Raw genomic sequence first — 114,973 nt, forward strand, 5'->3', positions numbered from 1 at the left:
TACTGCGCGAACGGCATCGAACCCGAGTCGTACCAGGCGTCGATGACCTCCGGCACGCGGGTGGCCGTCTTCCCGCAGCCGTCGTGCCGGCAGGCGAAGGTGACGGCGTCGATGAACGGACGGTGCGGATCGAGCCCCGACTGGTCGGTGCCGGTCAGCTCCGTCAGCTCGGCGCGCGAACCGACGCAGGTGAGGTGGTCGTCCTCGCAGCGCCAGATCGGCAGCGGGGTGCCCCAGTAGCGGTTGCGGGACAGCGCCCAGTCGATGTTGTTGTTGAGCCAGTCCCCGTACCGGCCGTGCTTGACCGTCTCCGGGAACCAGTTGGTCTTCTCGTTCTCCTCCAGCAGACGGTCCTTGACCGCCGTCGTGCGGATGTACCAGGAGGGCTGCGCGTAGTAGAGCAGCGCGGTGTGGCAGCGCCAGCAGTGCGGGTAGCTGTGCTCGTAGGGGATGTGCCGGAACAGCATGCCCCGGTCGGCGAGGTCCTCGGTGAGCCGTTCGTCGGCCTTCTTGAAGAAGACGCCGCCGACCAGCGGCACGTCCTGGTCGAAGGTGCCGTCCGGGCGCACCGGGTTCACCACGGGCAGGCCGTAGGCGCGGCAGACCTTGAGGTCGTCCTCACCGAAGGCGGGGGACTGGTGGACCAGACCGGTGCCGTCCTCGGTGGTGACGTACTCGGCGTTCACCACGTAGTGGGCGGGCTCGGTGAACTCCACCAGCTCGAAGGGCCGCCGGTACGTCCAGCGCTCCATCTCCGCGCCGGTGAAGGTCTGCCCGGTCGCCTCCCAGCCCTCGCCGAGCGCCTCGGCGAGCAGCGGCTCGGCGACGACGAGCTTCTCCGCGCCGTCCGTCGCGACGACGTAGGTCACCCCGGGGTGCGCGGCGACCGCCGTGTTGGACACCAGGGTCCAGGGGGTCGTCGTCCACACCAGGAGGGCCGCCTCGCCGGCCAGCGGGCCGGAGGTCAGCGGGAAACGGACGTAGACCGAGGGGTCCACGACCGTCTCGTAGCCCTGCGCCAGCTCGTGGTCCGACAGGCCCGTGCCGCAGCGCGGGCACCAGGGGGCGACCCGGTGGTCCTGGACCAGCAGGTCCTTCTGGAAGATCTCCTTCAGCGACCACCAGACGGACTCGATGTACTCGGGCTCCATCGTGACGTACGCGTCGTCCAGGTCGACCCAGTAGCCCATGCGCGTGGTCAGGTCGGAGAACGCGTCGGTGTGGCGCAGCACGGACTCGCGGCACCGGGCGTTGAACTCGGCGATGCCGTACGCCTCGATGTCCTGCTTGCCGCTGAAGCCGAGCTCCTTCTCCACCGCCAGCTCCACCGGCAGGCCGTGGCAGTCCCAGCCGGCCTTGCGGGCCACGTGGTAGCCGCGCATGGTGCGGAAACGCGGGAAGACGTCCTTGAAGACGCGGGCTTCGATGTGGTGGGCGCCGGGCATGCCGTTGGCGGTGGGCGGCCCCTCGTAGAACACCCACTCGGGGCGCCCCTCGGACTGCTCCAGGCTCTTGGCGAAGATCTTCTGCTCGCGCCAGAAATCGAGCACCGCGTGCTCGAGCGCGGGCAGATCGACCTGGGCGGGCACCTGGCGGTACGTCGGCGTTGTCATCAGCGGGCTTCCTCCGGCGGACTTGCTGCCTTCCGTCCGGAGGGACGAGAGCCGCGGCCCTGATACGGACCGGCCGCGCCGCTCCGGCGCGCTCCCGCGGTACCACCCTCCTTGGCCCTCCCGCGCGCGCCGTACGCGCACCGGTGAGCCCCCTCATTGGGGTCGCGAGACCGGCTCTACTCGCCGTCGCTGGAGTGCTGCGGCTTTCTTCCGGCGGCTCCGGGGTGATCTTCGCCGCGCGCTCGCCCCCGGGCTCCCACCGTCCCCGGGTCGCTCTGGGCTGCGTACGCCGCTACTCGTCCCCATCCACGCTTTTCGCTCCGCCCAGTGTACGGCGCCCCACGCGCGGCGACCGACCGGATTTCCGGAACCGGGCGCGGGCCGGGCGCGGGCCGCCGGCATGCCCCGAACGGCCAGGCAGGGGGGTTCGGATCCGGGGGACGGCCGGCAGGACGGATTACCGGGCGGGGAGCTGGGCACAACGGATGCATCCGGCCGCACGGCACGTGCGAGGCGGGCGAATCGGGCGGTGTGCCCCGTTGCCGCGGGACTCGAGTCGATTTATCGTCCCAGCACGATTTGCGTGCGTGATCACAGAGGCGAAGGGGCCGCGGCCATGGTGGCGAAGAACAGCACGCGGGGCGCGGTGGACGGGGGCGCGGAAGGCACGAGGGCCGCCGGTACGAAGAACGCGGCCGGGAGGGCTGCCGCGGGCCGGGCGGTGGGTAGGAAGACAGCGGCGAGGACGGAGGTGACGGGGACGGGGACGGCGGGGACCGGGGAGACCGCGGGGAGGACGGGACCGGCGGAGCGGGCCGCCGCCGGGACCGCGGCCGAAGCCGCCGCCGGGAAGCCGGCACCGGGCGGCGGGAAGGCCGGCGGGAAGGCCGCGGGGAAGGCGGTGCACGAACCGGCCGCCGCCGCGCGGGCCGGTGCCGGGAAGGGCACGGGCGGGAAGAGCACGGCCAAGAAAGCGGTCGCGGCGCAGGCCGCGGAGCAGACGGGAGCCACGACTGTGGTTGCGAAGAAGACTCCTGGTACGGCCACGGCGGCGGACAGCGCCGTACCCAAGGCGCGGATCGCCGCGGCCGCGGATCCGGGCGATCTGCCGGTGCGCCCCGGCGAGGACCCCTGGACCCCGGAGGAGGTGGAGGAGGCCCGCACCGAGCTGCTGTCCGAGGACGAGCGGCTGCGGACCGAGATCGCCACGTCCGAGGCGTCCGTGGCGGGCCTGATGCGGGACTCCGGCGACGGCGCGGGCGACGACCAGGCCGACACCGGCACCAAGAACATCACGCGCGAGCACGAACTGGCGCTGGCCGCCAACGCGCGCGAGATGCTCCTGCAGACCGAGCGGGCCCTGGACCGGCTGGACACCGGCACGTACGGCCTGTGCGAGAACTGCGGCAACGCCATCGGCAAGGCCCGTATGCAGGCGTTCCCGCGCGCCACCCTGTGCGTGGAGTGCAAGCAGAAGCAGGAGCGCCGCTACTAGTGCCGCTACCGGTGCCGCGCCTCCGGGAGGACGTGCGGGGCGGTGCCGGACCGCCGGGCCGGGGTCTCCGCGGGCGGCGGGGCGCACCCGGGGCCGTGGAGGCCGCCTGAGCACGGCGGTCCGGTGGCCTGTGCCGTACCCTCGTCCTCAGGCAGGCACCTAAGGTTGAGGGACTCACGTGGCAGAGGCGGAGCGCATCATCGGTACGCCGGGCATCCCGGACCACAGCGGCGAGCCGACGGCGGTCGGCCGGACACCCGGTGTCCCCGCCGCGCCCGGCGCGGACCAGCGGGAATCCTCGCCCGGACGGTCCCGGGGCAGGCGCCGGATCGCCGTCCTGTTCGTGGTCGCCTCCTTCGCGTACGCGCTCGACCTGATCAGCAAGATGCTCGTGGTCGCGAAACTGGAGCACCACGCGCCGGTCGAGGTCGCCGGTGACTGGCTGGAGTTCAACGCGATCCGCAACCCCGGCGCGGCCTTCGGCTTCGGCCAGGCGTTCACCGTGATCTTCACGGTGATCGCGGCGGCGGTGATCGTGGTGATCATCCGGCTGGCCCGCAAGCTCTACAGCACGCCCTGGGCGATCGCGCTCGGGCTGCTGCTCGGCGGCGCCCTCGGCAACCTCACGGACCGGGTCTTCCGCTCCCCGGGCGTGTTCGAGGGCCAGGTCGTCGACTTCATCGCGCCCAAGGGCTTCGCGGTGTTCAACCTGGCCGACTCCGCGATCGTGTGCGGCGGCATCCTGATCGTCCTGCTGTCCTTCCGCGGCCTGGACCCGGACGGCAGCGTCCACCACGACTGACGGCGGCCCGGCCGCGGCCGTGACGGCGGCGCCCGGCGGCGCACACCCCCGGGCGGGCGCGCGTACGGGGCTGTCCGGCCCGTCCGGCATACTCGACGGGTGAGCACGCTTCCCGAGATCCGTACCCTGCCCGTGCCCGACGGCCTGGAGGGCGAGCGCGTCGACGCCGCCATCTCCCGCATGTTCGGCTTCTCCCGCACCAAGGCGGCCGAGCTGGCCGGGGCGGGCAAGGTGCAGGTCGACGGCTCGGTCGTCGGCAAGTCCGAACGGGTCCGCGGCGGCGCCTGGCTGGAGGTCGAGATGCCGCAGGCCCCCGCGCCGGTGCAGGTGGTGGCCGAGCCGGTCGAGGGCATGGAGATCGTGCACGACGACGCCGACGTGGTCGTGATCGTCAAACCGGTCGGCGTGGCCGCGCACCCCAGCCCCGGCTGGAGCGGCCCGACCGTGATCGGCGGCCTGGCCGCCGCCGGGTACCGGATCTCCACCTCCGGCGCCGCCGAACGCCAGGGCGTCGTGCACCGCCTCGACGTCGGCACGTCCGGCCTGATGGTCGTCGCCAAGTCGGAGTACGCGTACACCTCCCTCAAGCGCCAGTTCAAGGAGCGCACGGTCGACAAGCGCTACCACGCGCTCGTCCAGGGCCACCCCGACCCCACCAGCGGCACCATCGACGCGCCCATCGGCCGCCACCCGCAGCACGACTACAAGTGGGCGGTCACCGCGGACGGCAAGCCGTCCGTCACGCACTACGACCTCGTCGAGGCGTTCCGCGCCGCCTCCCTGCTCGACATCAAGCTGGAGACCGGCCGCACCCACCAGATCCGCGTCCACATGGCCGCCCACCGCCATCCCTGCGTCGGTGACCTGACCTACGGCGCCGACCCGACCCTCGCCCGGCGCCTCGGCCTCACCCGGCAGTGGCTGCACGCCGTGCGCCTGGGCTTCGAGCACCCCGGGGACGGCGAGTGGGCCGAGTTCGTCAGCGACTACCCCGACGACCTCCAGAGCGCCCTGGACCAGGTCCGCGAGGAGACCTACGCATGAGCCGCGGGGCCGCGTACACCGTGCGGGTCGCCGAGGACCCCGCCGACCGGGAGGCGTGCTTCGCGGTCCGCAAGGAGGTCTTCGTCGGCGAGCAGGGCGTTCCCGAGGACCTGGAGTACGACGTCCACGACACGGTGGCGCTGCACGTCCTCGCGGTCCGCGAGGACGGCGAGCCGCTCGGCACCGGCCGCCTGCTGCACGGCCCCGGAGCGGCGGAGCCGACCGGCGGCGACCCGTCCCTCGGACTGCTCGGCCGGCTCGCCGTGGCCCGCCCCGCGCGCGGTCTCGGCGTCGGCGTCGCGCTGGTGCGGGCCATCGAGGACGCGGCCCGCGCGCGCGGCGTCACGACGCTGGACCTGCACGCGCAGACGCACGCGCTGGGCTTCTACGAGCGGCTCGGCTACACGGCGTACGGCCCGGAGTACGAGGAGGCGGGCATCCCGCACCAGGGCATGCGCCGCACGCTCTGACCACGGCCGCCGGACCCGGGGGCGGGTCGGCCGGAGGACGGCCGGACGGGCCGGTCGGACGGCGGTCGTGGCAGGCTGGAGATCCGCCGTACGATCTTCCGAACCGCCGGAGCGCTGACCGTGGACCAGCTGGCCCTCCTGTTCGTGCTGCTGCTGGGGGCCGTGGTGAGCGTGCCGGTCGGGGACCGGTTCGGACTTCCGGCACCGGTGCTGATGACCCTGCTCGGGATCGTCCTCGCGGTGCTCGACTTCGTACCGAACGTCGACATCCCGCCCGGACTGATCCTGCCGCTGCTGCTGCCCCCGCTGCTGTACGCGGCGGTCCGGCGCACCTCGTGGCGGCAGTTCACGGCCAACAGACGGCCGATCTTCCTGCTCGCCGTGGCGCTGGTCTTCGTCACCACGCTGACCGTGGCCGCCGTCGCCCACTCGATCGTGCCCGGACTGCCGGTCGCCGCCGCCGTGGCGCTCGGCGCACTGATCGCCCCACCCGACCCGGTCGCGGCGACCGCCGTCGCCGGGCAGCTCGGGCTGCCGCGCCGGCTGGTGTCGATCCTGGAGGGCGAGGGCCTGTTCAACGACGTCACCGCGATCGTGCTCTACCACGTGGCGATCGCCGCGGCCGTCAGCGGCAGCTTCTCCGCCTGGCGGGCCGGACTCGACCTGGTGCTGTCCGCGGTGGTCGCCCTCGCGGTCGGGCTGGTGCTCGGCTGGGGTTCCAACCGGCTGCTCGACCTGCTCGGCGACACCACCCTCCAGATCGGTCTCACCCTGCTGGTGCCGTACGCCTCGTACGTCCTCGCGGAGGAACTGCACGGCTCCGGGGTGCTCGCCGTGCTCACCACGGCGCTGTTCCTCGCCGAGTACGCCCTCGACGCGGACGACGTGCTGACCCGGCTCGCCGGACACACCTTCTGGGACATCGTCGACACCCTGGTCACCGGTGTCGCCTTCGGGCTGATCGGCCTGGAGATGCACAACGCGATCAGGACCGCGTCCGGGCGGTGGGGCGAACTGCTGGGCTGGGCCGGGGCGGTGCTGGGCGTGGTCGTCCTGGTCCGGCTGATGTGGCTGCTGCCGGCCACCTGGCTCACCAAACGGCTGCACGCGCGCCGGGACCACGACGAGGACATCCCGCTGAGCTGGCACGAGACCGTCGTCATGTGGTGGGCGGGGATGCGCGGGGTGGCCTCGGTGGCGCTGGCCCTGGCCGTCCCGCTGAGGACCGACGCCGGCGCGCCCTTCCCGGACCGGGAGGAGATCGTCTTCATCGCCTTCGGGGTCATCATGGGCACCCTGCTGCTGCAGGGGCTGACCCTGCCGTGGCTGGTACGGCGGCTGGGCGTGCGGGCCGACACCGAGCGGGAGCAGGAGTTCGAGAAGGAACTGGCCCTGCGGGCGGCGGGGGCGGCCAAGCGGCGGCTGCGGGAGATCGAGGAGAGCGAGGACCTGCCGGAGGAACTGGCCGAGCGGATGCACCGGCAGGCCTACGAGATCGGGGTGCGGATCAATCCCGGGATGGGCGGGGAGGAACGCCGGGAAGGACACGAGCAGCGTGTGCGGCGGCTCAGGCGGGTGCGGCGCATCCAGGGGGAGCTGCTGAGCGCGGCACGGCACGAGGTGCTGGCCGCACGCAGTGAGGCGGGGGCCGATCCGGAGGTGGTCGACCGGGTCCTCCGCCACCTGGACGTACGCAGCCTCCGCTGACGCCCCCGCCTCCTCCAGCCCGTCCGGCGTTTGAGGACGAGGCCCGTCCAGGGCCGAAGCGGGGGGCCGGGGGCGGCAGCCCCCGGGACGGGAACGGGAAGGGGCGGCGGGGGCGGAGAACGCCACCGGCGAACGGCCGGACGGTCAGCCGCGGCCGGTACGCGGGGGCTCGTGGAGCCGGTGGGCCACCCCGTTCCGGGAGATCGCCGGCCGCGCCGGAGGCGGCACCGCGTCCGCCGTGTTCACCCGGGGCAGCGCATGAGGATGCTCCTCGCACAGCCACCGCAGCATCCGCTCCCGCACGGTGACCCGCACCGTCCAGACGTCGTCCGCGTCCTTCGCCGTCACCAGCGCCCGCACCTGGACGGTGTTCGGCGTGGTGTCGGTGACGGCGATGCCGTAGTCCCGCCCGTCCCACGCCGGGCACTGCCGCAGGATGTCGCGCAACTTGCCCCGCATCTCCTCCACCGGCGCGGTGTGGTCGAGGTGCCAGTAGACGATCCCGGTCATCTGCGGGGTGCCCCGCGACCAGTTCTCGAACGGCTTCGAGGTGAAGTACGACACCGGCATGGTGATCCGCCGGTCGTCCCAGGTCCGTACCGTCAGATACGTCAGCGTGATCTCGTCGACGATGCCCCACTCGCCGTCCACCACCACGGTGTCGCCGAGCCGCACCATGTCGCCGAACGCGATCTGGAGTCCCGCGAACAGGTTGCCGAGCGTGGACTGGGCGGCGACGCCGGCGACGATGCCGAGGATCCCGGCGGAGGCCAGCAGCGAGGCGCCGGCGGCCCGCATCGCCGGGAACGTCAGCAGCATCGCGGCCGCCGCCATCACGCCGACGACCGCCGCGACCACCCGCATGATCAGCGACACCTGGGTGCGCACCCGGCGGACCCGCGCCGGATCGCGCCGGGCGCGGGAATGGGCGTAACGGGCGTACGACGACTCGACGATCGCGGCCGTGATCCGGATCACCAGCCAGGCGGCGGAGCCGATCAGAACCAGGGTCAGCGTCCGGCCGATGCCGACACGGTGGTCCTGGAACAGCTTCGCCTGGTCGTACGAGCCCCTCAGCAGGCCTGCGCACAGGACCAGTTGGTAGGGCACACGGGCACGGCGCAGCAGCCCCCACAGCGGGGTCTCGCGGTGCCGGTCGTCGGCCTTGCGCAGCAGGAAGTCGGTCGCCCACCCGATCAGGACGGTGAGCACGACCGAGCCGCCGACCACGATCAGTGGACGCAGTACGTTCTCCATGCCTTCGCGCCTGACCGGCCCGGGCGGTGCTCGAACATGCCGGTTTCCTCACACCCGGTCGCACACCTCGCCCGGCGATGTCGTACCCGGCTGGCACCATGGCCTCATGAACATCATGCTCTTCCACTCGATCTACGGCCTCAGGCCCGCCGTGCGCGCGGCGGCCGACCGGTTGCGTGCCGCGGGGCACGAGGTGTGGACGCCGGACCTGTTCGACGGGCGCACCTTCGAGGACATGGAGGCGGCCCAGGCCTTCCGGGAGGAGACCGGCAAGGACGAACTGCTGAGGAAGGCCGTGCTGGCCGCCGCGCCTTACTCCGAACGCGGTCTGGTGTACGCCGGGTTCTCGCTCGGCGCCGCGATCGCGCAGACCCTGGCGCTCGGCGACGAGCGGGCGCGCGGGCTGCTGCTCCTGCACGGCACCTCGGACCTCGCGCCGAACGCGTCGGTGGACGGCCTGCCGGTGCAGCTGCATGTCGCGGAACCGGACGCGTTCGAGACGGACGACTGGCTGAGCGCCTGGTATCTCCAGATGGGCCGGGCGGGCGCGGACGTGGAGGTCTACCGCTATCCGGGGGCCGGCCACCTCTACACCGACCCGGACCTGCCGGACCACGACGCGGAGGCCGCCGAGGCCACCTGGCGGGTGGCGCTCGGCTTCCTGGACTCCCTGTAGCCCGCCGGCCGCGGGACGCCGTGGTGCCCCGGCCACGGGGGCCGGGGCACCGTCCGGCTCAGGCCTTGAGCGCCGCGCCGACGACGGAGTCGAAGTCGGCCACCGTCATCGGCGGGTTGCCGTCGGAGGTGCTGACCTTCTTGCCGTCCATGACGAGGGTGGGGGTGCCCGTCACGTTGTCCTTGTTGTTGTCGAACGCCTTCCCCATGGCGACCGCCCAGGCGTCGTACGTGCCGTTCTTCACGGCGTCCTGGAACGTGGCGTTGTTCTTGAGGGCGGGGACGGTGTCGCCGATCTTGATGAGATAGGCGTCGTCCTTGAACTTGTCGTTCGTCTCCTCGGGGTGGAACTTGGCCGAGTACATCGCGTACTTGAAGTCGAGGAACGCCTGGGGACTGACGTTGAGCGCGGCGCCGAGGGCGCTCATGGCGTTCTTGGAGCCCTCGCCGTTGGTGTTGCCGTCGAGGAAGACACCGCCGACGAACTGGAACTTGAACTTCCCGTCGGTGATGTCCTGTTCCACGGTCTTGCCGATGGCCTGCTCGAACTCGGAGCAGACCGGGCAGCGCGGGTCCTCGTACACCTTGAGGGTCTTCTTGGCGGTGCTCTTGCCGATCACCACGGTGGTGCCGTCCTTGCCCGTGGTGTTCGCGGGCGCGGTGACCTTGGCGTCCTTCAGGCCCTCCCAGTAACTGGGCTTGTTGTTCTGGACGACGGCGTAGCCGATGCCGCCGGCCGCCGCCAGTACGGCGACGATCGAGGCGCCCACGATGAGCTGCCGCCGGACCTTGTCCTTCCTGGCCTGCTTCTCGCGCTCGATGCGCAGCCGCTCACGGGCCGCGACCTTGTGCTGCTGGCTGTTCCGCTGGCTCATGCTGGTGATCTCCGTCCGGGGCGCGCGCCTGGGGCACGCGGGAAGTGTGCGGGGGACTGCCGGTGCTCGGATGCCGTGCCGCCGGTCAGGCGACGGCGACCGGGCAGGGCGGTCCGCGCCGTCCGGGGGAGTGCGCGGTGAGCAGCTCACGGACGGGGGGCGTCCGCGGGGCGGGGCGGGGCGGCCGGGGCGCCTCGGGGGCGGACCGCACCGTGACGGCGGTGACGGCCAGCAGCAGCGGCCGGAAGGTCGTCGCGGCCGCCGCCCGCAGGAGCCGGGCCACCGCCCGCTCGCCGCGGTGCAGCCAGGCGGCGGCGACCAGGCCCACGCAGAGGTGCGCGCCCAGCAGCAGCCAGGGGGTCGCCGGGCCGCTGTGGGAGAGCAGCGCCGCGAACCGGTCGCCGCCGGTGCCCGCCACCCGGGTCAGCGGGTCGCCGACATGGCTGCCGTCGCCGCACAGGACGTCGAAGCCGACGGAGCGCAGCGGGCCCGCCACCGGACCGCCCGCCCTGCCGTAGCAGACCGTCTGGCCGGTGGTGAAGACGGTGTCGGCGGCCAGCTCCAGCGGGATCAGCGCGGCGGCGATCGCGGCGAAACCGCGCTCCCGGCCCGCCAGGAGATAGGCGAGCACGAACACGGCGGCCGCGACGGCGGCCACCGTGTTGAGCGGCAGGGGAACCCGGGACAGCAGGACGTGCGACGCGGTGCCGAGGGTCACGACGACAGCCGTGAACAGCGCCGCGCGCGCGGCTCTGAGTCGGTTCCCGGTGAAGTCCATCGCGCAGAGCAGTGTGTCACGTCCTGCGTTAAGGGACTCCTAAAGGCTCCCTGTGAACGGGTGTCTTTTACGCCACGCGGAAAGCCCCTGCGGGAGGCCCCCGCGGGAAGCCCCCGCAGGGACCGCGGCCGGCTACAGGCCCGGGATCCTGCCGTTGCGGAACAGGTCGACGAAGATCTGGTGGTCGGCCCGCGCGCGGGCGCCGTAGTCGTGCGCGAAGCCGGTCAGCAGGCCCGCGAAGCCGTCCTCGTCGGCCGCGATCGCCGCGTCGATGGCCCGCTCGGTGGAGAACGGCACCAGGGACTCGCCGGAGGTGTCGTCCGCCGCCGCATGCATGGTGGCCGTGGCACGCCCCAGGTCGGCGACGACCGCCGCGATCTCCTCCAGGTCGTCGATGTCGCCCCAGTCCAGGTCCACCGCGTACGGCGACACCTCGGCGACCAGCTGCCCCGCGCCGTCCAGCTCGGTCCAGCCCAGCCACGGGTCGGCGTGCGCCTGCAGGGCGCGCTGCGAGATCACCGTGCGGTGGCCCTCGTGCCGGAAGTAGTCCCGGATCGCCTGGTCGGTGACGTGCCGCGAGACGGCCGGGGTCTGGGCCTGCTTGATGTAGATGACGACGTCGTTCTCCAGGGCGTCGCTGTGGCCCTCCAGCAGGATGTTGTACGACGGCAGACCGGCCGAGCCGATGCCGATGCCGCGCCGCCCCACCACGTCCTTGACCCGGTAGGAGTCCGGGTGGGCCAGCGACGTCTCCGGCAGCGTCTCCAGATAGCCGTCGAAGGCCGCGAGCACCTTGTAGCGGGTGGCCGCGTCCAGCTCGATGGAGCCGCCGCCCGGCGCGAAGCGGCGCTCGAAGTCACGGATCTCCGTCATCGAGTCCAGCAGTTCGAAGCGGGTCAGCGAGCGGGCGACCCGCAGCGCGCCCAGCAGCGGGCCCTGCGCGGTGTCCAGCGTGAAGGGCGGCACCTCGTCGTCCTTGGCACCGGTCGCCAGCGCGTGGATCCGCTCCCGGTAGGCCGCCGCGTACACCGCGACCAGCCCGGTGATCTGCTCGTCGCTGAGCGCCTTCGCGTACCCGACGAGCGCGACCGACGCCGCGAAGCGCTTCAGGTCCCAGGTGAAGGGGCCGACGTACGCCTCGTCGAAGTCGTTGACGTTGAAGACCAGCCGTCCGTTGGAGTCCATGTACGTGCCGAAGTTCTCGGCGTGCAGGTCACCGTGGATCCACACGCGCGAGGTGCGCTCGTCCAGGTACGGGCCGCCGCGCTTCTCCGCGGCCAGGTCGTGGTAGAAGAGGCAGGCCGTGCCCCGGTAGAACGCGAACGCCGAGGCCGCCATCTTCCGGAACTTCACCCGGAACGCGGCCGGGTCGGCGGCCAGGAGCTCGCCGAAGGCGGTGTCGAAGACGGCGAGGATCTCCTCGCCGCGCTGCTCGTCGCTGAGCTGGGGAACCGACATCGAGAGGTGCCTCCTGGTGCGGGAACGGTGCGTGGACGTGCAGACGTACGGGGACGCGCGGGCAGGTGCGGAACCACGTACGGCGGCGCCTGCCGCCTTCAACGGGCGAGGGGCCGCGCGAGTGCCCGCCGCCCCGCACGAAGGTACGCGTCGCGCGCCCTCGCGCGTCAGTACCGGGGCATAGACTTCGACGCTGTCCCCCGGACCGTCCGCAGCCGGTCGGAAGACCGTCGACGCCAGTTTCCCTGGAGGCCGTACCCGTGTCGAAAGCGCCGTTCACGCACCTGCACGTCCACACCCAGTACTCGCTGCTGGACGGTGCCGCGCGGCTCAAGGACATGTTCAACGCGTGCAACGAGATGGGCATGACGCACATCGCGATGTCCGACCACGGCAACCTGCACGGGGCGTACGACTTCTTCCACTCCGCCGAGAAGGCCGGGGTCACCCCGATCATCGGGATCGAGGCGTACGTCGCCCCCGAGTCCCGGCGCAACAAGCGCAAGATCCTGTGGGGCCAGCCGCACCAGAAGCGCGACGACATCTCCGGCTCCGGCGGTTACACCCACAAGACGATGTGGGCGGTCGACGCCAAGGGGCTGCACAACCTCTTCCGGCTGTCCTCCGACGCGTACGCCGAGGGCTGGCTGCAGAAGTGGCCCCGGATGGACAAGGAGACCATCTCCCAGTGGTCCGAGGGCATCGTCGCCTCCACCGGCTGCCCCTCCGGCGAGGTCCAGACCCGGCTGCGCCTCGGCCACTTCGACGAGGCCCTCAAGGCGGCCGCCGACTACCGGGACATCTTCGGCAAGGACCGCTACTTCCTGGAACTGATGGACCACGGCATCGACATCGAGCACCGGGTCCGCGAGGGGCTCCTGGAGATCGGCAAGAAGCTCGGCATCCCCCCGCTGGTCACCAACGACTCGCACTACACGTACGCGCACGAGGCGACCGCGCACGACGCGCTGCTGTGCATCCAGACCGGCAAGAACCTCTCCGACCCGGACCGCTTCAAGTTCGACGGAACCGGCTACTACCTGAAGTCCGCCGACGAGATGTACGCGATCGACTCCTCCGACGCCTGGCAGGAGGGCTGCCGCAACACGCTCCTGATCGCCGAGATGGTCGACACCGAGGGCATGTTCGTCAAGCGCGACCTGATGCCCAAGTTCGAGATCCCCGAGGGCTACACCGAGGTCAGCTGGTTCAAGGAGGAGGTACGCCGCGGCATGGAGCGCCGCTTCCCCGGCGGCATCCCCGAGGACCGCCAGAAGCAGGCCGACTACGAGATGGACGTCATCATCTCGATGGGGTTCCCGGGCTACTTCCTCGTCGTCGCCGACTTCATCATGTGGGCCAAGAACAACGGCATCGCCGTCGGCCCCGGCCGGGGCTCCGCCGCCGGCTCGATCGTCGCGTACGCCATGGGCATCACCGACCTCGACCCCATCCCGCACGGTCTGATCTTCGAGCGGTTCCTCAACCCCGAGCGCATCTCCATGCCCGACGTCGACATCGACTTCGACGAGCGCCGGCGCGTCGAGGTGATCCGGTACGTGACGGAGAAGTACGGCGCCGACAAGGTCGCCATGATCGGCACGTACGGCAAGATCAAGGCCAAGAACGCGATCAAGGACTCCGCGCGCGTGCTGGGCTACCCGTACGCCATGGGCGACCGCCTCACCAAGGCGATGCCCGCCGACGTCCTCGGCAAGGGCATCGACCTGGACGGCATCACCAACCCCTCGCACCCCCGCTACAACGAGGCGGGCGAGATCCGCTCGATGTACGAGAACGAGCCGGACGTGAAGAAGGTCATCGACACCGCCAAGGGCGTCGAGGGCCTGGTCCGGCAGATGGGCGTGCACGCCGCCGGCGTCATCATGTCCAGCGAGCCCATCGTCGACCACGCCCCGGTCTGGGTGCGGCACACGGACGGTGTGACCATCACCCAGTGGGACTACCCGCAGTGCGAGTCGCTCGGCCTGCTGAAGATGGACTTCCTCGGCCTGCGCAACCTGACGATCATGGACGACGCCGTCAAGATGGTGAAGTCCAACAAGGGCGTCGAACTCGACCTGCTGTCGCTGCCGCTGGACGACCCCACGACCTTCGACCTGCTCCAGCGCGGCGACACGCTCGGTGTCTTCCAGTTCGACGGCGGCCCCATGCGCTCGCTGCTGCGCCTGATGAAGCCCGACAACTTCGAGGACATCTCCGCCGTCTCGGCGCTCTACCGTCCCGGCCCGATGGGCATGGACTCGCACACCAACTACGCCCTCCGCAAGAACAAGCTCCAGGAGATCACCCCGATCCACCCGGAGCTGGAGGAGCCGCTGGAAGAGGTCCTGGCGGTCACCTACGGCCTGATCGTCTACCAGGAGCAGGTGCAGAAGGCCGCCCAGATCATCGCCGGTTACTCGCTCGGCGAGGCCGACATCCTGCGCCGTGTGATGGGCAAGAAGAAGCCCGACGAGCTGGCCAAGAACTTCACCATCTTCCAGGCCGGCGCCAAGAAGAACGGCTACAGCGACGAGGCCATCCAGGCCCTCTGGGACGTGCTGGTCCCGTTCGCCGGCTACGCCTTCAACAAGGCGCACTCGGCCGCCTACGGCCTGGTCTCCTACTGGACCGCCTACCTGAAGGCCAACCACCCCGCCGAGTACATGGCCGGGCTGCTGACCTCCGTCAAGGACGACAAGGACAAGTCGGCGGTCTACCTCAACGAATGCCGCCGCATGGGCATCAAGGTCCTCCCGCCCAACGTCAACGAGTCGGTCGCCAACTTCTCCGCCCAGGGCGACGACGTGATCCTCTTCGGCCTGTCCGCGGTGCGCAACGTCGGCACCAACGTCGTCGAGTCGATCATCAGGAGCCGCAAGTCCAAGGGCAAGTACTCCTCGTTCCCCGACTACCTCGACAAGGTCGAGGCGGTGGTCTGCAACAAGCGCACCACGGAGTCCCTGATCAAGGCGGGCGCCTTCGACACCATGGGGCACACCCGCAAGGGCCTCACCGCGCAGTACGAGCCGATGATCGACAACGTGGTCGCGGTCAAGCGCAAGGAGGCCGAGGGCCAGTTCGACCTCTTCGGCGGCATGGGCGAGGCCCAGAACGACGAACCCGGCTTCGGACTCGACGTCGTCTTCACCGACGAGGAGTGGGACAAGACCTATCTCCTCGCCCAGGAACGGGAGATGCTCGGCCTCTACGTCTCCGACCACCCCCTCTTCGGTCTGGAGCACGTGCTGTCCGACAAGGCCGACGCGGGCATCGCCCAGCTCACCGGCGGCGAGCACTCGGACGGCGCGGTCGTCACCATCGGCGGCATCATCTCCGGCCTCCAGCGCAAGATGACCAAACAGGGCAACGCCTGGGCGATCGCCACCGTCGAGGACCTCGCGGGCTCCATCGAGTGCATGTTCTTCCCCGCGACCTACCAGCTGGTGTCGACCCAGCTCGTCGAGGACGCCGTGGTGTTCGTCAAGGGCCGCCTCGACAAGCGCGAGGACGTGCCCCGGCTGGTCGCGATGGAACTCTCCGTCCCCGACCTGTCCTCCGCGGGCACCAACGCGCCCGTCGTCCTCACCATCGCGGCCACCCGCGTCACCCCGCCGATGGTCAGCCGCCTCGGCGAGATCCTCGGCAACCACCGGGGCGACAGCGAGGTCCGCATCAAGCTCCAGGGGCCCACGAAGACGACGGTCCTGCGCCTGGACCGGCACCGGGTGAAGCCCGACCCCGCGCTCTTCGGCGACCTCAAGGTCCTCCTCGGCCCGTCCTGCCTGGCCGGCTGACGGGCCCTGTGCCGAGTCCGCCGGAACGGACACCGGCTACCTGATGTGACGAGGGGCGCACCCCGCACGGGATGCGCCCCTCGTCCGCGACGGACCCGCGGGCCCGCGCTCGACCGTGCCCCGGCCGGGCGTCAGTTGTGACCGAAGCGCTTCTGCTGCTTACGGGCGGCATGCGCCGGGCTGCCCGGTATTCGGGGACCGGCCGCCTGCTGCTCCTCCGCCATGTCCTGCTGTGCCTGCTCATGGGCGTGTTCGGGGCGCGCGGCACGGTTCGGAGGGCCGGCCGGCTGCTTGCGGTTCTTGTTCTTGGCCATGGTGATCTGCCTCCTGAGGGGGATCTGGGGGCCAGGACCGCGACCAGATTCACACAGGACGACAAGAGGCGCATGCCGGACAATTACCGTGTGTGACACGCTTGGTCGTGGAGCCGGCCGCCGAAACGCCACGCCGAAGATCGAGTTCGGGCCGTTAACCTCCGCGCCGTCGGGCAGACTCGAAGGAAACCCGAAGCACACTTCCCGGGAAAGAGGGTGGAACGCGTGGACCGCTGCATCGTCCTGGTGGACGCCGGGTATCTGCTGGGGGCCGCCGCGAGTCTCCTCGCCGGAGAACCCTCCCGTTCCCGTATCGCCGTGGACCACTCGGCCCTCGTCCAGCAGCTGCGCGAACAGGCCGAGTCCGACACCGAACGCCCGCTGCTGCGCATCTACTGGTTCGACGGCGCCCCCGACCGCGTCCCGCAGCCCGAGCACCGCAGGCTGCGCGTGATGCCCCGGGTCACCGTCCGGCTCGGCGCGCTCACCCGCAGCGACGGCCGCTGGGCGCAGAAGGGCGTGGACGCCGCGATGCACGCCGAGCTCACCGAGCTGGCCCGCAACGGCGCCTGCTCCGACGTCGTCCTCGTCACCGGCGACGGCGATCTGCTGCCCGGCATGATGGCCGCCAAGGAACACGGCGTCGCCGTCCACCTGTGGGCCGTCCAGGCCGCCGACGGCGACTACAACCAGTCCGAGGACCTGGTCGCCGAGGCCGACGAACGCCGCGTCCTGGACCGTACGTGGATCACCAAGGCCGTCCGCGCCAGGGAACTCGCCGGCCCCTGCGCGCCGCCGGCCGAGTCCCGGCCCGAGATCGCCGCGATCCTCTCCGCGCCGCTGCCCGACACCGCACTCGCCCCGGCGTCCCGACGGCGCCCCGAGGAGACCCGCCCCCGGCCCGCCGCGGCCGCCTCACCCGAACGGGTCCCCGCACCCAAGGGCGTCCCCACGCCCAAGGACCTCGCCGCCCTGCGCGCCGCAGGCGGTACGCACACCGCCGCCCCGCACCCCACGAACGCCACCCTGCGCTGGTCCTCCGACAAGGGCTGGGTGGACCGGCCGGGCACCGGCGCCGAGTCCCCCGAGGCCGCCGGAATGCCCACGCTCGCCCAGCTCACCACGGCCGAGCAGCGCTGGGCCGACCGCGAGGAGGACATCACCGCCGTCAGCGGCGACTCCTACGAGGTCGGCCAGGTCTTCGCCCGCCGCTGGATGGCCCGCCTCGGCGACCAGACCCACCTCCAGCGGCTCTCCGGCATGTACCCCCGCATCCCGCACCGCGTCGACGGCGAACTCCTCCGCTACGCCGCCCGCTTCGGCCTCCTCGCCCACAAGGACGACCAGATCGACGAGAACGACCGCTACGCCATCCGGGCGGGCTTCTGGCGCGAGATCGACGCCCGTACGGAGACGGAACACGCCACGGCGGCGGAGTGAACCGGACGGCCCGGCGGCGGTGAACCCGGCGGCCCGGCGGGGGTGCGCACCGGGCGGCGCCGGGGTGACCGAACTCTCACCCCCTCCGATCGGGCGAACCCGCCCCGCGCCCCGGTGCCGGGCGGCATCGCGGCGCCCCGCCGTACCCCGGCTGAACGGGCCTTTCCGGGCCCGGGGGCGCCCGCCGACGACAGGCGCCCCAAAGGCAGGTAAAGGGGGCCGACCCCGTACCCTCGTGCCTTGTGAGTACGCGCGCGCCACAGGCACCACGGCACGACCCCGAGGTCGTGTGTGCGGTGCGCGGTCTGAGCAAGACCTACCCCGCGGTGCGCGGCCGCCGCGGCACTCCCGCCACGCCCGAGGTACGGGCCACCGACGGGATCGAACTCGACATCCGGCGCGGTGAGATCTTCGGACTGCTCGGCCCCAACGGCGCCGGCAAGTCCACCCTCGTACGCCAGCTGACCGGCCTGCTGCGCCCCGACCGGGGCAGCGTCGAGATCCTCGGCCACGACATCGTGCGCCACCCCGAGCGCGCCGCCCGCATCCTCGCCTACCTCGGCCAGGAGGCCGGCGCCCTCGACGAGCTCACCGTCTCCCTCGCCGTCGAGACCACCGGACGGCTGCGCGGCCTGGATCTGCGCCGCGCCCGCGCCGAACGCGACGCCGTGCTCGACGAACTCGGCCTCACCCCGATCGCCGGCCGCGCCCTGCGGAAACTCTCCGGCGGACAGCGCAGACTGGCCTGCTTCGCCGCCGCGCTCGTCGGCGAACGCCCGCTGCTCGTCCTCGACGAGCCCACCACCGGCATGGACCCGGTCGCCCGGCGCGCGGTGTGGTCCGCCGTCGACCGGCGCCGCGCCGAGCACGGCACCACCGTCCTGCTGGTCACCCACAACGTCATCGAGGCCGAGACCGTCCTCGACCGCGTCGCCGTCATCGACCGGGGCCGCGTGATCGCCTGCGACACCCCCGCCGGGCTCAAGGAGGCCGTCGCCGGCGAGGTGCGGGTCGAACTCGTGTGGCGGGAGCAGCCGCCGCTGGAGGTGCCCGAGGTCGCCGAGCTGCGCGGGCGCGCCGTCGAGTCCGGGCGCCGCTGGACCCTGCGGCTCGCCCCCGAGCAGGCCCGCGCCGCCGTCGCCACGGTGACCGGCGGTGCCGCCTTCGCCGCCCTCGACGACTTCACGCTCGCCACGCCCAGCCTGGAGGACGTCTACCTCGCCCTGGGCGGCGACGGACGGGGACTGGTGAAGGCGTGAACGGCCGGAGGAGGAACACACCGAAGTGAGTGCCGTGTCCGCCGATGTCCTGCCCGGCCCCGCACCGGCCGGCGGCCGGGGCCCCGCCCGGCCGCCCGCCGCCGAACTCGGCCCCCGGGCGCGGCTGTGGCCGTCCCTGGCCGCCGTGTACCGGGCGCAGCTGTCCCGCGCCCGCGTGGCGCGCATCCCGCTGCTGTTCGTGGCGACCTTCCAGTCGGTCGGCATCCTGATCATGATGCGCGGGGTCGTGGACTCCGGCAGCCCCGACGCCCGCTCCGTGGTGTCCGGGTCGGCGGTGCTGGTGGTCGCGTACGTCGGACTGAACCTGCTGGCCCAGTACTTCGGCCAGCTGCGCGGCAACGGCGGCCTCGACCACTACGCCACGCTCCCGGTGCCGCCCGCGGCCGTGGTGCTGGGCACGGCCGCGGCGTACGCGTCCTTCACCGTGCCCGGGACCGTGGTGACCGCCGCCTTCGGAGGCGTGCTGTTCGGGCTGCCGCTGACGAACCTGTGGGTGCTCGCCGCCGTGATCCCGCTCGCCGGGGCCGCGCTCGCCGGGCTCGGCGCCGCGCTCGGGCTCCTCGCGCCGCGCCCCGAGATCGCCACGCTCCTCGGCCAGCTGGGCATGTCGGCCGCGCTGCTGCTGGGCGTCCTGCCGGCCGGGCGGATGCCGGGCCCGGTACGGCTGCTGAGGGACCTGCTGCCCTCGACGTACGGTGTGGAGGCGTTCGCGCGGACCTTCGGCGCGCGCCCCGACTGGGCGCTGGTCGCCGGTGACCTGGCCGTCTGCGCGGCGGTCGGGGTCGCCTCGCTGGCCGTGGCCGCCTGGGCGTACCGGCGGGCCGCCGTCCGGTGACGCGCGGCACAGCGGGGCCTGGCACGATGTCCTGGTGACCGCACCGCTGACTCCGCCTCCGCCGCCGCACGAGCACTCCCCGCACGACGACGGGGCGTGGCCGCCCCCCGGCACCGGTCCCGGCCACCCGGCCCCCGCGCCCCAGGACGCCGGTCCCGGCATGGGGACGGAGGTGCGGGAGGCCGCGCTGATCGCGGTGGCGGTGGCGGTGCTCGGCGGGGTGCTGCTCGGGCTGCTGTGGTGGCAGCTGGCGCCGCGGGTGCCGCTGGTCGGCGACGCGGTCGGCAAGAACTGGGTCGTCTACCTCAAGGACAGCGAGGGCGAGCAGGCCATCGGCGTCGACGGCACCTTCATATTGCTGTCCCTGGCCGTCGGCGCCGTCTGCGCCCTCGCGGTGTTCCTGGTGCGGCGCCGGGGCGGGGTGCCGCTGGTCATCGGCCTGGCGGTCGGCAGCCTGCTCGGCTCGCTGCTGGCGTGGCGGCTCGGCGTGTGGCTCGGGCCCGCCCAGGACGTCATCGCGCATGCCCGGGCCGTCGGCAAGGGTGTGACGTTCGCGGCGCCGCTGAAGCTGAGTGCGAAGTGGGCCGCGCCGTTGGCGCTGCCGCTGTCGGCCACGCTGGTCCACCTGGGCCTGACCGCCCTCTTCGGCCCCCGGGACCCGGAACCCGCCCACCCCTTTCCGGCGCAGTAGCCTTCGGGTTCTCGCCCCCGCCGCCCCTTCCCGTTCCCGTCCCTGGGGGCTGCGCCCCCAGACCCCCCTTTCGGCCCTTCGGGCCTCGTCCTCAAACTCCCCCAGAGGGGGTACCCCCAGACGGGCTGTATCCAGCCCCTCCGGCGTTTGAGGAGCGGGGGTACGGGGGCAGCGCCCCCGTGACGGGACGGGAAGGGGCGGCGGGGGCGAGAACCACCGCCCCGTCGCCCCCCGCGGGAGCGTCAGCCGCGTCCGATCGGCGCCAGTACCGCCCCCGTGAGAGCGGTCAACGTCCCCGGGGCGAGCTCCACCTCCAGGCCCCGCCGCCCCGCCGAGACACAGATCGTCGGATGCGCGGACGCCGAGTCGTCCAGCACCGTCGGCAGCCTCTTGCGCTGGCCCAGCGGCGAGATGCCGCCGCGGACGTACCCGGTGGTGCGTTCCGCCAGGGCCGGGTCCGCCATCGCCGCCCGTTTGCCGCCCACCGCCGTCGCCAGGGCCTTCAGGTCCAGTTGGCCCGACACCGGGACCACGGCCACCGTCAGCGCGCCGTCGACGTCCGCCACCAGCGTCTTGAAGACCCGCTCCGGCGACACGCCCATCGCCTCCGCCGCCTCCTCGCCGTAGGAGGGGTGCGAGGGGTCGTGCTCGTAGGCGTGGACCGTGTACTCCGCGCCCGCCGCCGTCAGCGCCACCGTGGCCGGTGTGCCGCCCTGCTGGTGCTGCTTCTTCGTCTTCTTCGCCATGCGCCGCTTCCCGGTGTACGTCGGTGGTACGTCAGTTGAGGCTCGTCGGCCCGCGTGTCAGCTCCGCCGCGGGCAGCGACGGCAGACTACGGATCACGGCCGTCTCCGAGCGAAGGAGTTTCAGTTCGTCGCGCAGCCGTGACGCGGTGTCCGGGGCCTGCAACAGCCGCTGCTTGGCCGGTGTGTCGAGCATCATCGCCGCCGCCACCAGGTACGACACCACCGACGGCTCGTCCGGCAGTTCCGGGGTCCCCGCCACCGACCGCTCCCGCGCCCCCGCCAGCCGCCGCTGGTACTGCCGGAACGCCCGCAGCACGCCCTCCGCCAGCGCCCCCGCCCCGTCCCCGGGCTGCTCCTCCAGTTCCTCCAGCTCACCCGTCAGGAACGCCCCCGACGTGTTCATCGACAGCAGCCGCACCCGGGTCGTCCCCGTGGCCAGCACCTCGAACGTGCCGTCGGGCCGTTCCCGGATCGTCGCGGCGTCCGCCACGCAGCCCACCGTGTGGAACGTCCTGAGGGGCTCCGCGCCGAAACCGGCCGCGGGCCCGCGCTGCGGCAGCGCCGTCGGGTCCGGCATGCCGGGTGCGCTGGGAGCCACCTCGAGGCCGTCACGGATCGCCACGACGGCGAACCGGCGCGGTTCCTCCTCGGGCGTCTTCAACAGCGTCCGCATCATCGCGCGGTAACGCTCCTCGAAGACATTCAGCGGCAGCACGAGTCCCGGGAACAGCACCGTGTTCAGCGGGAAGAGCGGGAGACGGACAGTACTCACGGCGCAAAAGCCTAATGGTGACCGGAGCCGGCACGACCGGTACGTCCCCCGCGTCCCCCGCCGGGGCCCCCGGGACGCCGCGGGAACGCCGTCCCGCGCACCTCGTCCCGCACCTGGTCGCGCACCTCCAGGAACCGGCCCAGCGGATCGTCCGACAGCCGTCCCCACGGGAACGACGTCACGTACGGGCCGGTCAGGACCAGCTGGGCGAGGGCGTCCTCGTAGCGCTCCAGCCGCACCAGCACGTACGCCAGCGTGTTGCGGATCTCGGCCGGCCACGCGTCCCCCGCCGGGAAGCGGGCCGACAACGCGATCGCCCGGTCCGCCGCCGCGTCCAGCCTCGCCCTCGGCACGCCAGCACCGCCGCCGCCGGTCAGACAGGCGAACGCCGCCCGCGCGGGCAGCGCCTGGAGCAGCGAACCGGCCGGCGCGTCCTGCGCGGCGCGGTCGGCGAAGTCGAAGCACTCCCGGTGCGAACCCCGCCACGAGGCGGCCAGATAGCGCAGGGCCGCGACATGACAGCCGTAGTGGTGCGGGGCGCGCCGCACCGCCGCCTCCCACAGCTCGCCGAAGTACGTGTGCCCGGCGCGGGCCCCCCGCGCGTGGTCCAGCGCCAGCCGCCACGGCACCGGGTCGCGCACGTCCAGCTGCGCCGTCACGGTGATCAGCGGGCTCACCGCGCGCAGCAGCTCCGCCCGGCCCGGCGACGGCCACGCCCGGTCCACCGCCAGCTGGGCCGCGACCAGCAGCCCGTCGGGATCGTACGGGTCGGCGGCACGCCAGCTCTCGAACCACTCGCCCCGCGACCGCGCGAACCCCGCCAGCCGCTGCACGCAGCGGTCGCGGACCTCCCACTCGGCGCCGGCGCGGGTGGCGGCCAGCAGCGCGGCGGCGCTCCCGTGCTCGCCCCGCCCGGCCGCCACGAGGGCGGGGCCGAGCCGGTCGTCGGGTACGTCGAGGAACACCTCGTCGTCGCCGTCGGGTGCGGCGACGGGGCGCGCACGGAGCGTTCTCGTCCGTGACGGCCGGATGAAGGGGGGCAGCAGAGCCATGGTGCCGACCATTGAAAGACCGCAGGTCGGGGGAGCGCCAGTGGGCATCCGCAGGCGCGGGAAAGTTGTACGGACAGAAGTCAAGGACGGGTAAAAAGTGTCTGTCCGGTAGCTGTCGGTGAGCTGTGGGCGCCCCCCCCGCGCCGCACCGGTGCCCCTCAGCTGCGCCGCAGCAGGCGGGTCGCGCCCGCCGCCACGGTCGTCGCCAGGATCCAGCCCATCAGGATCATCACCACCGACAACCACTCCCAGCCCCCGCGCAGCTGCCACTGATCGGTCTGGCCCAGGTCGATGACCGGCAGCAGCAGGTCCAGCGTGTAGAGGGTGGGGTCCCACGGCGGCTGCCCGGCGCCGGCCGGCAGGTGCGCGGCGTGCGCGAAGGCCACCGAGCCCGCCGCCCACAGCACCGCCATCCACACCGCGGCCCGGCCCGGACGGTACCCGTAGGCGACCGTGAGGTCCTGCGCGTACCCCCACAGCTTCGCGGCGGGCGGCAGGGTCCTGCGCCGCTGGCGCTGCTTGGCGAGGAGCACCTCACGGGCGTCCTCGTCCTCGCCCGCGCCGCGCAGCACGGCGGCGAGCCGCTCGTAGGGCTCCGGGTTGTACTCGGCGGTCGCGGCGGCCAGCCAGTCCAGCCGTTCCTCCAGCGGGAACGGACCCTGCGGCACGAGGTTCTCGTAGGAGAAGCCGCCCATGTGCAGATTGCCGGGCCCCGGCCAGGCGCTCGCCCGGTCCACCAGAGTGGTGATCCGCGCCCCCGACAGCACGACCTTTCCGCGCTGCGGACGCTCGCCGAGGAACCGTAACTCGGGCGTCTGCACGCGCCGCAGCGACAGCTCCTGGACGTCGGTGAAGTCGAACCGGGCCCCCTGGAGGTCGACCGCGTCGCCGAACCGCCCGTCGTCCAGCCGCACCCCGCCACGGGACTCGAACCGCTGCACCCGGGTGCCCTGCGCCGGTGTCGTACCGCTCTGCCACGGCGAGCCGAAGCCCGCCGGCGTCAGATACAGCGAGCGCTCCACGGTGAGCTGGGGCGCGTTCAGGGCGAGCCGCCCCTGCGTGTTGGACAGCCGCGCGCCCCGCAGGCTCAGCGACACGCCGACCTTCGCGCTGCGCAGGCTCAGCTCGCCGTGCGACTCCAGCAGCTCGGCCTGGAAGTCCTGGCCCACGCTCAGCCCGTCGGCGGCGATGGAGCGGCCGGTGCGGTCGCGGTGCACGACGGCCTGGTTGAGCATCAGGTCGGTGCCGATGTGCGCGTCGGTCAGCCGGAGGCCGTTGCGGAACCGGCAGCGCGGCAGATGGAGATCGCCCTCGGTGTGCACCCGCGCCGCCTCCAGGCGCGGCACCGCGCAGTTCACCAGCCGCAGGGTCGCGAAACGGGCCTCCGGGAGCAGGACGTCCTGCTCGAACCGGCAGCTCCGCAGTTCGACGTACGGGGCCACCGTGCCGCCCGCCACGTCCAGCGAGCCCGCGATCCGCACGCCGGTCAGCTTCAGCGCGGAGACCCGGCCCGCGAGCGCGGGCGGCCCGTCGAGCAGCAGCCAGGCCACGATCCTGCCCCGTACGGTCCGCTCCGGGCCCCAGGGGCATCCGCCGTGCGGATCGTCCACGGCGGCGTCCCCGCTGCTCAGGTCGTACACGGTGCCGTTGCGGAACGCCTGCCACATCCCGGCCTCGGCCGCGGTGAGATCGTCCGGCGGTTCCCCGGTGCGCAGCCCGGCCCCCTCGGTCACGGCTCTCCCTTCCCTCCGTCGCGCCCCGCAGGGCCCTGCCGGTCTGTGATGCCCGCCAGGCACCGTCCGGAACATGGACGTGAACCCGATCTTCCGGGTTCCGCCCGCCCACCCCCCGTTCCGGCCACGCTGTGTATCAGCCACTGATACGCGCGCACGGCCCGCGGCGCGGGTCTGAGAGAATTGAGCCCGTGATCTCCCGAATCGATCTGCGCGGCGACGCCCTTCCCGAAGGCCCCGCCCTGCGCGACCTGCTGCCCCGAGCCGACTTCGACGTCTCGGCCGCCCTCGAGAAGGTGCGTCCGATCTGCGAGGCCGTGCATCATCGGGGCGACGCGGCGCTGATCGACTTCGCCGAGAAGTTCGACGGCGTCCGCCTGGAGTCCGTACGCGTCCCCGCCGAGGCGATCGCCAGGGCCCTCGACGAGCTCGACCCCGCCGTGCGCGCGGCCCTGGAGGAGTCCATCCGCCGCGCCCGGCTCGTCCACCGCGCCCAGCGCCGTACGACGCACACCACGCAGGTCGTGCCCGGCGGCACGGTCACCGAGAAGTGGATCCCCGTCGAGCGGGTCGGGCTCTACGCGCCCGGCGGCCTGTCGGTCTACCCCTCCTCCGTCGTCATGAACGTCGTACCGGCCCAGGAGGCCGGCGTCGCGTCCGTCGCGCTCGCCTCACCCCCGCAGGCCGCCACCGGCGGACTCCCGCACCCGACGATCCTCGCCGCCTGCGCCCTGCTCGGCGTGGACGAGGTGTACGCGGCCGGCGGCGCCACCGCCGTCGCGATGTTCGCGTACGGCACCGAGTCCTGCCCGCCCGCCGACATGGTCACCGGCCCCGGCAACATCTGGGTCGCCGCCGCCAAGCGCTACTTCACCGGGAAGATCGGCATCGACACCGAGGCCGGTCCCACCGAGATCGCGGTCCTCGCGGACGACACGGCCGACCCGGTGCACGTGGCCTCCGACCTGATCAGCCAGGCCGAGCACGACCCGCTGGCGGCGGCCGTGCTGGTCACCGACTCCGTCGCCCTCGCGGACGCCGTGGAGAAGGAACTGGCGCCGCAGGTCGCGGCGACCAGGCACACCGAGGACCGGATCGTCCCCGCCCTCGCGGGCAGGCAGTCCGCGATCGTGCTCGTCGACGGCCTCGACGAGGGTCTGCGGGTGGTCGACGCGTACGGCGCGGAACACCTGGAGATCCAGACGGCCGACGCCGCCGCGGTCGCCGACCGGGTGAAGAACGCGGGCGCGATCTTCGTCGGCCCGTGGGCGCCCGTCTCGCTCGGCGACTACGCCGCCGGATCCAACCACGTGCTGCCCACCGGCGGCTGCGCCTGCCACTCCTCGGGCCTGTCCGTGCAGTCGTTCCTCCGCGGCGTCCACATCGTCGACTACACCGAGGACGCGCTGGCCGAGGTCGCGCACCACGTGGTCACGCTGGCGGAGGCGGAGGACCTGCCCGCGCACGGCGCGGCGATCAAGGCGAGGTTCGGCTGGAAGGTGCCTGAGAGCAAGTGAGCTTCACCATCGACGATCTGCCCGTACGGGACGAACTGCGCGGCAAGTCCCCCTACGGCGCGCCCCAGCTGGACGTGCCGGTACGGCTGAACACCAACGAGAACCCCTACCCGCTGCCCGAACCGCTCGTCGAGCGGATCGCCGAACGGGTGCGTGAGGCGGCCCGGCACCTCAACCGCTACCCGGACCGGGACGCCGTCGAACTGCGCACGCAGCTCGCCAAGTACCTCACGGACACGACCGGTCACCCCCTCCGCACCGAGAACGTGTGGGCGGCCAACGGCTCCAACGAGGTCATCCAGCAGCTGCTGCAGACCTTCGGCGGCCCCGGCCGTACGGCGATGGGCTTCGAGCCGTCGTACTCGATGCACAGCCTCATCGCGCGCGGCACCGGCACCCGCTGGCTGTCCTGCCCGCGCACCGAGGACTTCACCGTCGACCCCGGCGTGATGCGGGACTTCGTCCTGGAGCACCGGCCGGACGTCGTCTTCCTCACCACCCCCAACAACCCCACGGGCAACGCGGTCGAGCCGGACTTCGTCCTCCGGCTGCTGGAGGTCATGCGCCAGGCCGGGCCCTCGATGCTGGTCCTCGACGAGGCGTACGCGGAGTTCAGCCACGGCGAGTCCGCGCTGCCGCTGCTGGAGCGGTTCCCCAACTACGTCGTCTCGCGCACCATGTCGAAGGCGTTCGGCGCCGCCGGGCTGCGGCTCGGCTACCTCGCCGCGCACCCCGCCGTCGTGGACGCCGTCCAGCTGGTCCGGCTGCCCTACCACCTGTCCGCCGTCACCCAGGCCACCGCGCTGGCGGCACTGGAGTACACGGACACCCTGCTCGGCTATGTCGAGCAGCTGAAGACGGAGCGCGACCGGCTCGTCGACGAACTGCGCGGCATGGGCTTCGACGTCACGCCGTCCGACGCCAACTTCGTCCAGTTCGGCCGGTTCGCCGACCCGCACGAGGCCTGGCGGCGGCTGCTCGACCAGGGCGTCCTGGTCCGCGACAACGGCGTACCGGGACGGCTCAGGGTGTCCGCCGGGACACCCGCGGAGAACGACGCGTTCCTCGCCGCGGCACGCGAACTGAAGAGCCTCGCCGTACCGGCGGCACCCACCACCACCAAGGAGCAGAGCGCATGAGCCGCGTCGGACGCGTGGAGCGGGTCACCAAGGAGACCTCCGTCCTCGTCGAGATCGACCTCGACGGCAGCGGGAAGACCGACGTGTCGACAGGCGTCGGCTTCTACGACCACATGCTCGACCAGCTCGGCCGGCACGGCCTGTTCGACCTCACGGTGAAGACCGAGGGCGATCTGCACATCGACTCGCACCACACCATCGAGGACTCCGCCCTCGCCCTCGGCGCCGCCTTCAAGCAGGCCCTCGGCGACAAGGTCGGCATCTACCGCTTCGGCAACTGCACGGTCCCGCTGGACGAGTCCCTCGCCCAGGTCACCGTCGACCTCTCCGGCCGCCCCTACCTCGTGCACACCGAGCCCGAGAACATGGCGCCGATGATCGGCCAGTACGACACCACGATGACCCGGCACATCCTGGAGTCCTTCGTCGCCCAGGCGCAGATCGCCCTGCACGTGCACGTGCCCTACGGCCGCAACGCGCACCACATCGTGGAATGCCAGTTCAAGGCGCTGGCCCGCGCCCTGCGCTACGCCAGCGAGCGCGACCCGCGCGCGGCCGGCATCCTGCCCTCCACGAAGGGCGCGCTGTGAACACCACCTCGACCCTCCTCATCCTCGTCGGGCTGTTCTTCGCCGGCGGGATCATCTCCTTCGTGAAGCAGAAGATGCCGTCGAGCCTCATCGTCCTGATGGTCATCGCCTCCGGGCTGTGCCTGATCGCCGGCGTCATGCGGCTGGAGGTGTGGAATTGAGCAGCGTCGTCGTCTTCGACTACGGCTTCGGCAACGTCCGCTCCGCCGAGCGCGCCGTCGCCCGCACGGGCGCCGACGTCGAGATCACCCGTGACTTCGACAGGGCGATGAACGCGGACGGGCTGCTCGTCCCCGGCGTCGGAGCCTTCGCCGCCTGTATGAACGGGCTGCGCGAGGCCCGCGGCGACTGGATCGTCGACCGCCGCCTGGCCGGGGGCCGCCCCGTGCTCGGCATCTGCGTCGGCATGCAGATCCTGTTCGCCCGCGGCATCGAGCACGGCACCGAGACCGAGGGCCTCGCCGAATGGCCCGGCTCGGTGGAGCCGCTCAAGGCGGACATCGTGCCCCACATGGGCTGGAACACCGTACGCCCGCCGCACGACAGCGAGCTGTTCGCCGGACTCGACACCGACGCCCGCTTCTACTTCGTGCACTCCTACGCCGTGCACCACTGGGAGCTGGAGGTCCACAACCCCGCGATGCCCGCCGCGAAGGTCACCTGGGCCACGCACGGCGAACCGTTCGTCGCGGCCGTCGAGAACGGCGCCCTGTGGGCCACCCAGTTCCACCCCGAGAAGTCCGGCGACGCCGGAGCCCAGCTGCTGAACAACTGGATCGGAACCCTCTGATGGCTGCGAAGCTCGAACTCCTCCCCGCCGTCGACGTCCGCGACGGCCAGGCCGTCCGCCTGGTGCACGGCGAGTCCGGGACGGAGACGTCGTACGGCTCCCCCCTGGAGGCGGCCCTCTCCTGGCAGCGCTCCGGCGCCGAGTGGCTCCACCTCGTCGACCTGGACGCCGCGTTCGGCACCGGCGACAACCGGAAGCTGATCGCCGAGGTCACCGGCGCCATGGACATCAAGGTCGAGCTGTCCGGCGGCATCCGCGACGACGCCTCCCTGGCCGCCGCCCTCGCCACCGGCTGCACCCGCGTCAACCTCGGCACCGCCGCCCTGGAGTCCCCCGAGTGGGTCGCCGAGATCATCGCGGAGCACGGCGACAAGATCGCCGTAGGGCTCGACGTCCGCGGCACCACCCTCCGGGGCCGCGGCTGGACCCGCGACGGCGGCGACCTCTACGAGACGCTGGCCCGCCTCGACAAGGAGGGCTGCGCCCGCTACGTCGTCACCGACATCGCCAAGGACGGCACCCTCCAGGGCCCCAACCTGGAGCTGCTGACGAACGTCTGCGCCGCCACCGACCGCCCGGTCGTGGCGTCCGGCGGCGTTTCCTCCCTCGCCGACCTGCGCGCCCTCGCCGGTCTGGTCCCGGCCGGTGTCGAGGGGGCCATCGTCGGGAAGGCCCTGTACGCGAAGGCGTTCACGTTGGAAGAAGCCCTGGAGGAAGTGTCGTCATGACGTCCGAAGCCGTACGGCGGGTGCAGAGCGGAAGTCCCTGGGAAGAGCCTTTCGGCTTCGCACGCGCCGTCGCGGCGGGAGACCGTGTGCTGGTGGCCGGCACCACCGCCTTCCAGGGCAGTGTGCTCCACGGGGAGGGCGACCCCTACGAGCAGGCGAAGGCGGCCTTCGCCGGCGCGGTCGAGGCGATCGGCGAGTTCGGCCTGGACATCACGTCCGTGGTCCGCACCCGCATGTACCTGACCCATGCGCGGGACGTCGACGAGGTGGGCCGTGCCCACAAGGAGCTGTTCGGCTCCGTGCTCCCGGCCGCGACCATGCTGGTCGTGGCGGGCTTCGTCGACCCGCGCATCCTGGTCGAAGTGGAACTGGAAGCCTTCCGGGGCCAGTAGCAAGCTTTCGCAAGCTTTTCTGAAGGAGCCGTGGATTCATGACCCTGGCGGTCCGAGTCATCCCCTGCCTGGACGTGGACGGCGGCCGGGTCGTCAAGGGTGTCAACTTCCAGAACCTGCGCGACGCGGGCGACCCCGTCGAGATGGCCAAGGTCTACGACGCCGAGGGCGCCGACGAACTGACCTTCCTGGACATCACCGCGTCCTCCGGCAACCGGGAGACCACCTACGACGTGGTGCGCCGCACCGCCGAGCAGGTCTTCATCCCGCTCACCGTGGGCGGCGGCGTCCGCACGACCGAGGACGTCGACAGACTGCTGCGCGCCGGTGCCGACAAGGTGGGCGTCAACACGGCCGCGATCGCCCGCCCGGAGCTGATCCGCGAGATCGCCGAACGCTTCGGCCGTCAGGTACTCGTCCTCTCCGTGGACGCCCGCCGCACCCCGGCCGGCACCTTCGAGGTCACCACCCACGGCGGCCGCCGCGGCACCGGCATCGACGCCGTCGAATGGGCCCACCAGGCGGCCGAACTCGGCGCGGGGGAGATCCTCCTCAACTCCATGGACGCCGACGGCACCAAGGACGGCTACGACCTGGAGATGATCACGGCGGTCCGCAAGCACGTCACGGTCCCCCTGATCGCCTCGGGCGGCGCGGGCCGGCTCACCGACTTCCCCCCGGCGGTCGCCGCGGGCGCCGACGCGGTCCTGGCGGCCTCCGTCTTCCACTTCGGCGACCTCCGCATCGGCGAGGTCAAGCAGACCCTGCGGGAGGCCGGACACCCGGTGCGGTGACGCCCCGCCGAGCCCCGGCCGCCTCCCTTCCGGTGCGGCCGGGGCCTTCCCGCGGCCCCGGGGCGGACACGTGCGGGCACAACCCCGTCGCAGGCACCAGGGGAAGGGGCAGGCCCGGCATGGTTGCGCGTGACACCGAGAGGTGCGACCGTGTTGCGCCGCACGTGTACGGATTCCCGTTCCGCGTCTGAGAGGGCCGTCCCCGTGTCGACCGAAACCGGTACGAGCACCGCGGCCCCGACGGCCGTCGACCGCCCCGCCCACCGCGACGGCAACGTGCTGCGCTGGCTCGCGGCCTACACCGCCTCCATGGTCGGGGACACCGTCTACTACGTCGCGCTCTCCTGGGCCGCCGTGCGGGCCGGTACGGCCACCGAGGCCGGTCTGGTGATGTCGGCCAGCGCGCTGCCCCGGGCCCTGCTGATGCTGGGCGGGGGAGTGGTCGCCGACCGGTTCGGGCCCCGGCGGGTCGTCATCGGCAGTGACGCCGTGCGCTGCGCCGCCGTGGGCGCGGTGGCCCTGCTGCTGTTCCTGACCGGTCCCGGGCTGTGGCCGCTCGCCGTGCTCGCGCTGGTCTTCGGCACCGTCGACGCCGTGTTCATGCCCGCCGTCGGGGCGCTTCCGGCGCGGATCACCGGCCAGGGGCAGCTCGCCCGGGTGCAGGGCATGCGCGGGCTCGCCATCCGGTTCGCGAGCATCACCGGCGCCCCGCTCGGCGGGCTCGCCGTGGCACTCGGCGGCGCCGCGGCCGCGTTCGCACTGGCCGGGCTGCTGATCGCGGTGTCGGTGCCGCTGCTGGTCACCGTGCGGATGCGGGAGCCGGCGCCCGACGACACGGTCACGCGGGAGGACCGGGGCCGCCGCACCGCGTGGCGGGACCTGCTCGACGGACTGCGGTACGTGCGGGGGCACCGGATCCTCGGGCCGCTCATGCTGACCATCGCCCTCGGCGACCTCGGGTTCGTCGGGCCGCTCAACGTGGGCCTCACCCTGCTCGCCGACGAACGCGGCTGGGGCGCGTCCGGGATGGGCTGGGTGCTCGCCGGGTTCGGCGCGGGAGCCGGGGCGGTGTCGCTGCTGCTGGCCGTCCGGGGGCGGCTGCCGCACGCCGGGCGGACGGCGGGCTGGTCCCTCCTGGCCGGCTGTGTCGCCGTCGGCGCCCTCGCCCGGGTGCCCTCCGTCATCGGCGCCGTCGGCATCGCCGCCCTGGTCGGCCTGCTCGCCGGACTCAGCGGCGCCCTGTGCGGCGCGCTGCTCCAGACCCACGCCGACCCGGCCTTCCTGGGCCGCGTCACCGCCGTGTCCGGCCTGGTCAGCCTCGGACTCGCCCCGCTCAGCATGCCGCTGACGGCCGCCTCGATCGGGATGTGGGGGACCGGGCCGGTGTTCGCGGTGAGTGCGGCGGTGTGCGGGCTCGGCGGGGTGGCCGCCCTGGGCTTCCCCGGGCTGCGGCGGGCCCAGCTGCCCGGCTGATCCCGGGGTGCTCAGCCCGTCGGCTGCACCAGCTGGACCCAGTTGCCCACCGTGTCGTCCAGCACGGCCGCGATCACCGGGCCCTGCTCCCGCGGTTCCTGGGCGAAGCGCACCCCGAGACCGGTCAGACGCGCGTACTCCGCCGCGATGTCGTCCACCGAGAAGACGATGCACGGCAGTCCCGCCCGGCGCAGCGCCGTACGGTACGGCTCCGCGATCGGCCCCTGCCCCGGTTCGAGCAGCAGCTGGAGGTCCGGCTGGGCCCCCTCGGCCGCGCCGACCGTGACCAGCCGGGTGCCGCCGCCCAGATCCATGTCCAGCCGGGTCTCGAAGCCCAGGACGTCCGTGTAGAAGGCGTGCGCCTTCGTGACGTCGTCGACGAACACGCTGGTCATCGCGACCTTGATCATGCGGTGCTCCCGGCTCCCGGTCTCAGATACCGAGCTGTTTCCCGGTGTGCAGCTTCTCGATCGCGTCCGCGTCGCCGTCCAGGTCCACCTTGGCCACGCCCTGCCGGCCGTAGGTGAACAGCAGCAGCTCCGACGGCTCGCCGGTGACCGTGACGACCGGCGTGCCGCGGCGGCCGACCGCCGTCTGGCCGTTCGGGCGGCGCAGCACCAGACCCGTCGGGGCACTGCGGCCCATCAACCGGGCCATGCGCTCCAGACGCGACCACAGCGCGTCCTGGAACACCGGGTCCAGCTCGCGCGGCGTCCACTCCGGGCGGGCCCGGCGCACGTCCTCGGTGTGGACGTAGAACTCGACGGTGTTCGACAGCTCCTCGACCTGCTTGACGTTGAACGGCGAGAAGCGCGGCGGCCCGGTACGGATGAGCTGGATCAGCTCCTCGTACGGCTTCGCGGCGAACTCCGTCATCACCCGGTCCAGACGGGAGGCCAGCGGCTTGATCAGGATGCCGCCCGCCGCGTCCGGCCGGCGCTCGCGCACCACCACGTGCGCCGCGAGGTCGCGGGTCTTCCACCCCTCGCAGAGGGTCGGGGCGTCCGGGCCCGCGGTTTCCAGGAGGTCGGCGAGAAGGAGCCGTTCACGCTGCGCGAAGGTCGACATACCGTCACCCTACGGCCGCGTGACGGGTCCGCACAGTGGACATGCCCCCAAAGCAGCCGCCCCGGCGCGGCACAATGACCCCATGACCAGCACGCCCCCGCCCGGCGGCCTCGCCCCCGGGATCGCCGCCCGCCTCAAGCGCAGCCCCGACGGGCTCGTCCCCGCCATCGCCCAGCAGTACGACACCGGTGAGGTGCTGATGCTCGGCTGGATGGACGACGAGGCACTGCACCGCACGCTCACCACGGGACGCTGCACCTACTGGTCGCGCAGCCGCCGCGAGTACTGGGTCAAGGGCGACACCTCCGGGCACGTCCAGCGGGTCAGGTCCGTCGCCCTGGACTGCGACGGCGACACGGTGCTCGTCAAGGTCGACCAGGTCGGCGCCGCCTGCCACACCGGGGACCGCACCTGCTTCGACGCGGACGTGCTGCTGAAGGACCCGGACCCGCGGCCCGCGGACCCGGTACGGCTGCCGGCGGACGCCGGGCGGCGGGGCGGGGCGGACGATGCGGGTCCCGCCGCCGACGATCAGTAAGGTCTGCCGCCATGGACCTCGAGACGTTCCGCAAGCTGGCCACCGACCGACGGGTCGTCCCCGTCACCCGCAAACTCCTCGCCGACGGCGACACCCCGGTCGCGCTCTACCGCAAGCTCGCCGCCGAACGCCCCGGCACCTTCCTGCTGGAGTCCGCCGAGAACGGCCGCTCCTGGTCCCGCTACTCCTTCGTCGGCGTCCGCTCCGCCGCCACCCTCACCGCACGCGACGGACAGGCCCACTGGCTCGGCACCCCGCCCGTCGGCGTCCCGGCCGACGGCGACCCGCTGGCCGCGCTGCGCGCCACCCTGGAGACCCTCCACACCCCCCGCCAGGAGGGTCTGCCGCCCTTCACCGGCGGCATGGTCGGCTACCTCGGCTACGACATCGTCCGCCGCCTGGAGAAGATCGGCCCCGGCGAGCGCGACGACCTGCGGCTGCCCGAACTGACCATGCTGCTCACCAGCGACCTCGCCGTCATGGACCACTGGGAGGGCTCGGTCCTGCTGATCGCCAACGCGATCAACCACAACGACCTCGACACCGGCGTCGACGAGGCATACGCCGACGCCGTCGCCCGGCTCGACGCCATGGAGGCGGACCTGTCCCGCCCGGTCGCCCAGCCGGCCGACCGGCTGCCGCCGTCCGAACTGCCCGAGTACACCGCGCTGTGGGGCGGCCCCGACTTCCGGGCGGCCGTCGAGGACATCAAGGAGCGCATCCGCGCGGGCGAGGCCTTCCAGGTCGTCCCCTCGCAGCGCTTCGAGACCCCCTGCTCCGCCAGTGCGCTCGACGTCTACCGGGTGCTGCGCGCCACCAACCCGTCCCCGTACATGTACCTGTTCCGCTTCGACGGGTTCGACGTCGTCGGATCGTCCCCCGAGGCCCTGGTGAAGGTCGAGGACGGCCGTGCCATGGTCCACCCCATCGCCGGCACCCGGCACCGCGGCGCCACCCCGCGGCAGGACCAGGCCCTCGCCGACGAGCTCCTCGCCGATCCCAAGGAACGCGCCGAGCACCTGATGCTCGTCGACCTCGGCCGCAACGACCTGGGGCGGGTCTGCGAACCCGGCTCCGTCGAGGTCGTCGACTTCATGTCCGTCGAGCGGTACTCGCACGTCATGCACATCGTCTCGACGGTCACCGGCCGCGTCGCCCCGGGCCGTACCGCGTTCGACGTCCTGACGGCCTGCTTCCCCGCGGGCACCCTGTCGGGCGCGCCCAAGCCCCGCGCGATGCAGATCATCGACGAGCTCGAACCCTCCCGCCGCGGTCTGTACGGCGGCTGCGTCGGCTACCTCGACTTCGCGGGCGACTCGGACACCGCCATCGCCATCCGCACCGCCCTGCTGCGCGACGGCACGGCGTACGTGCAGGCCGGGGCCGGGATCGTCGCCGACTCCGACCCGGTGGCCGAGGACACCGAGTGCCGCAACAAGGCCGCGGCGGTGCTGCGCGCCGTGCACACCGCGGGACGGCTGCGGTCGGTGTGACGGGTGGTGCGACGGACGGTGTGACGGGTGGTGCGACGGGCGGTGTGACGGGCGCCGCCCCGCCCCGGGTCACGGTTCGCCGGGGGTTCAGGCGATAGTGGGGTACGTGACTGCCGTACCCCACCCCCGTTCCGAGGCCGCGGCCTCCGCCGGTCCCGCCCGATCCGGCCGCCGCAGCCTCGCCGCCGCCCTGCTGCTGGGCGCGCTCGGCGCAGCCGTCGCCCTGCTCGCCAGCAGGCAGCGCTGGTCGCACGGCACCGCGACGGTGGCCGGCGGCACCTTCCCCCTCACCGCCAGGGGCAGTGACGTCACGGGCGTCCCCGCGGCCCTCGCCATAGTGGGCCTCGCCGCGCTCGTCGCCGTCTTCGCCGTCCGCCGCTCCGGACGCCTGCTGGTCTCCGCGCTCCTCGCGCTCTCCGGCGCGGGCACGGTCGCCGCTGCGCTGGCCGGCGCGCACGACCGCTCCGCGCTCGACGAGCAGGCCGCCAAGGCCACCGGCGACACCGCGGCCGCCGTGCACGCGCTCAGCCACACCGCCTGGCCCTACGCCGCGGCCGCCGGCGGCCTCCTGATCCTCCTCGCCGGCCTTCTCGCCCTGCGCTACGGCCGGCTGTGGCCCGCGATGTCCGGCCGCTACGAACGCGAGGACACCGCGCGCCCGCGCCGCGCCGCGCCGTCCGCCGACCCGGGCCGGCCGGAGGACCTGTGGAAGGCCCTGGACCGCGGCGAGGACCCCACCGGGGCGGACCCCGCGTAGTCCGCACGTGGTCCACGTACGGTCCACGTGCGGTCCAGGGCCCTCCGGACGGTCGGAGGTCCCGGTGTGGCGAATCAGACGCGGGCCGAAGGGTACCCCCACTCACGGCGACACGCCCGCGTACGGGACAATGGGCGGTGAGTGTCCGGCTCAGACACGCCGGCTCAGACACGTACGTCCCGTACACAGCATCGAGGAGCAAGTCATGGCGGGCAGCAGCCACGGACACGGACACACCCCGGCAGCGTGGACCGGTGTGATCATCGCCTTCATCGGGTTCTGCGTCACGAGCGTGTTCACCGTCATGGCGAACCCGGCGGGCTTCTGGGTCGGCATCGCCCTCACCCTCTCCGGTGCCGTCGTCGGCGGGATCATGCGCAACATGGGCCTCGGCCAGCCCAGGGAGAACCACCTGTCGCCGCGCCCGGCCGCCGTCACCGGCGGCGCCGTCACCGAGGCGCGCGAGCCGGTCGCCTCGGAGAGCTGAGCCCCCGGGGGCGGCTCCGGGCGGCGCACCACACCGCCCGGAGCCGCCCCTGACGTGTGTCCGTGCCTGTCCGGACGGGGCGGGCGGCCCGCGCGCGCGTACACGGTGCCGCACGGCACAATACGACGGGTGAACACCGACACCGGCGAGGCCCTGACCCCCGGCACCCTGCGCGGCCCGGGGAGCACGCGGAGCGCGGTCGGACGGCTGGCGGTGCCCGCCGGGCTGTTCGCGGCCGTCGCGGGCGCCTTCGCCTACGTCGGAACCGTCGATCCCAACCGGCCCGGCCACTACCCGCCGTGCCCGCTGTACCGCTGGACCGGCATCTACTGCCCCGGCTGCGGCGGACTGCGCTGCGCGCACGCGTTCGTCCACGGCGACCTCGCGACCGCCCTCCAGGACAACGCGGTGGCCGTGCTCGGCTTCTTCGCCGCGGCCGTGCTGTGGACCGTCTGGGTGGTCCGCGCGGTGCGCGGCAGGCCCCCGGGGATGGACCTGGGCCGGGGACAGCTGTGGCTCATGGGGACGCTGGTGGCACTGTTCACCGTGGTACGCAACCTGCCGTTCGGCGGTCGGCTGCACCCGTGACGCACTCCGTCTGATGCGTCCCTGACACCTCACCGGCCCCACCCGGCGTCAACCGGATGCGAGGCATCCCCCTCGCTCCGGATACCATCGCAGTGTCGCAGTGACCACCGATTTCGCCCGCCCTGTCTCGCGGGCCACGATGGGAAGCGCGACCGTCCGAACTCCACCCGTCACCCGTCTGGAAGGGGGCCGCTCGCGTGAGTGTGCTCGACGAGATCATCGACGGAGTCCGTGCCGACCTCGCGGAACGGCAGGCGCGCGTCAGCCTCGACGAGCTCAAGGAGCGCGTGGCGAAGGCTCCCAGCGCCAAGGACGGCATCGCCGCGCTGCGCGGCGAAGCGGTCAAGGTGATCTGCGAGGTCAAACGGTCCAGCCCCTCCAAGGGCGCGCTGGCCGCGATCGCCGACCCGGCGGCCCTGGCCGCGGACTACGAGGCGGGCGGCGCGGCCGTCATCTCCGTGCTCACCGAACAGCGCCGCTTCGGCGGCTCGCTGGCCGACCTGGAGGCGGTCCGCGCACGCGTGGACATCCCGGTGCTGCGCAAGGACTTCATCGTCACGTCGTACCAGCTCTGGGAGGCGCGGGCGTACGGCGCCGACCTCGCCCTGCTGATCGTGGCGGCCCTGGAGCAGCCCGCGCTGGAGTCGCTCATCGAGCGGGCGGTGTCCATCGGACTGACGCCGCTCGTCGAGGTGCACGACGAGGACGAGGTCGAGCGGGCGGTGGACGCCGGGGCGAAGGTCATCGGGGTCAACGCGCGGAACCTGAAGACGCTGACGGTGGACCGCTCGACGTTCGACCGGGTCGTGCCCGAGATCCCGCCGGGGATCGTCAAGGTCGCGGAGTCCGGGGTGCGGGGCCCGCACGACCTGATCGCCTACGCCAACGCGGGCGCCGACGCGGTCCTGGTCGGCGAGTCCCTGGTCACCGGCCGCGACCCCCGCGCCGCGGTCTCCGACCTGGTCGCGGCAGGCGCCCACCCGGCCCTCCGCCAGGACCGAGGCTGACCCCCCACCCACAACGCTCCGCACCCGGTATCGCCCCCTGGCCGGCCCGTCGCAGCCGACGTCGGCTGCAACTCCCCAGGGGCGCGGGGAACTGCGCGACCAGCCACAACGCACCCGCACGGAACGACGCACCCCCACGGAGCGCCCCGCACGGCACACCGCACCCCGGTGGAACGCACCCGCACGGGACACCGCCCCGCCGCCGCAGGCGCCCGGTAGAATCAGGCCGATGCTCATCACCATGACGGCCAGGGATCCCTATGCCCGTCTCGCCCGCGGATGCCGCCCGAGGGGCTGCCGCGCGCCGGCGAGGCGTGTGCACGGGCGCCGGGTCCGCTACGTCATCGGTGACGAGCCCGGCCAGGTGAACGGGATGCGATGGCCCGCGGCCGCGCGCCGCGCGACAGCGGCACCGCACGCGCGGCACACACCGTGACATCCGTCCCCACCGACACCGGGCCACGGCCCATGCGAGGTATCCGCATGTCCAGCGACTTCTTCATCCCCGACCCGGAGGGTCAGGTCCCCAGCGCCGAGGGCTACTTCGGCGCGTTCGGCGGCAAGTTCATCCCGGAGGCCCTCGTCGCCGCCGTGGACGAGGTGGCCGTCGAGTACGAGAAGGCCAAGCACGACCCCGAGTTCGCCCGTGAGCTCGACGACCTCCTCGTCAACTACACCGGCCGCCCGAGCGCACTCACGGAGGTGCCCCGCTTCGCGGAGCACGCCGGCGGTGCCCGGATGTTCCTCAAGCGCGAGGACCTCAACCACACCGGCTCCCACAAGATCAACAACGTGCTCGGCCAGGCCCTCCTGACCCGGCGGATGGGCAAGACCCGCGTCATCGCGGAGACCGGCGCCGGCCAGCACGGCGTGGCCACGGCGACGGCCTGTGCGCTGTTCGGCCTCGAGTGCACCATCTACATGGGCGAGATCGACACCCGCCGCCAGGCCCTGAACGTGGCCCGGATGCGCATGCTCGGCGCCGAGGTGGTGGCCGTGAAGTCCGGCAGCCGCACCCTGAAGGACGCCATCAACGAGGCGTTCCGCGACTGGGTCGCCAACGTCGACCGCACCCACTACCTGTTCGGCACCGTCGCTGGCCCGCACCCCTTCCCGGCCATGGTCCGCGACTTCCACCGCGTGATCGGTGTCGAGGCCAGGCGGCAGATCCTGGAGCGCGCCGGACGCCTCCCCGACGCCGCCGTCGCCTGCGTGGGCGGCGGCTCCAACGCCATCGGGCTGTTCCACGCCCTCATTCCTGACACCGGCGTGCGTCTCATCGGCTGCGAGCCGGCCGGCCACGGCATCGGGACCGGAGAGCACGCGGCCACCCTCACCGCCGGTGAGCCCGGCATCCTGCACGGCTCCCGGTCGTACGTCCTGCAGGACGAGGAGGGCCAGATCACCGAGCCGTACTCGATCTCGGCCGGTCTGGACTACCCCGGCATCGGCCCCGAGCACTCCTACCTCAAGGACACCGGCCGCGCCGAGTACCGCGCGGTCACCGACGACGACGCGATGCAGGCCCTGCGCCTGCTGTCGCGCACCGAGGGCATCATCCCGGCGATCGAGAGCGCCCACGCGCTGGCCGGTGCCCTGGAGGTCGGCAGGGAACTCGGTCCGGACGGCCTGATCGTGGTCAACCTGTCCGGCCGCGGCGACAAGGACATGGACACCGCCGCCCGCTACTTCGGTCTCTACGACAACGGCGTGGACGCCGAGGTCGCCGCCGACGCGGACAGCGACACCGCCGAGATCGAGGGGGACGCCAAGTGAGCGGGAACATGCGGCTGCTGACCGACACCCTGGCCGCCGCGAAGGCGGAGGGCCGCGCGGCGCTGATCGCCTACCTCCCGGCCGGGTTCCCGACCGTCGAGGGCGGCATCGAGGCGGTGAAGGCCGTCCTGGAGTCCGGCGCCGACGTCGTCGAGGTGGGCCTGCCGCACAGTGACCCCGTCCTCGACGGCCCGGTCATCCAGACCGCCGACGACATCGCCCTGCGCGGCGGCGTCAGGATCGCGGACGTGCTGCGGACGGTCCGGGAGGCGTACGTCGCCACCGGCAAGCCGGTGCTCGTCATGACGTACTGGAACCCCGTCGACCGCTACGGCGTCGAGCGGTTCACCGCCGAACTCGCGGAGGCGGGCGGCGCGGGCTGCATCCTGCCCGACCTGCCGGTCCAGGAGTCCGCGCTGTGGCGGGAGCACGCCGACAAGCACGGTCTGGCGACCGTGTTCGTCGTGGCGCCCAGCAGCAAGGACGAGCGGCTCACCGAGATCACCGCGGTGGGCAGCGGCTTCGTCTACGCCGCCTCGCTGATGGGCGTCACCGGCACCCGTGCGTCGGTCGGCGAGCAGGCGCAGGAACTGGTCGAGCGCACCCGGGCCACCGGTACCGGTCTCGCCGTCTGCGTCGGCCTCGGCGTCTCCGACGCGGCGCAGGCCGCCGAGGTCGCCCGGTTCGCCGACGGCGTCATCGTCGGGTCCGCGTTCGTCAAGCGGATGCTGGACGCGCCGGACCCCGCGGCCGGGTTCGAGGCGGTCCGGGCCCTCGCGGGCGAACTGGCGAAGGGCGTGCGCGGACAGGTGTAGCCGTGTGCCGGGCGGGTGACCAGGGACATCGGGTCACTCGAACGGGTGGAGCTGGGACCGGGGAGGCGCGTTGCGCCTCCCCGGGTCGTTTTCGGGGTGTGAGCGAGAAGAACCGAGACGGAAAACGGAATGCCAGGGACCGGCTGGCGCTCCAGCGTGAGAAGCAGCAGGCCGCCGAGCGGCGGCGGCGGACCCTGATCGTGAGTGCGACCGTGCTCTGCGTCCTGGCCCTGGCGGCGGTGATCGGCGTCATCGCCGCGAACTCCGGCAAGGACAGCGGCAAGTCCACGGCGGGCCCGGTGGTGGCGCCGTCGGGGGCCCAGGGTAAGGACAGCCTCGCCATCCCGGTCGGCAGGGACGGCGCCAAGTCCGTGCTCACCGTGTGGGAGGACTTCCGCTGCCCGGCGTGCCAGGCGTTCGAGACGGCCTACCGGCCGACACTCCATGAGCTGATCGACGCCGGGAAGCTGCGGGTCGACTACCACCTGGTCACGCTGATCGACGGCAACCTGGGCGGCAGCGGCTCCCGGCACGCGGCCAACGCGGCCGCCTGCGCCCAGGACGCCGGAAAGTTCCGCGACTACCACGACGTGCTCTACGAGAACCAGCCCAAGGAGACCGACGACGCGTACGCCTCCGACAGCACCCTGATCGCGCTGGCGGGCAAGGTCGGCGGTCTGGACACCCCCGCCTTCCGCGCCTGCGTCAACGACGGCACGCACAACGCCTGGGTGGCGAAGTCCCACCAGGCTTTCGGGACCGGCGGGTTCACCGGAACCCCGACGGTGCTGCTCGGCGGCAAGAACATCTACCAGGACCAGACGATGACCCCGGCCAAGCTGAAGCAGATGGTGGAGGAGGCCGCGAAGAAGTAGCGGGGGAAGCGTTTCCCGCACCCCTGGGGCGCCCCTGTTATGGACCCGTAGCCGGGCTTCGAACCGAGGGCCCCGCCCGGCACGGTAGCGTCGACCCTGCCATGGAACTTTCCTACATCCCCAGCCCGTCGCGCGGGGTCCTGCACCTCGGGCCGATCCCGCTGCGCGGCTACGCGTTCTGCATCATCATCGGTGTCTTCGTGGCCGTCTGGATCGGCAACAGACGCTGGATCGCCCGCGGCGGACAGACCGGCACGGTGGCCGACATCGCGGTCTGGGCGGTGCCCTTCGGCCTGGTCGGCGGCCGGCTCTACCACGTGATCACGGACTACGAGCTGTACTTCAGCAAGGGCCGTGACTGGGTGGACTCGTTCAAGGTCTGGGAGGGCGGTCTCGGCATCTGGGGAGCGATCGCCCTCGGCGCGGTCGGCGCGTGGATCGGCTGCCGCCGCCGTGGCATCCCGCTCCCCGCGTACGCCGACACGATCGCGCCCGGCATCGCCTTCGCCCAGGCCATCGGCCGCTGGGGCAACTGGTTCAACCAGGAACTGTACGGACGCGAGACGCATGTGCCGTGGGCGCTGCACATCACGTCGTCCGCGGACGGCCGGGTGCCCGGCTACTACCACCCGACGTTCCTGTACGAGTCGCTGTGGTGCGTCGGCGTCGGCTTCCTGGTGATCTGGGCCGACCGCCGCTTCCGGCTGGGGCACGGCCGGGCCTTCGCGCTGTACGTCGCCGCGTACTGCGTGGGCCGGGGCTGGATCGAGTACATGCGCGTCGACGACGCCCACCACATCCTGGGTCTGCGCCTGAACGACTGGACCGCGATGATCGTGTTCCTGCTCGCGGTGGCGTACCTCGTCGTCTCCGCGAAGAAGCGGCCGGGCCGGGAGACCGTGGTGGAACCGGCCGCGACGCGGGCCGCGGCGGCGGAGGGCGACGACGAGGACCCCGACGGCACGGAGCGGCCCGGCACGGCGGAGCGGTCCGGTGACGCCGAGCCTTTGGCCGGGGCCGCGAAGGACGACCCGGACCCGGCGGAGGCCGGACCCGGAACCGGACCCGGACCTTCGGGGACCGGCTCCGCGGAGACGGGATCGCCGGACGCCGGGGCCGGGAAGTCCGGTTCCCCGGAGCCCGGCGCCTCGGAGCCCGACGTCTCGGAGCCCGATGCCTCGGCACCCGACGTCTCGGAACACGAGGTCGAGAAGGCCGGCGCGGCGGAGAAGAACGGGGCCGGGTCGGCTTCCGACAAGTCCTGACGGCAGCGGCAGCGGCACGGTGAGGCGGGCGCCCGGACGGTTCCGGGCGCCCTTCCGTGTGTCAGGCCCGCCGGGCCAGGGCCAGGGTCCGCCGGGCCGCCGCCACCACCGCCGCGTCGATGAAGCGGCCGTCCGGCAGGGCCTGGGCGCCGGGTTCCGTCTCGGCCGCCCTGACGATCGTCTCGGCCTCCTCGATCTCCCGGCCGGTCGGCAGATAGGCCCGCTCGATGATGGGGAGCTGGCGCGGATGGATGGCGGCCCGGCCGAGGAAGCCGAGCGCCCGGCCGTGCGCGCAGGACGCGGCGAGGCCCTCCAGGTCCCGGGTGTCGGGGTGCACCGACTGGGACGGCGGGGCGAGTCCGGCCGCCCGCGCCGCGACGACCACCCGGGAACGGCACCAGTCGAGACCCTCGTCGCTCCGTACCCCCAGATCCGCCCGCAGGTCCGACTCGCCGAGCGAGATCCCGTGCAGCGCGGGGTGGGCGGAGGCGACGGCGAAGGCCCGCTCGATGCCCAGGGCGGTCTCCAGCAGGGCGTGGAGGGCGGGCGCGCCGCCCTCGGCGGGCGGCACGGTCTCCGCGACCCGGGTGATCTGCTGCGGCGAGGTCACCTTGGGCAGCCGCAGCCCGGCCAGGGCCGGACATCCCGCCACGGTCCGCAGATCGTCGGCCGCGTAGGGGCTGTCCAGGGCGTTCACCCGGACGTGTACCGGTACCGGCCGGTGCTCGCCCAGGAGTTCGGCTGTGGCGGCGCGGGCGTACGCCTTGCGTCCGGGGGCCACGGCGTCCTCGAGGTCGACGACCACCACGTCCGCCCCGGCGGCCAGTGCCTTGGCCACCACCTGGGGCCGGTCCCCGGGGGCGTAGAGCCAGGTCAGAGGGGTCACCGCCGTCCTGGTCATACGGCGCCCTCCGCCCGCAGGGCGGCGCGTTCGGCGGCGTCGAGGCCCAGTTCGGCGAGTACCTCCTCGGTGTCGGCGCCGTGCGGCCGTCCGGCCCAGCGGATCCCGCCCGGGGTCTCGGACAGCCGGAAGAGGACGTTCTGCATGCGCAGCGGGCCGAGTTCCGGGTCGTCGACCGTGGTGACGCTGCCGAGGGCCGCGTACTGCGGGTCGGCCATCACGTCCCGGACGTCCTGCACCGGCGCCACCGCGGCCTCCGCCTTCTCGAAGGCGTCCACCACCTCGGCGCGGGAGCGGTGGGCGATCCAGGCGCCGACCGCCGCGTCGAGCTCGTCGGCGTGCCGGGCCCGTTCCGCGCCGCTCGCGAACCAGGGCTCGTCGATCAGCTCCGGCCTGCCCACCAGCCGCATCACCCGCTCGGCGACGGACTGGGCCGACGCCGACACGGCCACCCAGGTGCCGTCGGCGGTCCGGTAGGTGTTGCGCGGGGCGTTGTTCTGGGAGCGGTTGCCGGTGCGCGGCTGGACATGGCCGAGCTGGTCGTACCAGAGGGGCTGCGGCCCGAGCACGGTGAGGATCGGCTCGATGATCGCCATGTCGACGACCTGGCCCCGGCCGGTGCGGTCGCGGGCGGTCAGGGCGGTCATCACCGCGTACGCCGTGGCGAGGCCGGCGATGGAGTCGGCGAGGCCGAAGGGCGGCAGCGTCGGCGGGGTGTCCGGCTCCCCGGTGATCGCGGCGAAGCCGCTCATCGCCTCGGCGAGGGTGCCGAAGCCGGGCCGGTGCGCGTACGGGCCGAACTGGCCGAAGGCGGTGACCCGGGCCAGCACGAGGCGCGGGTTGACGGCGGACAGCTCGTCCCAGCCCAGGTGCCAGCGTTCCAGGGTGCCGGGGCGGAAGTTCTCGACGATCACGTCGGCGGTCGCGGCCAGCCGCAGCAGGGTGCGGCGGCCCCCTGCCTTGGACAGGTCCAGGGTGAGGGTGCGCTTGTTGCGGCCCAGCAGTTTCCACCACAGGCCGACGCCGTCCTTCGACGGGCCGTGGCCCCGGGACGGGTCGGGTACGGACGGGTGCTCGACCTTGACGACCTCCGCGCCGAAGTCACCGAGCAGTGTCGCGGCCAGCGGCCCCGCGAACAGGGTGGCGAGGTCGAGGACGCGCAGCCCGGCCAGGGGCGGTGCGGCGGCCGGGACCGCGGGGCCGGCCGGTGCGGGCGAACCGGTCGGTGCGGGGGAGCCGGTCGGGGGCGGTGTGGCGGTCATGGGCGGCGTGCCTCCTGGTGGGTCAGCCGGGCGAGGGTGTCGAAGCCGATGCCGTCGAAACCGGCGACGGAGGTGGCGAGCCGGTTCTTGAGGGGAGCGGTCCACTGTTCGGGCAGCGCGGCGGGGGACCCGGCGAGCAGGGCGGCGACGCTCCCGGCGGTGGCACCGTTGGAGTCGGTGTCCCAGCCCCCGGACACGGCACGGCAGACGGCGCCGGCGAAGTCGCCGCCGGAGTGGGTGAGGGCGGCCGCGACGAGCGCGGTGTTGGGCACGGCGTGCACCCAGTGGCAGGCGGCCGAGTGCCGGGCGTGGAGCGCGTCGACGACGGTGTCGAAGTCCTCGTGGGCGCGCGCGAGCCGGACGGCCTCCCCGACCGCCAGCGCGAGGCGGGAACGCGGCGGGATCACCGAGAGCCCGGCGCGCAGACAGGAATGCACGTCGTGCGTCCCGGTGGCGGCGGTCGCGACGACCGCCGCCGTGAACATGGCGGCGTAGACGCCGTTCGCGGTGTGGCTGAGGACGGCGTCACGGTGGGCCTGTTCCGCGGCGCCCGCGGGGTCGCCGGGGTGGGTCCAGCCGTGCAGGTCGGCGCGGATCACGGCGCCGATCCACTCGCGGAACGGGTTGCGGTGCCGGGCGGTGCGCGGCGGCTCGATGCCGCACAGCAGATTGCGGTAGGCGACGCGCTCGGCGGTGAAGGCGCGGCCCGCGGGGAGTTCGTCCAGCCAGAGCCGGGCCACATCGGCGGTGGTGAACCCCTTTCCGTGCCGCTGGAGCAGCAGGAGGTTGAGGAGCGGGTAGTTGAGATCGTCGTCCTCGGGCATGCCGTCGATGTTCTCGGCGAGGGAGGTGGCGGCGGACCGGCGGTTCCACGGATGACGCAGGGCGAGATCGCCGGGCAGCCCCCGGGCCGTGAACCACGTCCGCAGCGGCCAGTTCCCGGTGGCGCGGGCGAGGGCCCGGATGCCGTCGAGGGGCAGCTTCTCCACGGGCTTGCCCAGCAGACAGCCCGCCGCCCTGCCGAGCCAGGCGGCCTCCAGCGCCCGGGGCGCGGGCACCGGCGGCGGGGTGCCGGGCCGGGCGGGCCAGTCCGGGCACAGCGCCCTGATCCGTGCCAGGGCGGTCGGCTCACGGTCCGCCAGCCCGCTGGGCAGATCGGCCAGTTCGTCCAGCAGGTCCTCGGCGAGCAGCCGCAGATACGGCGACACCGGCTGCGGCGAGGCCCCCGCCCGCAGGGGTGCCTCCGGACCGCCCGCGGCGGCCCAGCGCGCCGCGACGGCCGACGGCTCGCGGCCGTCCTGCGCGGCCTGCCGCAGCTCGTGCCCGAGCAGATCCTCGGGCTGCACCCAGGTCACTCGGAGCACGGGGCGCCTCCCGCCGGGGTGCCCGCGCGGTGCACGGCCGCGGTGGCCCGGACCGGTACGGCGACCGGTGGCCCGGGGTCTACGGGGCGGGAGGGGGCCGGGTGGTGCACGGGGCGGATCCCGCCGGGGCGGCCGGGCCGCGCGGACCGTGCGCGGCGGCCGGTGACGTGGTGGGGGGCCGGTCCGGTGGGGCGGTGCGTCGTGGGGCGGGGCGCGGTGCCGCCGGGGTCTTCGGGGGCTTCGGTGCGGGAGGGGGTCAGACGGCGCACGGGGCTCCTCCCAGTCCGGCGAAGGCGGACTCGTGGGTGCGGCGGCGGTGGAGGTCCCGGGTGAAGATCTCGCGGGTCACCGCGGCGAGCGTGCGGGCCGGTTCCCACAGGTCGAGGCGGCTGGCCTCGGCGACCTGCCCGGCCCATTCGTCCGGTACCGGTGAGCCGAGGGCGCCGGCCAGCGCTCCGGCCATCGTCGCGATCGAGTCGCAGTCCCGGCCGTAGTTGACGGACCCGAGGACCGCCTGGCGGAAGTCCCCCCGGGCCACCGTCAGCATGCCCAGGGCGACGGGGAGTTCCTCGATCGCGTGCAGCCGGGACGGGCGGCGGGCACCGAGGGAGGGTGCGCGGTAGTCGGGGCCGACCGTGTCGTACGGCGCCACCGCCGCCCGCAGCGGACCCAGCGCCGGCTCGAACTCCGTGTACCGGGCGGCCGTTTCGCAGACCGCCTCGATCGCGGCCCGGGTGCCGTCCTTCGCCACCGCCAGACACTCCGCCACCACCGACTCCGGTGTCGCGCCCGGCACGCACGCCGCGGACACCGCCGCCGCGAGGACGCCGGCCGCCTCACGGCCGTACGACGACTGATGTGCTCCCGCGATGTCCAGCGCCTCCGCGTACGCGCCCGCCGGGTTGGCCGCGTTGACCAGGCCGACGGGTGCCATGTACATCGCGGCGCCGCAGTTGACGATGTTGCCCGCCCCGGCCTCACGGGGGTCGGCGTGACCGTAGTGCAGCCGGGTCACCAGCCACTTCTCGGCGAGGAAGATCCGCTGCAGCGGCAGTGCCTCCGCCTCCAGCTCCGGGATCCAGCGCGGGTTCGTCATCAGGTCCGGGACCAGGTGTCCGGCGACGGCGTAGGCGTCGAGGTGGTCGCGGACCGTCGCGTACACCCGTACCAGCGCGTGCGTCATCAGGGTGTCGTCGGTGACGTGCCCGTCGCCCTTGTGGTACGGCGCGATCGGGCGGGCGGTGCGCCAGGCGTCGCCGTTCCAGGGGCCGACGACGCCGTCGACGCGGCCGCCGTGGCGTTCGAGGATCTGGTCGGGGGAGTAGCCCTCCACGGGCCCGCCGAGCGCGTCACCCACCGCCGCGCCGACCAGGGCTCCGGTGATACGGCTCTCCAGCGTTTCTTCTCCTATGGGCGTCATGCCCGAATCATCCCTCCGGCGGGACCGGTTGCGTGGCTTCCAGCAGCCCGGCGAGTTCCACCAGGTCGGTGCCGGTGAGGCGGGGCAGGACACACCCGGAGAGCGTGCGGCAGGCGTCCCGCCAGGAGGCGGGGACCGCCGCCGCGCCGCCGAGCGCGCCGGTCAGCGCGCCCGCCAGGGCCGGGGCGGAGTCGGCGACCCGGGAGAGGCAGGCCGCGGCCGGGACGGCTTCCGCGATCCGGCCGCGGGCCGCGGTGGCCAGGGCGAGGGCGACCGGGACGGTCTCGGCGGCGGCGATGCCGTAGCTGTAGACGTGGTCGACGATCTGATGCTCCAGCAGCGGGACGAGCGCGAAGGCGCTGTCCGCGCCGTGCGCCAGACGCAGGGCGTGGCGGGCGTTGCGGCCGATCTCCGTGGTGTGCGGGAGTTCGGTGAGCGCCGCCGCCACACAGGCGTCGGTGTCCGCCCCGGCGAGGGCGAGCGAGAGGGCCGCCGCCATCGCGCGGGCGCCGTGCACACCGTCGCCGTCCTGGGTGTAGCGGGCGTCGAACTCGGCGAGGGAGGCGGCGCCGGCCGGGTCCCCGGGGTGCGCCACGGCCAGTACGCAGGCGCGGACACAGGCGGCGTCGTCGAAGTAGTGCGGGTTGTCGTGGCCGCTGGCGGGCGGGCGCAGACCGGCGGCGAGGTTGCCGAGTCCGGCGCGCACGGAGATACGGGCGCGCAGGGGGACCACGGCGGACTCGACCTCCGGGGCGCGGTCGGCCGCGGCGGCGACCTCCGCCGCCAGGGCGCTCCAGGCCAGGTCGATGGTGGCGCGGGTACGGCGTTCGCGGCCCAGGTCGCCGAGGGCGGTGCCGTCCCCGGCGCGCAGCAGGGCCTCCGCGGCGAAGGCCGCCCACTCGGCGTCGTCGGAGGGGCCGAGGCGCAGGGGTTCGGGGGGCTGGTTGAGGGCGATGGGGACGGGGAGGGTGGTCGTGGCGTTCTGCTCGGCGAACGTGTCGAGCTCACGGGTGAGCCGGCGGGTCCAGTCGGGCATGCGGGACGCCCGGTGGCGGGCGGCGGGCCACCCGGCCGCGTCCCCCGCGGCCAGGCCGAGCAGCAGACCTGTGGTGCGGAGACCCGCGGTGCGGTGGGCGGTGCGGGGGCGCGTTTCCGCCGGCCGCGCCGGGCGCCGGGCGGCCTCGGTCCCGCCGTCGGCCGGGGGGTTCCCACCGGCGCCACCGGTGCGGGAACCGCCGTCGGCCGACGGCGAGGGGGTGTCCCCGGGCGTCGGGGGTCCGGCCGGGACCGGTGCGTCCACCGGAGCGGCTGCCGGAGTGTCCGACGGTGCGGCTGCCGCCGGGAGGCCGGGGTTCTGGTTCTCCGACCAGGGGGACGGCGGGTTCACGGGACGGGGACGGGGACAGGGGTGGGGGCCGGGGTGAGGGCGTCGGCCACGGCCAGGATGTGGTGGCCCGCCATCGAGGGGAGGCAGCTGCCCCGCGCCGGGCCGATCGCACGGGCCCACTCCGCCGGGATCGCCGACTCCCCCCGCGTCGCCCCGGCCAGCGCGCCCGCCACCGCCGCCGTGGTGTCGGCGTCGCGGCCCATGTTGACGGCCGTCAGCACCGCGTCCCGGAAGTCCCCGTCCGCCGCCGCGTACGCGCCGAAGGCCAGTGCGACCGCCTCGGGTGCCAGGTCGGTCCAGGGGTAGCCGCCGACGACCACCGCGGAGCGCACCGCGCGTTCGCCGTGCCGGGCGGCCGTCACCGCACGGCGCAGCGAGCGTGCCGTCCAGGAGTCGTCCGGGACCACCGACAGCGCCGAGGCGATCACCGTGCCGGGCGGCGCTCCCGACATCGCCGCCGCCACTCCCGCCGCGACCGCCTGGCCGCCGTAGATGCCCTCGCCGTCATGGCTCACCGAACCGTCGATCGCGACCAGCCGGGCCGCTTCGGCGGGACGTCCCGCCGCGAACACCCCGAAGGGCGCCGCCCGCATGGCGAGGCCGTCGCTCCAGGCGTGCCGGTGCTGGGCGGAGATGGGCGCCGCGAGACCCCGGCGCAGGTTCTCCAGCGTGCCGCGCTCGCTGAAACCGGCGCCCCGGAAGGGACCTTCGTCGCGGTCGGCGATCCACTCGTGCCAGGCGGCCTCGACATGGGCGGGGGTGAGGTCCGAGCCGTGCCGGGCCAGCAGCAGCCCGGAGAAGATGGCGTACTCGGTGTCGTCGGTGCCCGCGGGGTGCTCGGCGACGTAGCCGGTGACACGGCCCCAGCGGGCGCGGATCTCGGAGGGCTTCAGGTTCTCGGCGGGTGCCCCGAGCGCGTCCCCGACGGCGAGGCCGAGCAGCGCGCCGCGTCCCCGCTCGCGCGGTCCGGGGCCCTGCCCCGGGGTGTGCCCGGGGGTGTTCCCGGCGGCCGGGACCGGGGTTGTACGGGCGGTCGGTGCCATGGGTGATGTGTCCCCCGGCAAACGGCTCGCAGCGCCGTTCGCGTGGCAGTGTCACCCGTCCGGCGGCCCCCTCCCGGCAGGGACCCCGCGGTCCTCCGTACGGCCAAGCGCAGGCAAAGCCGCTGGTTAGCCCAGCCTTTCCTTGCTGGCGGACGGGAATGTCCGGGCGTATCGTCTGGTTATCGAAAAGTAGACTGTGTCTAAAGTTAGCTTTGCCTTAGCTTCCCTTGGGGGATCCGCGCATGTCCGTCATCGACACCGGGGCCGCACTCCACGTCGCGCACCGTGACAACCACACCCACCGTGACGTCAACGGCGGCTGGCTGCGCCCCGCCGTGTTCGGCGCGATGGACGGCCTGGTGTCCAACCTCGCCCTGATCACCGGTGTCGCGGGCGGTGACGTCGGTCATCAGGCCATCGTCATCACCGGCCTCGCGGGCCTCGCCGCCGGCGCCTTCTCCATGGCGGCCGGCGAGTACACCTCCGTCGCCTCGCAGCGCGAGCTGGTCGAGGCCGAGCTGGAGGTCGAGCGCCGCGAACTGCGCAAGCACCCGGAGGACGAGGAGAAGGAGCTCGCCGAGCTGTACGAGGCGCGCGGCGTGGAACCGGAGCTCGCCCGCGAGGTGGCCCGGCAGCTGTCGCGCGACCCCGAGCAGGCACTTGAGATCCACGCCCGCGAGGAACTCGGCGTCGACCCCGGCGAGCTGCCCTCCCCGACGGTCGCCGCCCTGTCGTCCTTCGGCGCCTTCGCGCTGGGCGCCACGCTCCCCGTACTGCCCTACCTCTTCGGGGCGACCGCCCTGTGGCCCGCCCTGATCCTCGCGCTGTTCGGGCTCTTCGGCTGCGGCGCCGTCGTGGCCAAGGTGACCGCCCGCACCTGGTGGTACAGCGGGCTGCGCCAGCTCGCCCTCGGCGCCGCGGCGGCCGGTGTGACGTACGTCCTGGGCAACCTGTTCGGAACGGCCGTAGGATGAGTGGGACAACTGCTTATGCGTCGGACCGTATAAGTAGTTGTTACTCGCTGGTTTCGCGTCATCGTCCGCCGGGCATGAGCCGTAAGCGCCGCGGGCAATGACGCCTGCCGCGCGCTCCGGGGTGGACGACGACGCCTCCCTCACCCCCGGACCGACGGACACCGATCTGTCCCCATCGGCCCCTTTCCTCCACCGCTCGGCGCGGAACCCTCCCGCGGCCCCGCGGTGCTCGCATGTTGGAACGTACTTTCCGGTTCCCGCAAAGGGTCCCATCATGTAACCTGCACGAAATTTTGCACTCACGCAGAGGGCCAACGTCGTCCCTCGGCACCTGCATATGCCACATGACGACGACGGGAGAGCCGATGCGTACCACGCGCCAGCCGTCCCAGCATTCCGCGAATGACCGGAAGTGGTCCTTCATGGATGCTCGCCCTGCTGCGCAGGGTATGTACGACCCCCGCGACGAGCACGACGCCTGCGGTGTCGGCTTCGTGGCCACCCTCACCGGTGAGGCGAGCCATGCGCTGGTCGAGCAGGCGCTGACCGTTCTGCGGAACCTCGAGCACCGCGGCGCCACCGGCTCCGAGCCCGACTCGGGCGACGGTGCCGGACTGCTGTCCCAGGTGCCCGACGCCTTCTTCCGCGAGGTGGCCGGATTCGAGCTGCCCGTGGCCGGCGCCTACGCCGTCGGCATCGCCTTCCTCCCCGAGGACGGCACCGACGAGGCGGCCTCCCGCATCGAGGCGATCGCCGCCGACGAGGGCCTCACCGTCCTCGGCTGGCGCGACGTCCCCGTCGCGCCCGGTCTGCTCGGCGCCACCGCGCGCTCCACCATGCCCGCCTTCCGGCAGATCTTCGTCGCCGACGGGGCGAGCGAGGGCATCGTCCTCGACCGCAAGGCGTTCGCCCTGCGCAAGCGCTCCGAACGCGAAGCGGACGTCTACTTCCCGTCGCTGTCGGCCCGCACCATCGTGTACAAGGGCATGCTCACCACCGGGCAGCTCGAGCCGTTCTTCCCGGACCTGTCCGACCGCCGCTTCGCCTCCGCGATCGCGCTCGTGCACTCCCGGTTCTCCACGAACACCTTCCCGTCGTGGCCGCTCGCACACCCCTACCGGTTCGTCGCGCACAACGGCGAGATCAACACCGTCAAGGGCAACCGCAACTGGATGCGCGCCCGCGAGTCGCAGCTCGTCTCCGACCTGTTCGGCTCCGCCGACCACGCCGGGGGCAAGGGACTGGAGCGCCTCTTCCCCGTCTGTACCCCGGACGCCTCCGACTCGGCGTCCTTCGACGAGGTCCTCGAACTCCTCCACCTCGGCGGCCGCTCCCTGCCGCACTCCGTGCTGATGATGATCCCGGAGGCGTGGGAGAACCACGACTCCATGGACCCCGACCGGCACGCCTTCTACCAGTTCCACGCCCAGATGATGGAGCCGTGGGACGGTCCCGCCTGCGTCTGCTTCACCGACGGCACCCAGGTCGGCGCCGTCCTCGACCGCAACGGACTGCGCCCCGGCCGCTACTGGGTCACCGACGAGGGCCTCGTCGTCCTCAGCTCCGAGGTCGGCGTCCTCGACATCGACCCCGCCCGGGTCGTCCGCAAGGGCCGCCTGCAGCCCGGCCGGATGTTCCTCGTCGACACCGCCGAGCACCGCATCATCGAGGACGACGAGATCAAGGCCGGCCTCGCCGCCGAGAACCCCTACGCCGACTGGCTCCAGGCCGGCGAGATCGAGCTCGGCGACCTCCCCGAGCGCGAGCACATCGTCCACACCCACGCCTCGGTCACCCGCCGCCAGCAGACCTTCGGCTACACCGAGGAAGAGCTCCGCATCATCCTCGCGCCGATGGCCAAGGCCGGCGCCGAGCCGATCGGCTCCATGGGCACCGACTCGCCGATCGCCGCGCTCAGCGAGCGCCCCCGGCTGCTGTTCGACTACTTCACCCAGCTGTTCGCGCAGGTCACCAACCCGCCGCTGGACGCCATCCGCGAGGAGCTCGTCACCTCGCTGCGCTCCGCCCTCGGCCCGCAGGGCAACCTGCTGGAGCCCACGGCCGCCTCCTGCCGCAGCGTCGTCCTGCCCTTCCCGGTCATCGACAACGACGAGCTGGCCAAGCTCATCCACATCAACGCCGACGGCGACATGCCCGGCTTCAAGGCCGCCACCCTCTCCGGCCTGTACCGCGTCTCCGGCGGCGGCGAGGCCCTCGCCGCCCGCCTCGCGGAGATCCGCGCCGAGGCCGACGCCGCCATCGAGAACGGCGCCCGCCTCATCGTCCTGTCGGACCGCCACTCCGACGCCGAGCACGCGCCGATCCCCTCGCTGCTGCTCACCGCAGCCGTCCACCACCACCTCATCCGCACCAAGCAGCGCACCCAGGTGGGCCTGCTCGTCGAGGCCGGTGACGTCCGCGAGGTCCACCACGTCGCCCTGCTGATCGGCTACGGCGCCGCCGCCGTCAACCCGTACCTGGCGATGGAGTCCGTCGAGGACCTGCTGCGCGCGGGCACCTTCATCAACGGCATCGAGCCCGAGCAGGCCATCCGCAACCTGATCTACGCCCTCGGCAAGGGCGTCCTCAAGGTCATGTCCAAGATGGGCATCTCCACCGTCGCCTCCTACCGGGGTGCCCAGGTCTTCGAGGCCGTCGGCCTCGACGAGGGCTTCGTCGCCGAGTACTTCACCGGCACCACCAGCAAGCTCGGCGGCGTCGGCATCGACGTCGTCGCCCAGGAGGTCGCCGCCCGGCACGCCAAGGCGTACCCGGCCAGCGGCATCGCGCCCGCGCACCGCGCCCTGGAGATCGGCGGCGAGTACCAGTGGCGCCGCGAGGGCGAACCGCACCTGTTCGACCCGGAGACGATCTTCCGCCTCCAGCACTCGACCCGCACCGGCCGCTTCGACATCTTCAAGAAGTACACGGACCGGGTGAACGAGCAGTCCGAGCGGCTGATGACGCTGCGCGGCCTGTTCGGCTTCACCTCCGGCCGCACCCCGGTCCCGGTCGACGAGGTCGAGCCGGTCTCCGAGATCGTCAAGCGCTTCTCCACCGGCGCCATGTCGTACGGCTCCATCTCCCGCGAGGCGCACGAGACCCTCGCCATCGCCATGAACCAGCTGGGCGGCAAGTCCAACACCGGTGAGGGCGGCGAGGACCCGGACCGGCTCTACGACCCGGCCCGGCGCAGCGCCATCAAGCAGGTCGCCTCCGGCCGCTTCGGCGTCACCAGCGAGTACCTCGTCAACGCCGACGACATCCAGATCAAGATGGCCCAGGGCGCCAAGCCCGGCGAGGGCGGCCAGCTGCCCGGCCACAAGGTGTACCCGTGGGTGGCACGGACCCGGCACTCGACGCCGGGCGTGGGACTCATCTCCCCGCCGCCGCACCACGACATCTACTCCATCGAGGACCTGGCCCAGCTGATCCACGACCTCAAGAACGCCAACCCGGCCGCCCGCATCCATGTGAAGCTGGTCTCCGAGGTCGGCGTCGGCACGGTCGCGGCCGGTGTGTCCAAGGCCCACGCGGACGTCGTGCTGATCTCCGGCCACGACGGCGGCACCGGCGCCTCCCCGCTCACCTCCCTCAAGCACGCGGGCGGCCCCTGGGAGCTCGGCCTCGCCGAGACCCAGCAGACCCTGCTGCTCAACGGCCTGCGCGACCGCATCGTCGTCCAGACCGACGGCCAGCTGAAGACCGGCCGCGACGTGGTCGTCGCCGCGCTGCTCGGCGCCGAGGAGTTCGGTTTCGCCACCGCGCCGCTGGTGGTCTCCGGCTGCGTCATGATGCGCGTCTGCCACCTCGACACCTGCCCGGTCGGCATCGCCACCCAGAACCCCGTCCTGCGGGAGCGTTTCGCCGGGCGCGCCGAGTACATCGTGAACTTCTTCCGCTTCATCGCGCAGGAGGTCCGCGAACTCCTCGCCGAGCTCGGCTTCCGCTCCGTGGAGGAGGCCGTCGGCCACGCCGAGGTCCTCGACGTGACCCGCGCCGTCGACCACTGGAAGGCCCAGGGCCTGGAGCTCGCCCCGCTGTTCCACGTGCCCGAACTGCCCCGGGGCGCGGTGCGCCACCAGGCCGTCGCCCAGGACCACGGACTGCAGAAGGCACTCGACAACGAGCTGATCAAGCTCGCCGCCGACGCCCTCGCCGCCGACTCGGCGACCGACGCCCAGCCGGTGCGCGCCCAGGTCGCGATCCGCAACATCAACCGCACGGTCGGCACCATGCTCGGCCACGAGGTGACGAAGAAGTTCGGCGGCGCGGGCCTTCCCGACGACACGATCGACATCACCTTCACCGGCTCCGCGGGCCAGTCCTTCGGCGCCTTCCTGCCGCGCGGTGTCACGCTGCGCCTGGAGGGCGACGCCAACGACTACGTCGGCAAGGGCCTCTCCGGCGGCCGGGTCGTCGTCCGCCCGGACCGGGGCGCCGACCACCTCGCCGAGTACTCGACGATCGCCGGCAACACCATCGCGTACGGCGCGACCGGCGGCGAGCTGTATGTGCGCGGCCGTACCGGTGAGCGGTTCTGCGTGCGCAACTCGGGCGCGCTGGTCGTCTCCGAGGGCACGGGCGACCACGGCTGCGAGTACATGACCGGCGGCCACGCCGTCGTCCTCGGCCCGACCGGCCGCAACTTCGCGGCGGGCATGTCCGGCGGTGTCGCCTACGTCATCGACCTCGGCCGCGACAACGTCAACGTCGGCAACCTCGACTCCGTCGAGGCCCTGGACGACGCGGACAAGAAGTGGCTGCACGACGTGGTGCGCCGTCATCAGGAGGAGACCGGCTCCACGGTCGCCGAGAAGCTGCTCGCCGAGTGGGACACCGCCGCCGACCGCTTCTCCAAGATCATCCCCCGCACCTACAAGGCAGTGCTCGCCGCCAAGGACGCCGCCGAGCGAGCCGGTCTGTCCGAGACCGAGATCACCCAGAAGATGATGGAGGCGGCGAGCAATGGCTGACCCCAAGGGCTTCCTGAAGAACGGCCGTGAGGTCGCCACGTCCCGCCCGGTCGAGGAGCGCCTCAAGGACTGGAACGAGGTCTACGTCCCCGGCTCGCTGCTGCCGATCATCAGCAAGCAGGCCGGCCGGTGCATGGACTGCGGCATCCCGTTCTGTCACAACGGCTGTCCGCTCGGCAACCTGATCCCCGAGTGGAACGACTACGCCTACCGCGGCGACTGGACGGCCGCCGCGGAACGGCTGCACGCCACGAACAACTTCCCGGAGTTCACCGGGCGGCTGTGCCCGGCGCCGTGCGAGGCGGCCTGTGTGCTCGGCATCAACCAGCCGCCGGTCACCATCAAGAACGTCGAGGTCTCCATCATCGACAAGGCGTGGGAGGCCGGCGGGGTCGCCCCGCAGATCCCCGAGCGCCACTCCAGCAAGACGGTCGCCGTCATCGGCTCGGGCCCCGCGGGCCTGGCCGCCGCCCAGCAGCTCACCCGGGCCGGCCACACCGTCGCGGTGTACGAGCGCGCCGACCGCATCGGCGGCCTGCTGCGCTACGGCATCCCCGAGTTCAAGATGGAGAAGCGGCACATCAACCGCCGTATCGAGCAGATGCGCGCGGAGGGCACCCGGTTCCGTACGGGCGTCGAGATCGGCCGCGACATCAAGGCCGGTGACCTGCGCAAGCGCTACGACGCCGTCGTCATCGCCGCTGGGTCCACCACCGCCCGCGACCTGCCCGTCCCGGGCCGGGACCTCAAGGGCGTGTACCAGGCGATGGAGTACCTGCCGTTGTCGAACAAGGTCCAGGAGGGCGACTACGTCACCTCCCCGATCTCGGCCGCGGGCAAGCACGTCGTGGTCATCGGCGGCGGCGACACCGGCGCCGACTGCGTGGGCACCGCCCACCGCCAGGGCGCGGCCTCGGTCACCCAGCTCGAGATCATGCCCCGCCCGAACGACGAGCGGAACGCGGTCGACCAGCCCTGGCCGACCTTCCCGATGCTCTACAAGGTGACCAGCGCCCACGAGGAGGGCGGCGAGCGGGTCTACTCCGTCTCGACGACCCACTTCGAGGGCGACGAGGACGGCAACGTCCAGTGGCTGCACCTCGCCGAGGTCGAGTTCACGGGCGGCCAGCTGGTCCAGAAGCCGGGCACGGAGCGCAAGATCCCCGCCCAGCTGGTCACCCTGGCCATGGGCTTCACCGGCCCCGACCGGGAGAACGGCCTGGTCGAGCAGTTCGGCCTCGAGCTCGACCAGCGCGGCAACATCGCCCGCGACGCCGAGTTCCAGACCAATGTGCCGGGCGTGTTCGTCGCCGGCGACGCGGGCCGCGGCCAGTCGCTCATCGTGTGGGCGATCGCCGAGGGCCGCTCGGCCGCCCAGGGCGTGGACCGGTTCCTGACCGGCGCCAGCTCCCTGCCGGCCCCGATCCGGCCCACGGACCGCTCACTGATGGTCTGAGACGCGCCCCCGGACCGCGCACCGGTGGTCCGAGAGGCGCGGCCGGTCCGAGAGGCGCGGCCGCGGCACGCGGGAGCACCGCGGCGAGAAGGATCACACAGCGTCCCGTACAACGGCGTACGGGCGGGACATCCGGGGGCACGCCCCCGTGACTCCCCAGACGGCGCCTGCCCGAAAGTCCCCGACCGGACGACTGGGCAGGCGCCGCCGTATGCCGCCGGTGTCACGCGCCCGGTGTCACGTGCCTCGGTGCCGTGGGCCCCGGCGTTGTGTGCCCCGGTGCCGTCGGCCGCGGTGTCGTGGGCCCTGGTCAGCCGCCCAGCTGGGCGACCTTCGCCGCCGTCAGGACCACCAGCAGCACCAGCAGCGCCCCACAGGCGCCCGCCTGGACCAGGACCTGGACGCGCCGGTTGTCCCGGGGCGCGTACGCGTAGGCCAGCGTGACGAGAGCGCCCGCGAGCAGTCCGCCGAGGTGCCCCTGCCAGGAGGTGTACAGGGCGGAGAGCACCAGCCACAGCAGCAGGCCCGCCATGAAGCGGTTGACGCTCTGCAGGTCGGCGCCCGCCCGGCGCGCGATGACGTAGTACGCCGCGCCGATGCCGAAGACCGCGCCGGACGCGCCGACCGTCGCGGTGCCCGGCGCGATCAGCAGCACCAGTACCGAGCCGCCGAGCGCGGAGAGCAGATACAGCACGGCGAAGCGGAGACGGCCCAGCAGCGGCTCCACCACCCGGCCCAGGTTCCACAGCGACACCATGTTCATCGTGATGTGCAGAATGCCGAACGTCCCCTCGGTGGGCGGCAGATGCAGGAACGCACCGGTCAGCAGCCGCTCCCACTGCCCGCCGACGACACCGTCGGCGTGGAAGCCGTAGGGGTACCCGGACTGCCAGACGTAGTACGCGCCGTCCGGGCCCACCAGCCGGGCGCCCAGCATCTCGAACCGGTCCACCACGGACGGCCGCACCAGCTCCGCCAGATAGGCGAGGACGTTCAGCCCGACGAGGACGTAGGTCACCAGCGGCACCGCCGAGATCCGGCCGCCGAACGGCGTGCGCGTCGTGCGCACCGACCGCGCGCCCTCCTTCACGCACTCCGGGCACTGGTGGCCGACGGGGGCCTCGCGCATACAGTCCGGGCAGATGTACCGGTCGCAGCGGGTGCAGCGGACATGGGACTCCACCTCGGGGTGGCGGTAGCAGGTGGTGACGGTGGACTCGGAATCCACGACCGGGCTCCTCGGCTGACGCTGACGATACGGATGATATGAGTGAGGCTGCGTGAAAGGGGCGGTACGGACGGGCCGGTGGGGACGGCAGCGAACAAAATAGCGAAAGAAAGCGACAAGGGGAGGGGCGGGAGCCATGCCGGCGATCAGTCTGAAGAAGGTCGAGGAGACCGCGCCCGCGCTGGTCAGCCTGTACAAGAGCGCCGGAGCGTCCCTCGCCCGGCACGGGCTGGAGGACCGGCGGGCCGCCGTGTACCTCGTGATCGACTACTCGGGTTCCATGCGACGCTACTTCAGGGACGGCTCCGTCCAGACGCTCGCGGACCGGGTGCTCGGTCTGTCCGCCCACCTCGACGACGACGGACGTGTCCCGGTGGTCTTCTTCTCGACCGACGTGGACGCCGTGGCCGAGATCGAACTGGCCGGGCACCAGGGCGGCGTCGAGCGCATCGTGGCGGGGCTCGGGCACATGGGGAAGACCGATTACCACGCGGCGATGGACGCCGTCATCGACCACTACCTCGACAGCGGTGCCGTGGACCCGGCCCTGGTGATCTTCCAGACCGATGGCGGTCCCACGAACAAGCTCGCCGCGGAACGGTATCTCTGCAAAGCGGCCGGGCTGCCGATGTTCTGGCAGTTCATCGGGTTCGGCCACCCGCGCAGCAAACAGTTCGACTTCCTGCGCCGACTGGACGAACTGCCGGTGCCGGAGCGGCGGGCGGTGGACAACGCGGGCTTCTTCCACGCCGGAGCCGATCCCCGGCGGATGCCCGACGCCGAGCTGTACGACCGGCTGCTGGGGGAGTTCCCCGAGTGGCTCGCCGCGGCCCGGAGGCTGGGGATCGTCGGGAAGGGGTGAGCGGGGGAGGGGCGAGCGGGGGAGGGGATCCGGGGAAGTGGGGTCCGGGGCGGTGGGTCAGTCCCCGCCGGCGCCGCTGGCCGCCAGCACCCGCGCCCGGCACTGCGCCGGTGTGCCCCAGGCGGTGAGCAGGGCGCGGGCCTTGGTGAGCCAGAGCGACAGGTCGTACTCCGCCGTGTAGCCGATCGCGCCGTGCAACTGGAGCGCCGTGCGGGCCGTCCGGTACGCGGCCTCGCAGGCCGTGACCTTGGCGGCCGCCGCATCGGCCGGGTCCAGGGTCAGCGCGGCACCGAACAGCAGGGGGCGCGCGAACTCCAGGGCGATCTTCGCGTCGGCCAGCCGGTGCTTGACCGCCTGGAAGGAACCCACGGGCACACCGAACTGGGTCCGCCGCACGACGTACGCCACCGTACGGTCCAGCAGGGCGAGGCCGGTGCCGAGGGCCTGGGCGGCGGTGGCCAGCCGGGCCCAGACGAGGGCGTCGGCCGCGGCCGAGGTGACCTCCGGGCCGGAGGCGAGGATCTCCCCGCCGGGCGGGACACCGAACAGGCGGCGGGCCGGGTCGAGCGACGGGCGGGGCGGAGCGGTGGGTGCGGGTGCCAGCCGGAGGCCGGGCGCCGGGTTCCGCGCGTCGTGACCGGACACGACCAGCCGCACGTCCGCCGTGTCCGCGTCCAGCAGCGGGCCGCCGCCGGCCGGGGCGAGCGTCGCGGCCGTCCCGCCCGAGGCGAGCGCGGGCAGCAGCCGCCCGGCCGGGCCCGGGGCGCCGAGACGGGTCAGCAGGACGGCCGAGGCCACCGTCTCCACCAGCGGCCCCGGTACCGCGTGCCGCCCCAGTTCCACGAACGCGACGGCGACTTCGACGGGCCGCGGCCCGAACCCGCCGTACTCCTCCGGCACCGCGAGCGCGAACACGCCCGCCTCGGCCAGCTCCCGCCACAGCGCACGGCCGCGGCCGTGCGCGCCGCGGCTCCACTCCCGTACCACCGACGGGGTGTCCGCGGCCTTCAGCCGGGCGTCCAGGGAGTCCGCGAACGCCCGCTGCTCGGTGTCGAGGAGAAAACGCATCAGCGCCGCCCCTTCGGCAGGCCGAGCAGCCGCTCGGCGACGATGTCGCGCTGGATCTCGTTGGTGCCCGCGTAGACCGGACCCGCCAGGGCGAAGACATAGCCCTCGGCCCAGTCGGTGTCGGCGCGTTCGCCGTCCGCGCCGAGCAGGTCGAGGGCCGTCTCGTGCAGCGCGATGTCGTACTCGGACCAGAACACCTTGTTCAGGCTGGACTCCGGGCCGAGCGGCTCGCCCGCCAGGAAACGGGAGGCGCAGGCGTAGGTGAACAACCGGTAGGCGCGGGCGCCGATCACCGCGTCGGCCACCCGGTCGTGCGCGTGGCCCGGACGGCCGCCCGCCCGCCACAGGTCCGCCAGCCGCCCGGCGGCGGCCAGGAAACGGCCCGGGGAACGCAGGGTGAGGCCGCGCTCGTTGCCCGCCGTCGCCATGGCGATCCGCCAGCCCTGCCCCGGCTCGCCGATCACGTCCTCGTCCGGCACGAACACCTCGTCCAGGAACAGCTCCGCGAACGCCGGTCTCCCGTCCAGCCGGCCGATCGGGCGGACGGTGACCCCGGGCGCGCGCAGGTCGAACATCAGGTAGGTCAGGCCTTGATGGGGCCTCGGAGTGCCGGACTCACTGCGGAACAGGCCGAACGCGCGGTCCGCGAAGGCCGCGCGCGACGACCACGTCTTGTGCCCGCTCAGCAGCCAGCCCCCCGCCGTGCGCACCGCGCGCGAGGTGAGCGAGGCCAGGTCCGAGCCAGCCTCCGGCTCCGACCACGCCTGCGCCCACACCACCTCACCGGACGCCATCGGCGGCAGCACCCGGGCACGCTGCTCCCCGGTGCCGTGGTCGAAAAGGGTCGGCGCGAGCAGGCTGACGCCGTTCTGGCCCACCCGGCCCGGCGCGCCCGCCGCCCAGTACTCCTCCTCGAACACCAGCCACCGCACCAGCCCCGCGCCCCGGCCGCCGTACTCCTCGGGCCAGGACACCACCGACCAGCGGTCCGCGGCCAGTTCGGCCTCCCAGGCCCGGTGCGCCGCGAAGCCCTCCGCCGTCTCCAGGGACGGCAGCGGCGCCACGGGCACATGCGCGGCCAGCCAGGCGCGGGCCTCGGCGCGGAACGCCTCGTCGGCGGGGGAGAGGGTGAGGTCCACCGTCCGGCTCCTTCCCTAACAAGTGTTTGGTAGGTTAGCTTGAGGTCATGACGGGCGTCGAGAGGGCCGCAGGCACCGGGAGTCCGGAATACGTGCCCGGCCACGGGCTGCTGGCGGGACGCACCGCCGTCGTCACCGCGGCGGCGGGCGCGGGGATCGGCGGGGCGACCGCGCGCCGCTTCCTCGAGGAGGGCGCGCGGGTGCTGATCAGCGACGCCCATGCGCGGCGGCTGAAGGAGCACGAGGCCGCGCTCACCGCCGAGTTCGGCGCCGCGGCGGTCGCGGCCCAGCCGTGCGACGTCACCGACGAGACCCAGGTACGGGCCCTGTTCGACACGGCGGAGCGGTTGCACGGCCGGCTGGACGTCGTGGTCAACAACGCCGGCCTGGGCGGCACCGCGGAACTGGCCGACATGACCGACGACGCGTGGTCGAAGGTGCTCGACGTGACACTGAACGGCACCTTCCGCTGCACCCGGGCCGCGCTGCGCGCCCTGCGGGCCTGTGGCACGGGCGGGGTGATCGTCAACAACGCCTCCGTGGTGGGCTGGCGCGCCCAGGCCGGCCAGGCGCACTACGCCGCCGCGAAGGCAGGCGTGATGGCGCTGACCAGATGCGCCGCGATCGAGGCCGCCGCCTACGGGGTGCGGGTCAACGCCGTGTCGCCGAGCCTCGCCATGCACCCCCACCTGGCGGCGGTGACGACGCCCGAACTCCTCGCGGAACTGACGGCCCGTGAGGCCTTCGGGCGGTACGCGGAACCCTGGGAGGTGGCCAATGTGATCGTGTTCCTGGCGTCCGGCTACTCGTCGTACATGACCGGCGAGGTCGTCTCCGTCAGCAGCCGGCACCCCTGAGGAACGGGCGGACCACAATGGACGTGTGCCGACCAAGAAGAAGTCCCAGGTGACCGCCCCCGAGCCCGCCGCCCCCCAGCCCGGCACGGCCGGTGCCACCGCCCCCGGGCGCGGCGCGGCCGCCGCCCGCGACCGGCGCGGCGAACTCCTGCGCACCGCCGCCGAGGTCTTCGCCGAGCAGGGCTACAACGCCACCACCGTGCGCAGGATCGCCGACCACGCCGGACTGCTCGCCGGCAGCCTCTACTACCACTTCGACTCCAAGGAGTCGATGCTCGAGGAGATCCTGCGGACCTTCCTCGACGAGCTGTGGGACGGCTACGACACCGTCCTCGCCGCCGGCCTGGGGCCCCGCGAGACGCTGGAGGCCCTGGTCACCGAGTCGTTCCGGGAGATCGACCGGCACCGCGCCGCCGTCGCGATCTACCAGAAGGAGAGCAGACAGCTCGCCGCGCAGGAGCGCTTCGCGTTCCTCGCCGACTCACAGCGCAGGTTCGAGAAGGCGTGGCTGTCCACGCTGCAGCGCGGGGTCGCCGACCGGGTCTTCCGGAACGACCTCGACGTCCGCCTCACCTACCGCTTCGTGCGCGACACCGTCTGGGTCGCCGCGTCCTGGTACCGGCCCGGCGGACAGCACAGCCCCGAGGAGATCGCCCGGCAGTACCTGTCGATGGTGCTGGACGGGATCGCCGTACGCGGACAACCGTAGAGGGAGAGAGCACCGTGGCCGAGGCATACATCGTCGAAGCGGTCCGCACGCCCGTCGGGCGGCGCGGGGGAGGACTCGCCGGGGTGCACCCGGCCGACCTGGGTGCGCACGCCCTGACCGCCCTGATACGGCGCTCCGGAGTGGACCCGGCCGCCGTGGACGACGTCGTCCTCGGCTGCCTCGACACCGTCGGCCCGCAGGCCGGGGACATCGCCCGCACCTGCTGGCTGGCCGCCGGACTGCCCGAAGAGGTCCCCGGCGTGACCGTGGACCGGCAGTGCGGCTCCTCCCAGCAGGCCGTGCACTTCGCCGCGCAGGGCGTGCTCTCCGGCACCCAGGACCTGGTCGTCGCCGGAGGCGTGCAGAACATGTCGATGATCCCCATCGCCTTCGCCACCCGGCAGGCCGCCGAACCGCTCGGCCTCACCCAGGGCCCCTACGCCGGCAGCACCGGCTGGCGGGCCCGCTACGGCGACCGGCCCGTCAACCAGTTCGCCGGCGCCGAGATGATCGCCGCCAAATGGGGCATCACCCGGCCCGACCAGGAAGAGTTCGCCCTGCGCTCGCACCGGCGGGCCCTGCGCGCGATCGACGAGGGCCGCTTCGACCGCGAGACCGTGCCCTACGGTGACGTCACGGCCGACGAGGGCCCGCGCCGGGACACCTCGGCGGAGAAGATGGCCGCACTGAAGCCCGTCATCGACGGCGGCACCGTCACCGCCGCCTGCTCCTCCCAGGTCTCCGACGGCGCGGCGGCCCTGCTGCTCGCCTCCGAACGCGCCGTGCGCGAACACGGGCTGCGCCCCCGCGCCCGCGTCCACCACCTGTCCGCCCGCGGCGAGGACCCCATCCGCATGCTCACCGCGCCGATCCCGGCCACCGCGCACGCCCTGAAGAAGACCGGGCTCACCCTCGACGACATCGACCTCGTCGAGATCAACGAGGCCTTCGCCCCGGTCGTCCTGGCCTGGCTCAAGGAGACCGGCGCCGACCCGGCCAAGGTCAACGTCAACGGCGGCGCCATAGCCCTCGGCCACCCGCTGGGCGCCACCGGCGCCAGACTGATGACCACCCTTCTGCACGAACTGGAGCGCACCGGCGGCCGCTACGGCCTCCAGACCATGTGCGAGGGCGGCGGCCAGGCCAACGTGACGATCATCGAACGGCTCTGAGGAGCAGCCGCCGGCCGGCCGACGGACGGGGCTGCCGGCCACCCGACGGACAGGGCGTCACAGCGACCGCCGCACCTCCCGGCGGTCGCCCACCCCGCTGACCGTCCCCAGCGCCCCGATGACGTCCTCGGCTTCCGCCATCACCCGCTCCACCAGCTCCGCGCACGACGGCAGGTCCTCGATCACCCCGGCCACCTGACCCGCCGCCATCACACCCAGGTCCGTGCGGCCGTCCACCATCGCCGATCTCAGGAGCATCGGGGTGTTCGCGGCCAGCAGGGTCTGGCTCCAGCTCAGCGACCTGGCACGGTGCGTCGTCCGGCCGTCGCGCAGCAGCGCCCGCCAGGTGAGGCCGGAGAGCCTGCGGAAGGCCGCCGCGTGACGGGCCGCGCGGAACAGGGTGCGGGCGCGGCCGGCACCCTCCAGCGACGCGACGAGATCCGTGCGCAGCATCCGGTGCGACAGACCGTCGACGGCCCGGGTGACCGTGACGTCCCGTACCGTCGCCGCCAGATACCGCGCCTTCACCGCCTCCGGCACCGTCGACTCCGCCGTCAGCAGGAACCGCGTACCCATCGCCACCCCCGCCGCCCCGTACGCCAGCGCGGCGACCAGCCCCCGCCCGTCGAAGAACCCGCCCGCCGCGACCACCGGTATCCGCACGGCGTCCACCACCTGCGGCAGCAGCACCGTCGTCGCCACCTCGCCGGTGTGGCCGCCGCCCTCGCCGCCCTGCACGATCACCGCGTCCGCACCCCATGCGGCCACCTTCTCCGCGTGCCGCCGCGCCCCCACCGACGGGACCACCACCACACCCGCCTCCTTCAGCCCGGCGATCAGCTCCCGCGACGGAGCCAGGGCGAACGACGCCACCCGCACCCCCTCGTCGATCATGATCTGCACCCGGTCGGCCGCGTCCGCCGCGTCGGCCCGCAGATTCACCCCGAACGGCGCCGCCGTACGCGACCTGACCTCCCGTACCGCCTCGCGCAGCCGGTCCGGCGTCATCGTCGCCGACGCCAGGACCCCCAGCGCCCCCGCCTCCGCCACCGCCGACACCAGCCGCGGCCCCGCCACCCAGCCCATCCCGGTCTGCACGATCGGCCGGCGGACGCCGACCAGCCGGGTGAACGCGGTCTCCACTAGCCCGCCACCTCCCTCGCCCGGGTGTTCCCCGGATCGATCACCTCACGGATCAGCCGCAGCTCCGCCCCGCTCGGCTCCCGTGTCACCGGCACCTCCTCCGGCACCGCGAGCTCGAACCCCGTCGCCTCCCGCACCTGGTCCGCGCTCACCCCGGGATGCACCGATACCAGCCGCATCGACCGCTCCGGCGTGGCGAAGTCGAAGACACCGAGATCGGAGACCACCCGCCCCAGACGGTGATAGCGGGCCGTCCCCGGGTGGGCGGCCGCGCGGTCGTACCCCACCCCGCACACCAGGTCCACCCGCTCCACGAACACCCGCCGGGAGTGTCTCGGGATCCAGTAACTCGTCGGATTGTTCAGCGTGTTGACGGGCGCGCCCCGCACCCCGAGCAACTGCCGCGCGGGCCGCGCCCAGTCACCGATGCACGAGATGTTCTGGTTGCCGAACCGGTCGATCTGGCCGGCACCCATCATCACGTGCCGGCGGCCCCCGGCCACCAGCTCCAGATGCTGCCGGTACGGCAGCCAGCCCTCCACCGCGCCGTCGGCGCCCACCAGCATCGCCTCGCCGTCGGTCAGCAGCAGGTCCGGCGCGAAGGTGAGCCGGGCCAGCCGCGCCCCGACCGAGGGGATCAGCCCCATCGGGCTCGCCAGGATCTCCCCGGCCCCGCGCCACGCCTCGGCGCAGGCGATCACGCAGTACTCGGCACGGGTGGGCGGCCCGGAACCCTCCGCCGCTCCACCGGCCGCCCTCCCCGCAGACCCGGCACTCATGACCGCTCCTCGTGCCAGGCCCGCACCGCCGACCGGTAGTCCCGCTCGTCACCGCCGAGGAACCGCCCCGCGAACTCCGGCCAGGAGGTGCTCGCGTACGCCCGCTGGAACGCCTCGTCCCGCCCGTAGTCCGGTGCGCAGGACGTGAAGTGCGCCCCGTTCGGCGCCTCCACCACACCGTCCACCACATGACGCTTGATCAGCAGGCTCTGCGGCGGTGCCTCCTTCGTCAGCTCGGCGGTGTCCACGATCCGCTCGCACGACATGTACGCCGCGTCCGCCGCCGCGCAGAACAGATCGTCGAAGTACGGGTCCGGGCCCAGGTACTGTCCGTTGCCCAGCCGGTCGGCGCGGTGCACATGGACCAGGGCCGCGTCCAGCCGCAGCGCCGGCATCGCGACGAACGTCTCCCCGTCGTCGTACGGCGAGGTGACCGTCCGCAGACCGGGACCGACCCGCATCACGTCCGACCCCGGCCCGGCCCGCACCGGCAGGAACGGCAGCCGGTTCGCGGCGGCGCGCAGCCCCCACATGAACATCGCCTCGTCCACCTCCACGAGCTCGAACGCCGCCCGCTCGCGCGCCGCCCGGTAGTGCGGCTCGAGCGGTACCGAGTCGAGGGTGACGAACGCCGCGACCAGCTTGCGGATCCGGCCGGCGGCGGCCAGCATGCCGACGTCCGGGCCGCCGTACGAGACGACCGTCAGGTCCCCGATCCCCGACCGCAGCAACGCCCTGACCAGCGCCATCGGCTTGCGGCGCGAGCCCCAGCCGCCGATGCCGAGGGTCATCCCGCTCGCCAGCCGGGACACCACCTCGTCCGCGGTCGTCGTCTTGTCCGCCATCTACACCCCCTCCTTCTCCTTCCCGGGCGCCTGCCGCCTCCCGGGCGGCCGCTCGTTCCCGAAGGCGCCGCGCACACGGTCACCCGCCCCGCTCAGCCCGGCCTCGAAGGTGAAACCCTGCTCGAAGCGGTAGCTCCGCCGCACATCGACCGGGTCGATGCCGTTGATGGCCGCCTTCGCCAGCCGGATCAGCTCACCGTCCTTGGCCGCTATCTCCCCGGCCAGCTCCAGCGCGGCGGCGCGCAGCCGGTCGTGCCGCACCACCCGCCATACCGAGCCGTACCGGTGCAGCTCGGCCGCGCCCACCGTGCGCGAGGTGTAGTACAGCGCCCGCATCAGGTGCTGCGGCACCAGCCGGGACAGATGCGTGGCCGCACCCAGCGCGCCCCGGTCCAGCTCGGGCAGCCCGAACACGGCGTCCTCGGCCGCCACGATCGCGTCCGCGTTGCCGGCCAGGCCCACGCCGCCGCCCAGACAGAATCCGTGCACCGCCGCGACCACCGGGACCTCGCACTCGTACACCGCCGCGAACGCCTCCGCGCAGCCCCGGTTGGCACCCAGCAGCGCGCTTCGCCCGCCCGTCTGTATCTCCTTGATGTCCACGCCCGCGTTGAACCCGCGGCCCTCCGCGCCCAGCACCACGCACCGCACCCGCGGATCGCGGCCCGCCGCCCGCACCGCGTCGGCCAGCGCGGACCAGCCGGCCACCGGCAGCGCGTTCACCGGCGGGAAATCGACCGTGACGAGCGAAATCCCCTTCCCCGGGGACGAGGTGGAGACACCCATGGACGCATCAGCTACCTTCGCACTCAGCTGCCTTTCCACCAAACATTTGTTAGGTGTGAGGTCTTCGACGCTAGCAGCCGCAGCAGAGGAGCGGGAGAGCCTGTGGACAACTCGCACCGTCGCAGGACCGTCGTCGTCACCGGTGGCACCCGGGGCGTGGGCGCCGGGATCGCCAGGGCCTTCGCGGAGACCGGCGCCCGGGTCCTCGCCTGCGCCCGGCGGCCGCCCGAACTGCCGCTCTCAGGGGTCGAGTTCAGTCCCCTCGACCTGCGCGACCCGCCGGCCGTCCGTGCCTTCTTCGACGCCCTCCCGCGGCTCGACGTCCTCGTCAACAACGCCGGCGGCACCCCCTACCGGCGGCTGGCCGACGCCGGCGCCGAACGCCACGCGCGGGTGATCGAGCTGAACCTCCTCGCCCCGCTCACCGCCTCCCTCGCCGCCCACGAGCAGCTGCGGCGGACCGGGGGCTGCGTGGTGATGGTGGGCAGCGTCAGCGGCAGCCGCCCCTCACCCGGTTCGGCCGCCTACGGCGCCGCCAAGGCGGGCCTGGAGAACCTCGCCCGCTCCATGGCGGTGGAATGGGCCCCGGACATCCGCGTCAACACCCTGGTCGTCGGCATGGTCCGCACCGAACTCGCCCGTCTCCACTACGGCGGCGAGGACGGCATCACCGCGGTCTCCGCCACCGTCCCGCTCGGACGGCTCGCCGAGCCCGGCGACATCGGCGCCGCCGCCGTCTTCCTCGCCTCCGCTGCCGCCGCCTACATCACCGGCGCCAGCCTGCTCGTGCACGGCGGCGGGGAGCGGCCGGCCTTCCTCACCGCCGCCACGGCCAACACGGACACGGACAGAGACACGGACAGAGACACGGACAGAGACACACACAGAGACACGGACACGGAGGAGTGACATGACCGGACTCAGCGCGGACCGCGTCGTCGCCGTCACCGGTGCCGGACGCGGCCTCGGGCGGGCCCACGCCCTGGCGTTCGCCGCGGAGGGAGCCAGGGTCGTCGTCAACGACCTGGGCGTCGGCCTCGACGGCACCCCCGGCTCCCGCGCCACCGGCTCCGGCGGCCCCGCCGACCTGGTGGTGGCCGAGATCCGCGAGGCGGGCGGCGAGGCGACCGCCCACAGCGGTGACATCGCCACCACGGAGGGCGCCGCCTCCCTGATCCGCACCGCCCTGGACACCTACGGCAGGTTCGACACGCTCGTCAACAACGCCGGGTTCCTGCGCGACCGCATGCTCGTCAACCTCGACGAGGACGACTGGGACGCCGTCGTACGCGTCCACCTCAAAGGACACTTCCTGCCCCTCAAACACGCCGCCGCGCACTGGCGGGCCGAGACCAAGGCCGGACGCACCCCTGTGGCCCGGGTGGTCAACACCAGCAGCGGAGCAGGCCTGCTCGGCTCGGTGGGCCAGGGCAACTACAGCGCGGCCAAGGCCGGCATCATCGGCCTCACCCTGGTCGCCGCCGCCGAACTGGCCCGCTACGGCGTCGCGGTGAACGCCGTGGCGCCCGCCGCGCGCACCCGTATGACGGAACGCGCCTTCGCCGACACCATGGCCGCCCCCGGCACCGGCTTCGACACCATGGCCCCGGAGAACGTCTCCCCTCTCGTCGTCTGGCTGGGCTCCGCCGCCAGCGCCGGAGTGACCGGCCGGGTCTTCGAGGCGGAGGGCGGCCGTATCACCGTCATGGAGGGCTGGCACCCCGGCCCCACCACCGACCGAGGCACCCGCCACACCCCGGCGGAGGCCGGCGAGACGGCACGGGAACTCCTGTCGCGGGCGGTGCCCCCAGGCCGGGTCTACGGCACCTGAGCGGCGTGGCCCGCCAGGTGAGACACCCCGGGGGCCCGCCTCCCCGCCCCCTCCCCACCCCCGCAACGTCCTGCCTCCCCGCCCCGCCCCACCACCCGCCCGGGGCACGGCCTACGTGTCGCACTCCAGCACCGTCCGGCACAGCCCGCAGCGGGCCCGTACCCGGCCCTGTACCGGGACGCGGATGCGCTGCCGGCAGGTCGGGCACGGGAACGACACCCGGAGCGGGCCCCGGTCCCCGGCGGTGAAGCTGTAGGGCACCCCGGGCCGGGGGTCGCCGGCGGAGGGGCAGGGGTCCAGGGCGTGGCGGCGGTCACGGGCGTAGCGGCGGCGGCCCGCCCAGCCGGCCGCCGTCAGCGGAGGCTGCTGCTCGTCACGGCGGGCCTGGGCCATGCCCTTCACATAAGCGGTGTACGCCTGTGGGCTGGTGAACCAGACCGACGGGTCCTCGGCGAACACCAACGACCGCTTGGCCAGCACGTACCCGAACTCCTCCGGCGTGAGATAGCCCAGCTTCTGCGACGACGCCGCGTCCTCCCGGTAGGCGTCGAGCAGCAGCCAGCCCGCGCCCAGGTACGTGGCCGCCGTGTCCGTGAGGATCTCGTTCTCCGCCGTCGTCGGAAAGGCGAGGTCCGCGCGGTGCAGATAGACATGCGTCACCTCATGGGCCAGAGCCGCGCCGATGTCCCTGCGGTGGGTGCGGAACCGGTCGTTCAGTTCCACGAAGTACTCCGGCCCCGCCGCGAGTTCGACGTTCGCCGCGTGCGTCATCTCACGGAAGCCGACGATCAGCCGGGCGTCCGGCAGCCGGAAGTGCCGGACGATCTCCCGGGCCACCCGCTGGGCGCCCAGATGCAGTTCGTCGGTGTCGCAGAAGGCCACGTCGGCGGGCGCGACGCTGGTCGAGAAGGTCTGGACGGTGTCGTACGACAGACGTCTGTAGAGCGCGGTGATGGCGGCCCGCACCGTCTCCAGATGCGGGTAGCCGTGCACGACCGGTCCGCCGTCGGCCACGTCCGTACCCCCAAAGACGCCTGAACTCGATTCCACTGTAGGCAGAGACGAGGAGATTCTCGCCGGTCGGTCGCCTCCCTCGGTCGGCCGTCCCGTACGAGCCGGATGACTTGTACGAGCCGGTTGTCCTGTACGGCCGGATGTCTTGCACGCGGTGGTGTCCGTCGATGGTGGAACGCGTGCCGCCGACGGCCGGTTCCCCCCGCACGATCCGTTCACCCCGACGGAGCAACGCCCCGGCCGCCCCGCCCCCTCCCGCACGCCCCACCCGGTACCCCCGGCCGTCGTCCCGCCCCCCACCCCATAAGGTGGGCCCCCATGACCACCAGCAACACCGGTACCGGCCCCGGAGACGACGTCGACCCGGCCGTGCGCCAGGAGCTCGCCAGACTGCGCGAGAGCATCGACAACATCGACGCGGCCGTCGTCCACATGCTCGCCGAACGGTTCAAGTGCACCCAGCAGGTCGGCCACCTCAAGGCCGCGCACCAGCTGCCGGCCGCCGACCAGGCCCGGGAGGCCCGCCAGATCGCCCGGCTGCGCTCCCTCGCCGAGAACGCCAGACTCGACCCCGCGTTCGCCGAGAAGTTCCTGAACTTCATCATCGCCGAGGTCATCCATCACCATGAACGCATCGCCGAGGACGCCGGCAACCACGCACCACCGGCGGACGGGCACACCGCGTGACACCCACCGGACCCTGATCCCCGCCCCCGGACCAACCGCCTCCTGAACCCGGTCCCCGACCCCCGGTCCCGGCCCGCACGCCGCTCACGACCCCGGCGGACCGCGCCCGCGTCCGCGCCCGCGCACCAGCGGATAATTCGGCGCGTACCGGTCCGCCCCTGTGCCGTGCCGGTGGTATCAGGCAGCATGTCGTGCATGTCCGTACTCACGCGCGACGAAGCGCAGACCCGTGCCAGGCTCCTCGACGTACACCGGTACACGATCGACCTCGATCTGACGACCGGGGACGAGACCTTCGGCTCCCGTACCGTCATCCGGTTCACCGCGCGTGCCGACGCCGACACGTTCATCGAGCTGAAGCCTGCCGAACTGCGCTCCGCCACCCTCGACGGGCAGCCCCTCGACACCGCCGCGCTGGACGGCAGCCGGCTGCCGCTGACCGGTCTCGCCGCGGGCGAGCACGAGCTGCGCGTGGACGCGGTCATGCGCTACTCCCGCACCGGCGAGGGCATGCACCGCTTCACCGACCCCACCGACGGCGAGACCTACCTCTACACCCAGCTGTTCATGGACGACGTGCAGCGCGTCTTCGCGGCCTTCGACCAGCCCGACCTCAAGGCCGTCTTCGAGGTGACCGTCACCGCCCCGGAGGGCTGGAGCGTCCTCGCCAACGGCGTCACCGAACACCTGGGGGAGGGCCGCTGGAAGGCCGCGCCCACCCCGTTGATCTCCACCTACCTCGTCGCCGTCGCCGCCGGCCCCTGGCACTCGGTGCGCACCGAGCACCGCGGCCTGCCCTTCGGCCTGCACTGCCGCCGCTCCCTCGCCCCCCACCTCGACGCCGACGCCGACGAACTCCTCGACATCACCCGCGCGTGTTTCGACCGCTACCACGAGAAGTTCGAGGAGCCCTACCCCTTCGACTCCTACGACCAGGCGTTCGTCCCCGAGTTCAACGCGGGCGCCATGGAGAACCCCGGTCTGGTCACCTTCCGCGACGAGTTCGTCTTCCGCTCCGCCGTCACCGACACCGAACGCCAGGTCCGCGGCATGGTCGTCGCCCACGAGATGGCCCACATGTGGTTCGGCGACCTCGTCACCCTCACCTGGTGGGACGACATCTGGCTGAACGAGTCCTTCGCCGAGTACATGGGCTACCAGACCCTCACCGAGGCCACCCGCTTCACCGACACCTGGACCGACTTCGGCGTCTCCCGCAAGTCCTGGGGCTACGACGCCGACCAGCGCCCCACCACCCACCCCGTCGCCCCCGAAGCCGTCGACGACACCGCCTCCGCCCTCCTCAACTTCGACGGCATCTCCTACGCCAAGGGCGCCTCCGCGCTGCGCCAGCTCGTCGCCTGGCTCGGCGAGAAGGACTTCCTGGCCGGCATCAACGCCCACTTCGCGCGCCACCGCTTCGGCAACGCCGCGCTGGCCGACTTCATCGACTCCCTCGCCGGTGCCACCGAACGCGACGTGCACGCCTGGGCGGACGCCTGGCTGCGCACCACCGGCGTCGACACCCTCACCCCGCGGATCGCCCCGGGCGGAAACGGCGTCTGCGCCCTCACCGTGGAGCGCACGGGAAGCCGCCCGCACCGTATCGCCGTGGGCCTCTACGACGAGGACCCCGACGAGGGGCGTCTCACCCTGCGCCGCCGCGTCGGCCTCGACGTGCCGCAGACCGGGCCGCTGCCCATCGGCAAGCGCCCCGCGCTGGTCCTGCTCAACGACGGCGACCTCACCTACGCCAAGATCCGCTTCGACGGCGCCTCCTTCGACGCCGTCCGCACCGGTCTGTCCGGCCTGCCCGAACCGATCACCCGCGCGGTCGTGTGGAACGCGCTCAGGGACGCCGTCCGGGACGGCGAACTGCCGCCCGGCGCCTATCTGGAGGCCGCCCGCGCCCACCTCCCGCGCGAGACCGACCTCGCCGTCGTCCAGGGTGTCCTCTCCTTCGCCTCGGCCCAGATCGCCGACCGCTACCTGGACCCCGGGGACCGCCCCGCCGCGCTCGCCACCCTCCGTGCCCTGTGCCGCGACCTCATCCGCCGCACCGAGGACGGCGACCACCCCGGCCTGCGCCTGATCGCCGTACGCCACTTCATCGACGCCGCCGCCCTCCCCGAGACCATCGCCGCCTGGCTCGCCGACGGCACCGTGCCCGGCGGGCCCGAACTCGACCCCGAACTGCGCTGGCGGGTGCTCAGCCGGCTCGCCGTCCTGGGCGCCGTCGACGAGGCCGCCGTGGCCGCCGAACTCGACCGCGACCCCAGCGCCACCGGCCAGGAGGGTGCCGCCCGGTGCCGCGCCGCGCTGCCCGACGCGGACGCCAAACAGCGCGCCTGGGAGGCGATGTTCACCACCGACGACCTGTCCAACTATCTGTTCACCGCCACCGCCCGGGGCTTCTGGCAGCCCGAACAGGCCGCCCTGCTCAGCGCGTACGTCCCGCGCTTCTACGAGGACGTGGTGCCCCTCGCCGCCCGGCGCGGCCCCGCCATCGCGGAGGCCGCGGGCCGCTGGGCCTTCCCGTTCCACGCGGTCGGACCCGAGACCCTCCGGCTCGGCGAACAGACCCTCCGCGACGCCGGCCCCACCCCCGCACTGCGCCGCAGGCTCGCCGACCAGCTCGACGACCTCGCCCGCGCCCTGAGGATCCGCCAGGCGTAGCAGGCGGCCGCGGTCCTCGCCCCTCACCACCGGGGCGAGGACCGCCGGGAAGGCCCGGCCGGCCGCGGCACTAGAACACCGGCGTGCCGTCGCGGGTCAGCTTCCAGTCCGCCGACGCGAAGTCCTTCGGGTCCAGGACACCCTTCGCGGTCACCCACTCCGCGATACGGGTGCGGATCTCCGTGGACTCCGACCACACCTCGGTCGCCGACGCCACGTACGGGAACGCGCCGCCGCCGTTGGCGCGGTAGTTGTTCACCGCCAGCACGAACTGCCGGCCGTCGTCCAGCGCGGCGCCGTCGTAGGTCAGGTTCTTGATCCGTGAACCCGCCGCCTGCGCGATGTCGATGTCGTACCGCAGGCCCGACACGTAGTCGTAGTTGTAGTCCGGGCGGCCGTTCGCGTTCGTCAGCTTCTCCGTGTCGATCACCGTGCCGGCCGCCGTCTGTACGAAATACTCCGCCGAGTACTCCAGATACGCACGGATCTGAGCGCCCGTCATGAGTTTCGCGACCAGCGTGTTGTCGTACACGTACAGCCCCGACAGGTCCTTGACGGTCACCTTGCCGGCCGGGATCTCCGAGGTGCGGGAGAAGGGCGACGCCTGGGCGATCACGGGCAGCGACGCGTACTGCGTGCCCGCCAGCGCCGCCCTGACCACGTCCTCCTGCACCTTGGTGATGAGGTCGATGATCGGGGCGTCCTTGTAGCGCGCCTCGACCGTCGTCAGCGTGACCGTCGCCGTGCCGACCACCTGATTGACGTACTCCACGACCTTCGCGTGCTCGTCCGTCAGCAGCTTGGTGATCTTCGGGTCGTCGGCCACCGTGCGGGAGTCGCGCAGCGAGGCGGACACCGACTCCACCGTCCACCGGCCCTTCTCCAGAACGAGCTCGAAGTCGAACAGCGTCAGCCGTTCGGCGTAGCAGAGCGGTTCGGACAGGACGACCGTCTTTCCGGTCTGGTCGTTGACGACCTTCAGTTCCGGGATCTCCAGGTGGGCGTGCCCGACCAGGATCGCGTCGATGCCCGGCACCTGCTTCGCCACGTTCGCCGCCGCGTTCTCGACGTACGGCACCTGGTCACTGTAGGACGACGTGCCCGACGTGCCCGAGTGCGCCGACACGATCACCACGTCCGCGCCCATCGACCGCAGCTTCGGCACCCACTTCGCGGCCTGCTCCTCCAGACCCGGGAACGCCAGCTTGCCCTGCACGTACGCCTTGTCCCAGATCGCGATGCCCGGGTTGGTCAGACCCAGCACGGCCACCTTCACCGGCGGCGCGCCCGGCACGTGGAACTTCTTGACGAAGTACGGCGGGAACGCCGGCCGCAGCGTCTTCGCGTCCACCGCGTTCGCGCCGAGCAGCGGGAAACGCAGCTGGGACTCGAACTTCCGCAGCGTCTCGATGCCGTAGTTGAACTCGTGGTTGCCGAGCGCGGCCGCGTCGTAGCCGATGGCGTTCATCGCCTGCGCCATCGGGTGCACCGGGCCGCCCGCGGCGGTGATCGGGTCGACCTTCGCGTAGTAGTACGTCAGCGGCGTGCCCTGGATCGTGTCGCCCGCGTCCAGCAGCAGCGTGTTGCAGCGGCCCTTCTCCTTGCGGACCTGGTTCACCAGCGTCGAGATGCGGGCCAGGCCCTGCGCGTTGCCCGCCTTGTCGGAGTACTCCGCGTCCTTGAAGTAGTCCCAGTTGAACACGTGCCCGTGCAGGTCCGTCGTGCCCATCACCGTGAGCGAGTACCGCCTGGGCGGCTTCCGGTGCGCCGGCGCGGTCTCCGCAGCCTGCGCCGCCGGAGCGGCCGCCGTCCCCGCCAGGGCGACCCCGGCCCCGGTCACGGCGGACTTCTTGAGGAACTTCCGGCGGTTGAGTGGCATGTCTCGTTCTCCTGGTGGGGAAGAGGGGCGTGAACGGTCGATGACGCGCGTAGATTCTGACCCGGTCATGACCGGCGGCAACAGGTCCGGCAGGTTGCGATTGGGTGACCTGGAAGCACAATTGACGCACCGTAAGCAGTCAAGGCGTGACAGAGTAGTGCGTATGACCATCCCTGCCGATGAGCCCCGGGCCGCCGCCACGCCGTACGGCACCCCGGAGGCGCCCCGTGTCGCCGTCCGCGGGGAGGCGCACCTGGAGGTGGAGCCGGAGATCGCCCGTATCGGCATCAGCGTCGCCGCGCGCGGCAAGGACCGGCGTACGGCCCTGGAGGACCTCACCCGCCGCAACGCGGCCGTCCTCGAACTGGTCACGTCCTACGGGGAGGCCGTGGAGCGCCTGGAGACCGGGCACTTCTCCCTCACGCCCGAACTCACCGCCCGCGGCCGCGGCGAGCGCGTCCGCACCTACCACGGCGCCGTCCGCCTCACCGCCGAACTCGCCGACTTCACCGCCCTCGGCGAACTCACCACCCGGCTCGCCGACCTGGAGCTCACCCGTGTCGACGGCCCCTGGTGGGCGCTGCGCCCCGGCTCACCCGTCCACCGGAAGGCCCGTCAGCAGGCCGTCCGCGAAGCGGTCCAGCGGGCCCGCGAGTACGCCGAGGCGCTCGGCACCTCGCTCGCCGCGCTCGTCGAACTCGCCGACATCGGGGCGGAGAACGCCGAGCCGTACGGCCGCGCACCCGGCCGGATGCGGGCCATGGCGGCACCCGGCGCCGCCGGTGAGGCGGCCGCCCCTCTCGCTCTCGAACCCGAGCGCCAGCACGTCCGGGCCCAGGTGAACGCCCGCTTCACGATGGTGCCGCCCCAGCTGTGAACGCGGCGCCCGATCTGCTCATCGGAGCGCCGTTTCGCACACTTCAGCGGTTGTCAATAACCCTTCACGCAAAGGTTGTTGGGCAGTCATGTGCCGCCGGGCGGCTACCCGCTGGTAAGGGCATAGGGTCGAACCATGCGCCGAGCAAAGATTGTTTGTACCCTGGGGCCAGCCACCGAAACATATGACCAGATCAAAGATCTGGTCGCCGCCGGCATGGACGTGGCCCGCTTCAACCTCAGCCACGGCGGCTACGCCGAGCACGAGGACCGCTACCAGCGCGTACGCAAGGCCGCGGACGAGTCCGGCCGCAGCGTGGGCTGCCTCGCCGACCTCCAGGGCCCCAAGATCCGCCTCGGCCGCTTCACCGAGGGTCCGGTCCTCCTCGACCGCGGGGACACCTTCACCATCACCGTCGAGGACGGCGTCGAGGGCGACCGCGACATCTGCGGCACCACCTACTCCGGGCTCGCCGCCGACGTCACCCCCGGTGAGCGCATCCTCGTCGACGACGGCAAGGTGTGCCTCGAGGTCACCTCCGTCGACGGCCCCCGGGTGCGCACCACGGTCGTCGAGGGCGGCGTCGTCTCCGACCACAAGGGCCTCAACCTGCCCGGCGTCGCCGTGTCGGTCCCCGCCCTCTCCGACAAGGACGAGGCCGACCTGCGCTGGGCGCTGCGCATGGGCTTCGACGTCATCGCCCTGTCGTTCGTGCGCAGCGGCCGCGACGTCCAGGACGTCCACCGGATCATGGACGAGGAGGGCCGTCGCGTCCCCGTCATCGCCAAGGTGGAGAAGCCGCAGGCGGTCGACGCGATCGACGAGATCGTCGCCGCCTTCGACGGCATCATGGTCGCGCGAGGCGACCTCGGGGTCGAGATGCCCCTCGAACAGGTCCCGATGGTCCAGAAGCGCGCGATCAAGCTCGCCCGGCGCAACGCCAAGCCGGTCATCGTCGCCACCCAGATGCTCGACTCGATGATCGACAACTCGCGGCCCACCCGCGCGGAGGCCTCCGACGTCGCCAACGCGGTCCTCGACGGCACGGACGCGGTGATGCTGTCCGGCGAGACCAGCGTCGGCAAGCACGCGATCGAGACGGTGCGCACCATGTCCCGCATCGTGACGGCCGCCGAGGAGGACCTGCTCGCCGGCGGCCTCGCCCCGCTCACGGAGAGCAGCAAGCCCCGCACCCAGGGCGGCTCGGTGGCCAGGGCCGCGGCCGAGCTGGGGGACTTCCTCGGCGCCAAGTTCCTGGTCGCCTTCACCCAGTCGGGCGACACCGCCCGCCGTCTCTCCCGCTACCGTTCCCCGATCCCCGTACTGGCCTTCACCGCGGAGCCCTCGACCCGCTCGCAGCTGAGCGTGACCTGGGGCGTGGAGACCTTCCTCGGCCCCCGTGTCGACTCGACCGACGCCATGGTCGACCAGGTCGACGAACTGCTGCTGAAGTACGGCCGCTGCGAACGGGGCGACACGGTCATCATCACCGCGGGCTCCCCTCCCGGCGGCCCCGGCACCACCAACCTGGTCCGGGTCCACCACGTGGGCGAGGACGACCACCGGGAGTAGCGCCGTCCACCGTCCGGACACGGACAAGGAAACGGAGGATCACCCCGGGGTGATCCTCCGCTTCGACGTGCCGGGTGCGGGACTCGAACCCGCAAGCCCTTTCGGGCAGATGTGTTTGAGACATCCGTGTATGCCATTCCACCAACCCGGCAGGACGGGCCTCCGGAAGCATACCGGGTCACCGCGGGCGCCCGCCTCTAGGTAGGCTTCATTAGCGCACAACCCGGCCTGCTCGCACCAAGGAGCCCCCCGTGACCGCCCCCGAGTCCCCTCAGCCCGCCGACGAGCCCCACGACGACAAGTCGCACGTTCCTCCGCTGACGACCCGTGTCGTCATCGCCGAGGACGAGGCCCTCATCCGGCTCGACCTCAAAGAGATGCTGGAGGAAGAGGGCTACTCGGTCGTGGGCGAGGCCGGCGACGGCGAACAGGCGGTCGAGCTGGCCCGTGAGCACCGGCCGGACCTGGTCATCCTGGATGTGAAGATGCCCAAGCTCGACGGCATCTCCGCCGCGGAGAAGATCGCCGAGGAGCGCATCGCCCCCGTCCTGATGCTGACCGCGTTCTCGCAGCGCGACCTCGTCGAGCGGGCCAGGGACGCCGGCGCCATGGCGTATCTGGTCAAGCCCTTCAGCAAGAGCGACGTCGTCCCGGCGATCGAGATGGCGGTGTCCCGGTTCACCGAGCTCAAGGAACTGGAGAGGGAGGTCGCCGACCTCTCCCAGCGGCTGGAGACCCGCAAGCTCGTCGACCGGGCGAAGTCGGTCCTCCAGACGGAGTACGGGCTGACGGAGCCGGCCGCCTTCCGGTGGATCCAGAAGACCTCCATGGACCGCCGTATGTCGATGCAGCAGGTCGCCGAGGCCGTCATCCAGGACAGCAAGGAGAAGAAGGCCGCCAAGGCCGACAAGGCGGCGAAGGCCGACAAGGGCTGATCCGGACCCGGACACGCCGAGAGGCCCGCGCCCCGGGAAAAAAGGGGTGCGGGCCTCTCGGCGTGTCCGGCCGGCGGGGTGCTCAGTCCTCGCCGAGGTACGCCTTGCGCACCGACTCGTCGTGCAGCAGGTCCTGGCCGGAGCCCGACAGGACGATGGAGCCGACCTCCATGACATGCCCCTGGTCGGCGAGCGAGAGCGCCGCCTGCGCGTTCTGCTCGACGAGCAGGATGGTCGTGCCCGTGGACTTCAGCTCGGCGATGGTCGCCATGATCTTCTGCATCATGATCGGCGACAGACCCATGGACGGCTCGTCCAGCATCAGCAGCTTCGGCTGGGACATCAGCGCCCGCCCCATGGCCAGCATCTGCTGCTCACCGCCGGACAGGGTGCCCGCCGCCTGCCTGCGCCGTTCGCCCAGGATAGGGAAGAGGTCGTAGGCCCGCCGGATGTCCTTCTCGATGCCCGGCCGGTCGCTGCGCAGGAACGCGCCGAGGCGCAGATTGTCCTCGATGCTCATGCGCGGGAAGATGTGCCGCCCCTCGGGGGAGTGGGCGAGCCCCAGCGAGACCACCTGGTGGGCCGGGACCTTCTTCAGCGATCTGCCGTTGAACCTGATCTGTCCGCCGACCGGCTTGAGCAGGCCGGACAGCGTGCGCAGGGTCGTGGTCTTGCCCGCGCCGTTGGTGCCGATCAGGGTGACGACCTGGCCGGCCTCGACCGTGAACGAGATGCCCTTGACGGCCTCGATCTTGCCGTAGGCGACCCGGAGGTCCTCGACTTCGAGCAGTGCGGTCATCGGTCGTTCTCCTTGCCGGACCCGGCGTCCGTCGTCGGCTCGGCGTGCGGGGCCCCGGCGTGCGCCTCGGCCGCCGCGACCTCGGCCGCCTCCTCGCCGCCGGGCGCGTTCTCGAAGGGCTCGCCGAGGTACGCGGCGACGACCCGCTCGTCGCCCTGCACGGTCGCGCTGTCGCCCTCGACGAGCTTCTCGCCCTGCACCAGGACGGCGACGCGGTCGCAGAGATTGAAGATGAAGCGCATGTCGTGCTCGATGACGAGGACGGCGATGCCCTGGTCGCGGATCGCGAAGACCAGTTCCTCGGTGGTCCTGGTCTCCTGCGGGTTCATACCGGCGGTCGGCTCGTCCAGGAGCAGCAGGCCCGGCTCGCTGGCCAGCGCGCGGGCGATCTCCAGCTTGCGCTGCTCGCCGTAGGGCAGGTTGCGGGCGAGGTGCTCGGCCTTGCCGGCCAGGCCCACGAACTCCAGCAGCTCCATGGCGCGGGCCCGGGACGCCGCCTCCGCGCGATGGAAGCCGGGGCCGCGCAGCAGGGCCGACCAGAGACCTTCCCTGGTGCGGGTGTGGCGGCCGACGAGCACGTTCTCCAGGACCGTCATGTTCGCGAACAGCCGGATGTTCTGGAAGGTGCGGGCGATGCCGGCGGCGGTCACCTTGAACGACTTGGGCGGCAGGACGCTGCCCTTGTACCGGACCTCGCCCTCGGTGGGGACGTACAGACCGGTCAGGCAGTTGAAGAAGGTCGTCTTGCCGGCGCCGTTGGGGCCGATGAGGCCGACGATCTCGCCGCTGTTGACGGTCAGGTCGACATTCCGTACGGCCGTCAGACCGCCGAAGCGCATGGTGACGCCGCGGGCGTCGAGGACGACCTCGCCGGGAGCGGAGGCGCCGGGTGCGGCGTCCTTGGGGGTGGTGTCGGTGGTCATCGTGTTCAGGACCCTGCCTTGACGAGGACGGCGGGCGCTTCGGCCTCTTCGTGGAACTCGAGCTGACGGCGCCGGTTGGGGATGAGGCCCTCGGGACGGAAGCGCATCAGCAGCACGAGCGTGACGCCGAAGGCGAAGAGCTGGTAGTCGCCCAGGAACTGCAGCTTGGCCGGGATCAGGTACAGCAGGGCCGCGCCGACCAGCGGCCCGGAGATGGTGCCCATGCCGCCGAGGACGACCGCGGCCAGCAGGAACGCCGAGTTGGGCGGGACGACGTGGGCGAACTGGTACTGCTCCGGGGTCACCGTGTAGGTGACGTGGGCCTGGACGGAACCGGCGAGACCCGCCAGGCAGGCGCCCAGCGCGAAGGCGATCAGCTTGACGCGGAAACCGTTGATGCCCATGGCGAGCGCGGCGGTCTCGTCCTCCCGGATGGCGATCCAGGCACGGCCGATGCGCGAGTCGCTGCTGCGCCGGAACACCACCACGACGATGAGGGTGATGAGCAGCATCAGCAGGAAGTAGTTGGCGAACCGGCCCACCGTGGTGCCGAACAGGGTGTGTTCCTGGCCGAAGTCGAAGCCGAGGATGTCCAGGTTCGGGATGGAGGAGATGCCGTTGGAGCCGTTGGTGACGTCCGGGCCCGAGGTGCCGTCCATGTTGAGGACGGTGATGCGGAAGATCTCACCGAAGCCGAGCGTCACGATGGCGAGGTAGTCGCCGCGCAGCCGCAGCGTCGGGGCGCCGATGAGGACGCCGAAGACCATGGCGACGGCGGCGCCGGCCAGGGCGGAGGCCCAGAACGGCCACTGCACGTGCAGCGGGGAGGACGGCGAGCCGGAGACCAGGGCGGCGGTGTAGGCGCCGACGCCGAGGAAGGCCACGTAGCCGAGGTCGAGGAGGCCGGCCAGACCGACAACGATGTTCAGGCCGAGGGCGACGGTGGCGAAGATCAGGATGTAGACGCCGATCGTCGCGTACTGGTCGTCGGACTGGGTGAACGGGAAGGCCGCGGCGGCCAGGAAGGCGCCGGTCATGGTGATGTTGCGGTGCCGTGCGGTGATCGCCGAGACCCGGGCCACGAGCCCGGCCTTGGAGAGGGCGGCGAAGCCGAAGCCCGTGGTGATCAGGAAGCCGATGAACAGCTGGTCGTACTGGGTGCCGATGCCGTAGGTGAACACGGTCAGCCCGGCGGCCATGGCCGCCACGATGACCAGGATCTCGGCCCACACGGGCAGTTCCGGTGCCGGTGCGGGGGTCTTGGCGGCGAAGGCGGCCTTGAAGACGTTCTGGTTGTGCCGGGCGTTGTGCCGGAACTGCTCCCAGCCGGTGTCGTCGGGGTCGGTCAGGTCGGGCGCCGGGCGCTCGTAGGGCAGGGCCAGCGCGCCGACGACGGCGGCGAGCGTCGCGACGGCGACGACATAGCCGCCCGGCTCCAGGTTCACCACGCCGCCGAGCTTCACGCTGATGGCGATCACCGTGTACCAGGCGGTGGTGAAGGTGCCGAGCGCGGCGAGCTTCAGGGCGGCGTCGGCGCTGCCGGGTGTCAGCGGGGCGAGAGCCTTCACGCCGTAGGAGGCGAGGCCGAAGAGGGTGGTGAGGATGCCGCCGATCAGGACCAGGACCTGGAGTCCGCCCGGGTAGCCGTAGACGGTGAGGTCACCGGGGAAGTCCGCGGTCCAGGTCCAGGCGAGGAACGTGGAGACGATCGTGAGGACGGCGCCGCCGGTGGCCAGGGCCCTGCCGACCGGGGCGGGCAGGCCGACGAGTCCGGACGGGACGGCCGCGGGGGCGCTGGGGGTGGGTGCTGCGGTCTGTGTCGTCATCGTTGTCACGCCCTGTCGGCCACGCGCTCACCGAGCAGACCCTGGGGCCTGAACAGCAGCACGAGGATGAGGAGTACGAACGCCCAGACGTCTGCCCAGGACTGGCTGCCGAACTTGTCCATCCCGGGGATGTCCGCGATGTAGGCGGTGGACAGGGCCTCGGCGACACCGAGGACGATGCCGCCGAGCATGGCGCCGTAGATGTTGCCGATGCCGCCGAGAACGGCCGCGGTGAACGCCTTCAGGCCGAGGATGAAGCCCATGCGGAAGTCGATCTGGCCGTACTTGAGACCGTAGGCGACGGAACCGACGGCGGCGAAGGTGGCACCAAGGGCGAACGCGATCACGATGATGCGGTCGGTGTTGATGCCCATCAGCTTCGCGGTGTCCGGGTCCTGGGCGGTGGCCTGCATACCGCGGCCGGTGCGGGTGCGGGTCACGAAGTACGCGAGGAACGCCATGCTGACCGGGGCCGCGACGAGCAGGAAGATGTCACCGGTCTGGATGGTGACGTTCCCGATGTCGAACGGGCCGCCCGGGATGCTCGGGAAGGTGCGGGCCGACTTCGCCTGCGGGTACCAGGCCCAGACGGCCTGCTGAAGGGCCAGCGACAGCCCGATGGCCGTGATCAGGGGCGCCAGGCGGGGCGCGGTGCGCAGGGGGCGGTAGGCGAACCGTTCCGCGCCGACGGCGATCGCGACGGCGACGATGATGGCGCCGACGAGCATCAGCGGCAGGGCCACCCACATGGAGGTGCCGTCGGGAAGGGCGTACGCGTAGACCGTGAGCGCGCCGAACGCGCCGGTCATGAAGATCTCGCCGTGGGCGAAGTTGATGAGCTGGACGATGCCATAGACCATCGTGTAGCCGATGGCGACCAGGCCGTACATGGATCCAAGTAGCAGGCCGTTGACCAGCTGCTGCGGCAGTTCGTTCACCGCATGTCCTCCGAGACGGTCGGAAAGTGCGACGGATGGGGCCGGATGCGGGTCCGCGCGGGGCGCCAGTGGAACAGCGCCCCGCGCGGCCCGGCGGTGCGGGTGGGGATCAGCCGCCGCTGTAGGTACCGGACTCCACGGCCTTCCAGGCGCCGCTCTCGACGGAGTAGACGGTGAGCTGCTTGTTGGTGGCGTCGCCGTACTCGTCGAAGGAGACCTTGCCGGTCACACCGTCGAAGGACACGTTCTGCACCGCCGCGGTCACCTTCGCGCGCGCGTCGGAGGGCAGCTTGCCGCCGTTGTCGTCGACGACCTTCTTCACGGCCTCGATGATCGACCAGGCCGAGTCGTAGGAGTAGCCGCCGTACGCGCCGTAGGCCTCGGTGTAGCCGCCGGCCTTGTAGTTCGCGACGAACTCCTTGGCGGAGGCCAGGGTCTCCACCGGCGCGCCGACGGAGGTGGCGAGGTCGCCGGTGCCGGAGGTGCCCGCCAGCTTGATGAAGTCGTCGGCGTAGATGCCGTCGCCGCCGACCAGCGGGATCTTCGCGCCGGCCGCCTTGATCTGCTTGCTGAGCGGACCGGCCTGCGGGTACTCGCCGCCGTAGTAGACCACGTCGGCGCCCGAGTTCTTGACCTTGGTCGCGACCGCGGAGAAGTCCTTGGTGTCGGGGTTGATGTGCTCGGTGCCGGCCACCTTGCCGCCGAGCTTCTTGAACTCGGCCGTGAACGTGGCGGCCAGACCCGCGCCGTAGGTCTTCTTGTCGTCGATCACGAAGACCTTGGTCTTCTTCGCCTTGTTGAAGACGTACTGCGCGGCGAACGGGCCCTGGATGGCGTCCGTGGTCGCGGTACGGAAGTACGACTTGTACGGCCGCGTCTTGGACGTCTGCCAGTTGTCGCCCTGGGTCAGCGCCGGGTTGGTGTTGGCGGGGGAGACCTCGACCAGTTTCGCGTCGTCGAAGACCTTCTGCATCGACTGGGCGACGGAGGAGTTCAGCGGGCCGACCACGCCGAGGACGTCCTTCTCACCCACGAACTTGGTGGCGTTCGTCTGGCCCGAGGAGGGCTGCGCCTGGTCGTCGAGGGCCTCGACCTTGAAGGTGACGCCCTTGACGTAGCTCTTCTTGTTGGCCTGCTTGGCGGCCAGGTCGACCGAGTTCTTGATGCCGAGGCCGAGCGCGGACAGGTCGCCGGTCAGCGGGGCGTCGACGCCGATGACGACAGTGGTGCCGCCGTTGCCGGAGTCCGAACCCTTGCTGCCGCTGTCACGCGAACCGCAGGCGGTGAGGGTGAGTGCTCCTGCCGCCAGCGCGGCGGTGATGGCGATGAGCGAACGTTGACGCACGATCAGTCCTTTCCCCTGACACAGCCGCATCCCCGTGGAAACGGCCGAGTCGCGCGCCGGGCCGAAGTTGCATTCCGACGGCGCGGTGACTGGCCGTGACTCTAAGCGGCTGGGGCGAACCGGGAGGAGGGGCTGACGAATGATGTGACGCTCTTGTTATGACACGAGGTAATGCAGAGCGGTACACGATGGGGGGAACGGAGGAATTCCAGCCGATTCGCCCTGTCCGCATGCTGAGAAAGTGCAGGACTCGTGCAGGTTCGTTCAGGCGTCTCGATGGTTTTGGTGATTACGCGGAACTGCCGTCGGAAGCGGCTTCGACCGCTTCTGAGAGGTGTCGCGCGTAACGGGGGCCGAAGATGAAAGTCCGTACTTGTATTGCGCGCATATTACGAAGAGTTACATCCAGGAAAGGCAGTCCGGCGTTCTTCGGCACACTTCGGCAATCGGTCACGTGCACGGTTGTCGTGATCTTGCGCGAAGCGCCCGCCTTTGTTCCGGACGGCCCCGGACGCACCCTGAGCAGCACCGCGAAGCGTGAACCGGTCAAAGCACCGGGCCGCGCGGGTCCGATGCCCGGTCAGCCGGTCAGCCGGTCTGCGGCGTCGGCGCCTTGGCGTGATCTCGCCGTCCGGGCGGCGTCGGAGGCGGGCGCGTCGGAGCCGGGGCGCCGGAACCGGGATCCGGGGCGCCGCCGGCTCCGGCCGGGAGACCTCCCGGCGGACTCAGCCCTGGGCGGTCTGCGCGTGCGCCTCGTCCCCCGCCGCCACGTCCCGCAGCAGGCACGTCAGACGCGCGGTGCACACCCGCTTGCCGGCCTCGTCACTGATCACGATCTCGTACGTCGCCGTGGACCGCCCCCGGTGGACCGGGGTGGCCACACCGGTGACCAGGCCGGAACGCGCCGAGCGGTGATGCGTGCAGTTCAGGTCCACCCCGACGGCGACCTTCCGGCTCCCGCCGTGCAGCATGGAGCCCACCGAACCGAGCGTCTCCGCCAGGACCGCCGAGGCGCCGCCGTGCAGCAGCCCGTACGGCTGGGTGTTGCCCTCCACCGGCATCGTGCCGACGACACGCTCCGCCGAGGCCTCCACTATTTGGACGCCCATCCGCTCGCCGAGATACCCGGCGGAGAACAGGGCGGGCAGGTCGACGCCCAGAGCCGCGTACTCGTCGACGACCTCTTGAGGGAACTTCGCTTGTTGCTGCTCGCCCATGCGGTCCTGCTCCGTTCGTGGTGCTCCGATGGATCCGGCTGACACTGAGCAAACGCTCAGTCGGTACCCGATTGTTCCAGACGGACCACGACGGACTTGCTGGCCGGGGTGTTGCTGGTGTCGGCGGTGTGGTCCAGCGGCACCAGCACATTGGTCTCGGGGTAGTACGCCGCCGCACAGCCGCGGGCCGTCGGGTAGTGCACGACCCGGAAGCCGGGCGCCCGCCGCTCGACGCCGTCCTTCCACTCGCTCACCAGATCCACGTACGAGCCGTCGGCCACCCCGAGCCGCGTCGCGTCCTCGGCGTTCACCAGCACCACCCGGCGGCCGTTCCTGATACCCCGGTAGCGGTCGTCCAGGCCGTAGATCGTGGTGTTGTACTGGTCGTGCGACCGCAGCGTCTGCAACAGCAGCCGTCCCTCCGGCAGCCGCGGGTACTCCACCGGCGCCGCCGTGAAGTTGGCCTTGCCGGTGGCCGTCGGGAAACGCCGCTCGTCGCGCGGCGCGTGCGGCAGGGCGAAACCGCCGGGACGGGCCACGCGCGCGTTGAAGTCCTCGAAACCGGGCACCACGCGCGCGATGCGGTCGCGGACCGCGGCGTAGTCCTTCTCGAACTCCTCCCACGGCACCGCGCTGTCCGCGCCGAGGACCCGCCGGGCGAGGCGGCAGACGATGGCGGGCTCGGACAGCAGATGGGTGCTCGCGGGCTCCAGACGGCCGCGTGAGGCGTGCACGATGCCCATCGAGTCCTCGACCGTCACGAACTGCTCGCCGCTCGCCTGGAGGTCACGCTCGGTGCGGCCCAGGGTGGGCAGGACGAGCGCACGCGCGCCCGTGACGGCGTGCGAGCGGTTGAGCTTCGTCGACACGTGCACCGTCAGCCGCGCCCGGCGCATCGCCGCCTCGGTGACGTCCGTGTCGGGCGACGCCGACACGAAGTTGCCGCCCATGGCGAAGAACACCTTCGCCTTCCCGTCGCGCAGCGCGCGGATGGCCCGTACGACGTCGTAGCCGTGCTCGCGCGGCGGCGCGAAGCCGAACTCCTTCTCCAGCGCGTCCAGGAACGCCGGGGCGGGCCGCTCGAAGATGCCCATCGTGCGGTCGCCCTGCACATTGGAGTGGCCGCGCACCGGGCACACACCCGCGCCCGGCCGGCCGATGGCACCGCGCAGCAGCAGGAAGTTGACGATCTCCCGGATCGTCGGCACGGAATGCTTGTGCTGGGTGAGGCCCATCGCCCAGCAGACGATGGTGCGCTCCGAGGCGAGCACCATGCGGAGCATCTCCTCGATCTCCGCGCGGGTGAGTCCCGTCGCCGCCAGCGTGTCGTCCCAGTCGGCGGCCCGCGCCGCCTCGGCGAACTCCTCGTAGCCGTGCGTGTGCTCCCGTACGAACGCCTCGTCGACCGCGCCCCCGGTCTCCAGGACCAGCTTGTTGAGCAGGCGGAAGAGGGCCTGGTCGCCGCCGATGCGGATCTGCAGGAACAGATCCGTGAGGGACGTGCCGGTGGTGAGGCCCTTGGGCGTCTGCGGGTTCTTGAAACGCTCCAGGCCCGCCTCGGGCAGCGGGTTGACGCTGATGATCCGCGTGCCGCCCGCCTTGGCCTTCTCCAGGGCGGCGAGCATCCGCGGATGGTTGGTCCCCGGGTTCTGCCCGGCGACGATGATCAGATCGGCCTGGTAGAGGTCCTCCAGCAGCACGCTGCCCTTGCCGACGCCGATCGTCTCCGACAGGGCCGAACCGGACGACTCGTGGCACATGTTGGAGCAGTCCGGGAGGTTGTTGGTGCCCAGTTCCCGGGCGAACAGCTGGTAGAGGAACGCCGCCTCGTTGCTGGTGCGCCCCGAGGTGTAGAAGACGGCCTCGTCGGGCGTGCCGAGGGCGTTCAGCTCCTCGGCGACGATGTCGAACGCGCGCTCCCAGCTGACCGGCTCGTAGTGCTCGCCGCCCTCGGGCAGGTACACGGGATGCGTCAGCCGTCCCTGCTGCCCCAGCCAGTAGCCGCTGCGGCCGGCCAGGTCGGCGACGGAGTGGGCGGCGAAGAACTCCGGTGTGACCCGGCGCAGGGTGGCCTCCTCGGCCACCGCCTTCGCGCCGTTCTCGCAGAACTCCGCGGTGTGCCGGTGGTCCGATTCCGGCCAGGCGCAGCCCGGGCAGTCGAAGCCGTCCTTCTGGTTGACGCGCAGCAGGGTCAGCGCCGTGCGCTTCACGCCCATCTGCCGCGTGGCCATGCGGAGCGTGTGTCCCACGGCCGACAGGCCGGCCGCCGTGTGCGGGGGCGCTGAGACGTCCGGCGCGTCCTGGACCGGATCAGCCTTCGGGGGCCTGGTAGCCATCGCGGGCTCTCCTTCACTGGCAGGTGGTGAGGTCCGGGTACGTCTCCGATCCTCGCACGGGCGGCCAGGGGCGGGACGAGGCGGGCTGCCGTGATCACACGGGCCGGGGCGGCAGCGGCGGCCGGAGCCGTGGCCGGGAGCCGTGGACGGGGCCGGGGGCCGGGGCGGTCGCGGGGCCCGAGTGTCAGTGGGGCGTGGCAGGATCGGGGACGTGGCAGACACAGCATCGAAGACGACCGACAAGACCTCCGGCGGCAGCCGCCCGCGGCTGATGCTCATGGACGGGCACTCGCTGGCCTACCGCGCGTTCTTCGCGCTGCCCGCGGAGAACTTCACCACCGCGCAGGGGCAGCCGACGAACGCCATCTACGGCTTCGCGTCGATGCTGGCCAACACGCTGCGCGACGAGTCGCCCACGCACTTCGCCGTCGCCTTCGACGTCTCCCGCAAGACCTGGCGCTCCGAGGAGTTCACCGAGTACAAGGCGAACCGCTCCAAGACCCCCGACGAGTTCAAGGGCCAGGTCGAGCTGATCGGCGAACTGCTCGACGCGATGCACGCCGAGCGCTTCGCCGTCGACGGGTTCGAGGCGGACGACATCATCGCCACCCTCGCCACCCAGGCCGAGGCCGAGGGCTTCGAGGTGCTGATCGTCACCGGCGACCGCGACTCCTTCCAGCTGGTCACCGAGCACACCACGGTGCTGTACCCGACGAAGGGCGTCTCCGAACTGACCCGGTTCACCCCGGAGAAGGTCGTCGAGAAGTACGGGCTGACCCCGGCGCAGTACCCCGACTTCGCCGCCCTGCGCGGGGACCCCTCCGACAACCTGCCGGGCATCCCCGGGGTCGGGGAGAAGACCGCCGCGAAGTGGATCAACCAGTTCGGTTCCTTCGCCGAGCTGGTCGAGCGGGTCGAGGAGGTCAAGGGCAAGGCCGGGCAGAACCTGCGCGACCATCTGGAGGCGGTCAAGCTGAACCGCCGGCTGACCGAGATGGTGCGCACCGTGGAGCTGCCCAGGACGGTCACCGACCTCGAGCGCGCCCCGTACGACCGCACGGCCGTCGCGATGGTCCTCGACACCCTGGAGATCAGGAACCCGTCCCTGCGCGAGCGGCTCCTCGCCGTCGACCCCGGTGGCGAGGAGGCCGACGCCGCCCCGGTGGCCGCGGCCGGCGTGGCCGTCGACGGCACGGTGCTGGGCACCGGCGAACTCACGCCCTGGCTCGCCGAGCACGGCACCGGGCCGCTCGGCATGGCCACCGTGGACTCCTGGGCGCTGGGCACCGGCTCGGTCGCCGAGGTCGCGCTCGCCGCGGCCGGGGGGCCGGCCGCCTGGTTCGACCCCGCCGGACTCGACGAGGCCGACGAGAACACGTTCGCCGCCTGGCTGGCCGACGAGGACCGGCCCAAGATCCTGCACAACGCCAAGGGCGCCATGCGCGTCCTCGCCGAGCACGGCTGGAGCGTCGCCGGGGTCAGCATGGACACCGCGCTCGCCGCCTATCTGGTCAAGCCGGGGCGCCGCTCCTTCGACCTCGACGCGCTGTCGCTGGAGTACCTCGGCCGCGAGCTGGGCCCCGCCGCCGCTGCCGACGGGCAGCTCGCCTTCGGGGTCGACGACGGCAGCGAGGCCGAGGCCCTGATGGTCCAGGCCCGTGCCGTGCTCGACCTCGGCCAGTCCTTCGGGGCCCGCCTCCAGGAGGTCGGCGCGGCGGACCTGCTGCGGGACATGGAGCTGCCCACCTCCGTCCTGCTGGCCCGTATGGAGCGGCACGGCATCGCGGCCGACCGGGCCCATCTGGAGGCCATGGAGCAGATGTTCGCGGGCGCCGTGCAGCAGGCGGTGAAGGAGGCGCACGCGGCGGCCGGGCACGAGTTCAACCTGGGCTCGCCCAAACAGCTCCAGGAGGTCCTGTTCGGCGAGCTGGCCCTGCCGAAGACGAAGAAGACCAAGACCGGTTACACCACGGACGCCGACGCGCTGGCCTGGCTGGCCGCGCAGACGGACAGCGAACTGCCGGTGATCATGCTCCGCCACCGTGAACAGGCGAAGCTGCGGGTCACCGTCGAGGGCCTGATCAAGACGATCGCCCCCGACGGCCGCATCCACACCACGTTCAACCAGACCGTCGCCGCGACCGGCCGGCTCTCCTCCACGGACCCCAACCTCCAGAACATCCCGGTCCGCACCGACGAGGGCCGGGCCATCCGCCGCGGCTTCGTCGTCGGTGAGGGCTTCGAGTCCCTGATGACCGCGGACTACAGCCAGATCGAACTGCGGGTGATGGCCCACCTGTCCGAGGACGCGGGCCTGATCGAGGCGTTCACCTCCGGCGAGGACCTGCACACCACGGCCGCCTCGCGGGTCTTCTCCGTCGCACCCGGCGCGGTGGACGCGGAGATGCGCCGCAAGATCAAGGCGATGTCCTACGGCCTCGCGTACGGCCTGTCCGCCTTCGGCCTCTCCCAGCAGCTGAACATCGAGGCCGCCGAGGCCCGCGCCCTGATGGACGCCTACTTCGAGCGGTTCGGCGGCGTACGGGACTATCTGCACCGGGTGGTGAACGAGGCACGCGCGACCGGGTACACGGAGACCCTCTTCGGCCGCCGCCGCTACCTCCCCGACCTCAACAGCGACAACCGCCAGCGCCGCGAGACGGCCGAGCGCATGGCCCTGAACGCGCCGATCCAGGGCACGGCCGCGGACATCGTCAAGATCGCCATGCTCCACGTCGACCGGGCACTGCGCGAGGCGGAGCTGAGGTCCCGGATGCTCCTCCAGGTGCACGACGAGATCGTCCTGGAGATCGCCCCCGGTGAACGCGAGGCCACCGAGGACATCGTCCGCCGCGAGATGGCGAACGCGGTCCACCTGAGGGCACCGCTGGACGTGGCGGTGGGCGTGGGCCCGGACTGGGAGTCCGCCGCGCACTAGGCCCGTGGAGGGTGCCCGGGGCCGTGGAGGCAGCTGTCGGTGAGGTGTCCGGCACCGCGGGTCCGGCGGCACCGTGCCGAAGCGGTCCGCGGCGGTCTCCGCCCGGCGCGTGTCCGGCCTCCCCGGCTCCGCCCGGTGCGTGCCCCACCGGTCCTCGCCACCGCCCCGGCCGTCCCGGGCCCGGCGGCGGACCGGCCGGCCGCCCTCACCGTGCCGCCGGGACCCCGGCCGGGTGCGGGGCGGCCGGGGCCGGACGCCACACCCTGACCGCGACGGCGTACGACAGCAGCCCCAGGACCAGCCCCGCGCCCGCGCCGAAGCACAGCGTCGGGACCAGCTCCCAGGGCTTCGCCTTCGGCCCCCAGTAGGCCCACCACCGGGCGGCCCGCTGCACCGCCCCGACGGCGGCGCAGCCGCCGATCACCGCCCAGGCCCACCAGCGGTCCCGCGCGGACAGCCGCGGGACTCCCACGGGCGCTGCGGCCGGAGTCCGCCGCAGCGCGGCCACGAGGAAGACGGCGATCACGACCGCGGCGGCCAGCGAACTGCCGTACTGCAGCTCCTGGTACAGCGGAGATCCGGCCACGTTCCGGCCGAGCACGGGCAGCAGCCGCACCCCCCAGCGGTCGTGGTGGGTGAAGGCGTCCCACACCACGTGCGTCAGTGAGCCGAGCGCCGCCGACACGTACCACCACGCCGCCAGGGCGGGCGTCACCCGCGCGTGCGGCGCACCGCAGCGGAACAGTGCCGCCGTCCGTGCCCGCCGGGCCCGTGGGAGCAGCGCCGCCAGCGGCTCACGGACGAGCAGCCACAGTCCGGTCAGAGCCCACGCGATGGCCACGTCGACCGTGAACACGCCCGGGAAGGAGTGGGTGACCTCACCGAACTGCATCGCGCCGGGCAGCGCGCTCGCGGCGTAGTACGTCATGTCCGGTGCGAAGGAGCCCGCGACGAGCACCGCGGGCACCAGCCGGCCACGGCCGGACCCGTCCCCGCGCACGGCGGGCAGCACGGCTGCCGCATGGCTCAGAGTGAACGGCACGGACTTCCCCTTGGCGGTCGTCGGCCGGGCCCGGCCGGGTGAACACGGCTGTCCAGTATGCGGGACGGCGTCCCGGTTCAACGCCACATGGCCAACTGGTGAAAATCGGGGGCCAACGGGTGCCCGCCTGCGACAAGTTGTCGTAGGGTCACCTGGGTCACCGCGCCGCACGCGCGGGGGAACCATCGAACAGAAGAACATGTGGCCCGAAAGGGACACGAGGGCAACCGCGGCAACAGGTCAACCGTCACACCAGTGCGAGCAGGCACAGACAGACCGACGGAGACGGGCGCTCGGGCGTCCATGGGAGGGATTCACTCTATGGCGGCGCACATCGGCAGGAGGCTGCGCAAGGGAGCGGCGACCACCGCCGTGGCCGCGGCGGCGGTCGCGGCTCTGTCGGCGTCCCAGGCACCGGGGGTCGCGTCCGGCGACCCCGGCAGACAGACCGCCGCCGGACAGTCCGCGCCGGACCCCGCCCACGACGACAGCGCGACCGGCAACTCGCCGTACTACACGGACCTGCCGCCGCTGAACAGCCCGTACCCCAGCACCAGCCCCTCCCCGACGGCCGGCACCCCGGTCGCCCAGGGTGACACCGAGGCGGGCATCCCGGCGACCGTCCTGGACGCGTACAAGAAGGCGGCCGACGAGCTGAGCGCGTCCAAGCCCGGCTGCAACCTGCCGTGGCAGCTCCTCGCGGCCATCGGCAAGGTCGAGTCCGGCCAGGCCCGCGGCGGCCGTGTCGACGCCGACGGCACCACCCTCTCGCCGATCCTCGGCCCGGTCCTCGACGGCAACGGCTTCGCGAGCATCCGGGACACCGACGGCGGCCTGTACGACGGCGACAGCACCTACGACCGCGCGGTCGGCCCCATGCAGTTCATCCCGTCCACCTGGGCCTGGGCCGGCCGGGACGGCAACGGTGACGGCAAGAAGGACCCGAACAACGTCTACGACGCCGCGCTGGCCGCCGGGCACTACCTGTGCCGGATGGACTGGGACCTGTCCCGGCAGGCCGACCTGCACAGCGCGATCCTCAGCTACAACAACTCGCAGGACTACCTGAACACGGTCCTGTCGTGGCTGGAGTACTACCGCAAGGGCACCCACTCGGTACCGGACGGCACCGGCACCGTGCCGTCCGGCCGCAGCGACGGCGGCGGCAGCAGCGGGGCCGACCCCACGGCACCGGCCACGTCCGACCCGGGGCCGGGCTCCGGCAAGGGCGGCGGTTCCACACCCGCCCCGACACCGCCCGCGAAGGACACGCCGAGCACCCCGGCCCCGACGCCGCCCACGCCCACCGAGACGGTCGACCACCTCCAGGACACCGGCACCCCGGCCCTCAGCGCCATGGCGGGCGACGTGTTCACCGCGAAGATCAGCACGACCGCGCAGGACAAGAAGGGCAAGGGCGTCGCCAAGGTCCGGGTCCGGTTCACCGTCATCGGCGACACCGACACGACCTTCACCGGCGGGGAGACCGTCACCACGGTCCAGACCGACAAGACCGGCACGGCCGTCGCGCCCGCGCTCCAGGCGGGCGAGAAGACGGGCGGCTTCACCGTCCGCGCCGTCGTCGTGGGGCGCGCGCTGCCCGGACTCGACTACCGGGCGACGGTCACGGCCCGCGCCGCCGACACCCTGGCGCGCACGGCCGACACCGCCCTGACCTGTACGGCGGGCGGCGAGTTCGCCGACCAGGTCACCGTGCAGGCGACCTACAAGGGTGCCGTCGCGGACAAGGTCGCCACCACCGCCACCCTGGTCCGATCGGCGGACGACACCACCGAGAACGACAAGGGCCCCTACTTCAAGGACGCCGACGGCAAGGCCGTGCGCACCCTCACCGGCCTGCAGACGGACGCCGACGGCCGGTTGACGCTGCCCGAGCTGTACGCGGACGACACCACCGGCACGTTCCTGCTGCGCCTCACCACCACCGGCGGGGCCGTGCTCACGGTCGAACTGACCGTGACGGCGCCCGCCTCCTCGTCGCCCACCCCGTCACCGAGCCCTTCCGCCTCGGCTTCGGCCTCGTAGTCCTCACGGGCCTCGTGGTTCCCACGGGCCTCGTGGTTCTCGTGGTGCCCGTTCCGCCGGTCCTCCCGAGGGGCGCCTCCCGCTTCGGCGGCGGGGCGCCCCTCGTCCGTGTGCGCGACGGGTTCTCTTCTCGGCCGCCCGTTGCTACCGTGCCGGACCTGACGACACGTCAGCAAAGCTTTCCGCACAAGCCGGTTCCGTCCGACGGGAGGCCGTATGCGTGCCCTGATCGCCGCCGCGACCGGTCTCGCCGCCGCGGTCGCCCTGGTCCTCGCCCTCACCGCCGCGGGCACACCGGACGGTGCGACGTCTCCGAAGCCGCTGCTGACCACGGTGCCCGCGCACCCGTAGAGAACCGGCAGGGAGGCCGAGATGAGCCGCAGGGCCAGTCTGATCCTGCTCGCCCTCGCCGTGTTCTTCACGGCGCTGTCCCCGCTGCTGCGCTGGTACGCCTTCCCACGGCTGGCCAAGATCCCCGCGAACCAGTACCAGGACATGGTCCTCGAGGCCCGGGGCGCCACCCTCCTCGACTACGGCACCATGAAGGCCCGCAAGGTCTCCAAGGTGACGATCGTGCAGACCCTCAAGGGGAACGTGGCGGCCGCCGAGCGGATCGGGAAGACCGCCGGCCGTGACGTCGTCGTCTGGGACGGCCTCTCCTACGTGCAGGGTCCCGACGGCAAGATGGTCTCCGAGATCCCCGAGCGCTACATCTTCGACGCCCACAGCCAGGAGCCCGTCCACGCGACCGGCGAGGCCGTCGACGGCGACCCCGTCAAACGGGACGGCATCGAGTTCAAGTGGCCCTTCCTCACCGAGAAACGGGACTACGAGTACTTCGACGCCCAGACCCGTACGACCAGCCCCATCCACTACAAGGGCACCACGACCTTCCGCGGCGTCAGGGTGTACTACTTCGAGCAGACGATCCCGTGGACCCGGGTCGGGTTCCCGAAGGTCATGCCCGTCAAGGGCATCACCCCCGAGTCCGTCGCCGGGACGGGCACCACCCGGTGGTACACCACGGTCCGCAGATTCTGGGTCGAGCCCGTCACCGGCGCCCCCGTCTACGGCGAGGAGATCCACAAGGAGGAACTGCGCGGCGGCACCCTGCTCGGGGGCCGCGCCAAGGTGACGGCGTTCGCCGGACACGTGAAGATGCGCGAGGACTACATCCGGCACACCGTGGCGCTCGTCAAGAGCAACCGCACCCTCGTCCTGCTGATGACGTCCTACCTGCCCCGGGGCTTCCTGGTGCTGGGCGCCCTGCTGCTGTCCCTCTCGCTCTGGCTGGAGGCACGCGCCAGGCGCCCGGCCGGTCCCGCGCCCGAACCGGCCGAGGCGCCTGAGCCGGTCAGCGCCTGAGCCGGTCAGCGCCTGAGCCGGTCAGTGACTGAACCGGTCAGCGCCTGAGCCGTGCGCTGGTGTGCCGCGTCGGTTCGGCCGTCGCGGGGTCCTCCGGCCAGGGGTGCTTCGGGTACCGGCCGCGCAGCTCCGCGCGGACGCCCCTGTAGCCGTCCGCCCAGAAGGAGGCGAGATCCGCGGTGACCGCCGCCGGCCGTCCGGCGGGGGAGAGGAGATGGACGAGCAGCGGCACCCCGGCGACCGAAGGCGACACGCGCAGGCCGAACATCTCCTGCAGCTTCACCGCCAGCACCGGCTGTTCCGGGTTCCCGTAGTCGATCCGGATCCTGGACCCACTGGGCACGGCGACGCGCTCCGGGGCCAGTTCGTCGATCCGGGCCGCCTCGCCCGAGGCCCACGGCAGCAGCCTGGTGAGCGACCGACCGGCGTCGACACGCGCGAGATCGGCGCGTCGGCGCGCCCGGCCCAGCTCGGGCTCCAGCCAGTCGTCCACGCGTGCGAGCAGCGCGTCGTCGGACACGTCCGGCCACGGTTCCCCGACGCGCAGCCGCAGAAAGGCGAGCCGCTGCCGCAGCACGACGGCATCCGGCGTTCACCTGAGGAGCCCCGGCCCCTCCTGGCGCAACCCGTCGAGCAGCGCACCGCGCACCAGCAGAGGATCGGCGCCGGACAGCGGCCGCACCGCGAGCTCGATCGCTCCCAGCCGCTCGACACGCCGTGCGACGACATCCCCGTCGGACCAGCGCACCTCGTCCCGCACGTGCAGCAGCGCCCCGGCCGCACCCCGGGCCGCGTCCTCCCCGATCACGGCTCCGGCCCGCACCCGCGCGTGCCTGCTGCCGACGGGCCTGTCGGCCGAGGCCACGGCGATCCACCGGGCCCCGTGCAGCGCCGGCCCCGCCGTCTCGGCCCGCGTCCCGGACGCCATGAGATACGACGTGCCGTCGAGCACGGCGACGCGCTCGGGAAACGCGAGAGCGACCACCATCCCGACCCGGGCGTCCTCACCGGCCGGCCCGGCCGGTTCGACCGGCCCCTCCCTCCCGGCACGGCCACCGTCGGACCGGTGCGCCCGCCCGCCGGGACCGGACCCGCCGGGAGCGGATGCCCCGGCCGTCCCCGCGACGGCCGAGCGCAGACGCCGTACCTCCGTCCGCCAGCGGGCCGCATACGCGTCGCCGCCCCGGCGGGCCGTGCGCAGGGCCGCGGTGAGGTCGTCGCCGTACTCGCGCGGGCACTCCTCGCTCAGCAGCGCCACGACCTCGGCGGTCAGGCCGGCCCCGACGACACCGCTCGCGTCGAGCAGGGCCCGGGCCAGCCGCGGATGCACGCCGAGCCGGGCCATCCGCGCCCCGCGCTCCGTGGCACGCCCGGCGGCGTCCACCGCGCCGATCGCCGACAGCACGTCCCGTGCCGCGGCCATCGCCCCGCCCGGCGGCGGATCCAGCAGGGCAAGACCGGAGGCGTCCGGATCGCCCCAGCAGGCCGCCTGGAGGGCGAACGCCGTCAGGTCGGCCACCTGGATCTCCGGCGCCGGGAACCGCGGCAGCCGGACGTCCTCGGCCTCCGTCCAGCACCGGTACACGGTCCCCGGCGCCTCCCGCCCGGCGCGGCCGGCCCGCTGCCGCCCGGCCGCCTGCGACGCCCGCACCGTCGTCAGCGCGCTCAACCCGCGCGCGTGGTCCACCCGGGGCTCCCGCGCGAGACCGGAGTCGACGACCGCCCGCACCCCCGGAACGGTCAGCGACGACTCCGCGACCGACGTCGCCAGCACCACCCGGCGCCGCTCCCCGGGCGACAGCACCGCGTCCTGCACGGCGGCGGAGGCCCGTCCGTGCACCTGGAGCACGTCGACGCCGTCCAGGTCCCCGAGCCGCCCCGCGACACCGGCGATCTCGCCCACCCCGGGCAGGAAACACAGCACATCACCCTCCTGCTCGGAGAGCGCACGCCGCACCACGGACGCCGTGTGGCCCAGCAGCGCGGGGTCCACCCGCATCCCGTGCGGCGGCCGTACCGGACGCGCCGGCGGCGCCCACACCACGTCCACGGGAAACGACACACCCGCCGCCGCCACCACCGGCGCGCCGCCCAGCAGCCCTGCCCAGCCCTCCGCGTCGGTCGTCGCCGAAGCCGCGACCAGCCGCAGCTCCGGCCGCAGGGTCTCCCGGACGTCGCACAGGAACGCCGCCACCGTGTCCGCGTCCAGATGCCGTTCGTGGCACTCGTCCAGCACGACCACGTCGACGCCGGACAACTCCTGGTCCCGTTGCAGACGCTGCAGCAGCACACCCGTCGTGACGACCTCGACGCGTGTGCGCGGCCCCACCACCCGCTCACCGCGCACGGTGTGACCGACGCTCCGGCCGACCTGCTCGCCCAGCAGCCACGCCATCCGACGGGCCGCGGCCCGCGCGGCGATCCTGCGCGGCTCGGCCACCACCACACGACACGCCGGAGCCCCGCCGAGGAGCCCCGACAGGGCGAGCGGCACGAGTGTCGTCTTGCCGGTGCCGGGCGGCGCCACCAGGACGGCCGTGCCGCCGTCCGCGAGGGCGTCCGCGAGAGCGGGCAGGGCACTACGGACGGGGAGCGCGTCCAGGGCGTCGTGGCAGATCACGCCCCCCAGTGTCGTACGCCCCCGGTGCCGTGCGCCGCCGTCCGGCGGACGGAACGCCCGGCGCGTGCAACAGGTGCAGGACAGGCGCCACGGACACACGCGTGCATGACGGCATCCACGCGCGCGTGGATGCCGCGCCCGTCGGTCAGTCCCGCGTGTCACGCTCGCACACGAAGATCGCCGTCCCCGGGATCAGGCTCCCGCGCAGCGGTGACCAGCCACCCCACTCGGCGGTGTTCCAGGCCGGCCATTCCGGTTCCACCAGGTCCACCAGGTGCCAGCCCGCCGCCACGATGTCCCGCACCCGGTCGCCGAGCGTCCTGTGGTGCTCCACGTACACCGCCCGGCCCGCGTCGTCCTGCTCGACGTAGGGCGTGCGGTCGAAGTACGACCCCGACACCGACAGCCCCTCGGGGCCGGGCTCGTCGGGGAAGGCCCAGCGGATCGGATGCGTCACCGAGAACACGAAGCGGCCCCCGGGCCGCACCACCCTGCGCACCTCGCGCAGCACCCGTACCGGATCGGCGACGAACGGCAGTGCCCCGTACGCCGAGCAGGCCAGATCGAAGGAGCCGTCGGCGAACGGGAGCACGGCCGCGTCCGCCTGGACCAGCGGGAACGAGCCGCCGATCCGCAGCGCGTGCTGGAGCTGGCGGTGCGAGAGGTCCAGTGCCACCGGCCGCGCGCCCCGCCCGGCCAGCCAGCGCGAGCACTGCGCCGCGCCCGCACCGATCTCCAGGACGTCCTTGCCCTTCAGCTCCTCCTGCGGCCCGAGCAGCTCGGCCTCCACCTCGTCCAGCCCTTCGGGGCCCCAGACGAAGCGGTCGTCACCGAGGAACGTGCCGTGTTCCACCTGGTACTCGTCGGCGTTGCGGTCCCACCAGCCCCGGTTGGCCCGGGCGCTCTCCGTGACGCCGGCGGCACGACGGGTGGCTTCGGGCTCGAACGGTTCGGGCACTTGGATGATCGGCTCCCTCGTCGTACTCTTCCGTCCAGTCCGACGCGCGCGGGCGGCGCGGAAGAGGTTCCCGTGGGCCTGTGCGGCCTCATGGGACGGATCTTGTGCCGGGTATGCGGTGTTCCGCCCCGGGTGTGCGCCTTCGTGCATTGACCCTGCCCGGCTGCCCCCGTATGCTACAAGTTGCGCTGCGAGCCTGCGCACCTCAGACGTAGCAGGCTGCGCTCGCATCTGTTGTATGTCCCCTCGGTTGTCGAGGCGCCGTCACTGTTCTCCGGTGGGGCGCTTCCTAAGCTGTCCGGCTTCTGCAGAGCGAAACGGGCTCCCGGCGTGAGCAGTGCCTACGACTTCAATGTCCGTACCGGAGCCCTTTCCCACATGACGAGCAGCACCGAGACCACCGCCACCACCCCGCAGGTAGCGGTCAACGACATCGGTAACGAGGAAGCCTTCCTCGCCGCGATCGACGAGACGATCAAGTACTTCAACGACGGCGACATCGTCGACGGCGTCATCGTGAAGGTCGACCGGGACGAGGTCCTGCTCGACATCGGTTACAAGACCGAAGGTGTCATTCCGAGCCGCGAGCTCTCGATCAAGCACGACGTCGACCCCAACGAGGTCGTCGCCGTCGGTGACGAGATCGAGGCCCTCGTCCTCCAGAAGGAGGACAAGGAAGGCCGCCTGATCCTCTCGAAGAAGCGCGCCCAGTACGAGCGTGCCTGGGGCACCATCGAGAAGATCAAGGAAGAGGACGGGATCGTCACCGGTACCGTCATCGAGGTCGTCAAGGGTGGTCTCATCCTCGACATCGGCCTCCGCGGCTTCCTCCCGGCCTCTCTCGTCGAGATGCGCCGCGTCCGCGACCTCCAGCCGTACGTCGGCAAGGAGCTCGAGGCGAAGATCATCGAGCTGGACAAGAACCGCAACAACGTGGTCCTGTCCCGCCGTGCCTGGCTGGAGCAGACCCAGTCCGAGGTCCGTCAGACGTTCCTCACGACCCTCCAGAAGGGTCAGGTCCGTTCCGGTGTGGTCTCCTCGATCGTCAACTTCGGTGCCTTCGTGGACCTGGGTGGCGTCGACGGTCTGGTGCACGTCTCGGAGCTGTCCTGGAAGCACATCGACCACCCGTCCGAGGTCGTCGAGGTGGGCCAGGAGGTCACCGTCGAGGTCCTCGACGTCGACATGGACCGCGAGCGTGTCTCCCTGTCGCTGAAGGCGACCCAGGAAGACCCGTGGCAGCAGTTCGCCCGCACCCACCAGATCGGCCAGGTCGTGCCCGGCAAGGTCACGAAGCTGGTTCCGTTCGGTGCGTTCGTCCGCGTCGACGAGGGCATCGAGGGTCTGGTCCACATCTCCGAACTGGCCGAGCGCCACGTGGAGATCCCGGAGCAGGTCGTCCAGGTCAACGACGAGATCTTCGTCAAGGTCATCGACATCGACCTCGAGCGCCGTCGCATCAGCCTCTCGCTGAAGCAGGCCAACGAGGCCTTCGGCGCCGACCCGGCCTCGGTCGAGTTCGACCCGACCCTGTACGGCATGGCCGCGTCGTACGACGACCAGGGCAACTACATCTACCCCGAGGGCTTCGACCCCGAGACCAACGACTGGCTCGAGGGCTACGAGACCCAGCGCGAGGCGTGGGAGCACCAGTACGCGGAGGCGCAGACCCGCTTCGAGCAGCACCAGCAGCAGGTCATCAAGTCCCGCGAGGCCGACGAGGCCGCTGCCGCCGAGGGTGGCGAGGCCGCCGCTCCGGCCGCGACCGGTGGCGGTTCGTACTCCTCCGAGGGTGCCGACAACTCCGGCGCGCTGGCCTCGGACGAGGCGCTTGCCGCCCTGCGCGAGAAGCTGGCGGGCGGCCAGAGCTGACGCCTGCCGCCGCACCGGCGCAAGCCGGTGGCCGTTGACCGGTGGCCGAGGGGCCGTACCTTTCGAGGTGCGGCCCCTCGGCCATGCCCATGACCGCATGTCCAAGGCCGTACGTCCAGGGCCGCATGTCCAAGGCCCCGCGCAGAGCCCTGCACAAGGCTCGGAAACACGGGTGACACACCGTCGGCCTGTACGTCGTGACCGGCGGATGCAAGGCTCCGCTTCAGGACCGCCCCAGCCATCGGCGGCGCGGCTCAGCCGCGGCTCAGGGTCGGGCGGCCAGCATGAGAGGGGCGTGAGAACGCGGCTGATCGGGGGTGCGGGGCGGACGGGGGGAATGACCGTGCCCCACCGGGCGTTGTGGCGTACGAACACGAGGAGGAGCAGGTCATCGTGCTGGATCCGCAGGGTTTGTACACGTGGGAGCCGAAGGGGCTGGCCGTCGTCGACATGGCGCTGGCCCAGGAATCGGCCGGTCTTGTCATGCTCTACCACTTCGACGGATACATCGACGCAGGAGAGACGGGTGACCAGATCGCCGAAGCGCTGCTCGACTCGCTGCCGCAGCAGGTCGTGGCCCGCTTCGATCACGACCGGCTCGTCGACTACCGGGCGCGCCGCCCGCTGCTGACTTTCCAGCGCGACCGCTGGACGGGGTACGAGGAGCCGGCCATCGAGGTGCGTCTCGTGCAGGACGCCACCGGAGCGCCGTTCCTGCTGCTGTCCGGTCCCGAACCGGATGTGGAGTGGGAACGCTTCGCCGCCGCCGTACGGCAGATCGTGGAGCGGCTCGGGGTCCGGCTGTCCGTGAACTTCCACGGCATCCCGATGGGCGTCCCGCACACCCGCCCCGTCGGCCTCACCCCGCACGGCAACCGCACCGACCTGGTACCCGGGCACCGCAGTCCCTTCGACGAGGCACAGGTACCCGGCAGCGCCGAGTCGCTCCTCGAGTACCGCCTCATGGAGGCCGGGCATGATGTGCTGGGCGTCGCCGCGCACGTACCGCACTACATCGCCCGCTCGCCGTACCCGGACGCGGCGCTCACCGTCCTGGAGGCGATCACCGCGGCCACCGGTCTGGTCCTGCCCGGCATCGCGCACACCCTGCGCATGGAAGCGCACCGCACCCAGACCGAGATCGACCGGCAGGTCCAGGAGGGCGACGAGGAACTGACCGCCCTGGTGCAGGGCCTGGAGCACCAGTACGACGCCGTCGCGGGCGCCGAGAGCCGCGGCAACATGCTCGCCGAGCCCGCCGACATCCCGTCCGCGGACGAGATCGGGCGCGAGTTCGAGCGGTTCCTGGCCGAACGGGAGGGCGAGGGCTGAGCCGCGCGGACCGGGCGGGAACGCGGCGAGAGGGCCTAGGCTTCCGTCCATGCTGAAGGTGGGCCTGACCGGTGGGATCGGCGCCGGCAAGAGCGAGGTGTCGCGGCTGCTCGTCGAGCACGGCGCGGTGCTCATCGATGCCGACCGCATCGCGCGCGAGGTCGTCGAGCCCGGAACCCCGGGGCTCGCGGCCGTCGTCGAGGCGTTCGGCGAGGGGGTGCTCGCCGCGGACGGCAGTCTCGACCGGACCAGGCTCGGCTCGGTCGTCTTCGCCGACCCGGCGCGGCTCGCCGTCCTCAACTCCCTGGTCCATCCCCTGGTGGGGGCCCGCTCCCGGGAACTGGAGAGCGCAGCCGCCGAGGACTCCGTGGTGGTGCACGACGTCCCGCTCCTCACGGAGAACGGTCTGGCGCCGCTGTACGACGTGGTGGTCGTCGTCGACGCGAGCCCCGCGACCCGGCTCGACCGGCTGGTACGGCTGCGGGGCATGACGGAGGAGGACGCCCGCGCGCGTATGGCCGCGCAGGCGACCCGCCGGCAGCGCCTGGACGTCGCCGACATCGTCATCGACAACGACGTCCCGCTGGAAGCGCTGCGGCAGCGGGTCCGCGAGGTGTGGGACGAACTGGCGGAGCGCGTGTCGCGGCGGGCGTGACGGCGCCTGCGGGGAGGCCCGCGACGGCCCGCGGACGAGCGGGACGTGTGAGCGGGACGAGGGGGCACGCACCGGTCCGGCACGACGAATCGGAACAGTTCGGAATAGCGGTGCTGTCACGGGCGTTGAACGGGGTCCGCGAGGGAAGGATTTCGCCGTGCCCGAGACCAGCGGTTCACCCGGACGGAGTCCGGAGACCCATGTCATCGACTTCCGTGCCGCGGAGCGACTGCTCGCCGCCCGGGACCCGCGGGGCGCGGTGAAGCTGCTCGACGGGGTCGTCGCGGCCCACCCCGAGAACACGGCCGCGCGGCTGCTGCGTGCGCGGGCCTTCTTCGCCGCCGCGCAACTGCGGCCCGCCGAACTCGAGTTCGCCGTCGTGCTGGAACGCGAGCCGGACAACGCGTTCGCGCACTTCGCCCTGGCCCGCACCTATGAGCGCCAGGGCCGCCCCGACCAGGCGAAACGGCACTTCCGGCTGGCCGCCGCACTCGATCCGAACCCGCAGTACCTGAAGGCTGCCCGGTTCGACATGTGAGGACCGGGACCGCCCGGCCCTCCGGCCCGTGGACGGCTCGGACGGCTCATGGGTGACGGTGCCGCGGCGGTGGATACGGCGGCCGGTACGGCGGGATCTCAGGCCCCGGCTGGTAGTGCGGCCCCTGCCGCATATGGCGGATGATCACGGCCAGGTCCACGGCGATCACCGCACTCAGCGCTCCGCAGACCACCGCCCACCCCGTGAGCCCCACGAGCGCGAAGACGACCGTCCCCGGAACCGCCCAGACCAGTCCCCACACGCTCAGCCAGAACCGGGCCCGCAGCGCACTGCGGGCGGTCACCGGTTCACTGCCCGTACGCATCGTGACCACAGCTCCTGCTGGAAAACGTACTCTCCGCCACCGCCGTTCTCCACAGCACGGCGGCAGAGTCGGGGCGCCGCGACCACCCGAAAGAGTGAATCCAGGAGGGTGGGGGAACGGGCATGCGATCGCGGGCCGTTGTCCGGGCATGAGACGGGAAATGCGTGAGGGCCATGAGGGAACGGGTCCCGGAGCGATCACCCCGGACGGCTGCGCGGTGGAGCTGTACGCGCGGCTGCCGGTGGGGAACGAGCCGGATGTCGTCGCCGCGGCCGTCCCGGCGGGCGCCCGCATCCTGGAGCTGGGCAGCGGCGCGGGCAGGGTGACGCACGCACTGGTGGAGCGCGGGTTCGCGGTCACGGCGGTCGACGAGTCCGCCGAGATGCTGGAGCGCGTCCGCGGGGCGCGCACGATATGCGGTCCGATCGAGGACCTCGACCTGGGCGAGTCGTTCGACGTGGTGCTGCTGGGGTCGTTCCTGGTGCACGCGGGGGACCCGGGAGTGCGGCGCGGTCTGCTGCGGGCCTGCGTGCGGCACGTCGCCGCGGACGGGCAGGTCCTGATCCAGCGGGAGGGCCAGGACTGGCACACCGACATACCGCGTGAGCGGGTCGACCCGGCCGGCTTCACCGTGCGGATGCTCTCGGCGGAGCCGGTCGGGGACGGGGTGAACTCGGTGCGCGCCGAGTATGTGTTCCCGGACGCGGTCTGGACGCAGACGTTCAGATCCCGGCCGCTGACGAAGGAGCAGTTCGAGGCGGCGCTGGAGGAGGTGGGACTGAGAGCGGACGAGTATCTGACGGAGGACGGCACATGGGTGCGGGCGGTGCCGGTGCCTGCGGAGTAGCGGTCACCTGCCGCGGGGCGGCCGTCCGCCCGGTGCACCGGGTACTCCCGGACTGCCCGGCGCACCCGGTGCGCCGGGCAGTCCGCCGAAGCCCCGCAGGCGTTCCATCTCGCGCCGGTCGCGCTTGGTGGGCCGGCCGGCGCCGCGGTCGCGGATGCCGGCGGGGGCGACGACCTCGCGCGGCGGGGGCGGAGGGGAGTTGTCGACGTAGCACTGGACGGCCACCGGGGCGCCGACCCGCTTGCGGATCAGCCGCTTCACGATGACGACCCGTTCCCGCCCCTCGTGCCGCAGCCGCACCTCGTCGCCGACGCGCACGGAATAGGCGGGCTTGACCCGCTCGCCGTTCACATGCACATGCCCGCCACGGCAGGCCGTGGCGCCCTGGGAACGCGTCTTGATCAGGCGTACGGCCCAGATCCAGCTGTCGATGCGCACGGTCTCGCCGCCCGCGGGCCCGGCCGCCTCGGCGGCGGCGACCGCCGCCGCGGTTTTCGCGTCGGCAGCGGCGTCCGGCCGCACGGCGTCCTGTGCACCGGTGGCCGCGGCCGGACCGCCGGCGCCACCGTGCCCGGCAGCGGCAGCGGCATCCTGCGCGGCGCCCGCGGTCCCGCCCGGTCCGCCGTTCCTGTCCTGGTCACCCTGCGAAGCCATGCACCCGACCCTAACTCCCCGGCCGCCGGGACACGTCCGCATTTCCGTGAGGTGAGGGGTGACCGGCGGGGCCTACGGTGGATGTATGGAAGGTGACGCGGACCGTCCGGCGGGCGGCGGGCTCGCACGTTTCGACGAGCGCGTCGCGGGGTGCAGGGCATGCCCACGGCTGGTCGAGTGGCGGGAGGAGGTGGCCCGGGTCAAGCGGGCGGCCTTCGCCGACCAGACCTACTGGGGGCGGCCGGTGCCGGGTTTCGGGCCACCGGACGCCAGGCTGCTGATCATCGGTCTCGCGCCCGCCGCGCACGGCGGCAACCGCACCGGCCGGATGTTCACCGGCGACCGGTCGGGGGACGTGCTGTACCGGGCGCTCCACGATGTGGGGCTGGCCTCGCAGCCGACGTCGGCCGGCACCGGCGACGGACTGGAGCTCTTCGGCGTGCGGGTCACCGCGCCCGTGCACTGCGCCCCGCCGGACAACAGGCCGACGCCCGGGGAACGCGACACCTGCCGTCCCTGGCTGGTCCGGGAACTGCGGCTGCTGCGGCCCACGCTCCGGGCGGTGGTGGTCCTCGGCGCCTTCGGCTGGCAGGCCACGCTGCCCGCCCTGGCCGCGGCGGGCCGGCCGGTCCCGCGGCCCCGTCCCGCCTTCGCCCACGGCGCCCAGGTCCGGCTCGGTGACCTGGCCCTCTTCGGCTGCTTCCACGTCAGCCAGCGCAACACCTTCACGGGCCGTCTCACCCCGGCGATGCTCAGGGACGTCCTGCGCACGGCGGCGACCGCGGCGGGGCTGCCGACCGCCTCCCCCGAACCCGGCAGGAAATGAGGCGACCCTGCCGCCGCACGGGCACTAGGTTGCTCCGATGGGCCTGTACCCGGAAACCACGCCGTACGACGAGGGCATGCTCGACGTCGGGGACGGCAACCGCGTCCACTGGGAGACCTACGGCAATCCACGCGGCAAGCCCGCACTGGCGCTGCACGGCGGCCCGGGTTCCGGCAGCTCGCCCGCCTACGCCCGCTACTTCGACCCGGCCGCCTACCGGATCGTCCTGCTGGACCAGCGGGGCAGCGGCCGCTCCACCCCGCCGGCGAGCGCGTACGACACGGACATGAGCGTCAACACCACGGCGCACCTCATCGCCGATCTGGAGCTGCTGCGCCGGCATCTGGGCATCGAGCGGTGGCTGGTGTGGGGTGTCTCGTGGGGGTCGGTGCTCGGGCTGCGGTACGCGCAGACACACCCGGGGGTGGTGACGGAGCTGGTCCTGACCGCCGTCGCCACCGGCTCCGACGCCGAGGTCGCCCTGCTGACCAGAGGACTCGGGGCGATCTTCCCGGAGGCGTTCGCCCGCTTTCTCGCGGAGCTCCCGGAACAGGACCGGGCCGGAAACCTCGCGGCCGCCTGCAACCGGCTCCTGGAGTCACCCGACCCGGCCGTCCGGGAGCGGGCCGCCCGCGCCTGGACCGACTGGGAGACGGCGATCCTCCCGGCGCCGCCACGCTCGGTGGAACGCTACGAGGACCCGGAGTTCCGCATGCGCTTCGCGCGCACGGTCACCCACTACTGGGGCAACGGCCACTTCCTGGGCGACGGCAACGACGAGGGCGTCGTCCTGCGCGACGCACCGCTCCTGAAGGACATCCCCGGCACCCTGGTCCAGGGCAGCCTCGACCTCGGCAATCTGCTCGGCACGGTCTGGCGCCTCCACCACGCCTGGCCGGGAAGCGAACTGCACGTGGTCGACCGCGCCGGTCACACCGCGAGCGCCCCCGGCACGGCGGACCTCCTGGTGGCGGCGACGGACAGGTACGCGCGACGCTGACCGCCGGATAATCCTTCGAGCCGGGGCACTTACCGCTGCTACCGTCCTTCACGTGGCGAAACTCAATCAGATCATCGCAGTCGAGAAGGGCATCAAGTCCAAGGCGCACCAGGACCTGACGGCCGCTCATCACGGGCTGCAGAAGCCCGCGTTGCTGGCGGGCATCTCGCGGACGTACCAGCCGAAGGACGAGGAGGGCGAGCAACTGCCGCCGGAGTCCACGCGAGTGCAGGTCAAGGCCGAGGACGTGTTGCGGGAGACCGCGGCCACCCTGACCCGGCTGTTCGACGTGACCGCCACCAAGGACTGGGCCAACTGCACCGCCCGTGCCGATGTGAAGGTGGACGGCAGGGTGCTCCTGACCGATGCGCCGGTGGCGTATCTGCTGTTCCTGGAGAAGCAGCTCGTCGACCTCAACACCTTCGTACGGAAGCTGCCCGTTCTGGACGCCTCCGAGTCCTGGGTCCAGGACCCCTCCACCGACTCCTGGAAGACCGAGCCGGTGCGGACCCTGCGGACCAGGAAGGTCCCCCGCAACCATGTCAAGGCGGAGGCCACCGAGAAGCATCCGGCACAGGTCGAGGTGTACTACGAGGACATCCCGGTCGGGTACTGGACGACCGTGAAGTTCTCCGGCGCGCTGCCCGCCCGGCGGGTCAACGAACTCCTCGACCGGGTCGAGAGACTGCAGCAGGCCGTGAAGTTCGCCCGCGAGGAGGCGAACGGCGCGGACGTCGTCGACCAGCACATCGGTGACGCCGTGTTCGGCTACCTCTTCGGGTAGCCTTCCAGACTCCCCGGTCCGCTGTGACCGGGGTGCGCGAGGAGCGCAAGCTGAAGCTGAAGCTTGTCGTGACGATGCGGTCCCAGTGGAGGTTCGAGTCCTCCCCGCGGCATCACACCGTGCCGCGGTGGCCCAACCGGCAGAGGCAGACCGCGTTCAATCTCAGACTCTTGCTCCAGACTCAGTATTCGCCGCCGATCGCCGGATCGACCGGGCCCGGGGCCCGGACGTCGAGATGCAGGTTCAAGTCCTGCCCGCGCAGCTCGATGCGCGGTGGTCCAAAGGCAGGACGCGGCGACATCAACCTCACCCGGGTCCTCAAGCGTGCCGGCGTGCGATCGTGGGCGGCCTCACAGGGCCCGGGGGCAGGCTACGCCCCCGGGTCCGCTCCCGTTCCCGGCACCCGTCCGGCGCGCCGGGACCCTGCGCGGCGAACCCACCCGGATCGCGCACCCGGATCACCTGTCCGGATCACCTGTCCGGATCACCTGTCCGGGACGCGTCCCGGAATCAATCGGCTCACGGCACCGTTCACCCTTGTGAAACACCCCTGACCCCGTCACGTTCCGGCGCCGTCGCTACGATGGACACCGCAGACCAGCCCGGCCACCGTCGCCCGAAGGCACCCACCGCCGTCGCCCACGACAGGAGCCCTGTGTCCCGCCCCGCCGTCCGTACCCGTTCCCGGACGCACACCCGGCCGCCCGTCCGGACCCCCCGTCTCTCCCTGCCGCCCTGGCTCGCCCACGTCCTGCGCGCCCAGCGCGGCCCGATGCCCTGGAGCGCCGTCGCACGCGGGGCGCTGACCGGCGGACCGCTGCTTCTCGGGGGCGTGCTGGCGCACCACGTCGGTGTCGGTGTCGTCGCCGCCATCGCCGCGATGTTCGCCGGCATCAACGACCGCCCCGGCAGCCGGCGCGCCGCGGTCAAGCGGATCGGAGCACCCGCGCTCGCCGGTGTCGTGGGCCTGCTGACCGGGACGTACGCCGGCCAGTACCTCGGCGCGGTCCCGCTCACGCTGCTGCTCACGGCGGTCGCCCTGGTCGCCGGGAGCGTCATCGCGGCAGGACCCGTGGCCTCGGGCGCCGGTACCCAGCTGCTGGCCCTCTCCGCCGTCGGCGCCGGTCTGCCGTTGCCCGACCCCGGCTGGCTGCGGGCCCTGGCCTTCGTCGCCGGAGCCGGCTGGCTGCTCCTGCTGCGGCTCGCCCTGCCCTCGCCCCGGGCGATCGGCCGCGCCTACCTGCTCGACGGCGAGCGTGCCGCCGTCGCCGGGGTCTACGACGCCGTCGCCGCGCTGCTCGACGCGGCCGGGACCGACGCCGCCGTGGGCCGGCGCGCCGCGCTCACCGCCGCCCTCGACCACGCGCAGGACGCCCTCACCGGCCCCCGCCTGCGGTTCTGGGCCAGCTCGGCCGCCGAGCGCAGACTGCACACCCAGTACACCGCCGCGCTGCCCCTCGCCGAAGCCGCGACCGCGCTCGCCTGGGCCGGGGAACCCGTCTCGGAACGGGCCGCCCAGGGACCCCGGCGGCTCGCCGCCGCCGTGCGCGGCAACGCCGGCACCGGCCCGCTGCCCGCGCCCAGCCGGTCGGCCCCCGCCCTGCGTGCCCTCGACGACGCCCTGCTGCGCGCCGCGGAGGCCTTCGACCGCGCCGAGGACGGCGGCGGCCACCGGCGGCTGCACGAGCGCCGTCGCGGTGCCGCGGACCTCGTCAGGGCCGCCCTGGGCCCCGGCGGCCGGGAGTACGGCTTCCGTGTCGCCCTGTCCTTCGGCACCGCCGTGGCCATCGCCCAGGTCCTGCGCCACTTCCACTGGTACGGCAACCAGCCGCACCAGCACTGGTACTGGCTGCCCGCCACCGCCGTGTTCCTCGTCAAGCCCGACCTGGGACCGCTCGCCTCCCGGGTGCTGTGCCGGGCCGCCGGGACCGTGCTGGGGGCCCTCGGCTTCGCCGCGCTCGCCGCCGTACTGCCCCAGCCCGCCGGGGCGGTCCTGCTGGTGACCGTCAGCGGGGCGCTCCTGCCGGTCGCCACCCGGCACTTCGCCGCGCAGACCGCCGCCGTCACCGTCCTGGTGCTGGCCCTCGTCATGGCCGGCGGTGAACCGCAGCCCGCCGCGGGCCGCGTCGGCGAGACCCTGCTGGCCTGCGCGATCGTGCTGGTCGTCGGTCATCTGCCGATGCCGGGGGAGCGGGCGGGCGGCGTACGGGCCCGGCTCGCCACCGCCGGCACGGCGGCGCACGCCTACCTCACCCATGTCCTCGGCGAACCGGGCACCACCGGCGCACCCGCCGCGTTCCCCGAGACCGGTGAGACCGGTGAGACCGGTGAGACCGGTGAGACCGGTGAGACCGGTGAGACCGGTGAGACCGGTGAGACCGGCGGCCGGGCGGACCGCGACGACCGGGGCGACCGGGCCGAGCGCTGGGCCCTGCGCCGTGAGGCGTACCGCACGCTCGCCGAGGCCCGCGCCGCCATCGCCCTCGCCTCCGCGGAGCTGCCCGCCCTCGCCCGGCACACGGAGGGCACCGACGAGATCGCGGCGCTGCTGGAGACGCTCGTCGACACCACCACCGCCTGCGCCGTCCACCTCGACGACGCCGGCCGCCTCAGCCCCCGACACACCGAGCAGCTGACCGGACTCCTCGCCGAGCTGGAGCGGCGCCGCCGGAGCCTCGGCCTGCGCGAGATCACGCTTCCCGCGGCCGGCTGACCTTCCGGGACAGGGTCCGGAAAACACCTGCGCCGGATCCGCCCACGTCAGACCGGCCTACGCCAGATCGACCCGTACCCACACCGGCGCGTGGTCCGACCCCGGCACCCCGCGCCGCTCGGAGGGGGCTTCGTGCACGGACGGCAGCAGCAGCGCGCCGTCGTCCGGAAGCCCGGTGCCCGCGGCCGTGATCCGGTGCACCAGCCGATGGCTGGCCAGGATGTGGTCGATCAGCTCCCGCCGTCCGAAGCTGATCCGCGAGTAGCGCCGTTCGGCGGGGATCAGCGGTGCCACGTCCCACAGCCGGGCCGGGTCGCCGTTGTCAGGACGCTCGTAGCCGGGTGTGCCGAGTTCCGAGCCGGGCGGGCCGAGCAGGATCTGGGTGGTCGCGGCCGGGACCTCGTCGTTCATGTCACCGAGGACCGCGACGTCGTGGGTGCGGCCGTCCCCGGCCAGCAGCCGGTCGGCCAGCTCCCGCAGCGTCGCCGCCTCGGCGGCCCGCCGGTAGAGCGCGTACGCGCCGTAGCGGGCCCGTTCGCCCTCGTCGTGCGGGAAGAAGCGGCCGCCGGGGTACGTCAGCAGCTTCGACTTGAGGTGGGCGACGGCCACCGTGAGCGGCCCGGCCCCGGTCGTCACCTCGACGGCGAGGAAGCCGCGGCCTGCCTGCAGGACCGCCGGCCCGGAGTCGTCGGACTGGATCGGGTGCAGCCGTTCGGGGAACGCGTTGACGTCGGCCACCACGTGCGGCTGCGCCCGGCTGAGCACCCCGACCCGGATGCCGCGTCCATCGGGGTGTCCGGACAGCGCGATGTGCCACTCGCCGTCCAGCATCGCGACGAGATCCTCCAGGGCGCCCGGCTCGCCGACCTCCTGCACCCCCAGCAGCGCAGGGCCGAGATCCGTGATGACGGCGGCGAGGGAGGCCAGCTTCGTCTTGTACTCGGTTTCGTCCGTGGGACCGAACCGGCCACCGGGCCGGTACAGGTTCTCCAGGTTCCAGGTTCCGAGGAGCATGCCGGGCTCCTTCCAGATGTGGGGACCGGACATGAGCGGATTCCGGGCAGCCGTGCGACGCGACGTACGACGCCGGAAGACGGTCTCTCCCCCCGCTTTCATCATCGCCGTACGCACGGTCATCCCGCACGACGATCACGAGCCGGCCGGAGTCCGGTCCGGTGCCCCGTGGACCCGGTCAGGGCAAATGCGGGCAAATATCGACAATGAACGCAAGATTGCCGACGGGGAACTCGCAGGTGGCGCGGATTCCGTGTCGACTACGTCTCAATACCGTCACTTGGCGAGGCGTTCACCCCACCTTCGGCGTTTAACTACACGAGGACAGCACGACACGGAGGTGCAGGGTGAACGGGCGAACGGTGCTCGAACGCTTCCCGGCCGGTGGCCCACGCGGCTCGTGGCCGGCGGAGGAGTTCGCACAGGCACGGCGTCTGGAGGGCCTGCCCGCCGAGGTCGTGATGGACCTCGCGACGGACACGTTCCTGGTCATCGTGCGCAGCGGCGACGCGGCCGACGCCGTCGCGTAGCGCGCGGCACGGCCCCGTCGGACGGGGCTTCGGGCAGGGGCTTCGGGCGGGGTGGGTACGTTCCGGACCGCCCGCGCGGCCTCGCGCCGGCCCACGGCCGTCGTGGCGCCGCCGCCCGGTGCCGCCGGGCCTTGCCGGACCCCGCCGCGGCCTGCCGGGTCACGCGCTGATCGGCCGTGACCATCCCGGGGTCGTCCCCGTCACCCGGCACAGGGCCAGATAGAGGGGGATCGGCGGAGTGTACGGAAGGGTGCCGTCCGGCCGGTGGATGAGCCTCGGGCCGTGGGCGTGCGGTGTGTCGGGCAGGACCGCGCCGACGGCGTAGCGCGCGGGCGCGGGCCACTGCAGGGCGTAGTCGGAGTCGGACGGCACGATCCACCACCAGTGCGCCTCGTCGGCGTAGACGCACCCCACCCGCGGCAGGCGTGGCAGGACGAGCGGGCCGCAGGCGGCGGGCACGGCCACCGCGTCGCAGCCGAGCGGTGCCGTCATGCCCTCGGGCACCGGGAGCCGCCGGGGCGTGGCCGGCGGGCGCAGCTCGCGCCCCAGCCGGACCAGGGTGTCGAGGCCGAGGACCTGACCCCCGGGCGCCCGGCTCATCCCCATTCCGTTCCGGCGCTGCGAGGCCGGCCGATACCGAGACCGTAGTGCCGGAGCTGGGCGACGCCGTGCCGGAAGGCCTCACCGACTCCCTGGCGGCAGGCGGCCGCCTCGCCCTCCGCGGCGGGAGCGCTCGCGATGCCGGTGGGACGGACGTCGCCGGCTCCGGGAGCGTGACCGGCCTCCCCGGGCCGCAGCGATCCCTCCGCCGTCCGGGGCCCACCCGATCTGTCCGCCCCGTCGGTCCTGTCCGTCCTGCCGGGCCCGTCGGACGGTGCCGGTTTGGGCCGGGGGCCCCAGCCGAGGTCGCAGCGGGCGCCGTCCACGGCGTGGGCGGCCTCGTCGTGCGCGCTCACGCCGTCGTGCCCGCTCCCACCGCCGGACACTGCCCCACCGTCGGACACCGTCCCGGTGCCGTGCGCGGGGCCCGTGCCCTCGACGGAGTCCGCCCCGCGTGGCAGTTCGGCCCAGACCAGCAGGCCGGTGCCGCTCTCCTGGGCACCCCAGGCATGGCACAGCGCGTCGATGAGGAGCAACCCCCTCCCGTGTTCCTCCTCGGGCAGCCGCGGTGACGGATGGGGTTCACCGGGCGCGCACCCCTCGTCGCGCACGGCTATCCGCACCAGGTCGTCGTGATCACGCAGCTCGCACACGACATGGCTGCTGGCGGTGTGGACTATGGCGTTGGTGACCAGTTCGGAGATCACCAGGGCCGCTGTGTCGCAGGTGTCCTCGCACACCGACCAGCCGGTCAGCCGTGCCCGCGCCAGTCGTCTGGCCTGTGCGGGGGAGCCGGGGTGTGCGGCCAGCTCGAAACGGAACCGGCGCTCGGCAGCGGGCCCGGAGGGGCGTGCTGCCGCGGCGGCGCCTGGTCCGAGGCGGCCTGCGGCGGCGTCTGTTCCTAAGGGCGCGGACGGAATCACGCTTGCCACTATCGCCCCGTCGCGAACACTTGGCAAGTGTCACAATGAAAAATGCAGAGTGCCGTATGACGTTGTGGAAGGGCGTGGCACACTGCTCGCAACAGCACGACGAACGGCGCCGACAGGGATCGGCGAGGATCCGGCCGGATCGTCGAACGGGTCTCCTCACGGCGCCGCCGGGCTGTCAGTGATCTTTGGTGGAGGTGGAGCGTGAGCGAGCCGCGGTCCGCGCCGAC

At 72.6% G+C, this 114,973-nt stretch carries 100 protein-coding genes, 1 tRNA gene and 2 pseudogenes (2 of these 103 only partly in view); 60 read left to right on the top strand and 43 right to left on the bottom strand.

Annotated elements, in window-relative coordinates; genetic code table 11:
• Nucleotides 1-1,613, bottom strand: the 5' portion of a protein-coding gene (gene ileS, locus ABZ862_RS09275; RefSeq protein ID WP_360954832.1) for an isoleucine--tRNA ligase. Its footprint begins 1,531 nt before the window's first position; 1,613 of the gene's 3,144 nt are visible here — the first part of the coding sequence; it begins with the start codon at nt 1,611-1,613; the stop codon falls past the left edge of the window.
• 616 nt (nt 1,614-2,229) lie between these two features.
• Here ileS and ABZ862_RS09280 point away from each other — a divergent pair.
• The 5 genes from ABZ862_RS09280 to ABZ862_RS09300 all read left to right on the top strand — a co-directional run bounded on the left by ABZ862_RS09280 (nt 2,230) and on the right by ABZ862_RS09300 (nt 7,131).
• On the top strand, nt 2,230-3,108 hold the full coding sequence (locus tag ABZ862_RS09280; RefSeq protein ID WP_360954835.1) for a TraR/DksA family transcriptional regulator: 879 nt from the start codon (nt 2,230-2,232) through the stop codon (nt 3,106-3,108).
• A gap of 178 nt (nt 3,109-3,286) precedes the next feature.
• The gene (gene lspA, locus ABZ862_RS09285; protein ID WP_360954838.1) at nt 3,287-3,910 is read left to right on the top strand and encodes a signal peptidase II; all 624 of its coding nucleotides are present in this window, start codon (nt 3,287-3,289) and stop codon (nt 3,908-3,910) included.
• Nucleotides 3,911-4,009: 99 nt separating this feature from the next.
• On the top strand, nt 4,010-4,954 hold the full coding sequence (locus tag ABZ862_RS09290) for an RluA family pseudouridine synthase (protein ID WP_360954841.1): 945 nt from the start codon (nt 4,010-4,012) through the stop codon (nt 4,952-4,954).
• Complete coding sequence (locus ABZ862_RS09295; RefSeq protein ID WP_360954844.1) at nt 4,951-5,424, top strand: GNAT family N-acetyltransferase; 474 nt, start codon at nt 4,951-4,953, stop codon at nt 5,422-5,424. The genes ABZ862_RS09290 and ABZ862_RS09295 overlap by 4 nt, the downstream gene beginning before the upstream one ends.
• A 120-nt stretch (nt 5,425-5,544) precedes the next feature.
• Complete coding sequence (locus tag ABZ862_RS09300) at nt 5,545-7,131, top strand: Na+/H+ antiporter (protein WP_360954847.1); 1,587 nt, start codon at nt 5,545-5,547, stop codon at nt 7,129-7,131.
• A 144-nt stretch (nt 7,132-7,275) separates the two neighbouring features.
• Here ABZ862_RS09300 and ABZ862_RS09305 read toward each other — a convergent pair whose 3' ends face one another.
• Entirely contained in the window at nt 7,276-8,388 is a 1,113-nt protein-coding gene (locus ABZ862_RS09305) for a mechanosensitive ion channel domain-containing protein (protein ID WP_360954851.1), read from the bottom strand.
• Between the two features lie 106 nt (nt 8,389-8,494).
• Between ABZ862_RS09305 and ABZ862_RS09310 the strand changes: the two genes are divergently transcribed.
• A complete protein-coding gene (locus ABZ862_RS09310; protein ID WP_360954854.1) occupies nt 8,495-9,064 on the top strand; it encodes a dienelactone hydrolase family protein in 570 nt (189 codons plus the stop codon).
• Between the two features lie 58 nt (nt 9,065-9,122).
• Here ABZ862_RS09310 and ABZ862_RS09315 read toward each other — a convergent pair whose 3' ends face one another.
• The 3 genes from ABZ862_RS09315 to ABZ862_RS09325 all read right to left on the bottom strand — a co-directional run bounded on the left by ABZ862_RS09315 (nt 9,123) and on the right by ABZ862_RS09325 (nt 12,174).
• Nucleotides 9,123-9,938, bottom strand: coding sequence for a thioredoxin domain-containing protein (locus ABZ862_RS09315; protein ID WP_360954857.1), 816 nt, complete (start codon nt 9,936-9,938; stop codon nt 9,123-9,125).
• A gap of 85 nt (nt 9,939-10,023) precedes the next feature.
• The gene (locus ABZ862_RS09320; RefSeq protein WP_360954860.1) at nt 10,024-10,716 is read right to left on the bottom strand and encodes a hypothetical protein; all 693 of its coding nucleotides are present in this window, start codon (nt 10,714-10,716) and stop codon (nt 10,024-10,026) included.
• Between the two features lie 132 nt (nt 10,717-10,848).
• Nucleotides 10,849-12,174: a DUF2252 domain-containing protein gene (locus ABZ862_RS09325; protein WP_360954863.1), complete on the bottom strand. Its 1,326-nt coding sequence runs from the start codon at nt 12,172-12,174 to the stop codon at nt 10,849-10,851.
• Nucleotides 12,175-12,434: 260 nt separating this feature from the next.
• Between ABZ862_RS09325 and dnaE the strand changes: the two genes are divergently transcribed.
• Nucleotides 12,435-15,974: a DNA polymerase III subunit alpha gene (gene dnaE / locus ABZ862_RS09330; RefSeq protein WP_360954866.1), complete on the top strand. Its 3,540-nt coding sequence runs from the start codon at nt 12,435-12,437 to the stop codon at nt 15,972-15,974.
• 131 nt (nt 15,975-16,105) lie between these two features.
• Here dnaE and ABZ862_RS09335 read toward each other — a convergent pair whose 3' ends face one another.
• Complete coding sequence (locus ABZ862_RS09335) at nt 16,106-16,288, bottom strand: hypothetical protein (protein ID WP_360954869.1); 183 nt, start codon at nt 16,286-16,288, stop codon at nt 16,106-16,108.
• 225 nt (nt 16,289-16,513) lie between these two features.
• Here ABZ862_RS09335 and ABZ862_RS09340 point away from each other — a divergent pair, with 225 nt between their 5' ends.
• The 4 genes from ABZ862_RS09340 to ABZ862_RS09355 all read left to right on the top strand — a co-directional run bounded on the left by ABZ862_RS09340 (nt 16,514) and on the right by ABZ862_RS09355 (nt 20,534).
• Nucleotides 16,514-17,728, top strand: coding sequence for an NYN domain-containing protein (locus ABZ862_RS09340; protein ID WP_360954872.1), 1,215 nt, complete (start codon nt 16,514-16,516; stop codon nt 17,726-17,728).
• Nucleotides 17,729-18,015: 287 nt separating this feature from the next.
• On the top strand, nt 18,016-18,987 hold the full coding sequence (locus ABZ862_RS09345; protein WP_360955501.1) for an ABC transporter ATP-binding protein: 972 nt from the start codon (nt 18,016-18,018) through the stop codon (nt 18,985-18,987).
• Between the two features lie 25 nt (nt 18,988-19,012).
• A complete protein-coding gene (locus tag ABZ862_RS09350) occupies nt 19,013-19,843 on the top strand; it encodes an ABC transporter permease (RefSeq protein WP_360954875.1) in 831 nt (276 codons plus the stop codon).
• A 34-nt stretch (nt 19,844-19,877) separates the two neighbouring features.
• The gene (locus tag ABZ862_RS09355; RefSeq protein WP_360954878.1) at nt 19,878-20,534 is read left to right on the top strand and encodes an AAA family ATPase; all 657 of its coding nucleotides are present in this window, start codon (nt 19,878-19,880) and stop codon (nt 20,532-20,534) included.
• A gap of 242 nt (nt 20,535-20,776) precedes the next feature.
• Here the strand turns inward: ABZ862_RS09355 and ybaK are convergent, their stop codons facing one another.
• From ybaK to ABZ862_RS09375, 4 genes are all read right to left on the bottom strand, one after another.
• Complete coding sequence (gene ybaK, locus ABZ862_RS09360; protein WP_360954881.1) at nt 20,777-21,280, bottom strand: Cys-tRNA(Pro) deacylase; 504 nt, start codon at nt 21,278-21,280, stop codon at nt 20,777-20,779.
• A 31-nt stretch (nt 21,281-21,311) separates the two neighbouring features.
• Nucleotides 21,312-22,052 (bottom strand): LON peptidase substrate-binding domain-containing protein, encoded by a 741-nt coding sequence (locus ABZ862_RS09365; protein ID WP_360954884.1) that lies wholly within the window; start codon nt 22,050-22,052, stop codon nt 21,312-21,314.
• Nucleotides 22,053-22,063: 11 nt separating this feature from the next.
• Entirely contained in the window at nt 22,064-23,116 is a 1,053-nt protein-coding gene (locus tag ABZ862_RS09370; protein WP_360954887.1) for a hypothetical protein, read from the bottom strand.
• 146 nt (nt 23,117-23,262) lie between these two features.
• A complete protein-coding gene (locus tag ABZ862_RS09375; RefSeq protein ID WP_360954890.1) occupies nt 23,263-24,837 on the bottom strand; it encodes an oxidoreductase in 1,575 nt (524 codons plus the stop codon).
• A 191-nt stretch (nt 24,838-25,028) separates the two neighbouring features.
• On the opposite strand from ABZ862_RS09375, the gene hisD reads away from it, so the two are divergent.
• The 9 genes from hisD (at nt 25,029) to ABZ862_RS09420 (ending at nt 32,260) form a co-directional block, all read left to right on the top strand.
• Entirely contained in the window at nt 25,029-26,354 is a 1,326-nt protein-coding gene (gene hisD / locus ABZ862_RS09380; protein ID WP_360954893.1) for a histidinol dehydrogenase, read from the top strand.
• Entirely contained in the window at nt 26,351-27,493 is a 1,143-nt protein-coding gene (locus ABZ862_RS09385) for a histidinol-phosphate transaminase (RefSeq protein ID WP_360954896.1), read from the top strand. Before hisD ends, ABZ862_RS09385 begins: the two co-directional genes overlap by 4 nt.
• The gene (gene hisB, locus ABZ862_RS09390; protein ID WP_360954899.1) at nt 27,490-28,083 is read left to right on the top strand and encodes an imidazoleglycerol-phosphate dehydratase HisB; all 594 of its coding nucleotides are present in this window, start codon (nt 27,490-27,492) and stop codon (nt 28,081-28,083) included. Before ABZ862_RS09385 ends, hisB begins: the two co-directional genes overlap by 4 nt.
• Nucleotides 28,080-28,244 carry a hypothetical protein gene (locus ABZ862_RS09395; protein WP_360954902.1) on the top strand — a complete coding sequence of 55 codons (165 nt, stop codon included), beginning with the start codon at nt 28,080-28,082 and terminating at the stop codon, nt 28,242-28,244. The genes hisB and ABZ862_RS09395 overlap by 4 nt, the downstream gene beginning before the upstream one ends.
• Nucleotides 28,235-28,873 (top strand): imidazole glycerol phosphate synthase subunit HisH, encoded by a 639-nt coding sequence (hisH, locus tag ABZ862_RS09400; protein ID WP_360954905.1) that lies wholly within the window; start codon nt 28,235-28,237, stop codon nt 28,871-28,873. Before ABZ862_RS09395 ends, hisH begins: the two co-directional genes overlap by 10 nt.
• Entirely contained in the window at nt 28,873-29,601 is a 729-nt protein-coding gene (gene priA / locus ABZ862_RS09405) for a bifunctional 1-(5-phosphoribosyl)-5-((5-phosphoribosylamino)methylideneamino)imidazole-4-carboxamide isomerase/phosphoribosylanthranilate isomerase PriA (protein WP_360954908.1), read from the top strand. Before hisH ends, priA begins: the two co-directional genes overlap by 1 nt.
• Nucleotides 29,598-29,993 (top strand): RidA family protein, encoded by a 396-nt coding sequence (locus ABZ862_RS09410; RefSeq protein WP_360954911.1) that lies wholly within the window; start codon nt 29,598-29,600, stop codon nt 29,991-29,993. Before priA ends, ABZ862_RS09410 begins: the two co-directional genes overlap by 4 nt.
• A 38-nt stretch (nt 29,994-30,031) precedes the next feature.
• Nucleotides 30,032-30,787 (top strand): imidazole glycerol phosphate synthase subunit HisF, encoded by a 756-nt coding sequence (gene hisF / locus ABZ862_RS09415; protein WP_360954914.1) that lies wholly within the window; start codon nt 30,032-30,034, stop codon nt 30,785-30,787.
• A gap of 204 nt (nt 30,788-30,991) precedes the next feature.
• Nucleotides 30,992-32,260 (top strand): MFS transporter, encoded by a 1,269-nt coding sequence (locus ABZ862_RS09420; protein WP_360954917.1) that lies wholly within the window; start codon nt 30,992-30,994, stop codon nt 32,258-32,260.
• Between the two features lie 11 nt (nt 32,261-32,271).
• Here ABZ862_RS09420 and ABZ862_RS09425 read toward each other — a convergent pair whose 3' ends face one another.
• On the bottom strand, nt 32,272-32,670 hold the full coding sequence (locus ABZ862_RS09425; protein WP_360954920.1) for a VOC family protein: 399 nt from the start codon (nt 32,668-32,670) through the stop codon (nt 32,272-32,274).
• 22 nt (nt 32,671-32,692) lie between these two features.
• Nucleotides 32,693-33,328, bottom strand: a complete 636-nt coding sequence (locus tag ABZ862_RS09430; protein ID WP_360954923.1) for a TIGR03085 family metal-binding protein — start codon at nt 33,326-33,328, stop codon at nt 32,693-32,695.
• 82 nt (nt 33,329-33,410) lie between these two features.
• On the opposite strand from ABZ862_RS09430, the gene hisI reads away from it, so the two are divergent.
• The 11 genes from hisI (at nt 33,411) to lgt (ending at nt 42,929) form a co-directional block, all read left to right on the top strand.
• The gene (gene hisI, locus ABZ862_RS09435; RefSeq protein ID WP_360954926.1) at nt 33,411-33,866 is read left to right on the top strand and encodes a phosphoribosyl-AMP cyclohydrolase; all 456 of its coding nucleotides are present in this window, start codon (nt 33,411-33,413) and stop codon (nt 33,864-33,866) included.
• An 11-nt stretch (nt 33,867-33,877) separates the two neighbouring features.
• Nucleotides 33,878-35,359, top strand: a complete 1,482-nt coding sequence (locus ABZ862_RS09440; RefSeq protein WP_360954929.1) for an anthranilate synthase component I — start codon at nt 33,878-33,880, stop codon at nt 35,357-35,359.
• 97 nt (nt 35,360-35,456) lie between these two features.
• Complete coding sequence (locus ABZ862_RS09445) at nt 35,457-36,116, top strand: TIGR02234 family membrane protein (RefSeq protein WP_360954932.1); 660 nt, start codon at nt 35,457-35,459, stop codon at nt 36,114-36,116.
• 205 nt (nt 36,117-36,321) lie between these two features.
• Nucleotides 36,322-36,603, top strand: coding sequence for an HGxxPAAW family protein (locus ABZ862_RS09450; RefSeq protein WP_360954935.1), 282 nt, complete (start codon nt 36,322-36,324; stop codon nt 36,601-36,603).
• Between the two features lie 153 nt (nt 36,604-36,756).
• Nucleotides 36,757-37,191: a DUF2752 domain-containing protein gene (locus ABZ862_RS09455; protein ID WP_360955503.1), complete on the top strand. Its 435-nt coding sequence runs from the start codon at nt 36,757-36,759 to the stop codon at nt 37,189-37,191.
• A 197-nt stretch (nt 37,192-37,388) separates the two neighbouring features.
• Nucleotides 37,389-38,198 carry an indole-3-glycerol phosphate synthase TrpC gene (trpC, locus tag ABZ862_RS09460; RefSeq protein ID WP_360954938.1) on the top strand — a complete coding sequence of 270 codons (810 nt, stop codon included), beginning with the start codon at nt 37,389-37,391 and terminating at the stop codon, nt 38,196-38,198.
• Between the two features lie 229 nt (nt 38,199-38,427).
• A complete protein-coding gene (locus tag ABZ862_RS09465; protein ID WP_360954941.1) occupies nt 38,428-38,634 on the top strand; it encodes a tryptophan synthase subunit(beta) in 207 nt (68 codons plus the stop codon).
• 47 nt (nt 38,635-38,681) lie between these two features.
• The gene (gene trpB / locus ABZ862_RS09470) at nt 38,682-39,974 is read left to right on the top strand and encodes a tryptophan synthase subunit beta (RefSeq protein ID WP_360954944.1); all 1,293 of its coding nucleotides are present in this window, start codon (nt 38,682-38,684) and stop codon (nt 39,972-39,974) included.
• The gene (gene trpA, locus ABZ862_RS09475; protein ID WP_360954947.1) at nt 39,971-40,789 is read left to right on the top strand and encodes a tryptophan synthase subunit alpha; all 819 of its coding nucleotides are present in this window, start codon (nt 39,971-39,973) and stop codon (nt 40,787-40,789) included. Before trpB ends, trpA begins: the two co-directional genes overlap by 4 nt.
• Nucleotides 40,790-40,887: 98 nt before the next feature.
• Nucleotides 40,888-41,664 carry a thioredoxin domain-containing protein gene (locus ABZ862_RS09480; protein ID WP_360954950.1) on the top strand — a complete coding sequence of 259 codons (777 nt, stop codon included), beginning with the start codon at nt 40,888-40,890 and terminating at the stop codon, nt 41,662-41,664.
• A gap of 101 nt (nt 41,665-41,765) precedes the next feature.
• Nucleotides 41,766-42,929: a prolipoprotein diacylglyceryl transferase gene (gene lgt, locus ABZ862_RS09485; RefSeq protein ID WP_360954953.1), complete on the top strand. Its 1,164-nt coding sequence runs from the start codon at nt 41,766-41,768 to the stop codon at nt 42,927-42,929.
• Between the two features lie 61 nt (nt 42,930-42,990).
• Here lgt and ABZ862_RS09490 read toward each other — a convergent pair whose 3' ends face one another.
• From ABZ862_RS09490 to ABZ862_RS09515, 6 genes are all read right to left on the bottom strand, one after another.
• Complete coding sequence (locus ABZ862_RS09490) at nt 42,991-43,830, bottom strand: CoA ester lyase (RefSeq protein ID WP_360954956.1); 840 nt, start codon at nt 43,828-43,830, stop codon at nt 42,991-42,993.
• On the bottom strand, nt 43,827-45,092 hold the full coding sequence (locus ABZ862_RS09495) for a CoA transferase (RefSeq protein ID WP_360954959.1): 1,266 nt from the start codon (nt 45,090-45,092) through the stop codon (nt 43,827-43,829). The genes ABZ862_RS09490 and ABZ862_RS09495 overlap by 4 nt, the downstream gene beginning before the upstream one ends.
• On the bottom strand, nt 45,089-46,456 hold the full coding sequence (locus ABZ862_RS09500; protein ID WP_360954962.1) for an ADP-ribosylglycohydrolase family protein: 1,368 nt from the start codon (nt 46,454-46,456) through the stop codon (nt 45,089-45,091). The genes ABZ862_RS09495 and ABZ862_RS09500 overlap by 4 nt, the downstream gene beginning before the upstream one ends.
• A gap of 256 nt (nt 46,457-46,712) precedes the next feature.
• Nucleotides 46,713-47,876 carry an ADP-ribosylglycohydrolase family protein gene (locus ABZ862_RS09505; protein ID WP_360954965.1) on the bottom strand — a complete coding sequence of 388 codons (1,164 nt, stop codon included), beginning with the start codon at nt 47,874-47,876 and terminating at the stop codon, nt 46,713-46,715.
• A gap of 7 nt (nt 47,877-47,883) precedes the next feature.
• Nucleotides 47,884-49,176, bottom strand: coding sequence for an ADP-ribosylglycohydrolase family protein (locus tag ABZ862_RS09510; RefSeq protein ID WP_360954968.1), 1,293 nt, complete (start codon nt 49,174-49,176; stop codon nt 47,884-47,886).
• A gap of 83 nt (nt 49,177-49,259) precedes the next feature.
• Nucleotides 49,260-50,306: an ADP-ribosylglycohydrolase family protein gene (locus ABZ862_RS09515; RefSeq protein WP_360954971.1), complete on the bottom strand. Its 1,047-nt coding sequence runs from the start codon at nt 50,304-50,306 to the stop codon at nt 49,260-49,262.
• Nucleotides 50,307-50,548: 242 nt separating this feature from the next.
• Between ABZ862_RS09515 and ABZ862_RS09520 the strand changes: the two genes are divergently transcribed.
• The 3 genes from ABZ862_RS09520 (at nt 50,549) to ABZ862_RS09530 (ending at nt 57,712) form a co-directional block, all read left to right on the top strand.
• A complete protein-coding gene (locus ABZ862_RS09520) occupies nt 50,549-51,280 on the top strand; it encodes a VIT1/CCC1 transporter family protein (protein ID WP_360954974.1) in 732 nt (243 codons plus the stop codon).
• 365 nt (nt 51,281-51,645) lie between these two features.
• Complete coding sequence (gltB, locus tag ABZ862_RS09525; RefSeq protein ID WP_360954977.1) at nt 51,646-56,256, top strand: glutamate synthase large subunit; 4,611 nt, start codon at nt 51,646-51,648, stop codon at nt 56,254-56,256.
• On the top strand, nt 56,249-57,712 hold the full coding sequence (locus ABZ862_RS09530; RefSeq protein WP_360954980.1) for a glutamate synthase subunit beta: 1,464 nt from the start codon (nt 56,249-56,251) through the stop codon (nt 57,710-57,712). Before gltB ends, ABZ862_RS09530 begins: the two co-directional genes overlap by 8 nt.
• A 310-nt stretch (nt 57,713-58,022) precedes the next feature.
• On the opposite strand, the gene ABZ862_RS09535 is transcribed toward ABZ862_RS09530, so the two are convergent.
• Nucleotides 58,023-58,940: a rhomboid family intramembrane serine protease gene (locus ABZ862_RS09535; RefSeq protein WP_360954983.1), complete on the bottom strand. Its 918-nt coding sequence runs from the start codon at nt 58,938-58,940 to the stop codon at nt 58,023-58,025.
• A 136-nt stretch (nt 58,941-59,076) separates the two neighbouring features.
• Between ABZ862_RS09535 and ABZ862_RS09540 the strand changes: the two genes are divergently transcribed.
• On the top strand, nt 59,077-59,802 hold the full coding sequence (locus ABZ862_RS09540; RefSeq protein ID WP_360954986.1) for a VWA domain-containing protein: 726 nt from the start codon (nt 59,077-59,079) through the stop codon (nt 59,800-59,802).
• Nucleotides 59,803-59,859: 57 nt separating this feature from the next.
• Here the strand turns inward: ABZ862_RS09540 and ABZ862_RS09545 are convergent, their stop codons facing one another.
• Together ABZ862_RS09545 and ABZ862_RS09550 are read right to left on the bottom strand one after the other, a co-directional pair.
• Nucleotides 59,860-60,870, bottom strand: a complete 1,011-nt coding sequence (locus tag ABZ862_RS09545) for an acyl-CoA dehydrogenase family protein (RefSeq protein ID WP_360954988.1) — start codon at nt 60,868-60,870, stop codon at nt 59,860-59,862.
• Nucleotides 60,870-62,009: an acyl-CoA dehydrogenase family protein gene (locus tag ABZ862_RS09550; RefSeq protein ID WP_360954991.1), complete on the bottom strand. Its 1,140-nt coding sequence runs from the start codon at nt 62,007-62,009 to the stop codon at nt 60,870-60,872. Before ABZ862_RS09550 ends, ABZ862_RS09545 begins: the two co-directional genes overlap by 1 nt.
• A gap of 47 nt (nt 62,010-62,056) precedes the next feature.
• Between ABZ862_RS09550 and ABZ862_RS09555 the strand changes: the two genes are divergently transcribed.
• From ABZ862_RS09555 to ABZ862_RS09565, 3 genes are all read left to right on the top strand, one after another.
• On the top strand, nt 62,057-62,866 hold the full coding sequence (locus tag ABZ862_RS09555) for an SDR family oxidoreductase (RefSeq protein WP_360954994.1): 810 nt from the start codon (nt 62,057-62,059) through the stop codon (nt 62,864-62,866).
• A 148-nt stretch (nt 62,867-63,014) separates the two neighbouring features.
• Entirely contained in the window at nt 63,015-63,575 is a 561-nt protein-coding gene (locus tag ABZ862_RS09560) for a TetR/AcrR family transcriptional regulator (protein WP_360955505.1), read from the top strand.
• A 14-nt stretch (nt 63,576-63,589) separates the two neighbouring features.
• Nucleotides 63,590-64,747, top strand: a complete 1,158-nt coding sequence (locus ABZ862_RS09565) for an acetyl-CoA C-acetyltransferase (protein WP_360954997.1) — start codon at nt 63,590-63,592, stop codon at nt 64,745-64,747.
• A 57-nt stretch (nt 64,748-64,804) separates the two neighbouring features.
• Here the strand turns inward: ABZ862_RS09565 and ABZ862_RS09570 are convergent, their stop codons facing one another.
• The 4 genes from ABZ862_RS09570 to ABZ862_RS09585 are packed head-to-tail and all read right to left on the bottom strand — an operon-like array spanning nt 64,805 to nt 68,300.
• Nucleotides 64,805-65,890 carry a nitronate monooxygenase gene (locus tag ABZ862_RS09570; RefSeq protein ID WP_360955000.1) on the bottom strand — a complete coding sequence of 362 codons (1,086 nt, stop codon included), beginning with the start codon at nt 65,888-65,890 and terminating at the stop codon, nt 64,805-64,807.
• On the bottom strand, nt 65,890-66,669 hold the full coding sequence (locus ABZ862_RS09575; protein ID WP_360955003.1) for a CoA-transferase: 780 nt from the start codon (nt 66,667-66,669) through the stop codon (nt 65,890-65,892). Before ABZ862_RS09575 ends, ABZ862_RS09570 begins: the two co-directional genes overlap by 1 nt.
• Nucleotides 66,666-67,514 carry a CoA-transferase gene (locus ABZ862_RS09580; protein WP_360955006.1) on the bottom strand — a complete coding sequence of 283 codons (849 nt, stop codon included), beginning with the start codon at nt 67,512-67,514 and terminating at the stop codon, nt 66,666-66,668. Before ABZ862_RS09580 ends, ABZ862_RS09575 begins: the two co-directional genes overlap by 4 nt.
• Complete coding sequence (locus ABZ862_RS09585) at nt 67,515-68,300, bottom strand: enoyl-CoA hydratase family protein (RefSeq protein ID WP_360955009.1); 786 nt, start codon at nt 68,298-68,300, stop codon at nt 67,515-67,517.
• Between the two features lie 102 nt (nt 68,301-68,402).
• Between ABZ862_RS09585 and ABZ862_RS09590 the strand changes: the two genes are divergently transcribed.
• A complete protein-coding gene (locus ABZ862_RS09590) occupies nt 68,403-69,209 on the top strand; it encodes an SDR family oxidoreductase (RefSeq protein ID WP_360955012.1) in 807 nt (268 codons plus the stop codon).
• Nucleotide 69,210: 1 nt separating this feature from the next.
• Nucleotides 69,211-70,131 (top strand): SDR family oxidoreductase, encoded by a 921-nt coding sequence (locus ABZ862_RS09595; protein ID WP_360955015.1) that lies wholly within the window; start codon nt 69,211-69,213, stop codon nt 70,129-70,131.
• 111 nt (nt 70,132-70,242) lie between these two features.
• On the opposite strand, the gene ABZ862_RS09600 is transcribed toward ABZ862_RS09595, so the two are convergent.
• Nucleotides 70,243-71,145: a hypothetical protein gene (locus ABZ862_RS09600; protein ID WP_360955018.1), complete on the bottom strand. Its 903-nt coding sequence runs from the start codon at nt 71,143-71,145 to the stop codon at nt 70,243-70,245.
• A gap of 318 nt (nt 71,146-71,463) precedes the next feature.
• On the opposite strand from ABZ862_RS09600, the gene ABZ862_RS09605 reads away from it, so the two are divergent.
• Both ABZ862_RS09605 and pepN read left to right on the top strand, forming a co-directional pair.
• The gene (locus ABZ862_RS09605) at nt 71,464-71,832 is read left to right on the top strand and encodes a chorismate mutase (RefSeq protein WP_360955021.1); all 369 of its coding nucleotides are present in this window, start codon (nt 71,464-71,466) and stop codon (nt 71,830-71,832) included.
• Nucleotides 71,833-72,027: 195 nt separating this feature from the next.
• Complete coding sequence (pepN, locus tag ABZ862_RS09610) at nt 72,028-74,508, top strand: aminopeptidase N (protein ID WP_360955024.1); 2,481 nt, start codon at nt 72,028-72,030, stop codon at nt 74,506-74,508.
• Nucleotides 74,509-74,578: 70 nt separating this feature from the next.
• On the opposite strand, the gene ABZ862_RS09615 is transcribed toward pepN, so the two are convergent.
• Nucleotides 74,579-76,387, bottom strand: a complete 1,809-nt coding sequence (locus tag ABZ862_RS09615; protein ID WP_360955027.1) for a 5'-nucleotidase C-terminal domain-containing protein — start codon at nt 76,385-76,387, stop codon at nt 74,579-74,581.
• 163 nt (nt 76,388-76,550) lie between these two features.
• Between ABZ862_RS09615 and ABZ862_RS09620 the strand changes: the two genes are divergently transcribed.
• A complete protein-coding gene (locus ABZ862_RS09620) occupies nt 76,551-77,264 on the top strand; it encodes an SIMPL domain-containing protein (RefSeq protein WP_360955030.1) in 714 nt (237 codons plus the stop codon).
• Nucleotides 77,265-77,399: 135 nt separating this feature from the next.
• Nucleotides 77,400-78,836: a pyruvate kinase gene (pyk, locus tag ABZ862_RS09625; RefSeq protein WP_360955033.1), complete on the top strand. Its 1,437-nt coding sequence runs from the start codon at nt 77,400-77,402 to the stop codon at nt 78,834-78,836.
• A gap of 68 nt (nt 78,837-78,904) precedes the next feature.
• On the opposite strand, the gene ABZ862_RS09630 is transcribed toward pyk, so the two are convergent.
• Nucleotides 78,905-78,987 (bottom strand) — tRNA-Leu (locus ABZ862_RS09630).
• A gap of 100 nt (nt 78,988-79,087) precedes the next feature.
• On the opposite strand from ABZ862_RS09630, the gene ABZ862_RS09635 reads away from it, so the two are divergent.
• Nucleotides 79,088-79,771, top strand: coding sequence for a response regulator (locus ABZ862_RS09635; protein WP_360955036.1), 684 nt, complete (start codon nt 79,088-79,090; stop codon nt 79,769-79,771).
• A gap of 82 nt (nt 79,772-79,853) precedes the next feature.
• Here ABZ862_RS09635 and ABZ862_RS09640 read toward each other — a convergent pair whose 3' ends face one another.
• The 7 genes from ABZ862_RS09640 to ABZ862_RS09670 form a co-directional block, all read right to left on the bottom strand.
• Nucleotides 79,854-80,570, bottom strand: coding sequence for an ABC transporter ATP-binding protein (locus ABZ862_RS09640; RefSeq protein ID WP_360955039.1), 717 nt, complete (start codon nt 80,568-80,570; stop codon nt 79,854-79,856).
• The gene (locus tag ABZ862_RS09645; RefSeq protein ID WP_360955042.1) at nt 80,567-81,493 is read right to left on the bottom strand and encodes an ABC transporter ATP-binding protein; all 927 of its coding nucleotides are present in this window, start codon (nt 81,491-81,493) and stop codon (nt 80,567-80,569) included. Before ABZ862_RS09645 ends, ABZ862_RS09640 begins: the two co-directional genes overlap by 4 nt.
• A gap of 5 nt (nt 81,494-81,498) precedes the next feature.
• Entirely contained in the window at nt 81,499-83,319 is a 1,821-nt protein-coding gene (locus ABZ862_RS09650; protein WP_360955045.1) for a branched-chain amino acid ABC transporter permease, read from the bottom strand.
• 5 nt (nt 83,320-83,324) lie between these two features.
• Nucleotides 83,325-84,257: a branched-chain amino acid ABC transporter permease gene (locus tag ABZ862_RS09655; protein ID WP_360955048.1), complete on the bottom strand. Its 933-nt coding sequence runs from the start codon at nt 84,255-84,257 to the stop codon at nt 83,325-83,327.
• A gap of 109 nt (nt 84,258-84,366) precedes the next feature.
• Nucleotides 84,367-85,602, bottom strand: a complete 1,236-nt coding sequence (locus ABZ862_RS09660) for a branched-chain amino acid ABC transporter substrate-binding protein (protein ID WP_360955051.1) — start codon at nt 85,600-85,602, stop codon at nt 84,367-84,369.
• Nucleotides 85,603-86,327: 725 nt separating this feature from the next.
• Nucleotides 86,328-86,819 (bottom strand): hotdog fold thioesterase, encoded by a 492-nt coding sequence (locus ABZ862_RS09665; RefSeq protein ID WP_360955054.1) that lies wholly within the window; start codon nt 86,817-86,819, stop codon nt 86,328-86,330.
• 56 nt (nt 86,820-86,875) lie between these two features.
• Nucleotides 86,876-89,155: an FdhF/YdeP family oxidoreductase gene (locus ABZ862_RS09670; protein ID WP_360955057.1), complete on the bottom strand. Its 2,280-nt coding sequence runs from the start codon at nt 89,153-89,155 to the stop codon at nt 86,876-86,878.
• A 211-nt stretch (nt 89,156-89,366) separates the two neighbouring features.
• On the opposite strand from ABZ862_RS09670, the gene polA reads away from it, so the two are divergent.
• Nucleotides 89,367-92,093, top strand: coding sequence for a DNA polymerase I (polA, locus tag ABZ862_RS09675; protein ID WP_360955060.1), 2,727 nt, complete (start codon nt 89,367-89,369; stop codon nt 92,091-92,093).
• A gap of 205 nt (nt 92,094-92,298) precedes the next feature.
• Here the strand turns inward: polA and ABZ862_RS09680 are convergent, their stop codons facing one another.
• On the bottom strand, nt 92,299-93,135 hold the full coding sequence (locus tag ABZ862_RS09680) for a DUF4184 family protein (RefSeq protein WP_360955063.1): 837 nt from the start codon (nt 93,133-93,135) through the stop codon (nt 92,299-92,301).
• A gap of 321 nt (nt 93,136-93,456) precedes the next feature.
• Between ABZ862_RS09680 and ABZ862_RS09685 the strand changes: the two genes are divergently transcribed.
• The 3 genes from ABZ862_RS09685 to ABZ862_RS09695 all read left to right on the top strand — a co-directional run bounded on the left by ABZ862_RS09685 (nt 93,457) and on the right by ABZ862_RS09695 (nt 96,546).
• Nucleotides 93,457-95,181, top strand: a complete 1,725-nt coding sequence (locus ABZ862_RS09685; protein WP_360955066.1) for a lytic transglycosylase domain-containing protein — start codon at nt 93,457-93,459, stop codon at nt 95,179-95,181.
• Nucleotides 95,182-95,397: 216 nt separating this feature from the next.
• Complete coding sequence (locus tag ABZ862_RS09690) at nt 95,398-95,532, top strand: SPW_0924 family protein (protein ID WP_360955069.1); 135 nt, start codon at nt 95,398-95,400, stop codon at nt 95,530-95,532.
• A gap of 21 nt (nt 95,533-95,553) precedes the next feature.
• On the top strand, nt 95,554-96,546 hold the full coding sequence (locus ABZ862_RS09695; protein ID WP_360955072.1) for a DUF3068 domain-containing protein: 993 nt from the start codon (nt 95,554-95,556) through the stop codon (nt 96,544-96,546).
• A gap of 37 nt (nt 96,547-96,583) precedes the next feature.
• On the opposite strand, the pseudogene hrpB reads toward ABZ862_RS09695, so the two are convergent.
• Nucleotides 96,584-99,166 (bottom strand): annotated as a pseudogene (gene hrpB, locus ABZ862_RS09700) (ATP-dependent helicase HrpB).
• A 145-nt stretch (nt 99,167-99,311) separates the two neighbouring features.
• On the bottom strand, nt 99,312-100,274 hold the full coding sequence (locus ABZ862_RS09705; RefSeq protein WP_360955075.1) for a class I SAM-dependent methyltransferase: 963 nt from the start codon (nt 100,272-100,274) through the stop codon (nt 99,312-99,314).
• Between the two features lie 228 nt (nt 100,275-100,502).
• Here ABZ862_RS09705 and rpsA point away from each other — a divergent pair, with 228 nt between their 5' ends.
• The 4 genes from rpsA to ABZ862_RS09725 all read left to right on the top strand — a co-directional run bounded on the left by rpsA (nt 100,503) and on the right by ABZ862_RS09725 (nt 104,521).
• Entirely contained in the window at nt 100,503-101,996 is a 1,494-nt protein-coding gene (rpsA, locus tag ABZ862_RS09710; RefSeq protein WP_360955078.1) for a 30S ribosomal protein S1, read from the top strand.
• 393 nt (nt 101,997-102,389) lie between these two features.
• Nucleotides 102,390-103,328 carry a PAC2 family protein gene (locus tag ABZ862_RS09715; protein WP_360955507.1) on the top strand — a complete coding sequence of 313 codons (939 nt, stop codon included), beginning with the start codon at nt 102,390-102,392 and terminating at the stop codon, nt 103,326-103,328.
• A gap of 49 nt (nt 103,329-103,377) precedes the next feature.
• A complete protein-coding gene (gene coaE / locus ABZ862_RS09720; protein WP_360955081.1) occupies nt 103,378-103,983 on the top strand; it encodes a dephospho-CoA kinase in 606 nt (201 codons plus the stop codon).
• Between the two features lie 157 nt (nt 103,984-104,140).
• The gene (locus ABZ862_RS09725; protein ID WP_360955084.1) at nt 104,141-104,521 is read left to right on the top strand and encodes a tetratricopeptide repeat protein; all 381 of its coding nucleotides are present in this window, start codon (nt 104,141-104,143) and stop codon (nt 104,519-104,521) included.
• Nucleotides 104,522-104,567: 46 nt separating this feature from the next.
• On the opposite strand, the gene ABZ862_RS09730 is transcribed toward ABZ862_RS09725, so the two are convergent.
• Nucleotides 104,568-104,846, bottom strand: a complete 279-nt coding sequence (locus ABZ862_RS09730) for a DUF6343 family protein (protein WP_360955087.1) — start codon at nt 104,844-104,846, stop codon at nt 104,568-104,570.
• Between the two features lie 160 nt (nt 104,847-105,006).
• Between ABZ862_RS09730 and ABZ862_RS09735 the strand changes: the two genes are divergently transcribed.
• Nucleotides 105,007-105,693, top strand: a complete 687-nt coding sequence (locus ABZ862_RS09735; RefSeq protein WP_360955090.1) for a class I SAM-dependent methyltransferase — start codon at nt 105,007-105,009, stop codon at nt 105,691-105,693.
• 3 nt (nt 105,694-105,696) lie between these two features.
• On the opposite strand, the gene ABZ862_RS09740 is transcribed toward ABZ862_RS09735, so the two are convergent.
• Complete coding sequence (locus ABZ862_RS09740) at nt 105,697-106,347, bottom strand: RNA-binding S4 domain-containing protein (protein WP_360955093.1); 651 nt, start codon at nt 106,345-106,347, stop codon at nt 105,697-105,699.
• 85 nt (nt 106,348-106,432) lie between these two features.
• Between ABZ862_RS09740 and ABZ862_RS09745 the strand changes: the two genes are divergently transcribed.
• The 4 genes from ABZ862_RS09745 (at nt 106,433) to ABZ862_RS09760 (ending at nt 111,670) form a co-directional block, all read left to right on the top strand.
• Nucleotides 106,433-107,173 carry a uracil-DNA glycosylase gene (locus ABZ862_RS09745; RefSeq protein WP_360955096.1) on the top strand — a complete coding sequence of 247 codons (741 nt, stop codon included), beginning with the start codon at nt 106,433-106,435 and terminating at the stop codon, nt 107,171-107,173.
• A gap of 37 nt (nt 107,174-107,210) precedes the next feature.
• Complete coding sequence (gene pip, locus ABZ862_RS09750; protein ID WP_360955099.1) at nt 107,211-108,173, top strand: prolyl aminopeptidase; 963 nt, start codon at nt 107,211-107,213, stop codon at nt 108,171-108,173.
• A gap of 52 nt (nt 108,174-108,225) precedes the next feature.
• Nucleotides 108,226-108,957: a hypothetical protein gene (locus ABZ862_RS09755; RefSeq protein WP_360955102.1), complete on the top strand. Its 732-nt coding sequence runs from the start codon at nt 108,226-108,228 to the stop codon at nt 108,955-108,957.
• A gap of 772 nt (nt 108,958-109,729) precedes the next feature.
• Nucleotides 109,730-111,670: an FUSC family protein gene (locus tag ABZ862_RS09760; RefSeq protein ID WP_360955509.1), complete on the top strand. Its 1,941-nt coding sequence runs from the start codon at nt 109,730-109,732 to the stop codon at nt 111,668-111,670.
• Between the two features lie 57 nt (nt 111,671-111,727).
• Here the strand turns inward: ABZ862_RS09760 and ABZ862_RS09765 are convergent, their stop codons facing one another.
• On the bottom strand, nt 111,728-112,684 hold the full coding sequence (locus tag ABZ862_RS09765; RefSeq protein WP_360955105.1) for an endonuclease/exonuclease/phosphatase family protein: 957 nt from the start codon (nt 112,682-112,684) through the stop codon (nt 111,728-111,730).
• Nucleotides 112,685-113,031: 347 nt separating this feature from the next.
• On the opposite strand from ABZ862_RS09765, the gene ABZ862_RS09770 reads away from it, so the two are divergent.
• The gene (locus ABZ862_RS09770; RefSeq protein ID WP_360955108.1) at nt 113,032-113,214 is read left to right on the top strand and encodes a hypothetical protein; all 183 of its coding nucleotides are present in this window, start codon (nt 113,032-113,034) and stop codon (nt 113,212-113,214) included.
• Between the two features lie 159 nt (nt 113,215-113,373).
• On the opposite strand, the gene ABZ862_RS09775 is transcribed toward ABZ862_RS09770, so the two are convergent.
• Nucleotides 113,374-113,814 carry a hypothetical protein gene (locus ABZ862_RS09775; protein WP_360955111.1) on the bottom strand — a complete coding sequence of 147 codons (441 nt, stop codon included), beginning with the start codon at nt 113,812-113,814 and terminating at the stop codon, nt 113,374-113,376.
• A gap of 443 nt (nt 113,815-114,257) precedes the next feature.
• Nucleotides 114,258-114,773, bottom strand: a pseudogene (locus ABZ862_RS09780) (ATP-binding protein); the annotation flags it as partial.
• A gap of 174 nt (nt 114,774-114,947) precedes the next feature.
• Here ABZ862_RS09780 and ABZ862_RS09785 point away from each other — a divergent pair.
• Nucleotides 114,948-114,973, top strand: partial view of a helix-turn-helix transcriptional regulator gene (locus ABZ862_RS09785; protein ID WP_360955114.1) — the 5' portion only. Its footprint extends 835 nt past the window's final position; 26 of the gene's 861 nt are visible here — the first part of the coding sequence; the start codon lies at nt 114,948-114,950; the stop codon falls past the right edge of the window.

The sequence above is a fragment of the Streptomyces sp. NPDC047000 genome (genome assembly GCF_040644295.1).
Taxonomy (GTDB): Bacteria; Actinomycetota; Actinomycetes; order Streptomycetales; family Streptomycetaceae; genus Streptomyces.

Bases quoted from the DNA above. Each gene is read 5' to 3' on its own strand.
- ABZ862_RS09280 (WP_360954835.1), top strand. From the start codon at position 2,230: ATGGTGGCGAAGAACAGCACGCGGGGCGCGGTGGACGGGGGCGCGGAA.
- ABZ862_RS09295 (WP_360954844.1), top strand. From the start codon at position 4,951: ATGAGCCGCGGGGCCGCGTACACCGTGCGGGTCGCCGAGGACCCCGCC.
- ABZ862_RS09305 (WP_360954851.1), bottom strand. From the start codon at position 8,388: ATGGAGAACGTACTGCGTCCACTGATCGTGGTCGGCGGCTCGGTCGTG.
- ABZ862_RS09310 (WP_360954854.1), top strand. From the start codon at position 8,495: ATGAACATCATGCTCTTCCACTCGATCTACGGCCTCAGGCCCGCCGTG.
- ABZ862_RS09315 (WP_360954857.1), bottom strand. From the start codon at position 9,938: ATGAGCCAGCGGAACAGCCAGCAGCACAAGGTCGCGGCCCGTGAGCGG.
- ABZ862_RS09320 (WP_360954860.1), bottom strand. From the start codon at position 10,716: ATGGACTTCACCGGGAACCGACTCAGAGCCGCGCGCGCGGCGCTGTTC.
- ABZ862_RS09325 (WP_360954863.1), bottom strand. From the start codon at position 12,174: ATGTCGGTTCCCCAGCTCAGCGACGAGCAGCGCGGCGAGGAGATCCTC.
- ABZ862_RS09335 (WP_360954869.1), bottom strand. From the start codon at position 16,288: ATGGCCAAGAACAAGAACCGCAAGCAGCCGGCCGGCCCTCCGAACCGT.
- ybaK (WP_360954881.1), bottom strand. From the start codon at position 21,280: ATGGCGAAGAAGACGAAGAAGCAGCACCAGCAGGGCGGCACACCGGCC.
- ABZ862_RS09370 (WP_360954887.1), bottom strand. From the start codon at position 23,116: ATGGTCGGCACCATGGCTCTGCTGCCCCCCTTCATCCGGCCGTCACGG.
- hisB (WP_360954899.1), top strand. From the start codon at position 27,490: ATGAGCCGCGTCGGACGCGTGGAGCGGGTCACCAAGGAGACCTCCGTC.
- priA (WP_360954908.1), top strand. From the start codon at position 28,873: ATGGCTGCGAAGCTCGAACTCCTCCCCGCCGTCGACGTCCGCGACGGC.
- ABZ862_RS09410 (WP_360954911.1), top strand. From the start codon at position 29,598: ATGACGTCCGAAGCCGTACGGCGGGTGCAGAGCGGAAGTCCCTGGGAA.
- hisF (WP_360954914.1), top strand. From the start codon at position 30,032: ATGACCCTGGCGGTCCGAGTCATCCCCTGCCTGGACGTGGACGGCGGC.
- ABZ862_RS09425 (WP_360954920.1), bottom strand. From the start codon at position 32,670: ATGATCAAGGTCGCGATGACCAGCGTGTTCGTCGACGACGTCACGAAG.
- ABZ862_RS09430 (WP_360954923.1), bottom strand. From the start codon at position 33,328: ATGTCGACCTTCGCGCAGCGTGAACGGCTCCTTCTCGCCGACCTCCTG.
- hisI (WP_360954926.1), top strand. From the start codon at position 33,411: ATGACCAGCACGCCCCCGCCCGGCGGCCTCGCCCCCGGGATCGCCGCC.
- ABZ862_RS09440 (WP_360954929.1), top strand. From the start codon at position 33,878: ATGGACCTCGAGACGTTCCGCAAGCTGGCCACCGACCGACGGGTCGTC.
- ABZ862_RS09450 (WP_360954935.1), top strand. From the start codon at position 36,322: ATGGCGGGCAGCAGCCACGGACACGGACACACCCCGGCAGCGTGGACC.
- ABZ862_RS09465 (WP_360954941.1), top strand. From the start codon at position 38,428: ATGCTCATCACCATGACGGCCAGGGATCCCTATGCCCGTCTCGCCCGC.
- trpB (WP_360954944.1), top strand. From the start codon at position 38,682: ATGTCCAGCGACTTCTTCATCCCCGACCCGGAGGGTCAGGTCCCCAGC.
- lgt (WP_360954953.1), top strand. From the start codon at position 41,766: ATGGAACTTTCCTACATCCCCAGCCCGTCGCGCGGGGTCCTGCACCTC.
- ABZ862_RS09490 (WP_360954956.1), bottom strand. From the start codon at position 43,830: ATGACCAGGACGGCGGTGACCCCTCTGACCTGGCTCTACGCCCCCGGG.
- ABZ862_RS09495 (WP_360954959.1), bottom strand. From the start codon at position 45,092: ATGACCGCCACACCGCCCCCGACCGGCTCCCCCGCACCGACCGGTTCG.
- ABZ862_RS09505 (WP_360954965.1), bottom strand. From the start codon at position 47,876: ATGACGCCCATAGGAGAAGAAACGCTGGAGAGCCGTATCACCGGAGCC.
- ABZ862_RS09515 (WP_360954971.1), bottom strand. From the start codon at position 50,306: ATGGCACCGACCGCCCGTACAACCCCGGTCCCGGCCGCCGGGAACACC.
- ABZ862_RS09520 (WP_360954974.1), top strand. From the start codon at position 50,549: ATGTCCGTCATCGACACCGGGGCCGCACTCCACGTCGCGCACCGTGAC.
- gltB (WP_360954977.1), top strand. From the start codon at position 51,646: ATGCGTACCACGCGCCAGCCGTCCCAGCATTCCGCGAATGACCGGAAG.
- ABZ862_RS09530 (WP_360954980.1), top strand. From the start codon at position 56,249: ATGGCTGACCCCAAGGGCTTCCTGAAGAACGGCCGTGAGGTCGCCACG.
- ABZ862_RS09540 (WP_360954986.1), top strand. From the start codon at position 59,077: ATGCCGGCGATCAGTCTGAAGAAGGTCGAGGAGACCGCGCCCGCGCTG.
- ABZ862_RS09545 (WP_360954988.1), bottom strand. From the start codon at position 60,870: ATGCGTTTTCTCCTCGACACCGAGCAGCGGGCGTTCGCGGACTCCCTG.
- ABZ862_RS09555 (WP_360954994.1), top strand. From the start codon at position 62,057: ATGACGGGCGTCGAGAGGGCCGCAGGCACCGGGAGTCCGGAATACGTG.
- ABZ862_RS09575 (WP_360955003.1), bottom strand. From the start codon at position 66,669: ATGAGTGCCGGGTCTGCGGGGAGGGCGGCCGGTGGAGCGGCGGAGGGT.
- ABZ862_RS09580 (WP_360955006.1), bottom strand. From the start codon at position 67,514: ATGGCGGACAAGACGACGACCGCGGACGAGGTGGTGTCCCGGCTGGCG.
- ABZ862_RS09585 (WP_360955009.1), bottom strand. From the start codon at position 68,300: ATGGGTGTCTCCACCTCGTCCCCGGGGAAGGGGATTTCGCTCGTCACG.
- ABZ862_RS09595 (WP_360955015.1), top strand. From the start codon at position 69,211: ATGACCGGACTCAGCGCGGACCGCGTCGTCGCCGTCACCGGTGCCGGA.
- ABZ862_RS09605 (WP_360955021.1), top strand. From the start codon at position 71,464: ATGACCACCAGCAACACCGGTACCGGCCCCGGAGACGACGTCGACCCG.
- pepN (WP_360955024.1), top strand. From the start codon at position 72,028: ATGTCCGTACTCACGCGCGACGAAGCGCAGACCCGTGCCAGGCTCCTC.
- ABZ862_RS09615 (WP_360955027.1), bottom strand. From the start codon at position 76,387: ATGCCACTCAACCGCCGGAAGTTCCTCAAGAAGTCCGCCGTGACCGGG.
- ABZ862_RS09620 (WP_360955030.1), top strand. From the start codon at position 76,551: ATGACCATCCCTGCCGATGAGCCCCGGGCCGCCGCCACGCCGTACGGC.
- pyk (WP_360955033.1), top strand. From the start codon at position 77,400: ATGCGCCGAGCAAAGATTGTTTGTACCCTGGGGCCAGCCACCGAAACA.
- ABZ862_RS09640 (WP_360955039.1), bottom strand. From the start codon at position 80,570: ATGACCGCACTGCTCGAAGTCGAGGACCTCCGGGTCGCCTACGGCAAG.
- ABZ862_RS09645 (WP_360955042.1), bottom strand. From the start codon at position 81,493: ATGACCACCGACACCACCCCCAAGGACGCCGCACCCGGCGCCTCCGCT.
- ABZ862_RS09650 (WP_360955045.1), bottom strand. From the start codon at position 83,319: ATGACGACACAGACCGCAGCACCCACCCCCAGCGCCCCCGCGGCCGTC.
- ABZ862_RS09665 (WP_360955054.1), bottom strand. From the start codon at position 86,819: ATGGGCGAGCAGCAACAAGCGAAGTTCCCTCAAGAGGTCGTCGACGAG.
- ABZ862_RS09670 (WP_360955057.1), bottom strand. From the start codon at position 89,155: ATGGCTACCAGGCCCCCGAAGGCTGATCCGGTCCAGGACGCGCCGGAC.
- ABZ862_RS09685 (WP_360955066.1), top strand. From the start codon at position 93,457: ATGGCGGCGCACATCGGCAGGAGGCTGCGCAAGGGAGCGGCGACCACC.
- ABZ862_RS09690 (WP_360955069.1), top strand. From the start codon at position 95,398: ATGCGTGCCCTGATCGCCGCCGCGACCGGTCTCGCCGCCGCGGTCGCC.
- ABZ862_RS09695 (WP_360955072.1), top strand. From the start codon at position 95,554: ATGAGCCGCAGGGCCAGTCTGATCCTGCTCGCCCTCGCCGTGTTCTTC.
- ABZ862_RS09705 (WP_360955075.1), bottom strand. From the start codon at position 100,274: ATGCACGAAGGCGCACACCCGGGGCGGAACACCGCATACCCGGCACAA.
- rpsA (WP_360955078.1), top strand. From the start codon at position 100,503: ATGACGAGCAGCACCGAGACCACCGCCACCACCCCGCAGGTAGCGGTC.
- coaE (WP_360955081.1), top strand. From the start codon at position 103,378: ATGCTGAAGGTGGGCCTGACCGGTGGGATCGGCGCCGGCAAGAGCGAG.
- ABZ862_RS09730 (WP_360955087.1), bottom strand. From the start codon at position 104,846: ATGCGTACGGGCAGTGAACCGGTGACCGCCCGCAGTGCGCTGCGGGCC.
- ABZ862_RS09735 (WP_360955090.1), top strand. From the start codon at position 105,007: ATGCGTGAGGGCCATGAGGGAACGGGTCCCGGAGCGATCACCCCGGAC.
- ABZ862_RS09740 (WP_360955093.1), bottom strand. From the start codon at position 106,347: ATGGCTTCGCAGGGTGACCAGGACAGGAACGGCGGACCGGGCGGGACC.
- ABZ862_RS09745 (WP_360955096.1), top strand. From the start codon at position 106,433: ATGGAAGGTGACGCGGACCGTCCGGCGGGCGGCGGGCTCGCACGTTTC.
- pip (WP_360955099.1), top strand. From the start codon at position 107,211: ATGGGCCTGTACCCGGAAACCACGCCGTACGACGAGGGCATGCTCGAC.
- ABZ862_RS09760 (WP_360955509.1), top strand. From the start codon at position 109,730: ATGCCCTGGAGCGCCGTCGCACGCGGGGCGCTGACCGGCGGACCGCTG.
- ABZ862_RS09765 (WP_360955105.1), bottom strand. From the start codon at position 112,684: ATGCTCCTCGGAACCTGGAACCTGGAGAACCTGTACCGGCCCGGTGGC.
- ABZ862_RS09775 (WP_360955111.1), bottom strand. From the start codon at position 113,814: ATGAGCCGGGCGCCCGGGGGTCAGGTCCTCGGCCTCGACACCCTGGTC.